Source organism: Pauljensenia sp. C0254C2, from assembly GCF_056583835.1.
In genome coordinates, this window is sequence record NZ_JBWPJO010000006.1 from 1 (window position 1) to 115343 (window position 115343).

Annotated in this window: 100 protein-coding genes, 4 tRNA genes and 2 pseudogenes (1 of these 106 running past the window's edge); 67 read left to right on the plus strand and 39 right to left on the minus strand. The window is 59.5% G+C overall.

The window, feature by feature from the left end; genetic code table 11:
- Both AC1DA5_RS05755 and ald read left to right on the plus strand, forming a co-directional pair.
- Positions 1-323 (plus strand): aldehyde dehydrogenase family protein (locus AC1DA5_RS05755; RefSeq protein WP_480289525.1); only part of this gene is annotated, 323 nt, incomplete at its 5' end.
- Positions 324-341: 18 nt separating this feature from the next.
- Positions 342-1460, plus strand: coding sequence for an alanine dehydrogenase (gene ald / locus AC1DA5_RS05760; protein WP_285016310.1), 1119 nt, complete (start codon positions 342-344; stop codon positions 1458-1460).
- A 688-nt stretch (positions 1461-2148) separates the two neighbouring features.
- Here ald and AC1DA5_RS05765 read toward each other — a convergent pair.
- The 5 genes from AC1DA5_RS05765 to AC1DA5_RS05785 all read right to left on the minus strand — a co-directional run bounded on the left by AC1DA5_RS05765 (position 2149) and on the right by AC1DA5_RS05785 (position 7025).
- Positions 2149-2934, minus strand: a complete 786-nt coding sequence (locus AC1DA5_RS05765) for a hypothetical protein (protein WP_070727851.1) — start codon at positions 2932-2934, stop codon at positions 2149-2151.
- Positions 2935-2945: 11 nt separating this feature from the next.
- Positions 2946-3950, minus strand: a complete 1005-nt coding sequence (locus tag AC1DA5_RS05770; protein ID WP_058237358.1) for a transketolase family protein — start codon at positions 3948-3950, stop codon at positions 2946-2948.
- A 1-nt stretch (position 3951) separates the two neighbouring features.
- The gene (locus AC1DA5_RS05775) at positions 3952-4815 is read right to left on the minus strand and encodes a transketolase (RefSeq protein WP_058237357.1); all 864 of its coding nucleotides are present in this window, start codon (positions 4813-4815) and stop codon (positions 3952-3954) included.
- 176 nt (positions 4816-4991) lie between these two features.
- Positions 4992-6251, minus strand: a complete 1260-nt coding sequence (locus AC1DA5_RS05780) for an aspartate aminotransferase family protein (RefSeq protein WP_070727842.1) — start codon at positions 6249-6251, stop codon at positions 4992-4994.
- Between the two features lie 12 nt (positions 6252-6263).
- Positions 6264-7025: a hypothetical protein gene (locus AC1DA5_RS05785; protein ID WP_480289527.1), complete on the minus strand. Its 762-nt coding sequence runs from the start codon at positions 7023-7025 to the stop codon at positions 6264-6266.
- A gap of 454 nt (positions 7026-7479) precedes the next feature.
- Here AC1DA5_RS05785 and AC1DA5_RS05790 point away from each other — a divergent pair, with 454 nt between their 5' ends.
- Genes AC1DA5_RS05790 through AC1DA5_RS05800 form a run of 3 tightly spaced genes read left to right on the plus strand, consistent with a single transcriptional unit; the run spans position 7480 to position 10845 of the window.
- Positions 7480-8511 (plus strand): efflux RND transporter periplasmic adaptor subunit, encoded by a 1032-nt coding sequence (locus tag AC1DA5_RS05790; protein ID WP_092648870.1) that lies wholly within the window; start codon positions 7480-7482, stop codon positions 8509-8511.
- A gap of 1 nt (position 8512) precedes the next feature.
- Positions 8513-9421: an ABC transporter ATP-binding protein gene (locus AC1DA5_RS05795; RefSeq protein ID WP_480289528.1), complete on the plus strand. Its 909-nt coding sequence runs from the start codon at positions 8513-8515 to the stop codon at positions 9419-9421.
- On the plus strand, positions 9418-10845 hold the full coding sequence (locus AC1DA5_RS05800; protein ID WP_480289530.1) for an ABC transporter permease: 1428 nt from the start codon (positions 9418-9420) through the stop codon (positions 10843-10845). Before AC1DA5_RS05795 ends, AC1DA5_RS05800 begins: the two co-directional genes overlap by 4 nt.
- An 86-nt stretch (positions 10846-10931) precedes the next feature.
- On the opposite strand, the gene AC1DA5_RS05805 is transcribed toward AC1DA5_RS05800, so the two are convergent.
- Complete coding sequence (locus tag AC1DA5_RS05805; RefSeq protein ID WP_070727830.1) at positions 10932-11816, minus strand: HhH-GPD family protein; 885 nt, start codon at positions 11814-11816, stop codon at positions 10932-10934.
- A 66-nt stretch (positions 11817-11882) separates the two neighbouring features.
- On the opposite strand from AC1DA5_RS05805, the gene dcd reads away from it, so the two are divergent.
- A complete protein-coding gene (gene dcd / locus AC1DA5_RS05810) occupies positions 11883-12476 on the plus strand; it encodes a dCTP deaminase (protein ID WP_058237351.1) in 594 nt (197 codons plus the stop codon).
- Positions 12469-13812, plus strand: a complete 1344-nt coding sequence (locus AC1DA5_RS05815) for a PRTRC system protein E (protein WP_480289532.1) — start codon at positions 12469-12471, stop codon at positions 13810-13812. The genes dcd and AC1DA5_RS05815 overlap by 8 nt, the downstream gene beginning before the upstream one ends.
- Before the next feature lie 27 nt (positions 13813-13839).
- On the opposite strand, the gene AC1DA5_RS05820 is transcribed toward AC1DA5_RS05815, so the two are convergent.
- A complete protein-coding gene (locus AC1DA5_RS05820; RefSeq protein ID WP_070727827.1) occupies positions 13840-16131 on the minus strand; it encodes a (Fe-S)-binding protein in 2292 nt (763 codons plus the stop codon).
- 254 nt (positions 16132-16385) lie between these two features.
- Here AC1DA5_RS05820 and AC1DA5_RS05825 point away from each other — a divergent pair, with 254 nt between their 5' ends.
- From AC1DA5_RS05825 to purM, 8 genes are all read left to right on the plus strand, one after another.
- Complete coding sequence (locus AC1DA5_RS05825) at positions 16386-19349, plus strand: Na+/H+ antiporter subunit A (protein ID WP_480289535.1); 2964 nt, start codon at positions 16386-16388, stop codon at positions 19347-19349.
- On the plus strand, positions 19349-19867 hold the full coding sequence (locus tag AC1DA5_RS05830) for a Na(+)/H(+) antiporter subunit C (protein WP_480289536.1): 519 nt from the start codon (positions 19349-19351) through the stop codon (positions 19865-19867). The genes AC1DA5_RS05825 and AC1DA5_RS05830 overlap by 1 nt, the downstream gene beginning before the upstream one ends.
- Positions 19864-21777, plus strand: a complete 1914-nt coding sequence (locus tag AC1DA5_RS05835; RefSeq protein ID WP_480289538.1) for a Na+/H+ antiporter subunit D — start codon at positions 19864-19866, stop codon at positions 21775-21777. The genes AC1DA5_RS05830 and AC1DA5_RS05835 overlap by 4 nt, the downstream gene beginning before the upstream one ends.
- Entirely contained in the window at positions 21774-22832 is a 1059-nt protein-coding gene (locus tag AC1DA5_RS05840; RefSeq protein ID WP_480289540.1) for a Na+/H+ antiporter subunit E, read from the plus strand. Before AC1DA5_RS05835 ends, AC1DA5_RS05840 begins: the two co-directional genes overlap by 4 nt.
- Positions 22829-23308 (plus strand): MrpF/PhaF family protein, encoded by a 480-nt coding sequence (locus tag AC1DA5_RS05845; RefSeq protein WP_070727812.1) that lies wholly within the window; start codon positions 22829-22831, stop codon positions 23306-23308. Before AC1DA5_RS05840 ends, AC1DA5_RS05845 begins: the two co-directional genes overlap by 4 nt.
- Positions 23308-23661, plus strand: coding sequence for a monovalent cation/H(+) antiporter subunit G (gene mnhG, locus AC1DA5_RS05850; protein ID WP_058237344.1), 354 nt, complete (start codon positions 23308-23310; stop codon positions 23659-23661). The genes AC1DA5_RS05845 and mnhG overlap by 1 nt, the downstream gene beginning before the upstream one ends.
- Before the next feature lie 152 nt (positions 23662-23813).
- Positions 23814-25559 (plus strand): amidophosphoribosyltransferase, encoded by a 1746-nt coding sequence (gene purF / locus AC1DA5_RS05855; RefSeq protein WP_480289595.1) that lies wholly within the window; start codon positions 23814-23816, stop codon positions 25557-25559.
- A gap of 96 nt (positions 25560-25655) precedes the next feature.
- Positions 25656-26804, plus strand: coding sequence for a phosphoribosylformylglycinamidine cyclo-ligase (gene purM / locus AC1DA5_RS05860; RefSeq protein ID WP_480289596.1), 1149 nt, complete (start codon positions 25656-25658; stop codon positions 26802-26804).
- Between the two features lie 536 nt (positions 26805-27340).
- Here the strand turns inward: purM and AC1DA5_RS05865 are convergent.
- The 4 genes from AC1DA5_RS05865 to AC1DA5_RS05880 all read right to left on the minus strand — a co-directional run bounded on the left by AC1DA5_RS05865 (position 27341) and on the right by AC1DA5_RS05880 (position 29250).
- Positions 27341-27619 (minus strand): DUF3073 domain-containing protein, encoded by a 279-nt coding sequence (locus AC1DA5_RS05865; protein ID WP_058237904.1) that lies wholly within the window; start codon positions 27617-27619, stop codon positions 27341-27343.
- 173 nt (positions 27620-27792) lie between these two features.
- A complete protein-coding gene (locus tag AC1DA5_RS05870) occupies positions 27793-28101 on the minus strand; it encodes a DUF3618 domain-containing protein (RefSeq protein WP_058237341.1) in 309 nt (102 codons plus the stop codon).
- The gene (locus AC1DA5_RS05875) at positions 28098-28586 is read right to left on the minus strand and encodes a phage holin family protein (RefSeq protein WP_082628598.1); all 489 of its coding nucleotides are present in this window, start codon (positions 28584-28586) and stop codon (positions 28098-28100) included. The genes AC1DA5_RS05870 and AC1DA5_RS05875 overlap by 4 nt, the downstream gene beginning before the upstream one ends.
- Positions 28587-28875: 289 nt before the next feature.
- Entirely contained in the window at positions 28876-29250 is a 375-nt protein-coding gene (locus AC1DA5_RS05880; protein ID WP_480289600.1) for a hypothetical protein, read from the minus strand.
- Between AC1DA5_RS05880 and AC1DA5_RS05885 the strand changes: the two are divergent.
- Positions 29191-29409: pseudogene (locus AC1DA5_RS05885) on the plus strand (YdeI/OmpD-associated family protein); the annotation flags it as partial. The gene AC1DA5_RS05880 and the pseudogene AC1DA5_RS05885 sit on opposite strands and share 60 nt — an antisense overlap.
- Positions 29410-29453: 44 nt before the next feature.
- On the opposite strand, the gene AC1DA5_RS05890 reads toward AC1DA5_RS05885, so the two are convergent.
- A complete protein-coding gene (locus tag AC1DA5_RS05890; protein WP_117394373.1) occupies positions 29454-30422 on the minus strand; it encodes a Sir2 family NAD-dependent protein deacetylase in 969 nt (322 codons plus the stop codon).
- A gap of 141 nt (positions 30423-30563) precedes the next feature.
- Between AC1DA5_RS05890 and AC1DA5_RS05895 the strand changes: the two genes are divergently transcribed.
- Positions 30564-31955, plus strand: coding sequence for a DUF2254 domain-containing protein (locus tag AC1DA5_RS05895; protein ID WP_157886395.1), 1392 nt, complete (start codon positions 30564-30566; stop codon positions 31953-31955).
- A gap of 62 nt (positions 31956-32017) precedes the next feature.
- Here AC1DA5_RS05895 and AC1DA5_RS05900 read toward each other — a convergent pair.
- The 3 genes from AC1DA5_RS05900 to AC1DA5_RS05910 form a co-directional block, all read right to left on the minus strand.
- Positions 32018-32090 (minus strand) — tRNA-Phe (locus AC1DA5_RS05900).
- Positions 32091-32115: 25 nt separating this feature from the next.
- A tRNA-Asp gene (locus AC1DA5_RS05905) sits at positions 32116-32189 on the minus strand.
- Positions 32190-32262: 73 nt separating this feature from the next.
- Positions 32263-32335: transfer RNA gene (locus AC1DA5_RS05910), tRNA-Glu, on the minus strand.
- A 128-nt stretch (positions 32336-32463) separates the two neighbouring features.
- Here AC1DA5_RS05910 and AC1DA5_RS05915 point away from each other — a divergent pair.
- The 4 genes from AC1DA5_RS05915 to AC1DA5_RS05930 all read left to right on the plus strand — a co-directional run bounded on the left by AC1DA5_RS05915 (position 32464) and on the right by AC1DA5_RS05930 (position 36487).
- On the plus strand, positions 32464-34572 hold the full coding sequence (locus AC1DA5_RS05915; RefSeq protein WP_058237338.1) for a mechanosensitive ion channel family protein: 2109 nt from the start codon (positions 32464-32466) through the stop codon (positions 34570-34572).
- A gap of 133 nt (positions 34573-34705) precedes the next feature.
- Positions 34706-35086, plus strand: coding sequence for a peptide-methionine (R)-S-oxide reductase MsrB (gene msrB / locus AC1DA5_RS05920; RefSeq protein WP_480289597.1), 381 nt, complete (start codon positions 34706-34708; stop codon positions 35084-35086).
- The gene (locus AC1DA5_RS05925) at positions 35086-36015 is read left to right on the plus strand and encodes an EamA family transporter (protein WP_480289542.1); all 930 of its coding nucleotides are present in this window, start codon (positions 35086-35088) and stop codon (positions 36013-36015) included. The genes msrB and AC1DA5_RS05925 overlap by 1 nt, the downstream gene beginning before the upstream one ends.
- Before the next feature lie 214 nt (positions 36016-36229).
- Positions 36230-36487 carry a GlsB/YeaQ/YmgE family stress response membrane protein gene (locus tag AC1DA5_RS05930; protein ID WP_058237337.1) on the plus strand — a complete coding sequence of 86 codons (258 nt, stop codon included), beginning with the start codon at positions 36230-36232 and terminating at the stop codon, positions 36485-36487.
- Between the two features lie 867 nt (positions 36488-37354).
- Here the strand turns inward: AC1DA5_RS05930 and AC1DA5_RS05935 are convergent.
- Positions 37355-37430 (minus strand) — tRNA-Lys (locus tag AC1DA5_RS05935).
- A 173-nt stretch (positions 37431-37603) separates the two neighbouring features.
- On the opposite strand from AC1DA5_RS05935, the gene AC1DA5_RS05940 reads away from it, so the two are divergent.
- From AC1DA5_RS05940 to pstB, 7 genes are all read left to right on the plus strand, one after another.
- The gene (locus AC1DA5_RS05940; protein WP_092648854.1) at positions 37604-38239 is read left to right on the plus strand and encodes a hypothetical protein; all 636 of its coding nucleotides are present in this window, start codon (positions 37604-37606) and stop codon (positions 38237-38239) included.
- Between the two features lie 21 nt (positions 38240-38260).
- Complete coding sequence (locus tag AC1DA5_RS05945; RefSeq protein ID WP_092648853.1) at positions 38261-40723, plus strand: RNA degradosome polyphosphate kinase; 2463 nt, start codon at positions 38261-38263, stop codon at positions 40721-40723.
- A 121-nt stretch (positions 40724-40844) separates the two neighbouring features.
- Entirely contained in the window at positions 40845-41888 is a 1044-nt protein-coding gene (locus tag AC1DA5_RS05950) for an NUDIX hydrolase (protein ID WP_058237334.1), read from the plus strand.
- Between the two features lie 232 nt (positions 41889-42120).
- Positions 42121-43263: a phosphate ABC transporter substrate-binding protein PstS gene (pstS, locus tag AC1DA5_RS05955; RefSeq protein ID WP_480289545.1), complete on the plus strand. Its 1143-nt coding sequence runs from the start codon at positions 42121-42123 to the stop codon at positions 43261-43263.
- Between the two features lie 14 nt (positions 43264-43277).
- Positions 43278-44246 carry a phosphate ABC transporter permease subunit PstC gene (gene pstC, locus AC1DA5_RS05960; RefSeq protein ID WP_058237332.1) on the plus strand — a complete coding sequence of 323 codons (969 nt, stop codon included), beginning with the start codon at positions 43278-43280 and terminating at the stop codon, positions 44244-44246.
- Positions 44246-45232 carry a phosphate ABC transporter permease PstA gene (gene pstA, locus AC1DA5_RS05965; RefSeq protein WP_092648851.1) on the plus strand — a complete coding sequence of 329 codons (987 nt, stop codon included), beginning with the start codon at positions 44246-44248 and terminating at the stop codon, positions 45230-45232. The genes pstC and pstA overlap by 1 nt, the downstream gene beginning before the upstream one ends.
- Before the next feature lie 135 nt (positions 45233-45367).
- Entirely contained in the window at positions 45368-46147 is a 780-nt protein-coding gene (pstB, locus tag AC1DA5_RS05970) for a phosphate ABC transporter ATP-binding protein PstB (protein ID WP_058237898.1), read from the plus strand.
- 188 nt (positions 46148-46335) lie between these two features.
- Here pstB and AC1DA5_RS05975 read toward each other — a convergent pair whose 3' ends face one another.
- The 3 genes from AC1DA5_RS05975 to AC1DA5_RS05985 form a co-directional block, all read right to left on the minus strand.
- Complete coding sequence (locus AC1DA5_RS05975) at positions 46336-46824, minus strand: septum formation family protein (RefSeq protein ID WP_058237331.1); 489 nt, start codon at positions 46822-46824, stop codon at positions 46336-46338.
- Between the two features lie 238 nt (positions 46825-47062).
- The gene (locus AC1DA5_RS05980; RefSeq protein WP_058237330.1) at positions 47063-48127 is read right to left on the minus strand and encodes an inorganic phosphate transporter; all 1065 of its coding nucleotides are present in this window, start codon (positions 48125-48127) and stop codon (positions 47063-47065) included.
- Between the two features lie 4 nt (positions 48128-48131).
- Positions 48132-48761 (minus strand): DUF47 domain-containing protein, encoded by a 630-nt coding sequence (locus tag AC1DA5_RS05985; protein ID WP_058237329.1) that lies wholly within the window; start codon positions 48759-48761, stop codon positions 48132-48134.
- A 320-nt stretch (positions 48762-49081) separates the two neighbouring features.
- On the opposite strand from AC1DA5_RS05985, the gene AC1DA5_RS05990 reads away from it, so the two are divergent.
- The 5 genes from AC1DA5_RS05990 to AC1DA5_RS06010 all read left to right on the plus strand — a co-directional run bounded on the left by AC1DA5_RS05990 (position 49082) and on the right by AC1DA5_RS06010 (position 54543).
- Complete coding sequence (locus AC1DA5_RS05990; protein WP_058237328.1) at positions 49082-50911, plus strand: phosphoenolpyruvate carboxykinase (GTP); 1830 nt, start codon at positions 49082-49084, stop codon at positions 50909-50911.
- 218 nt (positions 50912-51129) lie between these two features.
- Complete coding sequence (locus AC1DA5_RS05995; RefSeq protein WP_058237327.1) at positions 51130-52128, plus strand: AAA family ATPase; 999 nt, start codon at positions 51130-51132, stop codon at positions 52126-52128.
- A gap of 21 nt (positions 52129-52149) precedes the next feature.
- Positions 52150-53043: a DUF58 domain-containing protein gene (locus tag AC1DA5_RS06000; protein WP_058237326.1), complete on the plus strand. Its 894-nt coding sequence runs from the start codon at positions 52150-52152 to the stop codon at positions 53041-53043.
- Positions 53033-53491, plus strand: a complete 459-nt coding sequence (locus AC1DA5_RS06005; protein WP_058237325.1) for a hypothetical protein — start codon at positions 53033-53035, stop codon at positions 53489-53491. Before AC1DA5_RS06000 ends, AC1DA5_RS06005 begins: the two co-directional genes overlap by 11 nt.
- Positions 53488-54543, plus strand: coding sequence for a vWA domain-containing protein (locus tag AC1DA5_RS06010; protein WP_480289549.1), 1056 nt, complete (start codon positions 53488-53490; stop codon positions 54541-54543). The genes AC1DA5_RS06005 and AC1DA5_RS06010 overlap by 4 nt, the downstream gene beginning before the upstream one ends.
- A gap of 112 nt (positions 54544-54655) precedes the next feature.
- Here AC1DA5_RS06010 and AC1DA5_RS06015 read toward each other — a convergent pair whose 3' ends face one another.
- Positions 54656-56119 (minus strand): carboxylesterase family protein, encoded by a 1464-nt coding sequence (locus AC1DA5_RS06015; protein ID WP_082628594.1) that lies wholly within the window; start codon positions 56117-56119, stop codon positions 54656-54658.
- A gap of 35 nt (positions 56120-56154) precedes the next feature.
- Between AC1DA5_RS06015 and AC1DA5_RS06020 the strand changes: the two genes are divergently transcribed.
- From AC1DA5_RS06020 to purL, 8 genes are all read left to right on the plus strand, one after another.
- The gene (locus AC1DA5_RS06020) at positions 56155-56880 is read left to right on the plus strand and encodes a TetR/AcrR family transcriptional regulator (RefSeq protein WP_058237322.1); all 726 of its coding nucleotides are present in this window, start codon (positions 56155-56157) and stop codon (positions 56878-56880) included.
- 295 nt (positions 56881-57175) lie between these two features.
- Positions 57176-58174, plus strand: coding sequence for a VWA domain-containing protein (locus tag AC1DA5_RS06025; RefSeq protein ID WP_058237321.1), 999 nt, complete (start codon positions 57176-57178; stop codon positions 58172-58174).
- Positions 58164-59366: a tetratricopeptide repeat protein gene (locus AC1DA5_RS06030; RefSeq protein ID WP_058237320.1), complete on the plus strand. Its 1203-nt coding sequence runs from the start codon at positions 58164-58166 to the stop codon at positions 59364-59366. The genes AC1DA5_RS06025 and AC1DA5_RS06030 overlap by 11 nt, the downstream gene beginning before the upstream one ends.
- Positions 59367-59631: 265 nt before the next feature.
- The gene (gene purD / locus AC1DA5_RS06035) at positions 59632-60969 is read left to right on the plus strand and encodes a phosphoribosylamine--glycine ligase (protein ID WP_480289550.1); all 1338 of its coding nucleotides are present in this window, start codon (positions 59632-59634) and stop codon (positions 60967-60969) included.
- Positions 60970-61015: 46 nt separating this feature from the next.
- A complete protein-coding gene (locus tag AC1DA5_RS06040; RefSeq protein WP_480289552.1) occupies positions 61016-61915 on the plus strand; it encodes a phosphoribosylaminoimidazolesuccinocarboxamide synthase in 900 nt (299 codons plus the stop codon).
- A gap of 58 nt (positions 61916-61973) precedes the next feature.
- Positions 61974-62252, plus strand: a complete 279-nt coding sequence (locus AC1DA5_RS06045) for a phosphoribosylformylglycinamidine synthase subunit PurS (RefSeq protein ID WP_058237317.1) — start codon at positions 61974-61976, stop codon at positions 62250-62252.
- Positions 62253-62260: 8 nt separating this feature from the next.
- Positions 62261-62995 (plus strand): phosphoribosylformylglycinamidine synthase subunit PurQ, encoded by a 735-nt coding sequence (gene purQ, locus AC1DA5_RS06050; protein WP_257525574.1) that lies wholly within the window; start codon positions 62261-62263, stop codon positions 62993-62995.
- A 156-nt stretch (positions 62996-63151) separates the two neighbouring features.
- A complete protein-coding gene (purL, locus tag AC1DA5_RS06055; protein WP_058237315.1) occupies positions 63152-65551 on the plus strand; it encodes a phosphoribosylformylglycinamidine synthase subunit PurL in 2400 nt (799 codons plus the stop codon).
- A 93-nt stretch (positions 65552-65644) separates the two neighbouring features.
- On the opposite strand, the gene AC1DA5_RS06060 is transcribed toward purL, so the two are convergent.
- Together AC1DA5_RS06060 and AC1DA5_RS06065 are read right to left on the minus strand one after the other, a co-directional pair.
- Positions 65645-66394 (minus strand): GntR family transcriptional regulator, encoded by a 750-nt coding sequence (locus AC1DA5_RS06060; protein WP_058237314.1) that lies wholly within the window; start codon positions 66392-66394, stop codon positions 65645-65647.
- An 887-nt stretch (positions 66395-67281) separates the two neighbouring features.
- The gene (locus AC1DA5_RS06065) at positions 67282-68292 is read right to left on the minus strand and encodes a LacI family DNA-binding transcriptional regulator (RefSeq protein WP_070727756.1); all 1011 of its coding nucleotides are present in this window, start codon (positions 68290-68292) and stop codon (positions 67282-67284) included.
- A gap of 264 nt (positions 68293-68556) precedes the next feature.
- Between AC1DA5_RS06065 and AC1DA5_RS06070 the strand changes: the two genes are divergently transcribed.
- The 4 genes from AC1DA5_RS06070 (at position 68557) to AC1DA5_RS06085 (ending at position 72773) form a co-directional block, all read left to right on the plus strand.
- Positions 68557-69837 (plus strand): ABC transporter substrate-binding protein, encoded by a 1281-nt coding sequence (locus AC1DA5_RS06070; protein ID WP_157886393.1) that lies wholly within the window; start codon positions 68557-68559, stop codon positions 69835-69837.
- Positions 69838-69968: 131 nt separating this feature from the next.
- A complete protein-coding gene (locus AC1DA5_RS06075; RefSeq protein ID WP_257590312.1) occupies positions 69969-70775 on the plus strand; it encodes a carbohydrate ABC transporter permease in 807 nt (268 codons plus the stop codon).
- Between the two features lie 7 nt (positions 70776-70782).
- The gene (locus AC1DA5_RS06080) at positions 70783-71658 is read left to right on the plus strand and encodes a carbohydrate ABC transporter permease (RefSeq protein WP_092648846.1); all 876 of its coding nucleotides are present in this window, start codon (positions 70783-70785) and stop codon (positions 71656-71658) included.
- Positions 71659-71852: 194 nt separating this feature from the next.
- The gene (locus tag AC1DA5_RS06085) at positions 71853-72773 is read left to right on the plus strand and encodes a glycoside hydrolase family 172 protein (protein WP_157886392.1); all 921 of its coding nucleotides are present in this window, start codon (positions 71853-71855) and stop codon (positions 72771-72773) included.
- Positions 72774-73285: 512 nt separating this feature from the next.
- Here the strand turns inward: AC1DA5_RS06085 and AC1DA5_RS06090 are convergent.
- Together AC1DA5_RS06090 and AC1DA5_RS06095 are read right to left on the minus strand one after the other, a co-directional pair.
- The gene (locus AC1DA5_RS06090; protein WP_141757415.1) at positions 73286-73747 is read right to left on the minus strand and encodes a hypothetical protein; all 462 of its coding nucleotides are present in this window, start codon (positions 73745-73747) and stop codon (positions 73286-73288) included.
- A gap of 223 nt (positions 73748-73970) precedes the next feature.
- Entirely contained in the window at positions 73971-75020 is a 1050-nt protein-coding gene (locus AC1DA5_RS06095) for a zinc-binding dehydrogenase (protein WP_092648844.1), read from the minus strand.
- A gap of 156 nt (positions 75021-75176) precedes the next feature.
- Between AC1DA5_RS06095 and AC1DA5_RS06100 the strand changes: the two are divergent.
- The 3 genes and pseudogenes from AC1DA5_RS06100 to AC1DA5_RS06110 form a co-directional block, all read left to right on the plus strand.
- Positions 75177-75383: pseudogene (locus AC1DA5_RS06100) on the plus strand (NAD(P)H-dependent oxidoreductase); the annotation flags it as partial.
- Positions 75384-75425: 42 nt separating this feature from the next.
- Entirely contained in the window at positions 75426-75839 is a 414-nt protein-coding gene (locus AC1DA5_RS06105; protein ID WP_070727965.1) for a sterol carrier family protein, read from the plus strand.
- A 12-nt stretch (positions 75840-75851) separates the two neighbouring features.
- Positions 75852-78236, plus strand: coding sequence for an AAA family ATPase (locus AC1DA5_RS06110; RefSeq protein WP_480289554.1), 2385 nt, complete (start codon positions 75852-75854; stop codon positions 78234-78236).
- Here the strand turns inward: AC1DA5_RS06110 and AC1DA5_RS06115 are convergent.
- On the minus strand, positions 78225-79928 hold the full coding sequence (locus AC1DA5_RS06115) for a phosphoenolpyruvate--protein phosphotransferase (RefSeq protein ID WP_070727734.1): 1704 nt from the start codon (positions 79926-79928) through the stop codon (positions 78225-78227). The two genes, AC1DA5_RS06110 and AC1DA5_RS06115, sit on opposite strands and share 12 nt — an antisense overlap.
- A 71-nt stretch (positions 79929-79999) precedes the next feature.
- Positions 80000-80248, minus strand: a complete 249-nt coding sequence (locus AC1DA5_RS06120) for a DUF4235 domain-containing protein (RefSeq protein ID WP_070727732.1) — start codon at positions 80246-80248, stop codon at positions 80000-80002.
- A 214-nt stretch (positions 80249-80462) separates the two neighbouring features.
- Here AC1DA5_RS06120 and AC1DA5_RS06125 point away from each other — a divergent pair, with 214 nt between their 5' ends.
- Entirely contained in the window at positions 80463-81932 is a 1470-nt protein-coding gene (locus AC1DA5_RS06125) for a type 2 periplasmic-binding domain-containing protein (protein WP_092648842.1), read from the plus strand.
- An 868-nt stretch (positions 81933-82800) separates the two neighbouring features.
- On the opposite strand, the gene AC1DA5_RS06130 is transcribed toward AC1DA5_RS06125, so the two are convergent.
- Together AC1DA5_RS06130 and AC1DA5_RS06135 are read right to left on the minus strand one after the other, a co-directional pair.
- Entirely contained in the window at positions 82801-82956 is a 156-nt protein-coding gene (locus tag AC1DA5_RS06130) for a hypothetical protein (RefSeq protein WP_157843524.1), read from the minus strand.
- A gap of 245 nt (positions 82957-83201) precedes the next feature.
- Positions 83202-84527 (minus strand): DUF4921 family protein, encoded by a 1326-nt coding sequence (locus AC1DA5_RS06135; protein ID WP_070727727.1) that lies wholly within the window; start codon positions 84525-84527, stop codon positions 83202-83204.
- A 225-nt stretch (positions 84528-84752) separates the two neighbouring features.
- Between AC1DA5_RS06135 and AC1DA5_RS06140 the strand changes: the two genes are divergently transcribed.
- On the plus strand, positions 84753-85961 hold the full coding sequence (locus AC1DA5_RS06140) for an oxidoreductase (RefSeq protein WP_070727724.1): 1209 nt from the start codon (positions 84753-84755) through the stop codon (positions 85959-85961).
- On the opposite strand, the gene AC1DA5_RS06145 is transcribed toward AC1DA5_RS06140, so the two are convergent.
- Positions 85958-86374 (minus strand): ACT domain-containing protein, encoded by a 417-nt coding sequence (locus tag AC1DA5_RS06145; protein WP_070727963.1) that lies wholly within the window; start codon positions 86372-86374, stop codon positions 85958-85960. The two genes, AC1DA5_RS06140 and AC1DA5_RS06145, sit on opposite strands and share 4 nt — an antisense overlap.
- Before the next feature lie 323 nt (positions 86375-86697).
- Here AC1DA5_RS06145 and AC1DA5_RS06150 point away from each other — a divergent pair, with 323 nt between their 5' ends.
- Positions 86698-87156, plus strand: a complete 459-nt coding sequence (locus AC1DA5_RS06150) for an Hsp20/alpha crystallin family protein (protein WP_070727721.1) — start codon at positions 86698-86700, stop codon at positions 87154-87156.
- 171 nt (positions 87157-87327) lie between these two features.
- On the opposite strand, the gene AC1DA5_RS06155 is transcribed toward AC1DA5_RS06150, so the two are convergent.
- The 4 genes from AC1DA5_RS06155 to AC1DA5_RS06170 all read right to left on the minus strand — a co-directional run bounded on the left by AC1DA5_RS06155 (position 87328) and on the right by AC1DA5_RS06170 (position 92981).
- On the minus strand, positions 87328-88131 hold the full coding sequence (locus AC1DA5_RS06155) for an LmeA family phospholipid-binding protein (protein WP_070727718.1): 804 nt from the start codon (positions 88129-88131) through the stop codon (positions 87328-87330).
- Entirely contained in the window at positions 88128-89006 is an 879-nt protein-coding gene (locus tag AC1DA5_RS06160) for an aldo/keto reductase (RefSeq protein WP_070727714.1), read from the minus strand. The genes AC1DA5_RS06155 and AC1DA5_RS06160 overlap by 4 nt, the downstream gene beginning before the upstream one ends.
- 85 nt (positions 89007-89091) lie before the next feature.
- Positions 89092-91155 (minus strand): ABC transporter ATP-binding protein, encoded by a 2064-nt coding sequence (locus AC1DA5_RS06165; protein ID WP_070727712.1) that lies wholly within the window; start codon positions 91153-91155, stop codon positions 89092-89094.
- Positions 91152-92981 carry an ABC transporter ATP-binding protein gene (locus tag AC1DA5_RS06170; RefSeq protein ID WP_070727708.1) on the minus strand — a complete coding sequence of 610 codons (1830 nt, stop codon included), beginning with the start codon at positions 92979-92981 and terminating at the stop codon, positions 91152-91154. The genes AC1DA5_RS06165 and AC1DA5_RS06170 overlap by 4 nt, the downstream gene beginning before the upstream one ends.
- 142 nt (positions 92982-93123) lie before the next feature.
- Between AC1DA5_RS06170 and AC1DA5_RS06175 the strand changes: the two genes are divergently transcribed.
- Positions 93124-93885, plus strand: a complete 762-nt coding sequence (locus AC1DA5_RS06175) for a hypothetical protein (RefSeq protein WP_157886391.1) — start codon at positions 93124-93126, stop codon at positions 93883-93885.
- Between the two features lie 30 nt (positions 93886-93915).
- On the opposite strand, the gene AC1DA5_RS06180 is transcribed toward AC1DA5_RS06175, so the two are convergent.
- Positions 93916-94386, minus strand: a complete 471-nt coding sequence (locus AC1DA5_RS06180; RefSeq protein WP_070727699.1) for an RNA-binding S4 domain-containing protein — start codon at positions 94384-94386, stop codon at positions 93916-93918.
- 238 nt (positions 94387-94624) lie between these two features.
- Here AC1DA5_RS06180 and AC1DA5_RS06185 point away from each other — a divergent pair, with 238 nt between their 5' ends.
- The 3 genes from AC1DA5_RS06185 (at position 94625) to AC1DA5_RS06195 (ending at position 96331) form a co-directional block, all read left to right on the plus strand.
- A complete protein-coding gene (locus AC1DA5_RS06185) occupies positions 94625-95101 on the plus strand; it encodes a ribose-5-phosphate isomerase (RefSeq protein ID WP_058237894.1) in 477 nt (158 codons plus the stop codon).
- A gap of 29 nt (positions 95102-95130) precedes the next feature.
- The gene (locus AC1DA5_RS06190) at positions 95131-95655 is read left to right on the plus strand and encodes an NUDIX hydrolase (protein ID WP_070727696.1); all 525 of its coding nucleotides are present in this window, start codon (positions 95131-95133) and stop codon (positions 95653-95655) included.
- 238 nt (positions 95656-95893) lie between these two features.
- A complete protein-coding gene (locus tag AC1DA5_RS06195) occupies positions 95894-96331 on the plus strand; it encodes an Ohr family peroxiredoxin (protein WP_070727960.1) in 438 nt (145 codons plus the stop codon).
- Positions 96332-96648: 317 nt separating this feature from the next.
- Here AC1DA5_RS06195 and AC1DA5_RS06200 read toward each other — a convergent pair whose 3' ends face one another.
- Positions 96649-97959, minus strand: a complete 1311-nt coding sequence (locus AC1DA5_RS06200; protein ID WP_480289560.1) for a M18 family aminopeptidase — start codon at positions 97957-97959, stop codon at positions 96649-96651.
- Between the two features lie 6 nt (positions 97960-97965).
- Between AC1DA5_RS06200 and AC1DA5_RS06205 the strand changes: the two genes are divergently transcribed.
- Complete coding sequence (locus AC1DA5_RS06205; RefSeq protein WP_070727689.1) at positions 97966-98478, plus strand: MarR family winged helix-turn-helix transcriptional regulator; 513 nt, start codon at positions 97966-97968, stop codon at positions 98476-98478.
- Between the two features lie 48 nt (positions 98479-98526).
- Here AC1DA5_RS06205 and AC1DA5_RS06210 read toward each other — a convergent pair whose 3' ends face one another.
- The 3 genes from AC1DA5_RS06210 to AC1DA5_RS06220 all read right to left on the minus strand — a co-directional run bounded on the left by AC1DA5_RS06210 (position 98527) and on the right by AC1DA5_RS06220 (position 101443).
- Positions 98527-98982, minus strand: coding sequence for a GNAT family N-acetyltransferase (locus AC1DA5_RS06210; RefSeq protein ID WP_070727957.1), 456 nt, complete (start codon positions 98980-98982; stop codon positions 98527-98529).
- A gap of 211 nt (positions 98983-99193) precedes the next feature.
- Positions 99194-99976 carry a CPBP family intramembrane glutamic endopeptidase gene (locus tag AC1DA5_RS06215; RefSeq protein ID WP_070727954.1) on the minus strand — a complete coding sequence of 261 codons (783 nt, stop codon included), beginning with the start codon at positions 99974-99976 and terminating at the stop codon, positions 99194-99196.
- 315 nt (positions 99977-100291) lie between these two features.
- On the minus strand, positions 100292-101443 hold the full coding sequence (locus tag AC1DA5_RS06220) for an RsmD family RNA methyltransferase (RefSeq protein WP_058237293.1): 1152 nt from the start codon (positions 101441-101443) through the stop codon (positions 100292-100294).
- 213 nt (positions 101444-101656) lie between these two features.
- On the opposite strand from AC1DA5_RS06220, the gene dnaK reads away from it, so the two are divergent.
- The 9 genes from dnaK (at position 101657) to AC1DA5_RS06265 (ending at position 112949) form a co-directional block, all read left to right on the plus strand.
- On the plus strand, positions 101657-103540 hold the full coding sequence (gene dnaK, locus AC1DA5_RS06225; protein WP_058237292.1) for a molecular chaperone DnaK: 1884 nt from the start codon (positions 101657-101659) through the stop codon (positions 103538-103540).
- Entirely contained in the window at positions 103537-104403 is an 867-nt protein-coding gene (locus AC1DA5_RS06230) for a nucleotide exchange factor GrpE (protein ID WP_413772601.1), read from the plus strand. The genes dnaK and AC1DA5_RS06230 overlap by 4 nt, the downstream gene beginning before the upstream one ends.
- Positions 104404-104482: 79 nt before the next feature.
- Positions 104483-105532, plus strand: coding sequence for a DnaJ C-terminal domain-containing protein (locus tag AC1DA5_RS06235; RefSeq protein WP_058237291.1), 1050 nt, complete (start codon positions 104483-104485; stop codon positions 105530-105532).
- A gap of 3 nt (positions 105533-105535) precedes the next feature.
- Positions 105536-106069: a heat shock protein transcriptional repressor HspR gene (locus AC1DA5_RS06240; protein ID WP_058237290.1), complete on the plus strand. Its 534-nt coding sequence runs from the start codon at positions 105536-105538 to the stop codon at positions 106067-106069.
- A 173-nt stretch (positions 106070-106242) separates the two neighbouring features.
- Entirely contained in the window at positions 106243-107607 is a 1365-nt protein-coding gene (locus AC1DA5_RS06245) for a Mur ligase family protein (RefSeq protein WP_074026209.1), read from the plus strand.
- Entirely contained in the window at positions 107600-108346 is a 747-nt protein-coding gene (locus AC1DA5_RS06250; RefSeq protein ID WP_058237289.1) for a type 1 glutamine amidotransferase, read from the plus strand. Before AC1DA5_RS06245 ends, AC1DA5_RS06250 begins: the two co-directional genes overlap by 8 nt.
- Positions 108347-108495: 149 nt before the next feature.
- Positions 108496-111195, plus strand: a complete 2700-nt coding sequence (gene clpB / locus AC1DA5_RS06255) for an ATP-dependent chaperone ClpB (RefSeq protein WP_082628590.1) — start codon at positions 108496-108498, stop codon at positions 111193-111195.
- Between the two features lie 197 nt (positions 111196-111392).
- Complete coding sequence (locus tag AC1DA5_RS06260) at positions 111393-112133, plus strand: TetR/AcrR family transcriptional regulator (protein WP_074026269.1); 741 nt, start codon at positions 111393-111395, stop codon at positions 112131-112133.
- A gap of 21 nt (positions 112134-112154) precedes the next feature.
- A complete protein-coding gene (locus AC1DA5_RS06265; protein ID WP_058237891.1) occupies positions 112155-112949 on the plus strand; it encodes a serine hydrolase domain-containing protein in 795 nt (264 codons plus the stop codon).
- 133 nt (positions 112950-113082) lie between these two features.
- On the opposite strand, the gene AC1DA5_RS06270 is transcribed toward AC1DA5_RS06265, so the two are convergent.
- Positions 113083-113970: an exodeoxyribonuclease III gene (locus tag AC1DA5_RS06270; protein ID WP_058237287.1), complete on the minus strand. Its 888-nt coding sequence runs from the start codon at positions 113968-113970 to the stop codon at positions 113083-113085.
- 106 nt (positions 113971-114076) lie between these two features.
- On the opposite strand from AC1DA5_RS06270, the gene AC1DA5_RS06275 reads away from it, so the two are divergent.
- Both AC1DA5_RS06275 and AC1DA5_RS06280 read left to right on the plus strand, forming a co-directional pair.
- On the plus strand, positions 114077-114856 hold the full coding sequence (locus AC1DA5_RS06275; RefSeq protein WP_058237286.1) for an SDR family NAD(P)-dependent oxidoreductase: 780 nt from the start codon (positions 114077-114079) through the stop codon (positions 114854-114856).
- 216 nt (positions 114857-115072) lie between these two features.
- Positions 115073-115343 carry the start of an ABC transporter substrate-binding protein gene (locus AC1DA5_RS06280; RefSeq protein WP_058237285.1) on the plus strand. It continues 1052 nt past the right edge of the window, so the window shows 271 of its 1323 coding nt (coding positions 1-271); it begins with the start codon at positions 115073-115075; its stop codon lies beyond the right edge, outside the window.

The window sequence follows — 115343 nt, forward strand, 5'->3', positions numbered from 1 at the left end:
TGCTGACGGACTACCAGGATCGCGACAAGCCTTTGGCGCTGTATATCTTCACCAGGAAGAAGCGCTTTGCTCAGCGCGTTGTCGAGGCGATATCCAGCGGCGGCGTGTGCATCAATGACACGTTGCTGCACATGTCCTCAACAAAAGCGCCCTTTGGCGGCGTCGGGAACTCCGGCATGGGCAACTACCACGGGGCCTCGGGCTTCAAAACCCTGAGCCACGAGCGAACGGTGCTGCATAAGAGCTGGTGCTTCGACATTCCGGTGCGGCACCACCCCTATGATTCCAAGTCCTTCTCATTCCTCAAAAAGATACTGGGTTAACACACAAGGGAGGTTTCAATGCGCGTAGGAATTCCAACCGAAGCGAAGAACAACGAGTTCCGAGTTTCAATGACCCCGAGTGGCGTCTCTGCACTTGTGCACGGCGGCCACGAAGTCCTGGTTCAGGCGGGCGCGGGTGTCGGATCTGCAATTTCCGATGAGGATTATGCCGCGGTGGGCGCCACCATCGTTGACGGTGCCGACGAGGTGTGGGCACAGTCCGACATGATCGTGAAAGTCAAAGAACCGATCGAATCTGAGTACGGTCATATCCGTGAAGGCCAGATCGTTTTCACCTATCTACACCTGGCTGCGGACAAGCCCGGCACGGATGCGCTGCTGGGAGCTAAAGCGGTTGGCATTGCGTACGAGACGGTGCGTTTGCCTGACGGCCGTTTGCCGCTGCTGATTCCGATGTCAGAGATCGCTGGGCGGTTGGCGCCCCAGGTCGGCTCGTATTTCCTTCAGAAGCCGCATGGGGGCAAAGGCGTCCTGATGGGCGGAGTGACCGGCGTGGAAGATGCACACGTACTGGTCATCGGTGGCGGCACCGCCGGAATCAACGCCGCTGCGGGCGCAGTGGGACTGGGCGCGGATGTCACGGTTGTCGACAACAATATCGACAAGCTGCGCCGGATCACGAACCACTGGGAAGGGCGCGTGTGCACGCGTTATTCCACGCCGCTGGAAATTTCGCGCCTGATCAAGAAGTCCGACGTGGTGGTCGGCTCGGTTCTGATCCCAGGTTCGAAAGCTCCCAAGCTAGTGACCAATGAGATGGTTGCATCAATGCAGCCGGGATCTGTTCTGGTTGATATCGCCATTGACCAGGGTGGCTGTTTCGAGGATTCACACCCCACCACTCATGAGGAGCCCACCTTCAGGGTGCACGACACCACGTTCTACTGTGTGACGAACATGCCGGGCACTGTCCCGGTGTCTTCGACGCAGGCACTGACCAACGCCACCTTGCCCTATATCCATGCGATTGCGGACAAGGGATGGAAGAAGGCTCTGGCCGATGATGTGGCGCTGCGTCAGGGTCTGAACACCTTCGACGGGAAGATCACCTTCCCCGGCGTTGCCGAGGCATTCGACATGGAATGTGCCAGCGCGGAGGAGATCGTCGGAGCGTAAGAGGATTCCACCTTCACGGTTCCAGCCGGGCGGGTGTGCGGGCGCAGAAGCGTCCGCACACCCGCCCCTTTCTATGTATGAGTGTGGACGAACACGTAATAGATCATGCCGGGTCGGCTCGCACGAAGGCCTCGCCTAAGCGACTGTGCCTGCACGAGCACCCAGATTTTCGAGGCTCGCGCACGCGCCCCCATGAATCTCAACGCACTGCGCGAACGACCGCCAACATCTCAAGGCACCGCGCGCACATGCCCCTAGATTTAAGAGGCCCACGTGCACAATCCCCTAGATCTAAGCGCCCTGCGTGCACATACCCCTAGAAAAGAACGGAGTTCTCATGAGACGATTTGCAAACCTGCAGGTCAGAGAGGGTGTGTGTGATCGCGGGCGGCGGGCAGCGCGGTTAATCTAGGGGAATGTGCACTACGAGGGTTTAATTCTAGGGGAATGTGCACTACGAGGGCTTGAATCTAGGGCTTCGTGCATAAAACGGCTTCGATCTGGAGCCTCGTGCGCGTCACATGAACAGATAAGCGGTCTCAACGCAGTGGTGCCGGCGTTCGGAATGATCCGAACACCGGCACCTCGTGCAACTCAGGCGTTGGGAGCAGCCCGGCCGGGCTACAGCTTATTGACGGGCCCGTCTCGACTGGACAGAGCAGCTGCTCAGCCGAGCCTGAGCGTGCGGCTACTTTTGGGCGTACTGCCCGACCAGCATCATGAAATCACCGATCTGAGCACCGAACTCCGGCGCACCTTCCATGATCAGACGCTTCTGTGCAGTCAACGCCAACATGTCCGCTGTCTGCAACAACACGCCGAGCGCCGCATCCAGGTCGGTGAAGCGCATCGTGAAGAAGGGCTGCGACCGCTTGTATGCGCCGCGCGCAGAACGGGTCTTGCCCGCCTTGACACGGATGTAGCCAGCCAGATCATCGCGGCCATCTACCACCAGGGCGTAGACACGGTCAGGTGACATCTTCGCCCATTTCGCCACCTCCGGGTGTCCAGCCTTATTGAGCTGGCTGATACCCGACGGCAGCAGGTAGAACATGAGCTTGACCATCAGTGCCTTGGTTTCCTCATCAGCCGGCGGCTCCGAAGCGCTGAGCAGTTTCTGCATCTTGAGCAACCCCATGACTACGGGAACAACCCAGTTCAGGTGATGCACGTGACGGAACTGCGGTAACTTCATCGACGTGCCTTTGAAGAAGGCGTTGAAGTGATCGATATCGTTGAACGCCAACTCCACAGTCGGTTCGTCTTCACTGGGTCCAAGCTTCACCGAGATGTCACCCTCGTCGAAAACGAGGTGAGTGGCCCACTTGTCGCCCTCGTGCGGGAAGGAAAACTGGACGATACCGGTCTTTTTGGCGAACATCTTGTGCAGCGAGGTCTCCTCGATGATGACTTTCAGCAAGGGGATCGCACTGTTCAGGAAGATCTTCGCAGTGTAAATAGCTTCTTTATCCATGGAGTGTCGCCCTAAATCTCATCCGCCCAGTCGTCGTCTTCTTCGAAGTCCATCTTGAGCAGTTCATGGACCGCCGTGACGACGCCGGCAGTATCGATACCGTGGTAGGCCATCAGGTCTTCCTGCAGGCCAATGGGGGAGAACTGGTCTGGAATTCCCAGACGCTTGAACGCGCAGCCCATACCGGCAGATGCGATGACTTCCGAGACCGCGCCGCCCAGACCGCCGATGATCGAGTGATCTTCCACGGTGATGATGCGTCGAGTGTCGTGAACGGCCTTGCGTACCGCTTCCTCGTCCAGCGGCTTGATCGTGTGCATGTCCAACACGCGCACCTTCACGCCGTCAGCGGCCAGTTCGCGGGCTGCTTGAACCGCAGAGAAGACTGTGCAGCCACACGCAATGATCGTCGCGTCGGAGCCGTCGGCAAGCTGAACAGCCTTGCCGATCTCGTAGCCGTAGTCTGCCTCGCGGTACACGATCTGGTCGAATCCGCGGTTGATGCGGATGTAGACCGGGCCTTCCATCTCGTAAGCGGCCTTGACTGCGTTCGCAGTCTCCATACCGTCAGCAGGTACCAGCACGGTCAGGTTCGCCAGCGACCTCATGATCGCGATGTCCTCGATCGAGTGGTGCGTGGAACCGGCCTGGCCGAACGAGGTGCCCGCGTGGGAGCCAATCATCTTGACGTTGAGGTTCTGATAGCAGATATCGGTGTGCACCTGGTCAAGGGCGCGGCACGAGTTGAAGATCGCGAACGAGGATGTGAACGGAATCAGTCCGCAGCTCGCCATGCCGGCCGCCACGCCGTACATGTTCTGCTCAGCGATGCCCAGGTTGTAGAAGCGATCTGGGAATGATTCCATGAACGTGCCGATCTTGGTGGATTTGGCCAGATCAGCGGTCAGAACAACAATCCTGGGATCGTCTTCGCCAAGTTTGGACAGCATCGCGCCGTAAACTTCAGCGGTTGACAGTTTCGTGGTGTCAATACTGGTGTAAACAAGGCCTGCCATCTTACTTCTCCTCCAACTTGGCTAGACGTTCGGCGTGATACTTGTCGAGGCTGGCGAACGCCTGATCGCGCAGCTCGTCGTTGATTGCGCCGTAGTGCCACTTGTAGTCACCGGCAGCGAAATCAACACCCTGGCCTTTCACCGTGTTCAGCACGATGCAGGTGGGCTTGTCTGTTGTGTTCTTCGCCGTTTCGAGGGCGTCGATGATGGCTGCGTGATCGTGACCATCAATGCTCAGTGTGTTGAAACCGAAGGCTGTCCACTTGTCGGCAAAGGGCTCGAGCTTCATGACGTCCTCGGTCGGGCCGTCAATCATGGCCTTGTTGCGGTCCACCATCACGACAACGTTGTGCGCGTTGTAGTTGGCGATCGCCATTGCGGCTTCCCAGATCGACCCCTCGTTGCATTCGCCGTCACCGAGCATGCAGTAGGTCATGAAATCTTTCTTGAGCTGCGTTGCCGCCAGACCCATACCCAGCGCGATCGACAGGCCGTGGCCGAGCGATCCGGTGGAGGCATCCAGGCCGTTGACCTTGTTGCAGTCCAGGTGGATGCCGAGTTTTGATCCTGTCAGGTTGAAGGTCTTCAGCTCGTCGTGGTCAACGAATCCCAGGTCGGCCAGAACCGTGACGAATCCGATTCCTGCGTGCCCCTTCGACATGACGAAACGGTCACGATCCTCCCACTTGGCATTCTTCGGATCAATGTTCATCACGTGGTAATACAACACTGTGACTGCATCGATCATGGAGAGTGCGCCGCCGAGGTGGCCGGAGTGCGCGTGGTAAACGGTATCGACGATATCGTGACGCAGGAAATTTGCTTTATCCTCGAGTCGCTTGAGCTCGTCTAGTGATACGGGCATCGTAGCTCCTTTACTACTTTTCTCATATGTGCTGTCAGTCTGCACGCCTGCCTCAGACGTGCAGGTAAACGGGTGAAGATCAGGTGTTTCTGAAGACAGGCCGCCGGTGCGGACAGGTGGGCGGGTGCTGGCTGCATGGCCAGGCGGGCCGCGCCTGTCCGCGCCGATGGGCTTGCCTACAGGATCAACTCATCTTCCTGGGTATGCAGTTCCTTGAATGCTTCTCTTGCAACGTCCCACGTGAACTCAATGTCCTCATCGGTCAGTGAGCAGTTGATGAAGTGGTTGTGGTGGTTGGTGAAGAAGACTCCGCGTTTGACGCAGTTGCCGACGAACGCCTGGTGCAGCATTGACGATGGGTCATTATCCAGGCGCATGAACCACATGGACGGCTCACCGGTCACGACCAGTTTGTAGCCTTCTTCCTCAGCGACCTTCTTTAAGCCTTCGGTCAACTTGCGACCTTTATCTTTCATGACCGTGGCACCGTCGATTTCCTTCATGATTGTCAGGCATTCGATCGCAGCAGCCATCGGTGCTGCCGACAACCAGTAGCTGCCTGTGTAGAACACGGAGGAAGCTGCGGCTTTAAGCTCGTCAGATCCACACAGCGCGGAAATGTTGAACCCGTTGGCCAGAGCCTTGCAGAAGCAAATCAGATCAGCCTTGAAACCGTAGTGATAGTCACTGCCTCGCTCATCCAGGCGGAAACCGCATCGCACGTCGTCGATAATCAGCACGATGCCGTGCTTGTCGCACAGCTCGCGAACTTTCTGCCAGTATCCCGGTGCCGGAAGCTCATTGTCCACGAACGTAGGGTGATAGTACGGCGTGGAAATGATGCCGGCGATCTGGTTCGGATACTTCGCGATCGTCTTTTCGAGGGCGTCGATATCGTTGAACGGCAGGTCAATGACGTTGGCGAGGTCAGCGTCGGTGATGCCGGCGTACCCAACGTACTGCATCCACTGCGCCACGCCGTGGTAGCCACCGAAGAAGCGGATGATCTTGTCACGCCCGGTTGCGGCGCGCGCGGTCAGGACCGCCATATTCGTCACGTCGCCACCGTTCTTGGCGAAGAACGCCCAGTCGGCGCTGGCGACCTCATCGACCAGCAGTTCAGCAAGTTCGATCATGCGGGTGGTCGGAAGCGTTGTGCAATTGCCCTGCTCAAGCTGCTTGATGAAGGCTTCGTTGACTTTTGGATGGTTGTAGCCCAGTACGTTGGGGCCGTACGCACACATGTAGTCAATGAAGCGGTTCCCGTCCACGTCCCAGATGTAGGAATCCTGGGCATGATCAGCGTAGAACGGGTAGTCCTCGATCGGAATGAAGCAACCTTCGGAAGGACCGAGGTGTCCGTAGATGCCGGCGGGAATCACCTTTGTGGCGCGGTCGAACAGCTCGTGGCTCTTGGGGTATTCATATGTGTTCATCGGGTGCTCCTCCTACGCCAGATATGTCTGGACTTGGCCCAGCAGCTTGTTGAGATTGTCGATCATGGCGATTCGCCCTCGAATCTTCAGGCGACTCTTCCCCAGGCACGCAAATGAGTCGAGCTCACCGCTCAAAATGCCCTGAGCTGTCTCAATCGAATCGAACGACATCAGTGCGCTGATGGGGCGGATCCGACCCTGGCTCAAGCTCAGCGCGCCACCCTCGGCATGGATCGTCAGTTCGGGGCCGTCCTCAACGTGGACCAGAATGTTGCCATCGGGGATGCGCCCCGCGTTCTTCTTACCGTGATCGTCGTATCGGGCGATCGGGCCGAGCGCTGAGAAGGCGACGTTGGCCGTCAGGATCGTTGAAATTCGTGAGAATTCCGGGTCCTTGAGAGCTTCGGGTGTGGGGCGCAGGAACTCCGTGAGCCGATCGGTGATCTGCATGAACTCGTCCGTCAGGAACTTGATATGAGTGAAGCCCTTGATGGGGATCGGGTTCGCTTTCCCGTCAATCATGCCGTTGAAGTGCTTGGATGATGCAAACACCAGCGAAATTGTCGGCTTTGTTTTCGGCTTGGTCGTTGCGGTGCAGGATCCGTGGTCGAAGATCAAAGTCAGTGGTTGAATACCGGGGATGTGGAAATCGACACTCGTATCAGAGTTCGCCACGATGGAGCGTGCGCGCGAGTCGAGCTCGCACAGCTGCTCAATATTTCGCAAGACAGCGTGAAGATAAACCGCCGCCTTCACTTTCTGCTGATTAGTCATAGTCACCTCATCGTTGAAATCACTCAGGCCCATTCCTGACGACTTCCTAGCACAGGAGGTCTTGTATCCAGTTGTCGCATGTTCGAGGGCGTCTCCGGCAAGCCCCCACCGTGGAATGAGTGGGAACTCAATGCCGCTTCGTTTCAGACTACACTGCCGGGCGCCCTCGGCACGGCAAGTTGAAAATAAAAAGTTGACGAATTTTCCGCGACGGGTGCGCGCGGGTGCAGGTGGGTACGAGGTCGCCGGGCGCGACCGCTCACGGACGCTGTGTGTGACCGTGGCGTCACCTCATCCCTGAGCCGTCCCTGAAAAAACCCTGATTTTGGGCGGGGGGTCGCAGAATGTTCGAGGGTGATCCTCCGCGCGTTCTACACTCAGTTTCGTCATAATGCGCACCAACGCCACGGGGATCTTGAGCCGGGGCTGACGTGCCAAGTCTCAAGGAGGATATATGGCAGGCCGGTCCAAAGGCGCGTTGGTGCTTTCAATCATCAAAGTCCTGGCGTGGGTGGTAATCGCCGTCGCATTCGTGAAGTTCGCATTCTTCCCCTCGGCCAACAAGCCCGAGGGTGACGCGCTGGATCCTGGCGCGCAATACGGGCAGATGACAGTTCTGCCCGAAAAGGGCACGATCACGAACACGCTGTCGCTGGAAGGCACGATCGAACCGGTCGCTGCCACGCCGGTGAAAGCCACCATGATGGGCGAAGTGACTGAGGTATACGTGCAAGATGGCCAAAACGTTGCCAAAGGCGATCCGATTCTGCTGATTCAACGCGAAGAAACGGGTGAAGACCAGCAGGGCGTCGATGAAGAAGGCAATCCGACCGTCATCCCGGGTGAAAAGTATTGGAAGAGCGAAGTGGTCTATGCGCCGGCAGACGGTGCGCTCGCCTTGAATGCGCTGGTTGAACAGCAGTTCAACGTGGGGGATCCGATCGGCTCCATTCAGCCGCCTACCTTTGTTGCCAGCGCGAGCCTCACACCCGACCAGATGTACCGGATGCAGCAAACACCTGAAAAGGCGACGATCACGATCAAGAACGGTCCGGCACCGTTCGAATGCACGGGGCTTCGTATCGATACGCCCAAGGCATCGGGACAGGATTCCGGGTCTGTCCCCAAGATGGATGGCAATTCAGGTTCAACTCAGTCAGGCATTCGCGCCACGTGCACCATTCCCGGTGACCAGAAGGTGTTTGCCGGCCTGCAGGTGACGATGGATGTGGTTGCCGGTGAAGCAGCTGACGTGATGACGCTGCCGGCAACCGCAGTTGAGGGACGCTTCCAGAACGGCTACGTCTACATGCCGACAGATGATCCGGCGAACCCGACGAAGGTGGAAGTCAAGCTGGGAATCACTGACGGCAAACGCGTGCAGATCGTCGAGGGCCTGACCGAGGATCAGGAAGTTCTCGAATTCATCCCAGGCCAGCAGCAGGAACAGGACATGTGTGACCCGATGACAGGTGAAGGGTGCTGACGTGGCACTGCTCGACATTCATGACGTCACACGGACAGTCACGCTGCCCGATGGGGATGATCTCCACATCCTCAGGGGTGTCAATCTGACTGTGGAGCCTGGCGACCACGTCTCCATCGTGGGGCGATCAGGAACCGGCAAATCCACGCTGCTCAACATTATTGGACTGTTGGACAAGCCGACCAGTGGGACCTACAGCATCGACGGTGTTGATACATCGGGCCTGGGCGAGGGGAAACGATCAGCACTTCGAGGATCGTCCTTCGGCTTTGTCTTTCAGCAGTTCAACATTTTCAATGCTCGAACAGCGCTGCAGAACGTGGAAGTCCCGTTGCTGTATGCGGCAGGCCGCCAGTTCTGGAACCGTCGCAACCTGGCGGCTGACATGCTCGAGCGGGTTGGCTTGGGCGACCGCCTTGACTCCTATCCCACGCAGATGTCGGGCGGTGAGCAGCAACGTATCGCCATTGCGCGCGCTTTGGTGCGCACGCCGCGCGTCATTCTGGCCGACGAGCCGACGGGCGCACTGGACCCGCACACCGGCCGCATCATTATGGAACTGCTCGAAGACGTGGCTGCGGAAAACAATGCCGCCCTGATCGTCATTACGCACGACATGAATGTGGCGGCGCGAGCGAGCCGCGCGTATTCCCTCTACGACGGCATCCTGCACAATGTTGACGATTTGTCTGAGCACACCGTTGCCGCCGTTTCAGACGGGGTGCCCGTCATGTCGCAGGATGCTGAGCGCGGTCAAATACCCCAGTCGCCCTCGAACATGCCAATGAGCAACGAGGGTGAGGCTTCGGCTGCGCCTGAACTGTGCGACGAAGAAACAGACACAGCCACCATTGAGGAAGTGACCGTCACGGAGGACGGGGAACCCCTTGGAAATGAGGTGACGCCATGAGGATCCTGAGCCAGATTGTGGGCGCGCTCGTCGAGGCGTGGGGTGAGGTGCGCGTGCAGAAAGCGCGCGTGATCCTCTCCCTGGTGGGTGTCGTGGCAGCTGTTGCCGCCATGTCAACGGTAATTGCGTTGGGTGACATCGTCGGACAGGCGGACAAGGAAATGAATGAAGCGTTCGACGGCCGGGATATTACGCTGCGGCTCATGCCGCAAAAAACCGGAGACGGCGGTGGCGACACTGCGGGCGCGCCACCTGGTGGCGGCATGGTCGTGGGAAGCGGTGGCGCCGTGGCGTATGCCGAAGACGCGGTACCGGATTCAACTGAGCCGGAAGACCAGGACCAGATGGGCTGGTCCGCTCAGGCGACCGGTATCGTGGCCGACCCGGTGTCTACCGCCATGAAAACGCTGGCGGACCGCTTCTCAATTCCGTACTGGTCACGACTGGAAGATTCCTCCATTCAGATCGAAGAAGTCGATCGAGCCCAGCAAACCGGGTCGTTCCGCGGGGTTCCGGTTGTGGAGCCTAAATACGGATTTGGAGGATTGGCACTGCAGGCGGTGGATCCGAATTATCAGGTGCTGTTCCGCCTGAAGCCGGTGCAGGGACGCTGGCTGCAGGACAGTGACATCAACCAGCGGGTCAGCCCTGTTGTTATCAACAGTATTTTGTGGGAATACCTGGGCAAGCCCAACATTGCTGACCCGATTGTGCTGAACGTGACCGGCAAGCAGACACAGCAGCTGCGTGTAGTCGGAGTGGTCAGGGCAAAATCCGCCTGGGATCAGCCCATCATCTACATGCACTACGACGCCTGGCAGCTGACCAAACCACAGGACACGGCCGACCCGACAATGGCAGGAGGCATCGGAGGTTTTCCGACGATGCTGGTGTGGAGCGGTGAAGATCAGGTCGACCAGGCACGCACCGAGCTGCCCGCGGCTCTGAGTGCGATTCTGGGTCAGGGCTGGCGCGTGGATGTGAGTGGCGGCGAGCAGTTCGAAAGTGTGCAGGATCAGACTCAGACGCTGCGCCTGATAGTCATGATCATCGGCGCGATCGTCATCTCCCTGGGCGCATTGGGCTTGCTGAACGTGGCGATCGTGACGGTGCGTCAACGTATCCGGGAAATCGGCATCCGACGCGCAATGGGTGCCTCGGCCGGCAGAGTTTTCTTCGCCGTGTTCATGGAATCAGTGGTCGCGACCTTTGTTGCAGGCATAATCGGGGTAGGCATTGCGATCGTGATCCTGCAGTTCATTCCGCTCGAGTCAATGGACATCATATTGCAGGACCGACCGGCGTTCCCCACTTCCGCGGCCGCCGCCGGCGTCGGGATCGCATCTGCAGTTGGCGCTCTGTGCGGCATTATTCCGGCAGTGGCAGCCATCCGGGTGCGTCCGATCGACGCGATTCGCTACTAATCAACTACCAAGGGACTGCCTTCTGCGCAGGCCGTCCTGACCGCAAGAGCGGGCTTTATGCGGCCCTCTAATGGGCGGTCAGCGCTCTAGTCAGGCAGGCCATACGTTCCGCGTCGATCCACTTCGATCAACCCGTCATTGACGAGGGCATCCACCACTTGCACTGCCTGGTCTGCTGGAGCGCCGGGCAAGGTGGCCGCTTCAATGACTGCATCGCGGCCGACGCGCTCCGCTGAAGAAGCGTGAGCATCACGCAGCAGCGCCATGACGCGGCCACGAGCCTGACGGTCGGTTCCCGCCCACGCCTGGCCGCGCGGTTTGACCGCATCGGCAGGCTGACCGTCAGCAAGCCATCGGCACCGCTCACTGATCGGGCATTGATCGCACAGCGGTGCGCGCTGCGTACACACCAGTGCGCCAAGCTCCATGATGGCCACGTTCCACAAGGCGCAAGCGTCGCCCTCGTCCGGAAGCAATGACCATGCGCGCTCACGTTCGGCCCGTGAAGGAGCCGATTTTCGGGCGAACTGGCGGCCGTCAAAAACGCGGGTGAGGACCCGACGAATGTTGGTGTCCAATACAGGGACACGTTGGTGGAACGAGAAGGATGCGACAGCTGAAGCGGTGTAGGGACCGATTCCCGGCAGTTCCAGCAAAGCATCCATATCGGCCGGTACACGCGAACCGGGGCGGTTGGCGATCACCTGAGCGCATGCATGCAGACGCAGGGCTCGCGACGGGTAGCCCAGGTGGTCCCACGCCACCAGAACATCGGAGCGCCTGGCACGGGCCAGATCAACAGGCGTGGGCCAGCGTTCCATCCACCGCTCCCAGATCGGCTGGACCCGCGGTATCGGGGTCTGCTGGCTCATCACTTCAAAAACCAGGGTGGCCCACGGGCTGACATGGTCAGAACGCATCGGAAGGTCACGCCGATTGTGCCTGTACCAGGTCGTTACCGCGTCAAACATGACTACAGCCTACGGGCAAGTTGTCGTTCAGTTGGAGCTGGGGCGCCGACGTGGGACAATCAACACATGCTCCTGAGTGACCGTGACATTGCTGCCAGCCTGGATTCGGGGCGGATCAATCTCGACCCGCTCGACCGCTCGATGATTCAGCCCGCCAGTATCGACGTGCGCCTCGACCGGCTCTTCCGCCTGTTCAACAACCACCGCTATTCGGTGATCGACCCGGCGGCCGACCAGTCTGACCTGACGCACCTGATTGATGTGGGACCGGACGACCCCTTCGTGCTGCATCCCGGCGAGTTTGTGCTGGGAGCCACCTACGAGCAGGTCACCCTGGCTGATGACATCGCCGCGCGCCTGGAAGGCAAGTCGTCGCTGGGCCGGCTCGGATTGCTGACGCACTCGACTGCAGGGTTCATTGACCCCGGATTTTGTGGCCATGTGACCCTGGAGCTGTCGAACACGGCGACGATGCCGATTCTGCTGCACCCCGGCATGAAGGTCGGACAGTTGTGTTTCTTTGATCTGTCGTCGCCCGCGAAGAACCCGTATGGTTCAGCCGCGGCCGGCTCCCACTATCAGGGCCAACGCGGGCCGACCCCGTCCCGCACGCATGTGCGCTTTACCCGCACCAGAATCGAGCGTGGGGCTGATGACTGACACGTCATCACCTGGCAGTGGCGCAGAGGCACCCTCGTCGCACAACACTGCGCCTGGCCGACCCACGCGCATTTCAATTCATGACCGCTTCGCCCAGGCGGACCGCCGTGTTGAAAAGCGTGCAGAGCAGCAGGGGGAGGCTGCCGACGCGACCGAAAGTGAACGGGCCGCGCAGCGCGAGGCACCCAGCCTTCTGGCTGACACGTCATTGACGGCGCTGAGCGGCCTGAACGTTTTGACGGATTCGTTCCGCATTGACGAGGGGGGCCGCGCGGCCCGCGATGACTCGGGAGCACCGATCAGTGCGCCGCTGACACGCCTGGAGGACCCGCACCCACTCGACGTGGACAGTGCGCGTGAGCACCATGTGCTGTTGCTCAGCCCGGAGGTCGACCCCGAAGAACTCGAAGCGCTGGCAATTTCTGTGTGGGATGACGCCGGATGGGCCGGGGCAGGAAACTTGACGCTGTGCCAGTCCGCGCGGCTCAATGGCCCGTGGAGCGTGGATGCGGCGACTCGCGCCGAGCTTGGATCGGGCGCGGACCTGACGCGTGCGTGGATCCTGAATTGTCCCGCGTCACGTGGGAAAGCTCCAGATGAGGACATGAAAGAGCGTGACAGGTGGGCGCGCGCATTCCCAGACGGCATGCCGATAGGACTGGAGTACAAAGTCTTGCTGGTCCTGTATCGCATGGCTCGACGCCTGGGTGGTGCGCTGCGCATCGCGACCGACACGTCCGGTGATGTCATTCAGCCTGACCCGGATTCGGCAGTGGGGCTGACCCTGTATTCGAGGCGCTGGCTGGACCCCGATGAACTGATGGAGCTGCTGCACAGGGATTTCCCAACGGTGGTTGACTCGCGGGAATTGGGTGTCAGGCAGCAGCGCCGCCTGACACAGCGTGAAATTGAAGCTGCGCGCGCGATCCAGAGCTCAACGCCGGCATTGAGAGAAGACATCGCTCAGAGACTCAAACGCGACCGAGCCGAGGCGGCAACCCGCGACCAGGTGCTTGACGGTTACTGCCTGGTCGCGCCGGCTGGTAACCGGTCTGAGTTTTCCTGCGAAGTCACCGTCACGCGCGACATTCCTCGAGTCCTGCGCTGGGAAATATGGGAATCACAGTCGGTGATCTGCTACAGGCTGCACTGGTTGAACCATGCGGATCTGAAAGTGCATGCGCCGACGAATATGCTCACCCGGACAGCCAGGCTTGAGCGGGCACGCTCGGCACGCGACATTGAGCGCGCCGCCGGATTGATCGTCTCCGCAGTGGGTGGCTTCGTGGTTGACGAGGATGACTTCCTGGTCGCCATGAGCGACCAGGGCGACTAACACATCTGCAGACCTGTTCCACTGGTGCTAGGTGATGGTGCCGTCGTCTCCGGCTGCATCGCGGTGGCGGTGGACGCCCTCGAGCAGCAACACGGCAACGTCCTTGACTTCAGGCATATTCTCACCGTGCGCCGATCCCAGCATCTGCGAGCAGTAGGGGCACGCAGTTGCCACGACGTGTGCTCCGGTTTCACGCGCCTCATCCATGCGGTTATCCGCAATGCGCGTGCCACGTGTTTCCTCCATCCACGCCCGCGCGCCACCTGCACCACAGCACAGTGCGCGCTCGCGATTGCGCGGCATCTCCACCATGTCCACACTCGGCAGTGATCCCAGCAGATCGCGCGGCGCCTCAAAGATACGGTTGTGCCTGCCCAGGAAGCATGGATCGTGATACGTAATCGTCTGATGCTGCTCGCCGGGTGCGGGCGGCAGGGGAGTGAGCCTGTTCTCGCGCACCAGACGGTTCAGCAACTGCGTATGGTGGATCACTTCGAAAGTACCGCCCAGCTGCGGGAACTCTCCGGCAATCGTGTTGAAGCAGTGAGCGCACGTCACCACAATCTTCCTCGCGTGAGCCTCGTTCAACGTGTCAATGGCGGCGCTCGCCAGCATCTGGAACAAGATTTCATTGCCCGCACGGCGCGCCGGATCCCCAGTACACGACTCAGCCGATCCAAGCACCCCGAACGTCACGCCAGCGGTGTGCAGCAATTCCGCCAGCGCGGCAGTGGTCTTTTTCGCACGATCATCGTACGCACCCGCGCATCCGACCCACAGCACGTACTCCACGTCATCGGCAGAGTCAATATCCTCTCCAATCACCGGCACGTCGAAGTCCAGGTTCTTCGCCCACTCCATGCGCTTGCGAGCCGACTGGTTATACGGATTCCCCTTCATTTCCATCCCGCGGAACGGACGCGCCAGGTCGCGTGGGAATGCTGACTCCATCAACACCCGGTGGCGTCGCAGATTCAAGATGTCGTCAACGTGTTCAATATCGACCGGGCATTGATCCACACACGCACCACACATCGTGCAGTCCCACAGGACACCCTCGTCAATGACGTCGGGAACGAGCGGCCCGTCGGTGTCGCGCACCCCAAGCGGACCGGTCGCACCGGAGGACGACAAGGCATGCAGGACGTCGCTGGTGTGCGGGGAGGGAAGGACGCCCTTTTCGATCAGGGTCTTGTCTTCGCCCGGATCAATCTCCTCAGGCACGTCCATGTCGGTCAGTTCCACGCGGGAAACAGATTCCACATGGTCGCGCAACGCCAGGACGAGCAGCTTAGGCGACAGCGGTTTTTCCGTGTTCCACGCCGGACACAATTCCTGGCAGCGGCCGCATTCGGTACACGAATACAGGTCCAGACGCTGCTTCCACGTCAGGTCCAGCGCGGTTCCCACGCCGAGCGGCACGTCATCAGGCAGGTCGTCGAGGCGGTCCAGGTCAGTGAGCGGCTCGCCATCAACGAGCATCGGTGCTGCCGGCCCCAGTGACTTCGCGCCGTCGGCGTTGCGCCGCGCATACAGGTTGATGATGGCGAGGAAGCGGTGCCATGCCACACCCATTGACGTCTGCACGCCGATCACGATCATCCACAGCATCGACACAAGAATCTTCAGCAGACTGACCAGCACAATTGCCGTGGCGAGCGTGGAAGGAGCCGCCGAGGACGCCAACGATCCAATCCAACCGGTCAGCGGATAGTGCCACCACGACGCATCGCCTCCATCAGCAACGACGAGGGCGGCCTCCAATCCGCGCAACACCACCACGCACCCGCACACGATGACAATGACCCATTCAACGAAAAGGGCCTGCCAGCGGGTCGAACCGAAGAAACGGGACGTGCGCTTACGCAATGGTGTGTCGGCCGGAAGCGGCTTGGGGCGGTGTTCGCTCCGGTAACGGATCACCATCAACACGATGATCGCCAGCAACCCGGCCCATGCAAAAATATCGACGAGCCATTGCCACGGCGCCCACGTGCCGATCAGCGGCAGCGACCAGCGAGGGTTGCGCAGATGCGCATAGCCACTGATCAAGGTCAGGAAAAGCAGGGGGAAGGAGACCATGACAAACCAGTGCGCGACTTTCACGATTGGTTTGTGTGTGAACTCGCGGTGCGTGATGATCGTGGAGAGCATCGTCCACAGGCGTTTCCCGACAGGACGCATCCTCGTGTGATCCGGCTGGCCCTGTGAGAACTGGCGAACCAGATGGGCGATGCCTCGGCCTAGCGACACCAGGGCAATCAGAGTGACCAGCCAGGCGAAAACCCATGAAACCGTGACGATGACGGGAGAGGCCATGTGAGTTTTTTCCTCCTGGAATGATCGGTCTGTTGATCCTGATGTGTCTCATTATCCTCTCACGCAGAGCCCCTCGCGCATGCGACCGATCAGCTCTGCCCGTGGCTGAGGCCTTTTGGACAGGGCACGCAGATTATCAGCAGGTGCATTATCCTAGAAGTGACCGTTCGTAAATGCGGGACGTACCTGTGTGCTTGCCCCGCGCACGGCGCCCATCTGCCCGCTGAGAACGACGACCGCTGCGGAGGTCCTGAATGATTACGCTGCTTGCCGCGCATATATGCGCGGCAATTGTAGCGCCGTGGCTTGTCGGGCGATTGCATCGCACTGCGTTCATGTTGTTGGCCCTGGTGCCAGGATCAGCATTCGTGTGGGCACTGGTCCATACCTCCCAGGTGTTGTCGGGCAATGCTGACACGATTCCAGCTGAACACGTGATGTGGGTTCCGGGACTGGATCTGGACATCTGGTTCCGCATGGACATGCTGTCGTGGCTGATGACGATGATCGTGGGGGGCGTGGGCGCCCTCGTCCTGCTGTACTCGTCACGGTATTTTGGGCACTCAGCGGTTGGAAGCGGGCGATTCGCAGCAGTCTTTGTCGGCTTTGCCGGAGCCATGCTCGGCGTGGTCACCGTTGATCACACGATGGGCCTATACACCTTCTGGGAAGCCACATCGCTTTTGTCATTCCTGCTGATCGGACACCACTTTGACCGCCGGCCCGCACGAGCTGCAGCCCGGCAGGCACTGCTGATCACCACATCAGGCTCACTGGCCATGTTCGCAGGCTTCGTCATGTGGGGCCTGGCTCCCGGTGGCTCCTTCCGCCTGTCCGAGCTGGCCGCGAACCTGGCCGACGGCACGATGGATGCCGGATCGCCGCTTGTGGCGACCGCGGCTGTCCTCGTCCTGCTCGGCGCATCCACAAAGAGCGCGCTCTTCCCTGCTCACTTCTGGCTACCCGGCGCGATGGCTGCACCCACACCTGTGTCCGCATACCTGCACGCGGCGGCAATGGTCAAAGCAGGTGTGTACCTGGTTGCCCGCCTGACACCCGGCGCAACCCAGATCGCTTTATGGTCCCCGCTGATCGTGACTATTGGACTGATCACGATGGTTCTGGGCGGGTGGCGCGCACTGCGTCAAACAGACCTCAAACTCGTATTGGCATTCGGCACCGTCTCGCAACTGGGGCTGATCACAGCGACAGTCGGGTTCGGCAGTCACGGCGCAATGGTGGCGGGACTGATCATGCTGATCGCACACTCGTGCTTCAAATCCACGCTGTTCCTGACAGTCGGTGCGGTTGAATCCTCGACCGGCACGCGCGATCTTCGCCGTCTGACCGGTCTGGCGCGACGCCTTCCCGTGCTTGCCGTAGCTGCCGCGCTGGCATGCCTGTCAATGGCGGGTGTTCCCATCACAGTGGGGTATGTCGGCAAAGAATCCATGATCTCCACCCTTTTGAGAGGCTCTGCAGCGCCGTGGACGGGGGCGCAGGCCGCATACTCGGGGCCAACCCTATTTGACCTCATTGTTCTTGCCGTGATCGCAATCGGATCGATGCTGACTGTCGCATACTCATGGCGCGCATGGTGGGGCGCATTCGGGACGCGCACACTGACCCCGACCGAGCAGAAGAAAAACACCGAAGGATCAGCTGCTGTGACCCAGAAATCAGCCCCTGAGGTCGATGCGAACGGTCAGCTGGTGCGCGTCAAACCCGTCCCGTTGTTGATGCTGATCCCGATTTGCCTGCTTTCCCTCGGCGCACTGATCGGGCTGGCGCCGACCGGGCTGGAAGACGTGCTCAGACTACACGGGGCGTATGACCTGGACGGCTCGGTACACGTGGCCTGGTGGTCGGGCTGGGAACCGGCACTGATCACACTCGCCATTTTCGCAGGTGGCGCGCTGCTGGCAGCGTTTGGATATTCGAGTGGGCTGATCTCACCCAAGCCACGCTCCCCGCTGTCCGCCATTTACATCTACTCCTGGTCGGTGCGTGAACTGGAAATCATCGCAACACGCGTCACGCGACTTATCCAGCGCGGTTCGCTGCCCTGGGACCTGTCGACAATCGTCGTGACAATGTTGATCGGGGTGGGCTCTGCGGTGTTGATCTTCCGACCCAGCACCTACGTCATCCGTCCGTGGGACTCCATACTGCAGGTCGGCATCGGTATTGTCATCATCATCTGTGCTCTGCTCACCGCCCGCTCCAGGCGGCGCATGCGTGCCGTCTTCGCGCTTGGTGGTGTGGGCCTGGGTGTGGCGGTGCTGTATGCATCGCAGGGCGCACCTGACCTGGCATTGACGCAGATCGTTGTTGAATCGGTGTCGATGGTGATTTTCGTGCTCGTGCTGCGCCGCCTCCCACGCTTCTTCTCCGACAGGCCGCTGGTACGTTCACGCTGGTGGCGTTTCATCGTCGCCCTGCTCATGGGGATCGGCACTGTGTTTGTTGGGCTGTATGCCTCGTCTGCGCGCGTCCACTCCGCAGTGTCGGAGCTGATGCCTAACGAGGCCTCCGAATTCGGCTACGGCGAGAACATCGTCAACGTGATCCTGGTGGATATCCGCGCTTGGGACACGGTTGGTGAGCTGTCAGTCCTGCTGGTCACGGCAACAGGTGTCGCCTCGCTGATCTACGTGTCCTCACGTGTCGGACGGGTGGAGCGTGCCCCGCGTGACTTGACGAGGGAGTCCACCTCTTTCCTGCCTGCAGCAACCGCCCTGCGTTCCCAGGATCGCTCAACTGTTCTGGAAGTAGTGACCCGCCTGCTGTTCCCGACCATGATTGTCGTGTCGTTGTGGCTGCTGCTGATCGGTCACAATAATCCGGGTGGTGGCTTCTCTGGCGGTGTGGTCGCAGGCCTGGCTTTTGTCCTGCGCTACCTGGCAGGTGGGCGTTATGAGTTGGCTGAAGCGATCCCGATTCCAGCGGGCCGCGTCCTGGGCACGGGCCTGTTCGTGGCTGCCGGCGGTGCGCTGATGCCATTGCTGTATGGCAACTCGGTGCTCCAATCCACGCCGTTGACCATTGACGTCGGCGTGCTGGGCGACATTCATTTCACCACCGCCATGATCCTGGATGTCGGCGTGTACATCCTGGTGGTCGGCCTAGTGCTGGACCTGGTGGCCTCGGCCGGTGCTGAAATCGATCAGCAGGCTCCGACCCCGATTTCACAGCAAAAGACAGGGAGGAAACACTGATGAGCGTTGCTTCCCTGACGATGCTGGTGATCGCCGGAGTTCTGGTGGCCACGGGCGTGTACTTGCTGCTTGAGCGCACCCTGTCACGTATCTTCATCGGCCTGAGCCTGATCACACACGGCGTGAATGTCTTGATTTTGTCCGGCGGTGGAGCAGCCGGACGCCCACCCCTGCTGGGCAGTGAAGACCCGACGGCAATGGCTGATCCACTGCCGCAGGCAATGATCCTCACCTCCATCGTGCTCTCGTTGGGCACCACCGCTTTCGGCCTGGCACTGGCGTACCGCTCCTGGCGACTGCTCGGACACGATGAAGTGGTCGATGATGTGGAAGACCGCCTGCTGGCGCGCCGCACCGAAGCTGAAATTACCGAGGCTCAGGATGTGGCCTCCTCCGGTGATGAGGACGAAGACATTAACTACGATGAGGATTCCCAATCTGACGAGGATGACGCGGACGGCACTGACGACGCTGACGGCGTTGATGACGCTGACGACGCTAAGGAGGCCCGACCATGACCTCCCTGGACTGGCTCGTTCCCATTCCCGTGGCACTGCCATTGCTGAGCGCAGGACTGGCGCTGGCGCTGTCACGGCACCCGAAGATTCAACAGCTCATCGCCTTGGTCGCATTGTCACTGACCACCGTTTCATCGGTCGTCCTGGCAGGTGCGGCGCACACCGGTCGCGTCGTCCTCGACGTGGGATCGTGGGCCGCTCCCATCGGCATCACGCTGGTCGTTGACCGGGTTTCCGGCGCGTTCCTGGTGGTCTCTCAGATCGTGACGCTGGCCGTTCTGGTCTATTCCCTGGCTCAGAATCTGGCTGATGACGAGCCGAACATGCCGATCGCCATCTACTTCCCGACATTCCTGATTCTGTCAGCAGGCGTGGCCAACGCATTTTTGACCGGTGACCTGTTCAACCTGTTCGTGGGTTTTGAGATCCTGCTGGCCGCCTCGTTCGTCCTGATCATGTTGGGCGGCACGCGAGGGCGAGTGCGTGCGGGCGCTGTGTACGTGGTCGTCTCCCTGCTGTCATCGTCGATTTTCCTGGCCGGCATCGCATTGACCTACGCTGCCACCGGCACGGTCAACATGGCGCAACTGGCGCTGCGCCTACCGGAGATTGACCAGAACGTGGCCACGATGATCCACATGCTGCTGCTGGTGGCCTTCGGCATCAAGGCAGCGTTGTTCCCACTGCAGGCCTGGCTTCCTGACTCCTACCCGACGGCACCGGCGCCCGTGACGGCAGTGTTCGCCGGCTTGATGACGAAGGTAGGCGTGTACGCGCTGATCAGGCTTGAAGTCCTGCTTTTCCCCGGTGATCGCTTCGCCCCGATACTGACAGTCGTCGGCATTGCGACCATGATCGGCGGCATTCTGGGGGCTGTTGCCCAGGATGACATTAAACGTCTGCTGTCCTTCACGCTGGTCTCGCACATCGGCTTCATGATGTGGGGCCTGGCGATCTCCTCGCGCGTGGGTGTCGCGGCAGTCATTTACTACGCAGCCCACCACATTCTGGTGCAAACGGCACTGTTCCTGATTGCTGGTCTTATCGAACGACGAGCGGGAACGACATCGCTGGCCAAACTGTCCGGTTTTGCCAGGAGCGCCCCCATCGTGTCGATCATGTTCTTCATCGCCGGTGTCAACCTGGTGGGTGTTCCGCCCCTGACCGGTTTCATCGGGAAGTTCGCCCTGGCGCAGGCATCTGTCGAAGCGGGCACGTTCAGCGCATGGGCACTGCTGGCAGGCGGCATCATCACCTCGTTCCTCACGCTGTACGTCGTCATCAAATGGTGGCACCAGGCGTTTTGGCAAACAGAAGATGATGCGCCGCTCGCATTGGCTTCCTCTCTGCCCATTCCGGGTATGTCATCGAATAGCTCGTCGCGCCTGTCACGCCAGTTTGACCGAGCCCAGCGCACTATGCGCAGCTCCCTCCAGCACTCTCAGGAAGTGGCTCGATCCGCGCTGACTGAAGCGGAAGCGAAGTCTGGAGGAACCTCACGACTGATGTCGGCAACCGTGGCCGTCCTTGTCGGCGTGCAAATCGCGATGGCCGCACTGTCCGGACCGATCTGGAATTATGTGGAAGAAGGCGCGCGCGACCAGCTGGCACGCACGCCCTACATCAACGCCGTTCTGGGAGGAGACGGGCGCGGTAGCGGCACGTCAGATACGGAATCGGGCGGCACCACGCCGGTCGTTCCCTCACCTGACCCCACGGCTTCACCCATTGAAGATCAGCAAAGTGAGGGCGAGGGCGACGCGCCTCAGTCGGATCACGATTCTCAGTCGGATTCGGCCCAGTCCGGGCGCGATGCACAATCGGGTCAAAGCGGCCAGTCAGATGCCGGTAACCAAAGTGGCGAAACGCGTGGGCAGGGTGGTACATCGCAGGATGGGAGGCGATCATGACAGTCTCACTAACCTCGTCGAACCCGGCCGGGCCGGAACCGCACGTGTCACGACGCCACACCCCTCTGGGTAAGCGCCTCTCCATCGCGATGACGCTGTGGCTGACGATCATATGGTGCCTGATCTTTGGACATTTTGACTGGTTGACGATTATTTCAGGTGTGCTGGTCGCCCTCGCCGTCCAGGTGGCGTTCCCACTGCCGCACATCACTCGCCTGTGGCATATCCGTCCGCTGTACGTGCTGTGGGTGCTGCTGACCTTCACGCGCGATGTCATCGTGGCCGGGCTGCAGGTGTCAAAAGTCGTGCTGCTCAATAAGCGCGTGGACAATGCGATCGTGCGAGTCGATCTGCGATCATCGAACCCGGTACACCTGACGATTCAGTCGGCAATGACGTCACTGGTGCCAGGGACCGTCGTGCTGCGCGTGGACAGGCTTTCAGCCGGGCTGTACCTGCATGTGCTTGACGTTCCGGCTCAGGGCGGTATCAACGGGGTCAAAGAGTCGATTCGCGCTCAGGAAGCACGCATGCTGCGTGCCATTGCAGCCAGCGAGCACCTGGAGCAGTGGGGGATTGACCTGCCGGTGAAGCCGATTTGGTCGTGGAGCAAGAAATCTCCGACTGCCTCGGAGAGGTGCGTTCCCGTCGAAGACACAGTTGAGACGACTCAGGCTCAGCCGCCGCTGCGTGAGGTGACGCCCACCGGCGAGGACCATCATGAGGAACCCGCATCCGGCGAAGGAACGCAGAGGAATCACGGCGACGATGTGCGAGACACTGTTGATCACGCGAAGGCTTTGCGCGATGCCACGCAGGGAGACATTTCCGGCATGGTGGATCTGACAAAGGTCGTGCCGGAAGAAGAGCGTGGGCTGGACGTAACAGAGACGACGAAGTCTGGGGAGGGTCAAGGCTTGGGTGATGCTTTTGCCTCGGACACTGCCGGTGAACCTGGCGATGCCCATGCCTCGGGCAATGCCGAAGAGCCCGGTGATGCTTATCCCTCGGACACTGCCGGTGAACCTGGCGCGCGCGGTGAGGAGGATCAATGATCGGCGACTTTTCAGCGCTTGACCTCCTGCATGCCCTGACAGGACTTATGACCGTGCTCGCGGCAGTACTCGCCACGATCCGCATTGCCAAAGGCCCCGGTCTGCTGGACCGAACCGTCGCATTCGACGTGTTGACGGCCGCGGGAATCGGGATGATCGCCGTGATGATCGTGTGGTGGCATCGCTACGACCTGAGCGTCCTGCTCATCATTCTGGCGCTGACCGCATTCATGTCCGGCGTCGTGGTCTCACGCTTCGCCACACGTATCGACCGCAGCCAGCAGCGCATCCTGAGTGAGGAAGAGGCCCAGGAGCAGGTAGCTGAACGTGAGCGGCAGGCTGAAGAAGCTCAGCGTGAAGAAACTGAGGACGCTCAGCGCAGCGTGCACGATGCCCGCCAGACGGGAGCCGTTGACGCAGCGCACGACCTGGAACTGGTGCATGACCCCGAACACGGCACGCAGGAGGAACACTGATGGTGATGGAATGGATCGGCGCCATCCTGGTCTTTATCGGCGTGGCCTTTACATTGATTGCAGCGATCGGCCTGATCAACATGCCGGATCTGTTCACGCGCATGCATGCGGCATCAAAACCTCAGCTGCTCGGACTGATGTTCATCTGCGTTGGCATGGCGGTCGAATTACATAACTGGCGCTGGGCAGTGCTCGCCGTCGCAGTCCTCGTCCTGCAGGTCATTACCGCGCCCGTGTCGTCGCACCTCGTGGGTCGAGCGACCTATCTCACGGGGAATTGGGATTCAGAGCATCTTCTGGTCGATGATCTGACCGATGACATGTCCTCCTCGTCGATGATTGACGCGCCCTGATCGTTTCCTGTCGAGCTTCCTCGGCCTGCTCTCAGAATGGGTTGGCGTCCCGCCAACTTCAGCCACGCTCCGACAGTCCTAAAAAGGGTGCAATCTCATGGTCTGAAGATTGGCTCTGCGACCAGTGGATATGACACAGTAGAGGCGTGACTATGAGCATGTCGCTTCCTGACGACACTGACGATCATCCACACGACCATTGCGGCGTTTTCGGCGTGTGGGCGCCAGGCGAAGATGTTTCACGCCTGACATATTTTGGCCTGTACGCGCTGCAGCATCGTGGCCAGCAGTCGGCGGGTATTGCCGCCTCTGACGGTAACAACATCCTCGTGTACAAGGATCAGGGCCTGGTCAACCAAGTGTTCAACGAGCAAACCCTGACAGGTCTGCGTGGACACATCGCCCTCGGACATGTCCGCTACGCCACCACCGGTGCAGACAACTGGCACAACGCCCAGCCCACGCTCGGCCCGACACCGTGGGGCACAGTCGCGCTAGGACATAACGGCAACCTGATCAACACGGCTGCGCTGAGCACCCTCGTCGATGAAATCAGTCATGGTGAACGCCGGGCAGACCGAAATTCGACCACTGACACCTCGATCATTACTGACCTGCTGGGTAAAGCTGACCGGTTGCCCGCCCCGTGGCGCGGCGAAGAAGGGGCTGTCGAAGATGTGGACGAGGGCGACGCAGCCACGTCCGCTGCACCCACTACCGCACCAGCCTCTGCCAAGCCTGCCGCGCGGACCGTGCTCGACTCCGAGCCCACCACGTCCACCGCACAAGCCGATACTGCGCCCGCAGGAGCAGACAACGCGCAGCCCGGCCGCCCTTCTGAAGCCGCATTCCAGGCCGCACGCCGCGCATCCGGAGAAATCGATCCGGGCGCCCTGTCAGAGGCGATACGCCAGGCCAGGGAAGCCGGCGACGATGAGGACCACGGTTCACTGGTGCCCTCCGCGCTCAAGGTTCTGCCACTGCTGCGCGGCGCATTCTCACTGGTGTTCATGGACGAGCACGCCATGTATGGTGCGCGTGATCCGCACGGATATCGCCCACTCGTGCTGGGACGCCTGTCGCGCGGATGGGTGCTCGCCTCGGAAACGTCTGCACTGGATCTGGTGGGCGCCTCGTTCGTGCGAGAAATCAAGCCGGGCGAACTGGTGGTCATTGACTCTTCTGGAGTGCGTTCCTACACGTTTGCGCAGGCCGCCAGCGCAACATGCGTCTTTGAATACGTCTACCTTGCGCGCCCCGACACGGTGATCGGGGATCGTCAGATCGTGGCGGCTCGTCGGCAAATGGGAGCAATCCTGGCTAAGGAGAATCCGACCGAGGCCGACTTGGTCATGCCGACACCCGAATCGGGAACACCCGCTGCGATCGGGTACGCCGAAGAATCAGGCATCCCTTTTGCGCAGGGACTTGTGAAGAACTCCTATGTGGGCCGCACGTTTATCCAGCCCACGCAGTCGCTGCGTCAGCTGGGTATCCGACTCAAGCTCAACCCGCTCAAGGAAGTTATCGCCGGCAAACGACTCATCGTCATCGACGATTCGATCGTGCGCGGGAACACTCAGCGCGCGTTGGTGCGTATGCTGCGCGAAGCAGGCGCGCTGGAAGTTCATGTGCGTATCTCCTCGCCGCCGGTGCTGTGGCCCTGCTTCTTCGGCATTGATTTTCCGACGAGGGCGGAACTGATTGCCTCGTCGATGGATGTGGACGAAATCTGTCGCTCCATTGGTGCTGATTCGCTGGCCTACCTCTCACTTCCCGGCATGGTCCGCGCAACCGGGCAAGGCGATAACCTGTGCGTAGGGTGTTTCACCGGCGCGTACCCCGAACCTGTCACACGCGGCACACCCATCCCCGGCACGCCGGGCGCAACGGTCTAGTCACACAGCTACAACTCGGAGGATCTTGTGAGCGAGCATCTTGATTACGCGGCAGCAGGCGTGGACACTGCGGCCGGTGACCGCGCGGTGGAACTGATGAAGAACGCCATCAGCCGCACGCATAACTCCACCGTTGTAGGAGCAACCGGCGGGTTCGCCGGCATGGTCGATGCGAGCGCTCTGCTCGGAATGACGCGCCCGCTGCTGGCCACCTCTACTGACGGTGTGGGCACGAAGATTGCGTTGGCGCAGGCGCTGAATATTCACGACACCATCGGCCAAGACCTGGTAGGCATGGTCGTTGATGACATCGTTGTTGTGGGTGCGCGGCCGTTGCTCATGACTGATTACATCGCGTGCGGCAAGGTTGTGCCGGAAAAGATCGCGGCGATCGTGCGCGGTATCGCCCAGGCGTGCGAACAAGTCGATTGCCCGCTGGTGGGCGGCGAAACTGCTGAGCATCCCGGAGTGATGGATCCGGACGATTACGACATCGCCGGTGCTGCAACCGGCGTAGTGGACGCGGACAAGATGATCGGCCCTGACCGCGTGCGCGAGGGTGACGCCGTGATCGCTCTGGCATCATCTGGCCTGCATTCCAACGGTTATTCGCTGGTGCGACGCGTTCTGGACATCTCCGGAACCTCTCTGGAATCGCAGTGCGCCGACTTCGGTCGAACAGTGGGGGAGGAACTGCTTGAACCCACACGTCTGTACACCCGTGTGTGCCTCGACATGCTGGATTCTCTTGGTGTTGACGAGGGTGGCCTGCACGCCCTGAGCCACGTCACCGGCGGGGGATTGGGAGCCAACTTGTCCCGAGTCATTCCCAGCGGTTTGTGCGCGACTGTGGATCGTGGTTCATGGACTGTGCCTGCCGTGTTCGAGTGGGTGCGCCGCAACGGTGACGTGACATGGGAAGCTCTGGAGGATTCACTGAACCTGGGTGTTGGCATGGTCGCTGTAGTCGGGCAGTCCACTGCTGACCAGTGCATGTCGCTCGCTGCCGACGCTGGGATAGAGGCGTGGGTGCTGGGCGAGGTCATCGCCTCAGAGGGTTCCGCTGCAGAACGTCCTGCTGCAGAACGCACTGCTGCTGAAGGCTCTTCCGTAGAACGCACTGCTGCAGCGGGCCATGCCACAACGGGAGCCGCCTTGAGCACGTCCCAGCCGCGACTGATCTGCGGTGCCAAGGGAGTCGATGCCGGGGCCGTGGCGCTATCCGGCAGTTATCGCGTGAGCTGAGCGGCTTCGGTAGCAGGCTGATGCCAGCGGCTATGGTGGAGTGCGCCGCGTTCGCTGCACCGCGTGCAGGCCGTCGTCCACCGGTTGTCGCACACCAGGCCCCACGTTCGCTGCACCCTATGCACAACCCCCTAGATTTAAACAGTTTTCTCGCACAATCCCCTAGATCTAAAGTGATTTGTGCACGATCCCCTAGATAAACCCCACCTGCGGATGCGCGCGGCAGTACATCTGGCTCCTGACCTGTGCATATGTAAAACTCGAGAAATGAACTCCGGTTAAATCTAGGGGGTTGTGCACGCAAATCGGAAGATCTAGGGGATTGTGCACGCGAACGGGTTAGAACTAGGGGTTCGTGCACGCCGGTGGCTTAGATCTAGGGGTTCGTGCACACAGCTCAGTTAGATCCAAGGGAAATGTGCCGTCAATCCGCGGACTCCGGGCGCCGCGTCGCGCGCAAACATAAAACGAGGACGGTGCGTAGCGCGCCGCCCTCGTCAATCGTGTGAAACAACGTACGTCACAGTGGACGTCACTCAGCGTGAACTCTGGTCGCTTTCGTATGCGCCGTAGTCATCGTCCTCGTCATCCTCATCCGCGAACATGTCGGCGTAACGGTCTTCGTACAGATCCTCATAGGAATCATCCTGCTGATCGTCATCGTCGATGTATTTTGCGTATGGGTCATCTGGATCGGCTCCCTTACGCTCGGCAGCCAGCTCTCTCTGGAGGGCTTCCAGATCAGTATCGGGACTGAAATACTTCAGCTTACGTGCGACTTTCGTCTGCTTGGCCTTCTGACGGCCGCGCCCCATGGCGTCGACCCCCTCCACGGTGTGCGGATCCGCGTAAAGCGGTGTCCTATGTTGGTCAAAATTCTGTCGTGTCCACATCATAGCGTGTTCAAAGCCATGTCACCTATTCGTGTGACATGAGACATCGTGTCGCCTGCGGGCCGAGAACCTCTACACGAGGATGACGTGGCGATTCAGCGTTTGACGATCCTGAAGATCACGAGGCCCACGAGGGCGCTCACGCCCACCGCTGCCGCCGCAACCTTCATGATGGCGTCTGAATCACCCGCACGGGCATCGTCGACCAGTAACTGTGCTTTGGCCTGGTAATCCTTGGCCTTCTCCTGTGCAGCTTCTTTCGCGAGGCGAGCCTGGTTGGACGGGCTGATGGTTTTCACCAGTTCGTCAACGGTGACGCTCATCTGTGCGCGGGTGCGCTCCAGTTCGCGCTCAATCTCCTCGGGGGAACGACCTTCAGCTTTGCGGGGTTCTGACTGGCTCATTTACCCAATCCCTTCTTCAGCGCATCGACGTCATCTTTCAGGCCTTCCTGAGGAGCAGGCGTGTCTTCCTTTGCCTTCTTCAGGGCGGAGACACCAACCAGCGCCAGAATCAACACGATGATGAGGAGAATTCCGACAACGATCAGCGATGCCGCCCAACGAGGCAGAGCTTGTGCAATGCCGAGCTCGATCGTGTGGAAAATCCAGCCCAGCATGAACAGTGCGAAAACGGCTGCTCCAGCGAGCAGGCCGCCACCCATGCCGATCTTTCCCAGGAATGCGGTTGCCTTCGTCTTCGTCAGTTCAATCTCACCACGCACCAACGTAGTGAGCTGAGCGGACAGGGTGGCAAAGAGCTCACCGATGGTCGGCCCTGATTTTCGTGATGCATTCGCGTCGGTTGCTGTATAGGACGTCCGAGTCGTATCGGACGTCGAAGTGACCGGCTGCGCGCTCGAGTTCGAGCGGAAGCGGTTCGTCGACATGGATGATTCTCCTTCGCGCCGTCAGTGATTTCGGCCTTCTAACTCGCCTGTTAGAAGTGTATAAACCCAAGTGTTGCAGATTTGGAGCTTTTTGGTGCAGTGGACAGTAAAATCCGACCGGATTTCCTCCATGCGCGCAACGGGAGGTAGGTCGTGCGCGGGCGGCGGGTTTTAAGCGAGATCTAAGCCTTGTGCGGGAGTCCTCTGCGGCCGGGAGACAGCTCGTGTGCAGGCGGCGATCCGCGACCGAGAGCCAGGCCAGGCGCCGGCAGCCAGAGCGGTTGCTGCGTCAGCGTTCAGGTGCGATAGGCCCTGGCAGCTGCGAGAAGACTTCCTGCGCTTTCTCAAGGACGCGCCGGCTTTCCTCAGGCAACTCGCTCATATGATTGTGGGTGCTGCGATCGGCCGCAGACAGCTCACCACCGTCGCCGCCCGCTCCACTATCCGCATCGTCAGATTGACGAGGGTGGCTGGGCGAGTCGCCATCTTTGCCCGAAGGGGTAACTGACTCGTCCATTTCAGTGTTCGATGACCCGTCCGGCTCAAGCTCCAGCGTCGACGACTCGGACGCGGTATCGTCGGTTGCAGACTGATCCACTGATGAATGGCGGAACCACGAACAGGGCCGCCACCACCGCTTCCGAAAGCCGCGCGAATCAGACATAGACCTATTGTGCCCCGAAAGGGTCGCAAAATTCTCGCTACGGCTGAAACCGCGTGGCGTGACATCACCACCCTTGCGCGCAACGAATTTATCTGCTGGGTCACCAGTGCGAAGCAGGAAGCTACGCGCCAGCGACGCATCCGACGCACTCTTGAAGAGCTTGATGAAGGCAAACGCCGCCTGTGTTGTTGGCCGGGGTGCCCTCATCGCGAAAAAACAGGCCGCGCCTGGCGCGGGGCGGCAGAAGCGTGGAGCCGTTCAGCCAGATACGGCAGCGCCGTGGACGTCCCTATGTTGACCCTCACCTGTGCGAAACGATCCCCGCGCGTCGCGCCGCGATTGATAATCGCGATGGGCTTGTCCTCGTGATGAGCCTGGCGCACGAAACGCATCGCTGAGCCTACGGCAAGGGATGAGCCTGCCACCAGCAGCGCATCAGCTTTCTCAACCAGGGTGCGCGCCGCGCGGACAATATGTGGACGGACGGTGCCGCCGAAGAAAACAACGTCAGTTCGCAAAATGCCGCCGCACGCCGGGCAGTTGGCGATGACGAAACCACTTGTGTCGCCCACATCCAGATCGGCATCGGGCGCGACGTCCCCCTCGTCAATGCTGATCTGCCACGTGGGGTTGAGTTCAACGAGGCGCTTGTGCAGGGCCGCCCTCGGAAAAATTCTGTGGCAACTGGTGCACATGACGCGGTCAAAGCGGCCATGCAGGTTGACCAGTGAGTGGGTGCCGGCTCGGGCGTGCAGCATGTCGACGTTTTGCGTAATGACGCCGTCGATGATCCCGTCACGTTCCATCTGCGCCAGGGCGAGGTGGCCGGCGTTGGGTTGTGCGCGCAGAGGCGCGAGCCAGCCGGAATGGTTGCGCGCCCAGTAATGACGGCGGTACGACTCGTCAGACATGAACTGCTGCAGTGTCATGGGGTGTCGGTCAACTGCGCCGGGGGATCGGTAATCCGGCAGGCCGGAGTCCGTGGAAATTCCCGCACCGGTGATCACCGCGATGAGCTTACCGTCGAGCAGCTCGACAACAGGTTCGAGGGCGGCCGACACATCCGTGGGATCGGGTCGCGCATCTTCAGCCGGAGGCACGGGCGTGTTCTTGATCCGCAGGTTAGGGATGTTGCCGTCGGGGAAGTAATCCTCAATCGAATGGTGAGCCACGCTGTCAGACTATCGTGAGTGAGCAGAACGCGTGTTCTGGCCTGGCTGCTGCCGTCTCGTCTTTCAGCGCGGTCCAAGCGAAGCGTAGTCAATGCAGGCCAATGGAAGCGGGCACAATCTGGTCTCTAATACTATGGCGCTATGACCTTTTTTCGCCGCATCAAGTATCTGGTATCGAATCAGCTGTGGGTGCCCCCGCTCGTAGCCGCCCTCCTTGCCACGATAGCGGCGGGAGTCCTGGCACCGATCTCATGGCCCACTCAATGGCTCATTTCTCGAATCTTCTGGCCCGGAGATATTTCGGCAGCATCCTCTCTGTTGGGCTTCATCGCCTCCTCCATGCTGACGGTGCTGACGACCACGGTTTCCATGACACTGATCGTGTTGCAGGTGGCTTCTGGTCAGTTTTCGCACCAGCTGCTGCGTGACTACATCCAGTCCCGGGCTGTGAAGGGAATCTTTGGCGTATTCATCGGCGTATTCGTTTACGTAGTTGTTCTGCAACGCTCGGTATCAGCCGAGTCGCGCGAGACCCCTCCGCAGCTCGCAATGGCGATCGCAATGCTGCTGGTATTTCTGGCTATCGCGACCTTCGTCTGGTATGTCAGCGCGGTGGTGCGAATGGTACGGGTCGACGCAATCATCGAGCAGGTAGCCACGCGTGCCGAACGTCTCCTGGATGCGCACCGAGAGAAATGGGACGTCGCCTGCCAGATCCCCGAGATCCCACCGCACGCGCATGACGTTCGTGGGCACTTCTCGGGATATGTGCGTTCCATTGATGTGGAAGCGGCGGCAAGGTGGGCTCGCAAACACGGACAGCGCGTCGTGTTCACCGTCGCACCCGGCGATGCAGTCAGTGCCGGACATACCTACGCGTGGGCGTGGGCCGAACGACGTGGAACATCTGCTGCTGACTCCTTAGACAGTGAGCTCAGTGGTGACGAGCTTCGCAAACTGGCCGACTCAGCGGTGTCTGTTGAAGCTGAACGCGTGTCCGATCAGGATTTGCGCCTGTCTTTTCACCAGTTGGCAGACATCGCCGTGCGAGCTTTGTCCCCTGGAACCAACGATCCGTCAACTGGACGACACGTGATCACCAGAGCAACACCGGTGCTGCGAGGCCTGGTTGTCTCACCTCCGAATCATGAGGTGAATCTGAACGATAAGGGGCAGCCCGTTGCATCTGTGCCGACCCCGACTGTGCGAGATTTCTTGAAAGATTTTGTCGTTCCCATCCGAAGGTTCTGTTCCCACAGCCCGGATGTCACATTCGAACTGCTGAGACTGCTGATCATCATTGAAGAAGCGCTGGAGAAAGCTTCAGGTGTTGATATTGCAGAGGTGCAGGAATTTGTCGAAGACGAACGCCAGCGACTGATCGAAGGGGCGGAGCAGGGATTCGTTCATCAACACGATGTGGAGCTCGCACAGCAACTGACTTCCGTCGAAAGTTTGCGTTCCATGCTCAGAGTTGAGGGACCTCGTGAAGAAATCATTGACGACGAGGAAGCGCAAGACGATGAAGACTGACGTGAAATGGCGCTTGATTATCAGAAAGAAACTCGCGTAAATCTCGCGAGCTGAAGCAGCGGTGGCTCCGACCGGCGTCGATCCGGTGACCTTTCGATTTTCAGTCGAACGCTCTACCAACTGAGCTACAGAGCCAAAACCCCACCAAAAGGTGGGTCAGCGACCCCGACGGGACTTGAACCCGCGACCTCCGCCGTGACAGGGCGGCGCGCTAACCAACTGCGCTACGGGGCCTCGAAAAAGTGAGACCTGAAAAGTCTACCTTATTCACTTGTTGAACCCGTCCCAGCAGGGCTGACACGGATCGTACCCCCAACGGGATTTGAACCCGTGTCGCCGCCGTGAAAGGGCGGTGTCCTAGGCCTCTAGACGATGGGGGCCTTGTCCACGAACTTGTCGTTCGGCGACGAGTAGAATAATAAGCAGGAATGACCTCCGAGTGCAAAACGGATCCATGTGAAGCCTCTCACCGAACGCAAATGAGCCTGGAAGCTTCTAGGCTAGGGGTATGACAGTTTTCGGACCTGATTTCTCCGCCGTTCTCACGGGCTGCCGCGCGCAGTCAAGCCTCGTTTTCGGCACAATTATGCCGATCGGGGACCCCTCTGCACCTGCCGAAGCTGTTGAAACCGCATTCGACGTGGCTGGCGTATTCCTCGGAATTGTTGTCGGCATCCTCGTCGGAATTGTGGTCGCATTCATTCTTGCGCGCGTCAGCCGATTTGCGCTCCGCAAACTTCGATTGCTGAAAGCCTTGCAGCGCCGCATCCACGCGCCTTCGTACTGGGCACTCATGGCGTGGGGCGCGCTTGCCGGATGCGCTGTTGCGCTGGGAAGCACCGATGTCAGCAATCAGCCCACGTGGGTGAAATATCTCGACCACGGGTTGTTGATCCTCGCACTCCTGGCAACGACATGGGTCATTGCCGCCGCCGTGTGGGTGATCGAAGACGCCGCGCACGTGCGCAACCGCTCCGATCACGGACGCTCGCGCAGATTCAAGACTCAGGCTCAGGTTCTGCGCCGCGTCCTGCAGGTCGTGGTCTGGATCCTCGGGTGTGCCGCAGTCCTGTTTACATTCCCCGGGGCTCAGCAGGCGTTGACGACGGTGCTTGCTTCGGCCGGCATTGTCTCCGTGATCGCCGGTCTTGCTGCCCAGTCCACGCTCGGCAACGTGTTCGCCGGCCTGCAGCTGGCTTTCACGGACGCCATCCGCGTTGATGACATTGTCGTCGTGGGGGACAAGGGAACGATGGGTGTGGTCGAGGAGATCACTCTGACGTACGTTGTCCTGCATATCTGGGATGATCGCCGCCTGATTGTGCCGTCCTCGAAGTTCACGTCGTCTGCTTTTGAAAACTGGACCCGCAAAGCCACCAAGCTCCTCGGCACGGTTGAGATCTACACCGACTGGGCAGTGCCGGTGGCGGTGGTGCGTCAAAAAGTTGAGCAGCTCCTGAACAGCACGGATCTGTGGGATCGCCGCTCCTGGGCCGTGCAGGTGACTGATTCGACTGATCAGACCGTCACCGTCAGGGTCTCCCTGTCAGCGTCGAATTCGGGCAACTTGTGGGATCTGCGCTGCTTCATGCGCGAGCAGCTCATCGCGTGGATCTCGAAGGAATACCCGTGGGCGCGTTCCGCCCGCATCATTCAGCCGCGCGAGGTCAAGGAAGTGACGAAGGATGAGTCCCAGGAACTGATCGCGCGCCTGGCCACTGAACTATCCGGTATTGCAGGTTCAGATACATCCGGTGGGTCCCCCTCGGACACCAAGACTGACGAGGGTGACCACGGCGATGCTGCTACGCATGATGGTGACAAGCGAGACCCGTTCGACCCTGTGCACGCTGCTCGTATGCTGGCGGCGCGCCAACGCGCGAAGATGGCGCGTCGACGGGCCATGTCGCAGCGCAACCGCGACCGCCTCGAAAGAGCAGAGAACGCCGGGTCTGGAGCGGAGGACGGACCAACAGCAGCTGTGAAACGGACTGGCCGCGGGGGAGCGAACGCTGCAGCGGATGCTACTCAGACGAACGGCACGGGCACGACCCACGTGTTCACGCCAGAAGAGGTTGACAAGATCATTGCGCAGGCGCAGGGGCATCTGCGTGTCAAGTCCGATGCTGGCAGCGGGGCTCCTGGTCAGGCTAACCAGGCGTCGGAAGCAGCGTCTGCAGAGGGAGCGGCTCAGATAGCTCGTTCTGCGTCAGGCGTAGCGGAAACTGCCGTGATGCCGGCCATTGGAGCAGATGGCAAGCCCAAGAAGCAGGCCGATGACGATGGCGCGGAAGCGGGCAGTAGTGCGCCCACCAGCGGTGCACAGGCTGGCGATGCGAGCCCTGCACGTGCGGACAATACGAGTGTGGATCTGGCCAGTGCGAACCAGGTCGGCAGCGACCCCGACGGTGCAGTGGCAGACGCGACTGGTCGAGCAAACTCGGACGATGAGACAACCACGACGGGGGAGCGGGTCTTTTCCGGCTCGCCCGACGCAGAAGAACGCAGTGCCGCATTTTCGGGCCCTGACCCGGAAGTACTGGAAGAAAGAAAACGTGAGTCGCAGATCCGCCAGGAAAAGGGCTCAGGACTACTGGGAGGATCGAGCCGTGAGTGAAACGCAGAATGATCAAGGCGCCCGCGACCTGCGGGAGAGCGGTGACAACGACGGCGGGGCGGTTAATGGCAACGCCGACGAAGCGGTTGCTGACAGTAACGGCAAAGCGGTTACCGACACTAACGGCAAGGTAGTGCGCAGCGAGGAAGAATGGCGCCGCATACTCGACCCCATGGAATACCACGTCCTGCGCGAGGGCGGCACTGAGATGGCGCACACCGGTGCACTGCTCCACGAGGATCGCGAGGGTATCTACCGCTGTAAAGCGTGCGGCGCGGAACTGTTCCGCTCAACCACCAAGTTCGATTCTCTGTGCGGCTGGCCGAGCTTCTATCAGCCAGAAGATGCAGCTGTGACCACCAGTGAGGACCGTTCACACGGCATGGTGCGCACGGAGGTGCGGTGCGCTCGCTGCGATTCTCACCTGGGTCATGTCTTTGACGATGCTCCCCGTCAGCCAACAGGGCTGCGTTACTGCATGAACTCTGTCAGCCTCGACTTTGAAGAGCACTGATGCCGGGACCGGAACCGTTATCGGCACACCGACCTGCATCCCGAGGTAAAGGCTCCGCTCTGCGAGCTGCTTCAATCGCGATTCCCGCGCCTTTCTTTCTGGTCGGATCGGGGCTCACGCAGTACCTCGGTGCAGCGCTGGCAGTGACCCTGTTCGCCGTCATGACACCCGCTGAAGTAGCATGGGTCCGCATCGCAACGGGTGCGGTTGTGCTGCTGGCGTGGCGCCGCCCTCGTATATGGCGCTTCAATCCGCGTGACCTGGCTGCGTCGGCCCTGTTCGGCATCGTGCTGGGCGGCATGAATATCTGCTTTTACGAGGCGATCCACATTCTGCCGCTGGGCGTGGCGGTCTCCTTAGAGTTCCTCGGCCCGGTCACGGTTGCGGTGGTGACCTCCGGGGGCTGGTCCGGACGTATCGCAGGAGCGCTGGCTTTTGCCGGAGTGGCCTGCATCGGTGGCCTCGGACTGGATCTGAGCGACACCAAGCAGCTCGTTGGTGCGGCCTGGGTGCTCGGGGCTGCAGCCCTATGGGCGGGGTACATCGTGATGGGGCAGTCGATCGCGTCGCGCCGCTCAGGCATCACGAATCTGGCGCTGGGCTGTGGCACTGCCGCACTTGTGTTCGCCCCGTTCTTTTCGGTCGGAGCGGTCAGCGCGTTGAATTCACCGAAACTGGTCGTCATGGCGGTCGGTGTCGGAGTCTTGTCAACGGTGATCCCGTACTCGTTGGAGGCGCTCGCCATGGGCCGCCTCAGTGCCGCCATGTTTGCCCTGTTCAACTCCCTGTTGCCGGCAACGTCGGCGCTGATCGGTGCGGTGACATTGCGGCAACTGCCCAGTGCCTGGTCTCTGGTGGGTCTTGTGTTGATTTCAGTTGCTGTCGGGCTCGCCTCCTACCCGCCTCAGCCGCTTCATCGACGAGGGTGACGCTAGCGCCGCTACTACCTGCCTGAGCTGTTCCAGGTCGACTGCCTTGCTGTGACCTTGCAGCGCGAGCAGCTTGCGTCAACGCCGACTTGACGGGGCAGATGCGGGCGAGATGTCCGCTAGACCAGAACTGGCCGTATTCGGTCTCGCATTGACGCAAAACGTATGAGATCATGAAGATGTCTCTGCTGATCAACAGAATGAGAGAACGATCATGTTGGACATCTTGTGGATGATTATTGCCGGCGCCGTTATCGGTGCAATCGCTCGCGTCTTCATGAAGGGCGACGAGGGTATGGGCATCATCTGGACTATTATCTTGGGTGCTGCCGGTTACGGTATCGCCGGATGGATCGCTGGTGCGCTTGGAGTGGGCACAGTGCTTCGCTGGATCATCGGCGCAGTCGTGGCATTCCTGCTTATCGGTGTCTTCCTCGCAATTCAGGGCAAGTCGAACTCCCTGACGAAGTAACGTTAGCGGATCCGCAGACTGTGGAAAGGCTCGGTCAGAAATGGCCGGGCCTTTCTTTATGTCTGCTCGCCGCTTGAGGTCGCTTGGCGATTAAGCCTGCTTGTCGTCTGTTCGATGCTTAAGCCCGCGTGGCGTCTGCATGGCGCTTCAGCTCGCCTGACGATTAAGCTCGTTTGGCGAGCTTCTGTATGAGTGTTTGCATCGCCGTACCTTCCGAAGCTTTGTACCTGCGTGTGGCCTTGGCGTCTGCGTCCGTTCGGCCGCATCTCGGATTGATGCCTGGCTCTGTCTCGGATTGATGCCGTCTCCGTCTTGGAGCACTGCGCGCAGGTTGTACTCTTTTCTCCGCTTTAAACAGCTCGGTGTACATCCCCTCAAATAGACGCGCATTTGTGCACATTCCCCTAGATCTTAGGCGTGACCGCGCACATTCCCCTAGATCTTCCCTGCTTTGGTGCACATTCCCCTAGCTAAAGTCGGCACCCCAAAAGGACAAAACCTATTTCCGCAGGTCAGCCGCCAGTAGCTTCCGGCGGCCTCGAGCCTCACGCGTTAAATCTAGGGGATTGTGCATTTTTACAAGACTTTTTAGGGGTATGTGCACGAGGAGGGCTTAAATCTAGGGGTATGTGCACGAGGCGGGGCTAGAACTAGGGGTATGTGCACGAGGCGAGGTTAGAACTAGGGGTATGTGCACGCGGAGGGCTTAAATCTAGGGGATTGTGCGCGTTCTGGTGTGTTGTGGCCGGACCGCAGTCGCATTCCACCGAGTGACCTGCGGTTAGAGCATACGCGGCAAGGTCGGCCATATAGTGAAAGACCGGGACACCGCTAACTGATTGTCAACGATGCCCCGACACATCATAATGGTAGGCCCAGGGGGAATCGAACCCCCAACCCACGGATTAAAAGTCCGTTGCTCTGCCAATTGAGCTATAGGCCCATGAGAGCATGGTAATGCATCAGTCCCACGTTGCACTAATCAACGTGACGTGGGAAAAACCACGATCCTCCTCGGATCAGGATTGACGAGGGTGCCCACTCCGTTCAACTACTTGATCAACGCCGTTCACCTTCAGGCGGTAGGCTCGTCATATCACCGAGAAGGAGTCACAGATGAACAGCCAACAGCGTCGCCCTCGTCGGCCAGCAATGCTGGACCCAGCCGACGCCGAACAAATCGTCGGCGACTCCGACCCTGCGGAAATGTCTGCGATTGCGCACTCGTCAGCATGGGCTTTGATGGGAGTCAGTGACGACGACTTCGGGCCTGACGAAATCGAACGCCTGCGCACCACCGTGCGCACGGAAGGCGTGGACGTGCTGGCCGACATGTGGTCACGCAGCCCGGAATTCACATTGCCCGGAGCCTTGTGGCGACTCTACCTGTGGTCGCGCTGGTACCACCGCGACACTGCGTTGGTGCGCGACCGTTTTGTGCGCGGAAGCCATGCGGACATCATCCCCGGCCTTGAACATCCCGTTGACATTCCCGATCTGGAGCACGTGGTACACGAGGTTGACCAATTGCTCGAAGGGCGCCGCCACGACGACGACCTGGCTGACATCATTACTGCAACGTCACGGGCGATGCGGATCGTTGCAGCTGGAGACGCCGAGGGCGGCAAATGGATCGTCGACCCGCGGGACCCGTTGGCATACCCCGTCACCACGCGCGCCCGCGCGCTGATTCAGACCGCAGATGAACTTGACCGATCAGCTGAAGAAGCGCACATCGGTGCGCTCAACTAGTCGCCAGTGTGAGGAAGAATGATGACGAACCCGGAACATGCAGGCAATTCGGACCAACCATTCTCGGCGCCAGATGAACACTGGCCAGCAGACGACACCAACGGCGAGGGTGACGCTCACAGCGCTCACGTCACCAGTGGCAGCGCGGTTGAAGCTGCCCTGGCGAGCGAATTGGTGATCCCTGCCGACAATGAACAGCTCGTCGGTGTCGAACACGAAGACTCCGAATACGACGAGGAAGACGAAGCTACCGACGGCATCCAGGATGGTGAGCACATCACGGTGGGCGCCGACGCGAACTCCTATGAGGAGCGCGCTGAAGATGCCCAGGCCAGCGCCGCACCAGCCTCGACCGTTGAAGATTTCGGCGAGCTGCCGGACAAACGCTTCGCAGACCGTGAACTGTCGTGGATGGCGTTCAATGAACGCGTCCTGGAGCAAAGTGAAGATGAGGATTTGCCGCTGCTGGAACGCGGATGGTTCTCCGCGATTTTCTCCTCCAATCTTGATGAGTTTTACATGGTGCGTGTGGCCGGACTGAAGCGCCGCATCAACGCCGGCATCGCCAAACCGTCTGCCGCTGGTCTGTCGCCGCGTCAGGTCCTGGACGGTATCCAGATGCGCACGCGCGAACTCAGCGAGCGTCAGGCACGCGAGTTCCAGAACGACATCTTGCCCAAGCTGGACGAGCAAGGGATTCATCTGCGCGGGTGGGATCAGCTCACAGATGACCAGCGCTCCAAGATGACGACCTACTTCCGCAGGCAGATTTTCCCCGTCATCACGCCACTTGCCGTGGACCCGTCGCACCCCTTCCCATACATTTCGGGGCTGTCACTGAACCTCGCGGTCGTGGTGCGCAACCCGATTACCTCGAAGCTGCACTTCGCGCGCATCAAGGTGCCGCCGTCGATGCCGCGCCTGATCAACATCGACTCCGCAATGGGCGAGGGGAACGCGGAAAGTTATGTCGACACTGATGAGGGCGCCACGTTCATCACCCTCGAATCAGTCATTGCCGCGCACCTGGACCACCTGTTCCCAGGTGTTGAGATTGTCGAGGCACACTCGTTCAGACTGACCCGTAACGAGGACCTCGAAGTAGAAGAGGATGATGCGGAAAACCTGCTGACCGCGATGGAAGAAGAACTGCTGCGCCGAAAGTTTGGGCCGGTGGTTCGCCTCGAAGTTGAGGATACGATCTCACGCTTCGTACTGGACTTTCTGATCAGCAAGCTGGAAATCACACCCGCTGACGTGATTATGGTGCCGGCACCGCTTGACCTGACGCTGTGCAATGAGCTGCAGGCACTCGATATTCCGCGCCTGAAGTATGAACCGTATGTGCCGGTGACTCCTGCCGGACTGGCAGAGGTTGAATCGGCGCGCCCGACGGATATTTTCGGCGCGATCCGGTCGCACGACGTGCTGCTGCACCACCCGTATGATTCTTTCGCCACCTCCATCCAGAACTTCATCACGCAGGCTGCGCGTGATCCCAATGTGCTGGCCATGAAGCAGACGCTGTACCGCACCTCGGGCGATTCTCCGATTGTGTCGGCGCTGATCGAAGCGGCCGAGAACGGCAAGCAGGTGGTCGCGATCGTGGAGATCAAGGCCCGTTTCGACGAGGAAGCCAACATCGAGTGGGCGCGCAAGCTTGAACGCGCCGGAGTGCACGTCGTCTACGGCATGGTGGGTCTGAAGACGCACTGCAAACTGTCACTGGTGGTGCGTCAGGAGGGCGATCAGCTGCGACGCTATTGCCACGTGGGAACCGGTAACTACCATCCGAAGACGGCGCGCGGCTACGAGGATCTGGGGTTGCTGACCTATAACCGCGATGTGGGTCAGGATCTGACGCGACTGTTCAACCAGCTGTCCGGCTACGCGCCACGCTCCACGTTCCACCGCCTGCTGGTCGCACCGCTGGAAATCCGACCCGGTTTGATCGAGCGGATTTACCAGCAGATTGAGCGCGCGCGGAACGGTCAGCCTGCCTGGATCGGTTTCAAGGTGAATTCGGTTGTTGACGAAGCAGTGATCGATGCTCTGTATCGCGCCAGCCAGGCCGGTGTTCAGGTGGATGTGCTGGTTCGAGGTATCTGCGCAATTCAGGCCGGAGTGCCCGGCTTATCGGAGAATATTCGGGTTCGCTCCATCCTGGGTCGCTTCCTGGAGCATTCGCGTATCTACGCGTTTGGCCCGGAAGGCGAAGAGGAAGTGTGGATCGGGTCGGCTGACCTGATGCACCGCAATCTGGATCGCCGCGTGGAGGCTCTGGTGCGTATCGTGGATCCGTCGCAGGTTAGTTATCTTGCTGACCTGGTGCGTCGAGGCGTGGCGTCGACAACCTCTTCATGGCATCTGCAAGCTGACGGCACGTGGAAGCGGCACAACCGCGATGACGAGGGCAACCGTCTGGAGGATCTGCAGGAAACACTGATGGCGGAGGCATCTGCCCGCGTCGTCGGCCGCAGCTAAGGGACACGCGGACGGGGTTTGCGTCACAGCTGGCAGCCTCGGCGGCCCGCCCACCGCGTGGAGTCGATCGTATTTTTGCCCATCGTCGGCATCATGGCACTGGGTCAGATACGCTTATGACGTGTCCCGTTCCCATCCGTCACCGATACCGAGCCGGCTAGTCAGAGCCGCCGGTGCATTGGTGTGGAGATTTACGCAGTCTGACCGCGACGCCACCCTCGGTGACGTCATTGATCCCGATGATATAGAGGTCCTGCTGGTCCATCGGCCGCGCTACAACGACTGGTCGTGGCCCAAAGGTAAGACTGAACTCAACGAGCCGCTGCCGGTGGCCGCCGTGCGGGAAGTGGAAGAAGAAACCGGCCTGCCGGTCACGCTGGGAGCGCCACTGACCATTCAGCGCTACCGACTTGGCGCGGGCCACATCAAGGAGGTCCACTACTGGGTCGGACAGGCCTGCCAGCCCGATTCTCCGGCACTGCTCAGCCGCCCGCCTGTCCATCAGGCCTCCCGCCGCGAGATCGACAATACGCGCTGGGTGAGCCCGTCACTTGCACGCCGCACGTTGACCCGCCGAGGCGATCGCCGTCTGCTGGATGAGCTCGTAGCTCTGGCTGAAAGCGGTGGACTTGTCAGCTCCACGCTGGCCATTGTGCGCCACTCAAAGGCCGTGAAGCGCGGGCGTTGGGAAGGGTCGGATGCGGATCGCCCCTTGGCGCGTATCGGCGTTCGCCAGAGCATCGACTTGATCGATCTCATGTCAGCATTTGGCATCACGAAGGTCCTGTCCTCGTCGTGGCGACGCTGTGCGTCCACCGTCGGACCGTACGCGTCACTGACCGGCATCGGCATGGAGCTGTTCGACGAGCTGGATGAAAGCGCGATGACAGACAACCCGGCCGCAGGCTCCGCCCTCGTCAATGAAGCAATTGAAAACCCCGGGTCCGCGCCGACGATTATCTGCGCGCACAGGCCCACGCTGCCTGCCCTGTTTGAGCCGATACGCTCGTACTCGCCCTCATCGTTGCACGCCGCGTTCCCAGCGGAGTCGCCGTGGCTCAAGACTGCTCAGATGCTCCTGGCTCATATCGTCATGCACGAGGGTGGCCCGTGCGTTGTTGCCGTGGAAACGTATCGCCCTCTCACCAAGCTGGCGACGCTCTGACGGGCGCAAATCGCGTCCGGAATTGTCACGTTTGAATGAATTTCAGGCCCTAAAAACCGGGCAAAGGTTACAATTTTATAACTGTGTGGGCACCCTCACGTGCAAGTTCACCATTTGTTCATCTTTAACCGGCTTTGCTGTCACTTCCCCCTCTTAGCGTGAGCAATATCCGGGACATTCCGGGTCTATCGTCAACGCGCCGCCACAGTGGCGGCAGAACGGAAGATGATCAATGACAGTGCATGCTCGTACAAAGCTTCTCGCCACTCTGGCAGGTGCCACCACCATGACGCTCGCTCTGGCTGCTTGCGGCGGCGGAGACAAAGCGGAAAGCACAGGCGCGGACAACGGAGCATCCGGCGACTCTCAGTCAGCTCAGGATGAAGTTGCACCTGCGACTGACCTCTCAGGTTCGGTTGCCGGTTCGGGTGCGTCCTCCCAGGAAGCCGCGATGGAAGCTTGGAAGGCAGGCTTCAACGAACTTAACCCTGATGTGACTGTTTCCTACGAGGCAGTTGGCTCAGGTACCGGTATCACACAGTTCACCAGCAAGCAGGTTGCATGGGCCGGATCGGACGCCCCGCTTGAAGGCGACGAGATCGCAGCAGCCGAAGCACGCTGTGGTGGACCTGCATGGGACCTTCCGGTGTACATCTCCCCGGTTGCCGTTATCTTCAACCTTGAGGGTGTCGACTCCCTGAACATGGATGCCGCAACCATCGCCAAGATCTTCGCCGGCGAAATCACCAACTGGAACGATCCGGCAATTGCCAAGGCAAACCCGGATGCGAAGCTCCCAGATCTCGCCATCACCCCTGTTCACCGTTCCGACAAGTCAGGTACGACCGAGAACTTCACCGACTACCTGCACTCAGCTGCTCCCGAGGCATGGCCGACGGATCCAGGCAAGGAATGGCCAGTCTCCGGTGGCGAATCCGGTGACAAGACCTCTGGACTTGTCCAGGCCGTCCAGGCCGGTAACGGCACCATCGGCTACGCCGATGCTTCTCAGGTCGGCAACCTCGGAACTGTCGCACTGGCAGCAGCCGACGGAACCTACGTCTCCTTCTCTGCTGAGACAGCAGCCAAGGCCGCTGAAACGGCTGAGCGCGTTGCGGATCGCGATGCCAACGACATCGCACTGTCCGTGAACCGCGTGCCCGAGACGAACGACTCCTACCCGCTGATTCTGATCTCCTACTCAATCGTGTGCTCCACCTACGAGGATGCGAACGAGGCCGAACTGGTCAAGGCATTCATCGGATACCAGGCTTCCGAGGAAGGCCAGCAGATGGCAGCCGACAACGCTGGTGCGGCTCCCATCTCCGAAGCAATGCGCAGTGAAATCAACGGCGTTCTGGACCAGATCAAGTAAGGTACAGGTTCGCGTTGGTTACGACACCTACAACAACGAAGAATAAGAGCTGGGAGAGAACGCCAGGGAGAATCGGTAACAAGGTTTTCGCTGGCCTCTCAACCGCCGCTGCTTCGTTAATCTTGTGCACGCTCGCAGCAGTAGCGATCTTCCTACTGCTGCGGGCGTGGCCCGCGATTTCCGACCCTTCCCTGCGTTTCAAGATGATGGGGTCGGCTGAGGAAGTCACGATTTGGAAGTTCACGGCGCCGCAGATATTCGGCACGATCCTGGCAGCAGTGCTGGCACTGCTCCTGTCCGTTCCTGTTGCAGTCGGTGTCGCCCTCTTTATTTCCCATTACGCACCTCCGCGTATCAGCCAGGTTCTTGGATACCTCGTTGACCTGCTTGCGGCAGTTCCGTCCGTTATTTACGGCCTCTGGGGTGCGATCTGGTTGATCCCGATCCTCATGCCGCTCTATGACTTCCTGGGTAAGTACTTCGACTGGTTCCCACTCTTCGCCGGCACAGTGTCCCCAACGGGCCGTGTACTCGCCTCCGCGGTGGTGATCCTTGCTGTCATGATTTTGCCCATCATTACTTCCGTGTCGCGAGAGGTCTTCCTGCAGACCCCGCGCCTGCACGAAGAGGCTGCTTTGGCCCTTGGTGCCACGAAGTGGGAAATGATCAAGATGGCCGTTCTGCCGTTCGGACGCTCCGGTATCGTGTCAGCGTCCATGCTGGGCCTTGGCCGAGCTCTTGGTGAAACAATGGCTGTCGTCATGGTGCTGTCAGTCGGCAGCAATATTTCATGGCACATCCTCGAGGCAGGTCAGCACTCCACGATTGCGGCCAACATTGCCTTGCAGTTCCCCGAATCAACGGGCATCAACTCGTCGGCTCTGATCGCAACGGGTCTTGCTCTGTTCGCGATCACCCTCATCGTCAACTCGATTGCGCGCTGGATCGTCTCGCGTCGAGCCGCATTCTCAGGAGCGAACTGATGAGCACAGCAACACTTGGTACGAACACTTCGCCGAAGGACGTTTCCGATTCAGACAACAATCGCGGCCATCAGAGCCCGATCCATGAGTCGCTGCCAATCGGAAGAAAACTCACCAATGGCTTCGTGACAGTTCTGGTGACTGTCGCATTCGCTCTTGCCATGATTCCGCTGGTCACGGTGTTGGTCACGGTGATCAGTAATGGCTACCTGCGCACCACGTGGGACTTCCTCGTCAGCGATATGGTCGGCATGTTCGGCGGTAAAGTGGGCGGCGGTATCGCCCACGCACTGGTCGGAACCACACTCGTGACACTGTGGGCGACACTGATTTCTGCGCCGATCGGTATCTTCACGGCAATCTACCTGGTCGAATACGGTAACAACGGGCTCCTGTCGAAGGCCACGACATTTTTCGTCGACGTCATGACCGGCATCCCCTCGATTGTTGCTGGTCTGTTCGCCGCCTCGATCTTCATGTTGTACGACCCCTCCTATCGAGCAGGCATCATCGGCGCGATCGCCTTGTCGGTGTTGATGATCCCGACAGTGGTGCGTTCCAGTGAGGAAATGCTGCGCCTGGTTCCTAACGAACTGCGTGAAGCTGCCTACGCTCTGGGCGTGCCAAAGTGGCGTGTCGTGGTGAAAGTCGTACTGCGTACCGCTGCAGCAGGCCTGACTACCTCCGTCATGCTGGCTATCGCCCGCGTCATCGGTGAAACAGCCCCGCTGCTGATCACCGCAGGCTTCATTGGACGCATGAACGTCAATGTGATGGACGGCCGCATGGCGACACTGCCGGTGTACATCTACCGACAGTACTCGCAGGGCCTGGCCACCTGTCGAGAAGGTGTCGCTAACTGCGTACCCACCATCAACTATGAACGGGCGTGGGCGGCCGCCCTCGTCCTCATCCTGTTGGTGATGGTTCTGAACCTGATTGCCCGAGTGATCGCCAAGATTTTTGCTCCCAAGGGAGGACGCTAAACGATGAGCACAATGGATAATCCCGCGGGGCAGGGCACACAGACAGCCGTGGCAACGCAGACGGAACGCGCTTACGATGAGCCACGTGACGCGTCGCCTTCAAATCTGACAGTGAAAAAAGACGGAGTTAAAACGATGACGACGTGTTTCAATATCACCGATGAACAGATCTACTACGGCGATTTTCTTGCCGTGAAAGATGTGACGGTGGAAATTCCACGCCACGCGATCACCGCGTTGATTGGCCCGTCAGGATGTGGCAAGTCGACATTCCTGCGTTCCCTGAACCGCATGCACGAGGTGATCCCCGGTGCGCATGTGGAAGGCAAAGTTGAGCTGGAAGGCGTCGACATCTACGACAAGAAGATCGACCCCGTCCAGGTGCGTCGCCATGTCGGCATGGTGTTCCAGCGCGCCAACCCGTTCCCCACGATGTCGATTCGTGAGAACGTGCTCGCTGGCATGAAGCTCAACGCGCGACGTATGAACAAGGCGATGCAGGACGAGATCGTTGAAAAGTCACTTCGCGGTGCGAACCTGTGGAACGAAGTTAAAGACAGGCTGGACATCCCGGGATCTTCACTGTCTGGTGGCCAGCAGCAGCGTCTGTGTATTGCACGCGCCATCGCGGTGCGCCCCGAGGTCCTTCTGATGGACGAGCCGTGTTCGGCTCTCGACCCGATCTCCACGCTCGCCATTGAGGACCTGATGAACGAGCTGAAGTCGGAGTACACGATCGTTATCGTCACGCACAACATGCAGCAGGCATCGCGTGTGTCGGACAAGACCGGTTTCTTCAACCTGAAGGAAACGGGCGGCTCCGGCGAGCTCGTCGAATTCGACGACACCGAGACGATCTTCTCGAATCCGTCCAAGCAGGCGACCGAGGACTACATCTCCGGACGCTTCGGATAAGATCGCGGGCTTCCTGGCCCGGCAATGCTTCCGGCGGGCAGCTTCTCACCACTTATGAGGCCTCGCGGCCTACTGTCAGACATAGGGTGAGGGGTTGCCCGCCGGGTTTTGTATGCCGTGGGGCGCCCACGTCAATCACTGGCGAGGGCGCCCCACGATTATCGCGTTTTCAACCTTTACGCGGAGCATTACATCTTGGAATCCCTAACTGACTGATTCAGTGTCTGGCCAGTCTCGTGGAAAATGAGGCAGGAAACCACGCGGTCGCCTTCTTTCCATGAATCTTCAGATGGGCTCAACGGCGCCACGTCCAACTGCGAGGCTTCCAAAGGGACACCGACATATTCTTCGAAGTGCTTCGCGCACTCAACGGTGGCCTCATCCGACAGCGACTCAGAGTACTCCGGGGCGTCAATCTCATAGTCGTACATGACTTCGCCGACATGGGGTTCCGAGCATTCAACCACGGGCAGGGATTCCACGATCTCATCTTCAGGCGGGGCCTCGATACACTGGCCAACCTTCAGGTCAAAAGCTGACGTGTCGTTACCCGATCCGAGGAACGAACACCCGGCCAGCATGGATGCCGCCACTGCGAACCCGCATGCACTCAATGCTGCACACACGGTTCGTGATGTCGGGCGATGCGAAGAAGAAAGGTCTTGAAAGTTCAGCATATCGTTCTCACTTAGCGTCGCGCAGTCGCCCTCGTAAATGAGTGGATGAGAGGAAAACGCCACCTGCAACGGAGGCGACAGCTGAGTTGTCAGGACACTTTCATGGTATCGAACGGGGTATGAAAAAGATAGAGAATTTTCGACGAAAACCGGCGCGAAATTGTCGAAAAGTCCGGTGCGGACGCTCAGAGGGAGCACGTGTGATTCGGCGGGGACTGCGCAGCGAGCGTACGTGCTTCTAGACGATGCCAACCAGACCGTGGATGGCGAAGAACAGCACTGCCGCCACTGCCGCCGCAGCGGGCAGTGTCAGGAACCATGCGATCACGATGTTTCCAGCCACGCCCCAGCGCACCGCTGAGAATCGCCGGGTTGAACCCACGCCCAGAATTGCCGAGGTGATGGTGTGCGTCGTCGAAATCGGTGCGTGGAAGACGAACGCCGACAGGTAGAGCACGGCGGCAGAAATGGTCTCCGCAACGAAACCGCGTGCAGGATCCAGGTCGATGATTTTGCGGCCAAGGGTGCGCATGATTCGCCAGCCGCCCGAGTATGTGCCCAGCGAGATTGCGCCAGCCGCGGCGAGCTTGACCCACAGAGGAATCTGCATGTCGCCGGTGGCAGGGTCGAACACCTGGTGGGTCTCACCGTAGCCGCCTGCAATGAGGGCCATGACGATGACACCCATCGTCTTTTGAGCATCCTGCAGACCATGACCCAATGCCATTGCTGCAGCTGACAGTGTCTGCGCCAGGCGGAAGTTACGCATCGTGCGGTGATACGGGAAGTTTGCGAACAACCACAGCACAACCTTCATGAGGATGAAACCCAGCAGGAAGCCAATGACGGGGGAGGCAAACATGGGGACGATGACGTGCTGCACGATACCGGTCCACTTCACGGCAGTCGCGGACGCAAGCCCGGCACCGACCAGACCGCCGATCAACGCATGCGATGACGAGGACGGCAACCCAAACCACCACGTAATCAGGTTCCACGTGCAGGCCCCCACCAGGGCTGCCAGAACAATGACGAGGCCCTCGCGTTGCAGACCCGTATCCGTTGACAGAGAGTAGTGAGAGATGTCGATGATGCCTTCACCGATAGTCTTGGCTACTTCCGTGCCCATGAGCGCGCCGAAGATGTTCATGACGGCGGCCATGATCAAGGCGACGCGGGGGGTCAGCGCGCGGGTCGACACGGACGTCGCGATTGCGTTGGCAGCATCGTGAAATCCGTTGGTGAAGTCGAAAATCAGGGCGATGACGATCACCATTACGACAAGGATCAGATTGAGATCCACCGCTTCAGGACTCCTTCACGGCAATGGCTTCAATACCGTTGGCGAGGTCCTCAAATGCGTCGGTTCCTCGCTCAAGAACCTGCACGACGTCTTTGAGTTTGATGATGGTGACTGGATCCAGAGAGGAGTCGAACAGTGCTGTCAGAGTGTGACGGTAGGCCTTGTCACCCTCGTTTTCGAGGCGGTTGATCTCCACCCAGTAGTCACGCAGGTCAAGTGGAGACTTCAGGCCGGGCAGAGCGGTCGCGGTCTGATCTGCGCAGCGCACCAGAACGTTGATCTGTGCTGCGAGCAGCGTGGCGACGTCCTCGGGAATGTCGTCGAGGCCGTACAGCACGATCAGGTCGCCAGCCTCGTCCATGTAGTCCATGCAGTCGTCGAGCCGACCGGCAAGGAAGCCGAGGTCTTCACGGTCGAACGGGGTCACGAACGACATATTGAGCTTTTTCGTTAACGCATGGTTAAGCTCATCTGCCTCGTGTTCAATTTCGTGAAGCTTGTCGCGGAGGGCGACTCGCTCCAGGGGCAGTGAGCCGAGCATGGATCCCAGAAGATCGACAGCTGATACTAAAAGTGCTGCTTGCTTAGTGAGTAGATCGAAAAACGACGGCCCATCGGACTTACGTAAAGGCATACGGACTCCCAGTATTCACATGTCTGTCAGACATAGTTAACATTAGGGCAAATCGCTGCAAGTTTCACACAAGCAGTTAATTTCGCGAAATCCTCGCGCATACGTGCAGGTGTGCTGGCGAGCTAAATAAGGATTTTCGCACGCGTTTATTCTAAGGCTGGCGCGGAATCGTGCGCCAAACCGGCGGTGAATGTGGAGTCGGACACACCAGCGGTGGGACTATTCGCCCTAGCGAAAACCCCTATGGTGCGAGATGATGGGATCGTAGATCGAGGGCGTGACCGCGCCCTGGAGTACCGAGTGCCTCAGGAGGCAAAAGTATGTCCGTGACCGAACAAGATGTCCGCTCCGCAGCGCCATCAAATGCTCCCGAAGACGTCGTGAGTTGGGTGGCCGAGATTGCTGCTCTGACCACACCTGATGCCATCGAGTTCTCTGATGGCTCCCAGGAAGAATGGGATCGTCTGACTGAGCAGATGGTTGACTCAGGCATGTTCACGCGTCTGAACGAAGAGAAGCGCCCCAACTCCTTCCTGGCTCGTTCTCTGCCGTCTGACGTCGCCCGTGTCGAATCCCGCACATTCATCTGCTGCGAGAAGGAAGAAGACGCCGGCCCGACGAATCACTGGGCAGATCCCAAGGAGATGAAGGCAACTCTGAAGGAGAAGTTCACCGGCGCGATGAAGGGACGCACCATGTACGTGGTGCCGTTCTCCATGGGACCGCTGGGTGGCCCGATTTCCCAGCTCGGCATTGAGATCACCGACTCACCGTACGTTGTGTGCAACATGCGCATCATGACCCGCATGGGTGCCAAGGCTATGGACCTCATCAACGAGGGCAAGCCGTGGGTTCCTGCAGTTCACTCCGTCGGCAAGCCGCTTGCCGAGGGCGAGACCGATACCGAGTGGCCGTGCAACGACGAAAAGTACATCACGCACTTCCCCGAGACCAACGAGATCTGGTCTTACGGCTCCGGTTACGGCGGCAACGCTCTGCTGGGCAAGAAGTGCTTCGCACTGCGTATTGCATCGACGATGGCTCGCCGCGACGGCTGGATGGCGGAGCACATGCTCATCCTGCGCCTGACCTCTGAGAAGACCGGCGAGCAGTACCACATCACCGCTGCCTTCCCGTCAGCATGTGGCAAGACCAACCTCGCTATGCTGCAGCCGACCATTGACGGCTACAAGGTTGAGACCGTCGGTGACGATATCGCATGGATGCGCCCCGGTCCCGATGGCACCCTGCGCGCCATCAACCCGGAAGCCGGCTTCTTCGGTGTTGCCCCCGGAACGTCCTACAAGACCAACCCGATGGCAATGGAAACCGCCAAGGCCAACTCCATCTTCACCAACGTTGCACTGACTGACGATGGCGACGTGTGGTGGGAAGGCATCGACGGCGACGTGCCTGAGCACCTGATCGACTGGCACGGCAAGGACTGGACGCCGGAGTCCGATGCACCGGCAGCACACCCGAACTCACGTTTCACGGTTCCAGCATCGCAGTGCCCGATCATCTGCCCCGACTGGGAAGCACCAGAAGGCGTGCCGGTCACCGCAATCCTGTTCGGCGGCCGCCGCGCTTCCAACGTTCCGTTGGTTGCTGAGCAGTACGAGCCTGCACACGGTGTGTTCATTGGTGCATCCGTTGCATCCGAGCAGACCGCTGCTGCTGAAGGTTCAGTCGGCTCCCTGCGCCACGACCCATTCGCCATGCTGCCCTTCTGCGGATACAACATGGCTGACTACTGGGGCCACTGGCTGGAGATGCAGAAGGAACTGGGCGACAGGTTCCCGAAGGTCTACCAGGTCAACTGGTTCCGTAAGGACGAGGACGGCAAGTTCATGTGGCCGGGATACGGCGACAACTCCCGCGTTCTCGACTGGATCGTTCGCCGCGCAGCCGGCGAGGTCGAAGCCATCGAAGGCGTCACCGGCCTGTACCCGAAGTTCGAGGACTTCAACCTTGAAGGACTCGATCTTGACAAAGAGGCTTGGGACAAGCTGTTCTTCATCGATCCTGAGGCGTGGGAAGCCGAAATGGATGATACCGAGAAGTACTTCGAACAGTTCGGTGATCATCTGCCGGCAGAAATTACCGAGCAGCTCAAGAAGTTCCGCGATCGCATTGCAGCTGCCAAGTGACGATGCGATCTGCAGAACCCGCAGATCGGTGGTGCGTAGTCTCCCAGTGAGACTCGCAGCCTGAACGTTCAGGGGCTCGTCTGGGAAACCGGACGGGCCCCTTCGTCTTTATCTAGCCATCGTGATCTTCTCGAACGTAGACTAGCCTCAGCGGCGCATCAACCAAAGTGAGACAATGAGTGCGTCGATCGCACAGTTGAAGAAGAAAGATACTGTTCATGAGCCAGAGCCCGAACTATCTGACTGACGAGGAACTCTCCCACGCCAGAGACCTGCTGTCTCGGGTGGAACGCATTTTCGCTTCCCGTGTGGTGGGACAGGATGACCTGCGACGTGCACTGATCGCGTCACTGCTGGCACGCGGGCACATCCTGCTTGAATCCGTCCCTGGCCTGGCCAAGACAACAGCAGCCCAGACCCTGGCTTCAGCAGTATCCGGATCCTTCAGGCGTATCCAATGCACACCTGACCTCATGCCCAATGACATTATCGGCGCGCAGGTCTATAACCAGGCGACAGGCGAAATGGTCACGCAGCTCGGACCTGTTCACGCCAACCTCGTGCTCCTGGACGAAATCAACCGTTCCTCAGCGAAAACCCAGTCAGCCATGCTCGAGGCCATGCAGGAAGCTCAGACAACGATCGGCGGCGTGAACTACCCATTGCCCAAACCCTTCATGGTCATGGCTACGCAAAACCCCATCGAAGAAGAAGGCACCTACGTTCTGCCCGAAGCTCAGATGGACCGCTTCCTGATGAAGCAGATTATCACCTACCCTCAGCCTCGTGAAGAACTCGAAGTCCTCGAACGCATCGACGCGGGCACGATGGATGCGCAGATCCAGGAAGAACCGATCAGCCTCGAGGATCTGACAACGCTGCAGAAGATGACGAACCGCGTCTTCATTCACCACACCCTGAAGGCTTACATCGTTGACATCATCAACACCACGCGCGGCCAGGGTCCTCGCTACGTCGAGCCGGTGAGCAAACTGCTGCGCGTAGGAGCCTCCCCGCGTGGCGGTATCGCCCTGATGCGCGTCTCTCAGGCCCTCGCCTTGATGTCAGGTCGCAACTACGTCACCCCTGAGGAAATCAAAGCGATGCGCCATGCAGTGCTGCGTCACCGCATGATCCGCACCTATGATGCGATCGCTGACGGTGTGGACGTGGATCGCCTGATCGATTCTGTCTTCAACGCCGTCCCGGTGCCGTAAACACCCAGAAGGATCTGCATCATGGCATCAGGCACGTCTCGCGGCACGCTCCAGGCAATCGGCACTCGCGTCGAATTGCCTGTCATGCGGCGTCTCCTGTCGGTGATGGAAGGTCGGCACTCGTCCGAACGAACCGGGCGGGGCATGGAGTTTCGTGACATGGCGGTCTACCAGCGCGGCGACGATGTCAAGGACATTGACTGGAAAGCGACCGCCCGAGCCGGGGAACCCATCGTCAAGCGTCGTGAAGCAACCGCCAACGTGCAGATGATGCTGGTGGTCGACGCCGGGCGATCCATGGGCGCCCTCGCACCTTCGGGGGAGTCAAAGAACGAAGTAGCCCTGGAAGCGTGCCGCATTGTCGCGTGGCTGGCTTCCATGCGCGGCGACCAGGTAGGTATGGTTGCGGGCGATTCACGTCGTTTGCGGCACGTGCCCGCTCGCTCCGGCAACCAGCATGCGGAGATGATTTTGCGCCAGCTCAAGGCGAACATCGACCTGACAGCGCCTCCCTCGGACATGCACAGGCTATTGACGAGGGCGTTCGCCGCAACCCGCCGCCGATCCCTGATCGTCATCGTGACAGATGAGACGCGCCCGCAGTTGTCCGATGAGCAGGCCCTGAAACGCCTCACAGTGCGTCACCGCGTGATCGTCATGCAGGTGGGGGACATGCTGGCGGCATCCTTGCCGAAAGGGACTGAAGTGATCGACGTCAACGCCGGTCAGCTGCCTGAATTCGTCATCGGTGACAAGAAACTGGCGGAGCAGGCCGCGATCGTGGCGCGTCAACGCAAGCAGGCAGTGTCGGAGATGCTGGCGCGAGTGGGGGTCACTCAGGTGTCGATGGATTCGGTTGCGGCGGTGCCTGGTGCCCTTGTCACAGCGCTTGAAAGGAGCGGTCGTGCCCACTGATTCGCTGCAGGATACGCTGACCTACCCGCATTGGATGTGGATCACCGGCTGCGTCCTGATCCTGCTGGTCATTGCATGGCTGTCGATCTGCCTGTGGAGGTGGCGCAATGCGCGCGAAGCGGACCACCCCGAACTGATGACGATTTCACAGGCCGAAAAGAAACGCTACAACGAACTTCTCACGCAGATTGCCGCCCGGCAGGACGAGGGCGACCTGGACACACGCGGCGTGCACCTGGCCGTTGCCGGTTTGATGCGTGCGCTGGGAACTCAGCGAACGGGGCGTGACCTGGAAGTGGCCACCGTTGAAGAGATCCGCCAGCTGGTGCCCACGTGGACAGAGCTGGCTGACGTGCTGAACGCGTGCGAAGACCCCTCGTTCCAGGAGGAGAACCAGGCTGACACGCGTGCCGTGATTGCTCAGGCGCGGCGGGTGGTGGACTCATGAAATTCCCACTGTTTATTGCCGTCGTCATCGGCATTGTCGTTTTAGGGGCGCTGACCAGCTGGATCTTCTTTCGTGACCGGTCGCGCGCTCACCGCCACGAAGCGTGGGTTGCCAACAGTGGGTTCGTGCGGACGTTGCCGAAGTACCGCCAGCTGCAAAACCTTTCGCGCCTGGCGTTGCTGGGTGTGGTGATGCTGCTGCTGGGTTTGACGTTGAGCACTGCCGTGGTGGCGGCATCGCCGGTTGATCGGCGAGTGGATAACCACAGCGTGCAGTCTCGTGACATGATCATGTGCCTGGATGCGTCAGGGTCGATGCTGCCATACGACATGCAGATCATTGAAACCTTCGATTCGATTGTGTCGGGATTTGCCGGCGAGCGTGTCTCCCTGCAGCTGTGGTCGGGCCGTTCCTGGATTGTGTTTCCTCTGACCGATGACTACGACATGGTGCATGAAGTCTTTGCCGAGATTATTGACACGATCGATTCCGGCAACTTCAACATGCCGGACAGTTTCTGGGTCATGACACCGGAGGTGGAGCGTTTATTCCGCCACATCAATGACCCGAAGATCTGGGATATTGACCCCAACGACCCTGATCCGGACACCTCCGACATCGTCTCCTCGCAGTCGGGTGACGGCCTGGCGTCCTGTGTGTACGGCTTCGACCACACAGACAAGGAGCGCTCACGCACGGTCCTGTTCGCCACCGACAACATGATTCAGGGCACGCCTTTGTATACCCTGCAGGAGGCCACTGACCTGGCGATCGAGTACGGCGTGACTGTCACGGGCCTGTACCCGGACCTGTCCCTGAGCTTCGGTGAAGCAGAAGAGATGCAGGAGCAGGTCGAACGCACCGGCGGGCAGATGTACACGCTGGGTGATCCGAGCCTGACAGATTCGGTGGTGCAGGAGATCGAGGATGAGCAGACCGCCGAACTGTCAACGGGTGAGGTTGTGGAAACGGACCGGCCTGAAGGTGCTTTGTCGTTCGGCGGCTGGTGCCTGCTCGGCCTGCTTGCATTGGCGGCATGGATGCGCATCTAGCACCACTACCGCTCGTCAGGGTCATTGACGAGGGGACCGCGGCGCCACTGTCACGTGTGGTTGCTGAGAGTGCGGGCGCAGATGGCGCTGGAAAGGCGGACGCTGCCGGGCGCTAGAAGTACAGGCGCACCTGCGCGGAATGCGGATCCCACTGCGGCCACGGCGCACTGTGGTGGCGAATGAAATACACCCAGTCCTCATGCATGGAGAGACTGTCCGCGTCCAGTTCCCCGTCATAAACCGGCGCGTCGAAACCGTTGCGCAGCCTGGTGAGCGCGGATTGCGGCGGCTCGATGTCAGTGGGGAAGCGTACCAGCGCGGTCTGGGCTTCTGGATTGTGGTGCACATCGAATGAGAACGGCAGATCGAAGCAGTGCTGGGAGAGTTGACGCGGCCACGGCCATTGAAAACAGTAGCGCCAGGTAGCAGCGCCACCCTCGTCCCTGGACTGCAGGCAGCGACGAAGCGGGGCGTGGACGAGCGGCTCGGTGCTGATCGCTTGGTTCAGGATCTGGCGAGGGGCGCGCAAGGCGCTCCAGCGTGCGACGAATCGCCGGGCATCGTCCGCGGTCCAGCCGCACGTCTGCAGCGCGGAGGCAATGGCTGCGGCCTGCTCGGTGGTGGCCGGGTTAGTGCCTGTGCCGTTTTCACCTGCGAACTCGTGCGCCGTCGAACCGATCAGCAGTGGCACCGAGGTGTGGCCGGGCGTACGCGCAATTACGGCCGGGTGATCAGGCAGGACCGGGTCTCCGATGACGGGGCCGAAGGGGGAACGCTGCGGGCATTCGATGGTGAGCGGATCGCAACCGTCAGCGTCAACCTGCATCTGTGCCGTCTCGCCCAGCGCGATGATGAGGTGCTGTTGAGCGGAGTAGATGGTTTCCTCGCTCAGGGAACACCAACCGTCGAGGGTGGCGGGGATACCCGCTGCGAGGGCCATGTGTACGGCCGTGACGTGAGAGTCGTCAACGGTCAGCGTGATGGGCAGGGGAGATTGACAGATGGCGGCGTGGAATAGTCCCTCGGCTTGCCCGGATGCCATGAGTGCGTGGATGCAGGCTGCTCCCGCGCTGTGACCTGCCACGGTGACGTTATCGGGGTCACCGCCAAAGCTCGCGATATTGTCTCGCACCCAGGTCAGCGCCATGATCAGATCGAGCAGCGCTCTGTTCGTGGGCGCATCGGAGCCGTCGACCCAGCCGAAACCGTCGAAGCCAAGGCGATACGACACGCTGACCGTCACAATGCCGTCGCGGTTGAAGGCGTTCCCGTCGTGCCAGGGGGACGAGGGAGACCCTGCGACGTATCCACCGCCGTGGATCCACACCATGACGGGTGCGCGCGCATCGGTGCGGCCGGGATGAGGCGTAAAAACGTTGACCAGAAGCGTGTCATCGCCGGCGATTGACGGTTCAGGGATGGTGGTGACATCAAGGAGCGCGTGCCTCTGCGCAGTGGCGCCGGGGCGCGTGGCGTCGATGGGCTGCTCCCAGGGTGAGCGGCGCCGTGGGGCGAGGAAACGCAGAGGACCGGTCGGTGGCTGCGCGAAGCGTGAGGAGGCACTGGCGCCCGCAATATGGCCGCTTTGTTACTGTTTTGTAGCGTGACAGCATGTCGAAAACCGGTGAGCTGCGCATGGTGATTGAAAATGAGCCATCCTCGGGGAACAATCACACTATGGCCACACGCGAAGAACCACGAAAGCGCCGTCAGCCGGGACGTCCTCCCGCCGGCAGTGAAGACAAGCGCGCCCGAGTCCTGCACGAGGCGGTCGAGCTTTTCGCTCATCAGGGATATGCGGGAACATCTCTGGCGGAGATCGCGCGGGCAGCGGAGATCTCCAAAGCCGGGTTGCTGCATTACTTCCCGTCCAAGGATGCGCTTTTCGCGGCCGTTCTGACCCAGCGTGACCAGAAAACTCACGAGGAATTCCTCCTCGATTCGACCGACGACCCGTGGAAGCTCCTTGACCAGTGGGTGCACCTGATTGAACGGAATGTGCAGGATCCCACCGGGGTGGCGCTCTACTCGGTGATGAGTGGCGCTGCCGTGAGCGATGAGCATCCGGCTCATGAATGGTTTACCGGTCACCTCGCCACAACGATTGAAATGTTGACCCGCGCTTTTGACGAAGGGAAGAAAGCGGGAACTGTAAGACCGGATGCGCCGTCTCGATCTCTCGCGCGCTGTCTGGTAGCTCTTTCTGACGGACTGCAGGTGCAGTGGCTGGCGGCCCGAGCGTGCCACGACAAAGACAAGGCCACCGTGTTCGGCACGGATCTGGTCACCGAAACCCGCATGCTTGCGCAGGCGATCCGCAGCACGTGGGGCATGTAAGTCGAAACTGGTCGGGCGCTTCTTTGCGGGTCGCACCAATGTACTCGCGCAAGGGTGAGGCAGCTGTGATGACACGAGCGTAACGGATGGAAAACGACTTGAGCATCATGGGTCGTGACGGATGTTCCAATTCTCTGATTTCCGCTACTGTGGTACTTGCAGACCTGAGTTTCTGCGCGAGAAGTCCCCTATGGCGGAAGCGACCTTCACGGGGAGCATTCCTCGCAGGAGGTTTCCACTTGTGGGAACGGGTCGGCGCACCAGACAACCGAGCTGAGGCGAAGGAGATAGACGCGTGATTTTCCGCCCCATTATCTCCCTGTGGGTCCTCGCCATCTTCTTTATTGCATGCGTGGCACTGTGCGTCTGGGGCGCTCGCAGACGTGCGATGAGTTCGCGCGTGAATCTGGTTCGCCGCCTTCTGATCGTCTCACTCATGACATTCATGCTTGCCGGCCCGTCCATCAGGCAGGAGTCGCACAGCACCACCTCGGATGTTGAACTGTGGTTCGTCATCGACCGCACCGGATCGATGGCGGCCGAAGATTATGGTCCTGACCGTTTGCCGCGCCTCGACGGCGTCAAAGCGGATGTTGCCACGATCGTTGACCACATGCCTGCCGCCAGGTTCTCAATCTTCACGTGGGATCGTGACATTGAGCGTGTTTTGCCCGTCACCAGCGACATCGGCGCGATCGACTCGTACATGCAGATCATGGGCCAGGAACTGTCCTCCTCGTCCCAGGGCTCATCATTGGCGCGCCCTGTGAGTGACCTGCGCAGCTACCTCACCAAAGCTCAGGAATCGCGCGGCGGAAACTCGCGCTATGTCGTCGTCATGGGCGATGGGGAGAACACCGAGGATGCCTCGCAGGGAGTTGGGGACTGGCGTTCAGTGGCAGAGGCATGTGACGGTGCGCTGGTCATTGGGTATGGAACTGCCGAGGGGGGCCGGATGAAGGCGCGCTCACTCGATCAATCCCAATCCGGCTACATCCCCGACCCGCAGGACCCTTCCAGGGACGGGATCTCATCTGCTGATGAAGGTGCCTTGCGTGAGGTCGCCAGTCAGCTCGGTGCTGACTATGTCCATTCGCCCGATAACGGGTCGATTATTGACCATGCTGCTCAGTTCAACTCTGAGGGCAAGCTGATATCGGAGTCACGTGACACAGTTGAGGTGTACCGCTACTACGTCTGGCCGTTCGCATTGGTGTTTGCCGTGTTGCTGGCATGGGAAGCCTCGGCAATCGTGGCCCGCATGCGCAAGATGAGGAGGGCTCATGTCATCTGATCAGCCACCGTACGACTCTGCTTGTCCGCAATCCTCTGCGGGCGGAGCCAGTGCGCAGGCTCCACATGACGATGCCAGCGCGCATCCTTCGCGTGCAGGTGCGTCGTCACACGGTGGGCGCTCTGCCGGTAAAGCTGCGTCGAAGACCCGTGCCCGCGGGTCGCTCGCATTATTGTGGTGGACGTTGCCGCTCATGCTGATCGTCTTGCTGGCAGCGGCATTCCTGATCGGATTGACACTGTGGTCGCACGCATCTGGGGTGGCATACCGCTCCGGAAACTACGACAAAGCGATGGGCGGCTACGACGGTCAGATGACGGTCACTCAGCGCGGACCGGAGCGGTGGCTTGCGTTCTACAACAAGGGCACGACTTTTCTGGCTGAAGGCGAGGTTGACGGCGGTGTTTCTCAGTTGTCGACTGCGTTCGAGCTGGTGCCCAAGGCCGTCAAGAACGAGGACGGCACGATCGAGCCTTACTCCTATGAATGCATGGTCAGGAACAACCTGGCCGTTGGAAAAGAAATCATGGCTGACGGGCTGGAAGCTCAGGGTGATCATCTGGACGCACGTGATACCTACGACGAGGCGCTCGAGCTGATTCAGATTTGCCGGGCGCCCGATGACACCAGTCGGCCGCAAAGCGGTGACCAGTCTCAAAGCGGCGACGAGCCGCAAAGCGATCAGTCACAAAGTGGCGATAATTCCCAAAGCGGTGATCAATCCCAGAGCAGTGATCAGTCGCAAAGCAGCGACCAGTCGCAAAGCGGTGGCGGGTCAGATTCGGACTCCGGCTCAGATTCAGATTCTGACTCGGATTCCGACTCTGACTCACCTTCTGGTTCGCAGTCCGATCAGCAGTCCTCGCCGGCGGATCAGACAAATGACCGCATTTCACCTAAGCGCGATCGTGCGAATGACCAGCTGCCTGACGGTCAGAAGGATCGAAAGGACGGGGAACAGGACGATTCTGATGGCCAGGGTGGCGGCACCCGTCAGCCCCAGCCGAAGCCCGATCAAGGCAATGATCCGAACTCCACGCCTGCTCCAGAAAAGCGCGAAGATCCGTACGCGGATGAAACCCAGGAGGAGAAGGACCGCCGCGAGGAACTCAACCGGCGCTCGAAGGAAACCAACAGTGACGTCGATCCGTTGGATGGCAGCCGCGACACCAGGCCGAACGGGAAGTGGTGACACGACCGGCTCGGGCACCTCGGCGCGCTCGCTTCGCATGATGAGGGTGGCGGTTGAGCCTGTGCCTGCTCCACAGCTCGCAGCCGGCAGACTCTGTTCACGCTACACACGCATTGCAGCCGGCAACCCCCTCAGGCTGCTCCACATTTGTCCGGTCATATGTACTCGACATAGGACATGACAAAGCCTGTGGGGGTGACTGGTCTAACCGAAAGTAGGGGACTGAGGCGTCGTTTACGGCCTGACAGTTCGGTAGGCTGAAGGTGTGAAGGTTCTGCTCATTGGCAATGGTGGGCGCGAACATGCCATCGCGCGCGCACTGATCCGTACTGGCGCACACTCCCGTGTTCTGGCTGAACGCGGCACACCGCTTGAACTGTTCGCTCAAGCCGGAAACCCCGGAATCGACCGCATCGCCACGCCCGTGGACTTCGGTGATGCCAACCCCGCTGACCCGAACAGCTCGGACGCCATCGCGCAGCGCGCACGCGACCTGAACGCTGACCTGGTCATCATCGGACCGGAAGCCCCCCTCGTCGCCGGACTGGCTGACGCGGTTCGCGCGCAGGGCATCGCATGCTTCGGCCCAGGCAAGGAAGCCGCCCGCCTCGAAGCATCAAAATCTTTTGCCAAAACTGTCATGGACGAGGCCGGCGTCGCCACTGCCCGCTCCTTCACCTGTCAAACAATGGATGAGGTCGACCAGGCGCTCCGCACATGCACCACCCCTCACGTTGTCAAAGACGATCAACTGGCCGCAGGCAAAGGTGTGCTGGTTACCGCTGACTCTGACGCTGCACGCGAACATGCGCGCCACTGTCTGGATCGTCCCGACGGTGCCGTTGTCATCGAGGACTACCTCGATGGGCCGGAAGTCTCCCTGTTCTGCATCAGCGACGGTACACACGTCGTCCCACTGGTTCCGGCACAGGACTTCAAACGCCTTCAGGACGCCAATGAAGGGCCGAACACCGGTGGAATGGGTGCCTACTCGCCGCTGCCGTGGCTCCACGACGGACTTGCCGACGAGGTTGTTCGCACCATCGCAGAACCAACGGTGCGCCGCATGGCGCAGCGCGGCATACCGTTCACCGGTCTGCTGTACTGCGGGCTGGCGATGTCCTCGAACGGAGTGCGTGTCGTCGAATTCAACGTCCGCTTCGGTGACCCGGAAACACAGGTCGTCCTGGAGCGCCTCGAATCCCCACTGCTTGACCTGCTCGACGCAGCATCGCGCGGTACCCTTGACCAAGTCGCGGCCCCGACCTGGAGTGACGATGCGGCAGTCACCGTCGTCCTGGCCTCACCTGGATACCCCGTTCGTGCGCGCACCGGCCAAACGATCCGCGGAGCCGAAGCCGCAGAGGAACTCCCCGGAGTCCACCTCATCCACGCCGGCACGAAAAGTGTCGGCGCAGCGCAGGACAGTGAAGCGCACGCCACCCTCGTCGCTGATGGGGGACGCGTACTGGACGTCGTGGCGCGTGCAGCAACCATTGACGAGGCGCGGCGCGCAGCGTACGAGGCAATCGGGCGCATTGACTTTCCTGAATGTCAATTCCGGCGCGACATCGCGCAATGGCCAGACGGACTCAGCGCCTAGGCGCACGCATATCAGCAGTTCAGCGCAAGGAGTGAGGGAGAAGAAAATGAGTGAGGCAGTCGAACTGGACGGGTGGACACACGTTAATTCTGGCAAGGTGCGTGACCTGTACCAAAGTGAGGACGGGCGCGTACTCCTGATGGTCACGTCGGACCGTATCAGCGCCTACGACTATATTCTGCCCACCGAAATCCCCGGCAAGGGCCTGGTGCTGACAGGACTGTCGACGTGGTGGATGAACAAGCTCGATTCGATTGTGGGGAACCACCTGCTTGATGAGCCGGTGCCCGCCCAGGTCGCAGGGCGCGCAGTAGTGTGCAAGAAGCTCACCATGTATCCCATCGAATGCGTGGTGCGTGGATACCTGACCGGCTCCGGTCTGGCGGAATACAAGCAGTCCGGCACAGTGTGCGAGATCCGCCTGCCGGAAGGCCTGACCGAAGCTTCGAAACTGCCTGAACCGATCTTCACCCCCGCAGCCAAGGCTGAACTGGGTGAACACGACGAAAACATCTCCTTCGAGCGTGCAGCCGACATGGTGGGGCGCGACGTGGCGGCAGCGCTGCGCGACACGTCCATCAAGCTGTATTCGGAGGCGGCGCGCATCGCTCGCGAGCGCGGCGTCATCATCGCTGACACCAAGTTCGAGTTCGGTGTGGATCCTGACAGTGGCGAGCTGGTCCTGGCTGATGAGGCACTCACGCCGGACTCGTCGCGTTTTTGGCCCGCCGACCAGTGGGTTGAAGGCCAGGTGACCCCCAGCTTCGACAAACAGTATGTGCGCGACTGGCTGACCTCCGCAGAATCCGGGTGGGATCGCGCCAGCGGCGAGCAGCCGCCGCGCCTGCCTGACCGGATCGTTGAGGCGACACGTCAACGCTACGTTGATGCGTACACGCTGCTCACCGGTCAGGCACCGGAACTGGGTAACCAGCCACGTCAGTGAACCGTTTGACAGAACTACCACATTAACCGCCGACACCTTAAGAAACCAGGAGGACCCAGTGGGCCGAATCATTGTTGAAGTGATGCCGAAACCAGAAATCCTTGACCCGCAAGGAAAAGCAGTCGGATCCGCACTGCCGCGACTGGGAATTTCAAGCTTCACATCTGTGCGTCAGGGCAAGTGCTTCCACCTGGATGTGGAGGGCGCCGTCACGGATGAGCACCTCGCCCAGGCACGCCGCGCCGCTGAAGAAGTCCTGTCAAACCCGATTATTGAGGACGTCGTGCGCGTCGAAGAACTTCTCGTTGACGAGGGCGCTCACGGTGATGCGCAATGAGTCCGAAGGTGAAAATCGGAGTCGTGACTTTCCCGGGCACGCTCGATGACCAGGATGCGGCTCGCGCTGTGCGTCTGGCCGGAGGTGAGCCGGTGCGCCTGTGGCACAAGGACACGGACCTGCAGGGCGTGGGCGCAGTAATTCTGCCCGGTGGCTTTTCCTACGGTGACTACCTGCGGTGCGGCGCCATTGCAGCGGTGTCCGCCATTATGGGGCCGATCGTTGACGCGGCCCGCACAGGCATGCCGGTGCTGGGCATCTGCAACGGTTTCCAGGTTCTGTGTGAGTCACACCTGCTGGAAGGCGCACTGATCCGCAACACGCACCAGAAGTTCATTTGCCGCGATCAGACGCTGCGTGTGGAGAACGCGGACACCGCGTGGACCTCGAGCCTGACGCAGGGACAGACGATCACAGTCCCACTCAAGAATGGCGAAGGCTGCTTCCAGGCTGACGCCGACACGATCAAGCGGCTTGAGGATGAGGGTCGCGTCGTGTTCCGCTACGTGGATGTCAATCCGAACGGGTCGGCTCACGACATTGCCGGCATCACGAATAAGCAGGGCAACGTTGTTGGCCTCATGCCGCACCCCGAGCACGCCGTGGAAAGCGGTTTCGGACCGGTTCGTCGCGCGCAGCGCTCGAAATCATTCGGCGGGGACGGCTCCGTTGAGGTTTCCGGACATGGCGGCACCGACGGCCTGACACTGTTCGCTTCCGCACTGGCCACATTGGTGGGGTAAGTGAGGCATGACGACGCAGCGGCGTTCGCCCTCGTCCATGACCCCGCTATCCACAACCCATACACAATTTGATCCACAGGGAAGCAGGCGCGACGGCGCCACCGTCCACAAGCATGTGGACACAGCCTGTGGACAACTGAGAATCTGGAGCTTGACATGACCCCCACACATGACGCTGACCGCGGCGCGGCAGGCGCGCCTATCCCGGTCGAAACCCCCGACACCGTTGAGGACGCCGCGCGCACGCCCGACACAGCGATGCCCTACCGCGAACTCGGCCTGAAAGACGACGAATACCAGCGCATCTGCGAGATCCTGGGACGCCGCCCCACCAACGCGGAACTGGCCATGTACTCGGTGATGTGGTCCGAGCACTGCTCATACAAGTCCTCGAAGAAACACCTGGGCGAACAGTTCGGCAAGAAAACCACTGACGACATGCGCGAACACCTGCTGGTCGGCATGGGACAGAACGCCGGCGTCGTCGACGTCGGCAACGGCTGGGCTGTGACATTCAAAGTCGAATCGCACAACCACCCCTCATTCGTGGAACCCTATCAAGGTGCTGCCACGGGTGTGGGCGGCATCGTCCGCGACATCATGTCGATGGGTGCACGCCCGGTAGCCGTGATGGACCAGCTGCGTTTCGGCGCACTCGACCACCCGGACACCGCCCGTGTCGTGCACGGCGTGGTGGCCGGTGTCGGCGGATACGGCAACTGCCTGGGCCTGCCGAACATCGGCGGCGAAACCGAGTTCGACCCGTCCTACCAGGGCAACCCGCTGGTCAACGCCCTGTGCCTGGGCGTGCTGCGTCACGACGATATCCACCTGGCGAACGCGTCCGGTGAAGGCAACCTGGTGGTGCTGTTCGGTGCACGCACCGGTGGCGACGGCATCGGCGGCGCCTCGATTCTGGCGTCGGAAACCTTCGACGACGGCATGCCCACTAAGCGCCCCTCGGTGCAGGTCGGTGACCCCTTCATGGAAAAAGTGCTGATCGAATGCTGCCTCGAGCTGTTCGACGCAGGCGTGGTGCAGGCCATTCAGGACCTGGGCGCGGCGGGAATCTCGTGCGCCACCTCGGAACTGGCTGCCAACGGCGATTCCGGTATGCATGTGGATCTTGAGAACGTGCTGCTGCGTGACCCGACCCTGACAGCCGGTGAGATCCTCATGTCCGAATCGCAGGAACGCATGATGGCGATCGTGACCCCTGAAGATCGTGAGCGCTTCTTCGAAATCATCGACAAGTGGGACGTGGAAGCCGCCGTGATCGGCACGGTCACCGGTGATGGCCGCCTGACGATCGACCACTTCGGCCAGCGCATCGTGGATGTGGATCCCAAGACCGTGGCGAATGAAGGACCGGTCTATGACCGCCCGTACGCGCGTCCCGCATGGCAGGACGAGCTGCAGGACAACACTGTGGAGGCAGCCGGCTTGGCGCGCCCGCAGACTGCCGCCGAGTTGGATGAGGCGCTGCGCACGGTGCTGTCGGACGTCAACCAGGGGTCGAAAGCGTGGGTGACAGATCAGTACGACCGTTACGTGCAGGGCAACACGGCGCTCGCGCAGCCCGATGATGCCGGCGTGGTGCGCGTCGACGAAGAAACCGGTGCGGGCGTGGCGCTGTCAACGGACGCGAACGGCTGGTTCACCAAACTTGACCCGTACGAGGGTGCCCGCCAGGCGCTCGCGGAAGCCTACCGCAATGTCGCGACGGTGGGTGCTCGCCCCGTGGCAATCACGAACTGCCTGAACTTCGGTAATCCGGAGGATACGGACGCGATGTGGCAGCTGGTCACCGCGATGGAAGGCCTGGCTGACGGTTGCGTGGAGATGGGTGTGCCGGTGACCGGCGGAAACGTCTCCCTGTACAACTCCTCGGGAACGGAAAAAGGTCAGTTTGATTCCTCGATCAACCCCACCCCGGTGGTCGGCTTGCTGGGCGTGATGGATGACGTGCGTCGCGCAAATCCGTCTGGCTGGACCGCTGAAGGGCTGGCTGTGGTGCTGCTCGGCTCCACCCGCGATGAGCTGGACGGGTCGGCGTGGGCACGCATCGTGCATGATCACCTCGGTGGCCTGCCCCCGAAGGTTGATCTGGAAGCCGAGATGGCATTGGGCCGAGTCCTGGAAGCACTGTCTGCGGCTGACGGCCCTGATGGACAGCCTTTGATCCGCGCGGCACATGATCTGTCGAATGGTGGTCTGATCCAGTCGCTGGTGGATTCGGCGCTTCGTTTCGGCATCGGCGGCAGTTTCGACATCGCGCAGGCAGCTGGCATCGCAGGCGTGGATGACTTCGTCATGTTGCTGTCTGAGTCGCAGGGCCGAGCGATGGTGGCCGTGGCCGAAGAATCCTTGCCGGCGGTGTACGCAGCTGCAGAGGCTGAGGGCGTGCAGGCGGCGCGCATCGGCACGACCGGTGGCGACATGGTGGTGATCACCGGCGGTGACGTACTGACTGATTCAGGCAACGGCAACGGCTGGATGGCTGACATCACCGAGCTTCGCGACATGCAGGAAAGCGCGCTGCGTTCGCGTTTCTAGGTCGCCGGTTCGCGGCGGTCGGGCGCCCTCGTCAATAACTCTTTTTGGAGAATTGGCGAGGGCGACGCCGTGTGTTGATCGAATCGTCGGGCGTCAGTTGGATCGCTGCGCGCGGACGACGCGTGCGCTCATCACTGCCGGGTTCTGATAGATCAGCGTGACGGCAACGGCCAGGCCGTCGCGCACTTCGGCGGTTTGAGTGGATCGCAGGATGGGGGTGCGCAATTTGATGCCGAGCGTTTCGGCAACTGCCAGCGGAGCGCATATGGCTTCCACAGTCGCGTCGTTGCGTTCGATGCGGATACCCCATTCGTCGGTGAGTTTGGTCAGCGTGGTCACTGACTCGATCATCGGGCTCGGATCCAGGTCAACGCCGTCAATGCTGAGCGGAATGTGATCGTAGACCAGCATTGCGGGAGCCCCATCCACACCGATGACGCGCGTGATGCGCCAGCATTCCTTCTCAGAGGTGGGTGGCAGAAGCGCGCGCACAATCGTGGGTGGCGTGACTTTTTCGCACGCGGTATCCAGGTAGGAAACCTGGTGGCCGCGCTGGACGAATGTGCCGAACACGGTGTCGATTGACTGGACGTCGACGAAGACCTGGTCAATGTGCTGAGGGAGCTCGGCGGATTTGCGCACGAATGTACCGGCACCCCAGCGGCGTTCCACTTTGCCTTCAAGCCAGAGCTGTTCGAGGGCTGCGCGCACAGTGGTACGCGACACCGACAGCAGTGTGGCGAGGTCTTTTTCCGAGGGAAGACGGTCACCGGGCTTCAGATGCTGGTCGATGTGAGATCGCAGTTCCTGGCATGTCCTGGCGGACAAGTGTGTTTCTTGCATCAGGGTCATCTTATTGCAGTACGGCGGGTTTTTCCCTGTGGCGTCGGTCGGGCACACCGCAGGTTAGCACCTCCGTGAATCTTCATGCAGCTCACGCCAGTTTTAATAAATTTCGTGTGCAAAACCGACGTGTCTAGGTCTCACGGAAGCCACGTGTACACGCTCAACACGGATGTTCTTGCTGGAGTGCTCTTGCTGGGAGATGTTGCGTTGACAACGCGCCGCAAGCGCAGTGATGTGAAGTAACACTGTAGGTTTGCTCCCGGGCTGAGGCAGGGGAGCGGGCACACCCTCATGCGGGGTCACATGTGACCAATGCTGCGTCAAGTGCGCCCGATGCGCGTGATGAGCCACTGTTGAGAAGACAGAGTCTGCTGCGCTCAAAACCTCCTTTCTATGGTCGAGGCAGCTTATGCAACAGATTGGACAGCGACTATCAAAAGAAACCACACTTGCGAAACCTAGAGTAGTCACCTACCTGTGTGTCGCTTATCTTTCAGCCCGCATTCGGACTAGGTGGATATACGCCCAGACATGCAGCCGCCGCCAAGATTAGGCCCATGGTGAAAGGGCTAAAATTTAGCGGTAAAAATTCTGGCACCCTACAAAAGTCCATACGCAAAATGGCTGGGAAGAGATCGTGATACTGGCTTCGAGACAGTAGTGTTTGAAACCGTTGTCAGGATTACAAAGCCTCATACGAGAGCAAGCGGATGCCTAGTGGCATTGTAGACCAATTCGCGAAAACTAGCTTCTGTGCGTGTCAGCGAATAAATGCCAGGTGATTGCATGTGTTTGAAGCAGAATCGCGTAGCTTGTGGCAAGGGATAGTAGCTTTCAAATTAGATAGCTGCTTGTGTATCAGCGTGAAAGGAATCCCGCTTCAGTTATAGTGGTTGTGTACGTGAAATCTCTCCTGAGCCGCGCTTGATCAGCCGCGTCGATACCACAACCGACTGATCCTGAACCCGATTGTTCTCAAGCATATCCATTAGGATGGCGGTAGCAATTTGTCCGATCAAAATTGGATTCTGCGCAACTGCAGTCATACCTGGATCCAGTTCTGCGGCAAGTTCTATATCGTCGAATCCAACCATTGCTATTTCTTCGCTACGCTTGGTCGCTCGAAGCGCTTGAATAATGGCCACATTAATTCGGTTTCTGGAGCCAATGAACGCGGTGGGTGGATTATTGGATTCCAAAAGCGATACAGCTGTCTCTCTCGCCTGTATTGGGTCAAATTGGTCGAGGCGAATAATAGCCTCAGTGGTGTCTATTGTTGCCTCCTGAAGCCCTGCTAGGAATCCATCGCGACGAGCGGTCATCGGAACCGAGGCTTCGTCTCCTAAATACGCTATACGTCGGTGTCCATACGAAATCAAGTGACGCGTGGCTTGTCGCATTCCGTCATAGTTGTCCGAGATAACGGAGGGAATCTGCTCGAAGTCGGATGGACGGTCGACGATAACGATCGGTAAACCGGTTTCTGCCGCTGCACCCAGATACGATTGGTTTCCTGGTGGAGGTGCGATAATCAAACCATCGATTTGGTGTGCGCGCATTGTCATGACGAGCTCGCGGGCGTAATCCCGATCGTCATCATTACTCGCCGTAAGAGTTAGAGATCCAGAGTCGCGAAGAGATTTTTCGATTGAGCGATGAAGCTCTGCAGAAAATGGGTTCGCGACGTCTCTTAGAATTAGCCCAATTGTCCAATGGGTGCTCTTTTTCCCCCTCAGCTTAGATGCTGACAGGTTCGGCACGTATCCGAGCTGCTCAACCGCGCGAAGTACACGCTTCCGCATAGTAGAGTTAACGTTATCAGTTCGATTTACGACCCTTGACACCGTCATTGGACTAACCCCTGCGGCTTTGGCAACATCCTTTATCGTAATCATCGTTCTTCAATCGTAGCATGGTCTATTTGCTCAACATTAAAGGCTTTCGAAGGCTCGTCTCGAGGAGTGGTGGAGGGTCGAAAGCCCGAGAGGCCTCAGCAAAAATAAGGCTGCTTTTACTTGGGCAGAGGTTTCGCGTAGTCTTTCGTGATTTGCGTATAGCAACGATGCGAGGTAACGTTACCTCTGCGGATGGGCTTCCGTAATATTGATTCTTAGAAAGGGACGATGATGTCGAGAATTCGAACTGCATGCACTGGGATTATGGCTCTGAGCATCATGCTTTCTGCTTGTGGAAGCGCAGGTGGTGAGTCATCTAATGCAACGTCTGGTGAGGCGAAAGCGTCCGGGGAGCTGGAAGGGAAATGTACAATTCTACAGTATGAGACAACAGCTACTGCGCAGTACAAGGGGTGGCAAAAAGGGCTGGCAGAGTTTCAAGAAGAGAATCCCTCACTTGATGTGGAGTGGTCGTCGACCAATTTTGAGTCTTTCCGCTCGAACGCGAAGGTTCTGCTTTCGGGAGGAAACGTGCCTGATGTTGTGCTCGTTAACACGGGTAATGCGGATGCGGGCCAGTTAGCATCCCAGGGACTTCTTGATCCATTGACGGACCTTGTGGAGGAGAATGGCTGGGATAAGGAGCTGAATGGGGCTGTATCAGCCCTAGCAAAATACGATGATAATGGTAATGCGGGAGCTGGTGAATGGTATGGCGTGCCGTCGACTGCAAGTTACTATACATTTTACTACAATAAAGACTTGTTAGCTGAGCATGGCATCACTGAAATGCCAAGCTCAATGGCCGAGCTAGAAACAGTGTTCGATGATTTGCTAAAGGCTGGGGTCACGCCAATTTCCTCGAATGCGGGCGAGCATGCTGTATTGCAGACATGGTGGCAGCTGATCTCGCAAGATGCTTCGCGAGAAGAAGTCGACAACTTCATTCTGCTCGCCGGCCCCGCAGACATTACGGGCGGTGCGTTTGCAGAGGGGACGAAGCACCTCGAAGAGTGGATTAGCAAGGGGTACTTGGGTCATCAGCTTGCTGGACTGAAAGGTGATGATATGGAGCGAGCCTTTATTGCTGGCGAAATGCCTTTTATGGCAAGTGGCACTTGGTCCTTTACTCGAATCAACGAAGAGGCTCCGTTTGAATGGGGATTGTTGGAATTTCCCGAAGCGAAGTTAACGGCGGGAACCTCGGGACATTTGTGGGCGATTCCGAGCGACGCTAAGAACAAGGAATGCGCGAAAGCGTGGATAGAAAAGACTCTGAGTGAATCGGTTCAAGGTGAGATTGCAAGAATTGGTGGAATTCCGGTCGTGGTGGATCCGTCGACTATTGAAGATGAACGCATGAAAGAAATGAATGAGACGTTCCAGTTGTTAAAATCTGAAGATCGCCTGTCTTTCTACCCTGACTATCCAGTTCCCGGACTTCTTGATTATCAGATGGCTGGGCTGCAGGGACTTGTGTCTGGATCGCAGAGTGGCGAAGAATTCCTCGCAGGAATGAAAGACTACTACGAGAGTAACAAGTGAACTTAAATAAGTTAATGCTCTATCGAAAGAAGCGACCTATGAGATGGAGAGATAAAGAGCGACGTAGTTATTGGGCCTATTTATCACCATTGGCTATCGGTTTTTGTGTAGTGGTCCTACTTCCTCTCATCGTGAACACACTTTTGAGCTTCTATAGCTGGAAGGGTGGTAAGGCTGAGATGAAATGGGTTGGAGTGTCAAACTATGTAGATCTAATGCATGATAAACTATTTTGGTCATCTTTTGTGAACACTATATACATGATTTTCGCGATAGCGATTATACCGACTGTGATTGGTTTGATCCTGGCGGCTACCCTGTTTGACTTTATCGGCAGGCATTTTAATAGTGCGATAGCGTCATTTTTGAGGGCCACATATTACATTCCGCAGATTTTGCCTGTCGCCGTGGCGGGCGTCTTATGGAGTTGGATTTTAAACACTAGAGATGGAGCACTAAATGAGATACTCCGTGGTGTAGGTACAGGACTCGCGCCTGACTGGCTGGGGAACACGGACTTAGCGCTGTACTCAATCATGTTGATGATGATATGGCTGCAGATCGGATATCCGGTTGTGATATTCATGTCAGGTTTGCAGAGAGTTGATCCGTCTCTGTATGAGGCAGCTCAGTTAGATGGAGCGGGCTGGTGGAAGCGATTCAGGCATATTACCATTCCGAACATCCGTGCCGACATTTTCGTTGTTGTTCTGACAGCAACTATCGGCGCGATAAAGTTGTTCGCGCCTGTGATGGTGCTGACCCGTGGAGGACCTGAATTCTCGACGTACGTCCCTTCTTTCTTCTCGTACAGGAACTTCTTTGAGCTATCGAAGGTTGGCTATGGAGCGGCATCTGCGACTGTCTTGGCGGTAACGATCTGCGTCATAGCTGGTGGGCTTGTCTATTGGCAGTCGAAGGCAATTGAGGAGGAGTAAGAGTTCGATGCAAAAAACATCTCAGTATGCTCGCGATGCCTATAAGGCGAGGAAACCGCTTTCTTTTATTTTGACTAAATATGGCGTCTTAGTAATTGCCGCCCTTGTAGCCGTATTGATGCTTGCTCCCCTGTATTTGGTGGTGATTAACTCGTTCAAGAGTCCAGCTGAATATTCCATCAATGGCCCGGTAGCTCTACCAGAGCAGTGGACTGTGAGTGCGTTTCAGCGTTACTTGGAAACGGTTAATTTTCCGAGACTTCTGTTTAATTCCATAGTTACAGCAGGTGTAACTTCTCTAGTCGGCACGTGTTTGTCACTTCTGGCTGCTTACGCACTTGGTATTGGTCGAATCAAGGGGCGTACTGGAGTTATTTTTGTCCTCTTGATCGCAACGATGTTGCCACAAGAGGCACTCTTGTATCCTCTATTTTACGGTGTTCAAGCAATAGGCCTCCATAACTCGATCTGGTCGGTTGTTATTATTTTCTCTGTTCTGCAGGCAGCGATGGGGACTTATCTGTTGTCCTCCGTAATGTCTACATTTCCGAGAGAAATGCTTGAGGCGGCCCAGGTGGATGGTGCTGGTCGTTTCAGGGTCCTAATTAGCATTGTTTACCCGATTATGCGTCCTTCGCTCTCTGTTTTGCTGGTGTTTTTCTTCGTCTGGACGTGGAATGAATTCCTGATTCCGATGATCATGCTGGTTGGACCGGATTCTCAGACTTTACCAATTGCTCTGGCAAATCTAAAGGGACAGAACACGCTTGACGTGACCCAAATGGCGGCCGCATCTCTGCTCACGTTGTTACCCACGCTCATTTTCTTCGCGTTCTTCCAGAGAACGTTGACGAGGGGCGTCACTGCTGGAGCAGTTAAGTGAAAAGGATTAGTCACTTGAAAACTAATATGAATTTCCCTGATTATGCGAGGAATCTCCCCGTCCTTTCACGTTCTATAACGGCAGAAAACCCGTGCGGTTCGCCTGGAAACGGAGGAAGATCCTCCTCGAAGCTAGGAGTTGGCAGGAAGGGTAGGCCTTGCATATCTATCCCTCCAGGAGAAACAGTCAAGATTGTGGATATTAAGGGACCCGGTCAGATTCGTCACCTGTGGTTCACTATGCCAGCGAGAACTAAGTCTGAGCCATTCGTTCTGAGAAATATCCGGATAAGAATAACGTGGGATTCGGCGGAAAACCCAGCTATAGACGTTCCAATTGGAGACTTCTTTGGATGTGGATTCGGCGAGGTGGTTAACTATTCTTCCTCAGTTATGGTCGCAGCGCCAACTGGGGGGCTTAACTGCTATCTCCAAATGCCATTTAGAGAAAGAGCTGTAGTTGAAATAGTTAGTGACCACTCTGAAGTGGTCGAAGGATTCTTCTATCAGGTTGATTATTCGCTTGAGGAATCATTTCCCGATGATCTGTGTTATTTGCACTCACAATGGCGACGCACTAATGGCACTAACCAGCTCGGACAAGATCATGTCGTTCTCGACACGCAGGGATCGGGAGCTTACGTTGGTAGCTTCATTTTTCTGAGCCAACTAGAGAGATTTTGGTACGGCGAAGGAGAGCTCAAGTTTTATATTGATGATGACCAAGATTTTGCCACAATTGTCGGAACTGGCTTGGAAGACTATGTCGGTGGCGCTTGGGGTTTTCGTGACCAGTGGGATGGGTATGAAGATCCAAAACCAGTGGCTTATTGTTCTCTGTACTTGGGGTATCATCAGCAGATTAGTCGTGATAACAGCCGAGTTTCACCTTATGCCAAAGATCTGCCACCAGGACATGGGATGTATAGATGGCATCTTTTGGATCCTGTGAGATTTTCTCGAAGGCTTAAAGTTACTCTCCAACAAATCGGGGATCGTGGTGATTATCTTTTTGAGCGTCGTGATGATGTCACTACCGTTGCCTTTTGGTACCAAACTGATCCAAGCGGCGACGATTGGGTCTTGCCTGAAAAAGAGCAACGGCGCCCACGGTAGATGTTTGGTGTTTGCGGCGGTTTGAATGGAAGTTCCTTTGGCTGCTCAACTTCAAGAATAAGATTGAGTTGAAGTTGAGCAGCCATCCGGATTTTCCAATTATCTTATAACGTGCGTCAGGTTCCTCTATTTGTTTTCGTCTAGTGAAAATGGACGTTCGAGATACGCGGTATAGAGAGAGTTTCTTCTTAAAGGGACCGGGGTCTTGGCGACTCTTGTTTTGTTCTGTTGAGTACAGTTCCAATATTCTTTCGCTGAGATTGATGTTGTTACTATTTAAGTGGCGTCACATCGCTGTTATTTTGCGAGTAATCTCGAAGTTGGAGATACTAAGGGAGCTGCTCGATATTGAACGTGTTCTAGGGGTCCCACTGCTACTCTCCCCATTGGCTCGATCGACGATAGGACAGCGTTGAACGAGCGCTACGCTTGCTGTTGAGTGACATTTCAACGTGAAACTGTCGAGGTGCGAACCGTTCTATAGGGCTATAGTTGCTTTCGTGCTGAGGTTTTTAGGACGAAATGTCTTTTGATTCAAGGGCATGGAGAGACTGAGCATTGGCGAGTGAAAAGGACTGCGAGTAGGCACGACAAGAACAGGTATCGACGATCAATTTCGCGCATAACTGCGGGTGCGAACGTTCGTGCATTGCTGGTTGGTATTGGCGGCAGATGAAAGAATATCTCTCATGATGTTGCCAGTGGCGACGATTATCGGTTCTGTTTCCGATGATTCGCTGAACCGGCGTCTTGCACACGCCATCACGCTGTGCTTCAATCCACATCCAATTTGAAAGGTCAAAAGGTGGCAAAAGACGGCCGCCGCTTGTGTAGGATCTTAATCCTTGCCCGGCGTTGTTCCCTGATTTGACTTGGAATCCCGCAACCTGCAGAGCGCTTCGGATACGTGCACGCTCATTCTTGCGAGCGGCTATGTACATCGCCTTTGCTTGTTGAAAATCCACGTCATCCATCTCGAATTCCCCCGCTATCTATTGTGAAGGAGCAGGGCGATCAGCGCATACAACTCGCGCTTACTGATCCCAAATGTGGGCGTCAGTTCGTAGAACTGACGCCCACCCGAGGTTAAGCAGTTCCAGCGACTCACTACGTTTGGGCGTTCGTGATGTGACGGCCTAACTTCTCAGCGATGCGTTCCTTCACACAGCATGCCGCCGAGGCGGGATCATTGGGGAACTATTTCCACGGATCGACGAGGATTCGAATCGGGTTGCCCTCCTTCGATTCCATCATTTCAATACCGCGTTCGATCTCAGACAATGGGACCACACCAGAGATCGATTGCGACAGGTCAAGACGCCCGTCCTTCAACAGCTCTGCCAACAGGTAAATGTCGACAGGTTTGTAGCCCAGGTGGCCGAACGCCTGCTTGCGCTGCAAACCGAAAGACAAGATGGGGCCAGCGTCAATTTCCTGACCTGACAGGCCAACGAGGACAGCTCGCCCATTGAAATCCAACGAGGCAATGGCCTGCTTGAACGTGGACTGCAAACCAACGGCGTCGAACGCGACATCGATTTTTCGCCCGCCCGTCGCTTCCGTAATCTTCTCCATCAAGTCCGGATCATCTGACCGGAACGTATAGTCAGCACCCAACTCCTTCGCACGTTCCAAGACCGCGTCGTTAATGTCAATCCCGATGACCGGGATAGCGCCGGCGAGCTTGGCGAGTTGAACGATATGCGTTCCCACGCCGCCCAGGCCCCACACCGCAACCGCATTGCCGATCGACACCCGCCCTGTGCGCTTGACCGCGCTAAAAGGTGTAGCAACAGCGTCAGCCAGGATCGCTGCCTGATCCATCGGGACACCCTCGGGAACTCGCGTGAGGCCAGCAGCGGGAGTGATGGTGTACTGCGCCCAGGCGCCGTCATAGGCGAACGCCATCAGCTCAAGATTCTGGCAGGCTCCTTCGTTGCCGCGGCGACATTCACGGCACTCGCCGCACGACCTGCCGGACACGGGAATAACTTTGTCGCCCACTTTCCACCCGGTGACACCTTCGCCCAGCTCTGCGATTTCACCCGAGCATTCATGGCCCTGCGTCACCACGTCAACTTGTGGTGGAAAGTTTCCGTCGATCAGTGACAGGTCAGAGTGGCAGATGCCGCAGTAGGCAACTTTAATGAGGACCTCGCCTGGTCCGGGGGAGGGGATCGGGATGTCTTCAACCTTCATGGTCTTGCTGTCGGCGTAGAAGCGCTGGGCGCGCATTGTTCCGTCCATGTTGATACCTTTCTGGTTGTTTTCAGCTCAGCGACGAGGCGACGGTGCAATCAGGTATGCATCCTTGCTTTCATGCCCCTGCGTCTCAACTGTGAAACTCGCTGTGCAGGTTCATTTTAGCGCCGTCTAGGTAGAAAGTCCTATGTTGAGAGAGCAGACGCCGTACTGATCGTGACCCCGGAGTACAACCGATCCATTCCCGGAGCTCTCAGGAACGCCCTCGACTGGATGTCGCGACTCTACGGATCAAACCCCTGGGGAACAAGCCCACCATCATTGCCGGAGCCAGAGAATCGCCCTACGGCACAGCGATGGCACAAAAAGACCTGCGCTCACAGCTCGCATACTTCAACGCATACCTGATGACACGGCCTGAGCTGTATATCAGCGCCTAGAATGGTCGCCATGACGCCTCGACGAAAAATCGACTTCGATGCCGGCATGGATGCACTGCGCACGTGGCGCGAACAGGGCGATGACACCCCGCGCCGTCAGCAGATGACGGCAGTGCGTTTCTGTCTGGAGGAGCTCGAGCAGCGTCACCCCGGTCGCGCGGTCGAAGTGCGCGTCCCTCCTGCCGGAGCCGTCCAGATTCTGAAAGGTACCACTCACCGTCGAGGTACCCCACCTGCCGTTGTCGAAATGTCGATGCCCACGTGGCTGCGCCTCGCAACCGGCGACCTGTCGTGGGACGAGGGGGACGCCGCCGGCCTGATCCAGGCATCCGGCCAGCGAACAGATCTCGCCGCGCTGTTGCCGCTGTTCGATGGCCGCGACCTTGCCGTACACTCGCAGTCCGCAGATGCCGGTGGGCTGTGAGACCATGACCCTGTGAGCACCCCACCCATCGAGATCACCGACGAATTCCGTCGGGCACTCGACATGCTGGAAGCCGGCAGGTCCCTGTTCCTGACCGGCAACGCCGGCACGGGCAAATCCACCCTGATCCGCTACTTCATGGCCTCAACTGAGCGTAAAGTCGTGGTCGCCGCGCCCACCGGAGTGGCAGCGCTCAACGTCGACGGCTACACCCTGCACCGCCTGTTCTCATTCACCCCGCATACCACGATCGACGACGTGCGAAACGGCACGTATAAGCCTTCGCGGTTCTCGCGCACGCTGGCCTCAATCGACACACTCATCATTGATGAAGCGTCGATGGTGCGAGCCGACCTGTTAGACAAGGTGTGCCTCGCCCTCGAAAAATACGGGCCACACCCTGGGGAGCCTCTTGGAGGAGTCCAACTGGTCCTGGTCGGAGACCTCTACCAGCTGCCGCCCGTGGTCAACACGGGAGAAGAAGACTACTTCGCGTCCGCTTTTGGCACCCCGTATTTCTTCTCTGCCAGCGCGTACAGTGCCGAGCGGTTCCCGACCGTCAACCTGACGAAGGTTTTTCGCCAGCTCGGTGATTCTCAGATGACGCAGATGCTCAACGCGATCAGGTCGGGGCGCATGACACGCTCGATCACCAGCGTCCTGAACAGCAAGGTCAACCACGATTTCACGCCACCAGAGGACGAGTTTTGGCTCACGCTCGCCACGACAAACCGGATCGTCGGTGCGCGCAACCGGCGACACCTTGATGATTTGCCGACACCGCTCATCCAGTGCCACGGAGCGCAATCAGGCAACCTCGACAAGTTCGAGCCGCCGACTGACCCCGTGCTGTCATTCAAAGTTGGCGCCCAGGTCATGATGCTGACCAACGACCCGGCTGACAGGTGGGTGAACGGCTCGCTCGGGCGCGTCGTCGGGATCGACGGGATCGGAGGAGCCGACGGGATCGACCAGGCCGCGTCCGACCCCATCACTGCAGGTACCGTGCCCGATACTGCCCCTACGGTGCCCGGCCGCGTTCCCACTTTCGACCCCACCGCCGCGACCGCCGCGACTGACTCGATCGAATGCAGTGTCGATGACGACATCGAAGTGCTCGTTGAACTGCGCGACGGCTCGACAGTCAGCGTTGAACCACACGCATGGGAGATCATCCACCCCACCGTCGAAGGTGGAGTCCTGCGCCACAGCGTCGTCGGCTCCTTCACGCAGATGCCGTTCAAACTGGCGTGGGCCATCACGATCCACAAATCTCAGGGCCAAACCCTCGACCGTGCCGTCATCGACCTGTCGGGAGGCACATTCGCCGCCGGCCAACTCTACGTAGCGCTGTCACGGTGCCGCAGCCTCGACGGCCTCGTGCTGACACGCCCCATCTACCCGCGCGACGTGAAAATCGATCACCGCATCCGCTCATTCCTGGCTGACACAACCGGCCTGCCCACTGGCCGTCGCGCATACTGCGGCGCGCTCACCTGCGGTCACGGCGACGGGTTCATACGCCCCCTCGAAATCGCCTTCACATTTGACGAGGGTGCCCCACTCACCTCACTGATCAACCCGACGCGTGACATCGGAGATGCCGCAGCGACCTATGACATTCGTGCCGCTGACCTGCAGGTAGCGCCGCGCCTGGCTGATATATGGCCAGCCGTTGAAGAACGCATTTCCGGCCACACCCTCGTCGCACAGGCACACGACGACATGCTGCGAATCTGGGATGATGAGCTCAAACGTACCGGCATCGTCGCACCCCTCGAATCAGTGCTCACTGTTCAGGTGCCACAAAGCACAGCAAGCGCGCTCACACGGGCCGAAAAGCTGCGCGACGCAGCACATGCAGCAGATGCGAGTCTGCCCGAACGCGCACCGGCATACACGCCGGTCGACGAGCCTCGAGCCGCATGGCTCCTGCCGCGCTCACCGCGACAAATCGTGCCCTACGGGGATCCGGTGAAAGTGGCCGCACTGATCGAAGAACGTGTCGCTGGGCTTACGCTCGGTGACAGCGCCGCGCAGCTCATTGACGATTTTTGCAGGCGGTACGCAGTGGCGATCAACTACCGCACTCGGGGCGAGCAGACCACGTGGGCGCAGTTCATTGAGGAACACAGCGGTGATGCGGCTATACCCGTGCGTGTGTGCTTCACCGGCACGGCTGTGTGTGACGGTGAGGTGTGGTCGCGCGAGCAGATGGAAAACCTCGCACACACCTGCGGCCTGGCTGTCGCGCCCAATGTGTCAAAGACGCGATGCGACGTTCTGATCGCTGCGGACGTGACCAGCATGTCCGGCAAAGCCAGGAACGCCGCAAAGTGGGGCAAACCCGTCTACTCGGCCGACGAGTTCATTTCCTGGGCGCGCTCAGTGAGCTGATGCGAGCGGGGGGAGTTGGGTACGGGCAAAATGACGCGCCTCTCCTGGGCTGGTTGCCTCACGGATGGCTACGGAAGCTGCCTGGCACTGCTCGAGTGTCACTGACGCCAGACGAGCACCCACCGGTGGGATAGCCGGGCATGCCATCGACAGCGACTGCACACCCATGCCGACCAAGACACACGCAAGCAAGGGGTCAGCAGCAGCCTCACCACACACGCATACATCTGTGCCGGTCTCGCGGCACACCTTCGCAGTGTGGGCAATGAGGCGCAGCACCGACGGCTGCCACGGGTCGGTGTACTCGGCCAGGTGGGGCGACATTCTGTCAGCAGCCATCACATACTGCGTCAGATCATTCGTCCCGATCGACACGAAATCCAGCAGTGGCGCAAACTTGTCAATCATGATGGCAACGGAGGGAACCTCCACCATGATGCCGGCTTTCAGGCCGCGATCATGGACAAGGCCGGCAAACCACTGGGTTTCCGCAACTGTGGAAATCATCGGTGCCATCACGAGCACATGCTCATGCCCAACAGAAGAAGCTGCCAATCTAATCGCGTCGAGTTGGCGGGGCAGAAATTCCTGGTTGTGGCCAGTGGTGCGGATACCGCGCACACCCAGAGCCGGGTTTGCTTCCTCCAGCAGCGGGGCGAATGGGACAGGCTTATCGGAGCCGGAATCCAACGTGCGCACCACAACCTTTGATTCAGGGAACTCCTGCATCACCTTCCCGTACAGCACAGCCTGATCGTCCACGCTGGGTTCGACCTGAGTGTTGAGGAAGTACAACTCTGTGCGGAACAGGCCGATACCTTCCGCATCGCCAGAGTGTGCCGCCAACCTCGTCGTCACATCGTCCTGCACATTTGCCAACAGTTCAACACGCACATCGTCGCGCGTGCGTCCCGGCCCGTGCCAGGCACGGATCGCCGCCAGGCGTTCAGCTTCATGAGCAACTGCGTCGTGAGCGTCACAGTGACGGGCGCCCGTCGTAATTGTTCCGGTATGCGCATCGACAAGGACATGGACACCCTCGGCAATTTGCCCAATGGTGCGGGCCGCCACGATGCACGGGATGCCGAGCTGGCGAGCAATGATCGACGTGTGCGAGGTCGGGCCGCCGAACTCTGTGACGATCGCGGAATACATCGAGGGGTCAAGCCCTGCGGTATCAGCAGGAGAGAGATCATCAGCCAGTAACACTACCGGGTGATCAGTGCGCGGAATACCCGGCTCCGGCTCCCCGCGCAGCTCAGCGATGACGCGGTCACGCACATCGCGCAAGTCGGTAGTGCGTTCGCCCATAATGCCACCGGCGCGTTCAAAGGAATCAATCAGTTTCGCGGTAGCACGTACCACTGCCTGAACAGCGGGAACGCCTGCCTCGATGTACCTGACCGTCTCCTTGCGCCATGATTTGTCGGTCGCCATTGACGCGGTGACGGCAAGAACCTCGGCCGCGCTGCCTTCAGAGTGCTCGGCACGCTCAAACAGGCGCTGCGCCACCACGTCAGTTGCCGTCATGTACGCGTCGATTGCGCCTGGCCGCTGATCAGGCGTCAGCTCCGCCTCGTCCTGCGCGGGCAGCGTCGGGCGCCTGGCCCACGCCGAGGGCGCCCACGCCACACCAGAGACAACCGGAGTGCCGTAGTGAACGCACGGCGACCCCTCATGAAACTCACTCACTGAAAACTCCGATCACCATGCGGGACTACGCATTATTCACCATTCGTCGTGCCCACACATCGTCGTGGTGATCAGTCGTCAATCTGACCAGGTCCGTACCACTTCTTCGCACCCTTGATGGCGTAACGCTGAATGACCGACACGCACACCGCTGACAGGGCTGCGAACGCCAGAAGCTGCACAATCTGGACATTGTCATCGTCTTCGCGTGGAATCGGCTTGCCGGTGACAAGCTTCCAACCGCCTTCGACCAGCTTGTTCGCCACCATTGCCGACAGAGCCATTGACCCGGCGCTTGCAATCTTCCACCCGATATCCATAGTGTTCTCCGTTTCCTCAACGTGTTGTCAAAAAGGCGAACAACGCAGCGCCAGCTCAACGCGTGGCGGCGTGGCTCTGATGTAATCATGCCCCATTTGCGTGCGCGGCGCGTGATAAAAAGAATATCGCGTTCGCAAAATACGCTCTGGATGCGCCGCAACCGCCCGCGCACAGGCGACAATGGAACCAGAAACGACAAGGGAGGCTGCCGCGATGAACACTGCGCCACAAGGACGCTTCAGCACAGCGCGCCGACACCCATCCGCGCGCCGACCCATGTATCTAGGCGCGGCAGCGTGCGTGAGTGTCGCCCTTGCACTGAGCGCTTGCACCGCCTCAGTCGATCCAACCGCGGTGACCGACCCGTTCGCGTCGAGCCAGTCAGTCGGGTTGGCCGATGGCGCGTCCCCCTCGTCAATGTCGGGCGCAGCAGGCGATACCAGCCAGTCCGCTGATTCGCTGCGCCAGTCGTGGCCCGAGGGTGCCCCTGGACCTGACGAAGGCCCTGCCGTCACGCGCGGAACGGGAACCGTGCGCATCGGCGTGGTGGCAGATAGCAAGGTTTCGCTGCCCCCGCGTCTACTTGAGGAATTCACCGAACGCAGCGGCTTCAAGGCCGAAATTCTCCCCATCAGCCGCAGTGGTGAAGCTGGCAGCCTGTTGTCCGCTATTGACGAGGGGACCCCCGACGTGCTGATGGGACTGGATCCGGCCGACCTGGCCGATCTGGGACTGAAAGATGCAACGGTCTATGGCCGTGATGATGTGTGCGCCGCGGTCGACCGACTGTTTATTGAGGCTAATCGCGGGAAAGCTGCCGCCTCCTTTGATGAGCTGATTGATGACGCGCATGCCGTGCTGTTTACTGTTCCCGGCCCGGTGACCTCTGCTGCCGGCAGAGCATTCATGCTGGCAACGGCGAGCGTGAAGGGTGACAAAGCTCCGACCTGGTGGAAGGACGCCGCAAAGCGTGGCGTGAGAATCGACAAGGGGAGCGGCGCAACCTCCTCGTGGAGCGCGCTTGACCACGGGGCACCTGTGAGCGCGGACACCCAGGGGGCGAGTGGCCAGCGCGCAACTGGAGACAGCGCCACGGGCGATGGTGCGGCGGAAGACAGCTCGGCGGGAACTCAAAGCGCGCGCGGCCAGGCGGCCGGGTCTCAAGGTGAGCAACCGGCCTCGTCTCAAAGCAACCCAGCAGCCTCGTCGCGAAGCAACCAAGCAGCCTCGTCGACAGCAGCGCCGTCCTACTATTCCGTGGTCGCCGCCTCTGACTTGGCGCATGCGCCGCTGCTGCTCAACACCGGCGTTGAATCATATGGTGCGCTGATCGGTGGGACTTGCGTGAAGCGCTCCGTGTTCGTCGCGTCCTGGCCGGGTGACGAAGCTACGACCGGGGCTCAAGCTACTGCGGACACCGTTCCCACCGCCAGCTCCCTGCCTACTGCCGGGGCGCAGGCGTGGATCGACTTCGTGCAAGGCGCAATGGCACAGCGCATTATGGCGCTTGACGCTGTTGCCTGGCCGGCCGCATGGCCGGGTGACCAGGCGGCCGCTCTGGCAAGCGACAGCGTATTGAGTTGGGTGGCAGCTCCCGTAGATAGCGCGTTGGAACTGAGTGAGGAGCAGTGGTCAGCCTCATCAACCCTCCAACCAAAATGGGCGGGTGCTTTTGATTCCTGACGGCTCCAGCTCGGGGGCTTTCGGTTCCCTGTAGCTTTCAGCGCTTGGCGGCTTTCCCGGCATTGCAATATCGGTGCGGTGCGCGGCCACGGTGCCGATCCGCCCCGAAATGCGTTATGTCGTCAATCGGTCGGCGCTTGTCGCGGCCGGTTGATTCTTGCCTCAGTCGGTTATTCTTGCTTGGCCGGTTGCGTCGTGGTCCTGTCACGGGGTCGAGCAGTGATCGGATCATGGCCTGTGTGCTGCACAAACCCCTAAATCTTAGGCTCCATCGTGCACAAACCCCTAGATCTAAAGCGCTGTGGTGCACAAGCCCCTAGATCTAAGGCGCTGAGATGCACAAGCCCCTAGATCAACAGCGGGCGGGGCCACCCTCGAAAAATAGGATGCCCTGTGACCTGCATGTTCACAAACGCGGTGAAATGTGCGGGCGTTAGATCTAGGGGATTGTGCAAAAAGGAGTGAGAATCTAGGGGAATGTGCACCCGTGGAGGTTAGATCTAGGGGAATGTGCACTCGCGAGGGGTAAATCCAGGGCATCGTGCGCGCAGGCACGCAGATACCAGGAAGCACTGCCTGCCGGAGAGCTGAAAATGGGGGCGCGAGGCGAGCGAGTCGACAGATCTGAGAGAGTGTCTTGCGCGGGAAAACCGAAACGGGGGCGCGAGGCGAGCAGATGGCGTGGTGCGGTCAGTTTGCGGATCGTGAGTGCGAGAGGGAACGTGAGTGGGGGAGGGGACGTGAGCGGGTGGAGGAGATACGAGAGATGGGGTGATAGTGACAGAAGGTGCCCCTGCTGCTTCGAAAAACAGCAGGGGCACCGGGGTTACGAATAGCTCAGTCGCTGATCACTCGCAGAGCGATGGGGTCAGCTCTGGGTCGTGGTGTCCGTAGTTACCTCTGACTGGCCCGGCACTGACATGTCGCCGCCGTCTGACGCACCGCCACCTGAGCAGCCCGCGACTGCAAGACCTGCAATGGCCAAAACAGCTCCGATTCGTGCGATCTGTGAACGTGAAGCCATGATGTTTCATCTCCTTCGGTGGGATGATTACCGGATCACCCCTGATCGGAATAACGTTCTCCACACAGTAGCTGGCATCAAATCCATACTCAAGAGTTTTCAGGTAATTCTCAGATTAATGGGGGAATATGCCCAAATTGCGAGACACCAGCGGCACACTGCTCGAGGGTGAGGCGCACGGCGCTGTGCTCTGCTGCCCAGGAATTGTGGAGTGGAAGGTCGGACCGCGTCGCGCGGACAGAACGTCACCCCTCGCCGTGCAGCAGGCTCGGATCAGCCGAACATTCATCACCGATCTTCATCGGTGCAATCGTGCCCTTTCCGCGCTCTTCGAGCAGGCGCTTCACAACGCGTTCGCGCACAGTCCACGGGTCGATCGTGTTGAGGTAGATGCGAGTGCCGCCCTCGAACCCGGCCAATGTGGAGATTCTCCACTTGAGCAAAATCCTCCACCGCATCGGCGTCGACACCCCGGGCGGTCGGTGATACCACTCCTCGTTACATGGCACGTCGACCCCGGTGGCCACGTGCGCAGCATGCAGCAAGTCAGAAACTCCGCGAACCTGCTCATCGGAGGCGTGCCATGGGTTGACCGGCTCGCCCAGCGGCCAGATCGCAATGGTGGGGTAGCGGTGACCAAAACCGGCCAGCGCAATGGCGTGCTCATTCTGCGCAATCAGCAGGCGTCGCGTGACACCGACCGAGAAAATGTCGTCGTATAGATCCGGCTGCGCTCGCAGGCGGGAAAGCTCTGCCTCAGTCTGAACCGCGTGAGAGTCAATTGCGACCAGCTGTTTATGCAGGTGATCGAAACTCGCGCCGGCCGGTTTAAGCCAGTTCTGGAACGCTGCCACGTACTTGACAGCAGGATCCAACCCGTACAGGTCAGCCATCGCGCGGGTAGTGAATGCCGTGTACTGATAGTGCTCCTCCGGGGTGAGGGTGCCAGACCCCGCCAGCTGCGTATTATCCGTCGCGCCATCAACATAGTGTCGGCGCGCAACGATCACGTCGTGACCACCGGAGAAAAACCCGTTCGCCTGTTGGAGCTTTTCTGAATCGGACAGAGCATCGAAGTCCTCCTCGGACATGCCGCCCGCCATCATCCGCGCGCGCACAACCCGCATCACGTGGTCATAGCCAGTCGAGGAAGCCAGGTATTCAGCCATTCGACGGTGCTCAGCTTCAGATGGAACGTGACCGTGGTTGAGGTGCCAGTAGTTGTAGGACACGATTTCGAAGAGGTTTGGGATGCGGCGGAACTCAGCGACAGTCGACGTCAGCTCATCGGCTGGCAGTGCTTCGAGCTGTTTCCAGTTGCCGTCCTCGTCGCGAATCAGACGAGCCTTTTCGGGTGGAGTCTCCAGATAGCGCTGCTCACAGAAGGCGCAGTATTTGCCGTGCTGATCTGGGTCGAGCTGCTCGGGCGTCTCAACTGGCACGGATAAAGGGCGGTGTCCCCGGCCGGGAACGGTCCACACTTCAGTGCCGGACAGCAGGTTCGTCTGTTTGACGGTGCCATCAGCTAGCCGCACAATGGCCCGGTCGTGGGTCTCTTGCTCCTTCGCCATACCTCCTAGCGTAGTCGCACTCGCCCTCATCTGACGGGCCCGGCACAGGCTCGGCAGCAATTTCCTGTTCTCTTGCGGCGTATGTTCGCCCTCTCATCAGGGGTAACGAGGCAGACGCCGCTTCGTGGCGGCAGCTCCCCCGATTCTATGTATGCGCTCAGTGAATTCAGTGGTGCACTGCTGTCGGGCTATCGTGAGGACGCCGAACATCGGTAGGGTGGACGCATGGCTCGTGTGCGTTTGTTTGAACCGATTGAAGTGGGAGCGCGCCGCATTGCACACCGCGTGTGGATGCCTCCGATGTGTCAATACTCCGCCCTCCCGTCAGGCCCCACAATGGGGCAGCCGACCGACTGGCATGTGGTGCATTATGGTGCGAGGGCGCTCGGCGGTGCAGCAGCCGTCATTGTCGAGGCGACCGGGGTCGTGCCAGAGGGGCGTATCTCCCCGTACTGCCTGAGCCTGCATTCTGACGAGCAAATCCCGGCCTTTGCGCGCGTAGCTGACGCGATCCACGCTGGCGGTTCGACTGCCCTGATCCAACTCAGCCACGCCGGACGTAAGGCGTCAGATCCGGTGGATTGGGCGGTGGAACATTCTCGCCGCTGGGCACGCCAGGCAGGGCGTGACCTTCCGATCTCGGATCAACGCGACCATGAACTTGAGTGGCAAACCGTTGCCCCGTCGGCCGTGGCGTTCAATGAGCGGTTGGGGACGCCTCGTGAGTTAACAGGTGAGGAAATTGACGGCCTGATCCGCGCGTTTGGTGACGCGGCAGAGCGGGCCATGCGCGCAGGTTTCGACGGCGTGCAGATCCACGGCGCTCACGGCTACCTGATTCACGAGTTTCTCTCACCATTTTCCAACACACGCACTGACAAGTGGGGCGGTGACTTCGAGGGCCGCACGCGTTTCCTGCGCCGCATAGCACAGGAAATCCGTTCACGTATTGGCGACGAGGTCGTCCTGGGCGTGCGCCTGTCGGGCACTGACTGGACGAAGGAATACCCCGAGGATGGTCGCGACGGCTGGACACTGGAAGAAACAGTACGTCTTGCCCGTGAACTGGCACGCCCCGGCACTGAGTTCAGTGCTCACGAAGGCGCTCGCGGTGTCGACATGATCAATATGTCGACCGGAGGGAACGTGCCGGATGCCCGTATCCACGGTGGCGTGGGATATCAGGTGTTCGCCGCGGAGGCTGTCCGCACAGGCCTGCATGATGCAGGAATTACCGATGTGCCGGTGTCAGCCGCGGGCCTTATTACGGGAGCTGAACAGGCGGAACAGATTTTGGTGGACGGTCGCGCCGACATGATCGAAGTGGGGCGCCCGCTTCTGACTGATCCGATGCTGCCGCACGTATGGGCGGTGCGTCTTCGCTCCGAGATGGCGTGGCCAGATCCGTATCTGCGTGGCACCGCGCGGTACTAGGCCTGGGCTGGTGGCAGCCAGCCTCGTGCCTGACGTGCCAGATTGTCGAGGATGGATGCCGCTTCCGTTGCTCGATCCACGTGAACAAAAAGGTGGTCGTGGTAGTAGCCGGCGATCACGTTGCAGCTGATGGATCGCGATGCGAGTGTCTGGGTGATGGTGGCGGTCATGCCCACTGAATCCAGTGCGGAATGCACGCCCAACGTGATCAGAGCATAGCGTTCGTCCATCGGCAGGCCAGCTTCGCGCGCATCGTCTTCAGCGACGACAACGGTGATGCCTTCTTCTTCCTGGATTGTTGCGAAAGGCTGGAGCCCCTCAGGAATGGAGTGAACTGACGCAAAGACGTAGACACCCTGTGGGGTGGCGTCAAGCGCTGCAAGAACTGAATCAAGATCTTTTAATCCGGACATGTCTTCGACGATACCGATCGCGTCGTCTGTTTGCGAGGGTGTCTCACAATGAAGACCTGCGAGTTGAAGGGACTTCTGTTGGGGGGACATTGGCCTGCAATTCGGTGATCGTCACAGTGAGTCATCGACAAGTGCAGCTACTTTTGAAAGTTGAGTCTAGGTGTGTCAACTTTCAGCCTTGAGTGAAAGAGACTCAACTTTGCTTGCGGAGCCATCCTCGTCGATGCAGACTAGAACCATCAAGCGAATAGAGGCTCTGGAAAGAGCCACCAAGGTGCGGTCACGAGGGGGCCGAGAGCCTTGGACAAGTGAAGGAGATTGTTATGGTGACTCGTTTTGATCCCATGCGTGACATGGACCGTATTTTCAACTCAGTGATGCGTGAGGCTCCGGCCAACCCCGGCATGCCGCTGGATTTGTACCGCAGCGGCGATGAGTTCATCGCGAAGATGGATCTGCCCGGTGTTGACCCCTCCACGATCGACATTGACGTGGAAGAGCGCACGCTGACCATCAGCGCTGAGCGTAAGGCGGAGACAGCCAAAGATATTCAGTGGCTCTCCCACGAGCGCCCATCCGGTGCGTTTGCCCGTCAGCTGACACTGGGCAACGGAGTGGCTCTGGACGGAATTTCCGCTTCGTACCGTGACGGTGTTCTGACGCTGACCATTCCGGTCGCAGAAGCTGCCAAACCGCGCAAGATCGCTGTTGCGGTGGAGGACAGTGCTCATGACGAAGCGCAGACCATCGAAGCTGACGCGCGCGACTCCGACGAAAACTGAAGTCGGCCTCTGCGCGAGGAGCCGAGGCACTGAGGCCAGAAGGCTGCGGTACTCACGCTCTGCTTTGCCGGGATCCGCATAGATCCGGCGACTAGCGCGGTACAGAACCACCCGCTTGCTGGGATCTGAAATAAGTCCGGCAGGCGGGTGGTTTCTTATGCGGTTTTGCAATTATCGGAAGAGCGTTTCCAGATCGATATCAGCGCCGGTCAGCGTTGCGGTGATCTGGCCGCTGTCCGAGGTCTGCAGTGACGAAATCATGAGCCCGGATGGCAGCGGATCCAGTGGAACGCGCAGATCGTCCAGATTGAATTCCGTCAGCAGGTCATCCAGCGGAAGATTGAGCGCTCCGGCCTGAATGGTGGTGGGCGTGATCACCAGGGATCGACCGTTGTCACCGATCGCCAGTGTTGCCATCGCCGTGACCTGCTGGCCCAGGATTTCCATGCCGAGGCTCACGCCTTCATCGGTGACGCTGACAGTAGCGGGCATTGAGATGTACTGAGGCAGCTGATCATCCAGAACCTGCTGCAACGAATCCTGATTGACCCGCCCGGTGCCTTCAACCGACTGCGCGTGATAGGGCGAGGACGTCCCGACATTGTGCACGCTGATGTCGATATCGTTCAGCCGTAACTGGCTCCCGGACACATCCACGTCCCATCCGGGCACATGCACATCCAGCGTCGAAATCGCCCCACCCAGAACCTGCGTGAGGAACGGGATGTCAACAACTGACACGTCAACGCCATCCTCGCCGTCAGCAGCGCCCCCCTCGTCGGTGGTTCCCTGAGAGGTAGTGACCGCGCCAGGCGCGCTTTCAACCTTGGACGCGAGGTCACTTTCGACGCGGTGTGCCAGGTAGCGGTCTGCACCCACCAGGGCGGCGGCGAGCACGACGATCACCACAAGCTTGATCCACAGGCCTGTGTGCGAACGTGACTTTTCCGGCGCGTAGGGAGGTGGCGCGCTCACAGACGATCCATCACGTCAGGATGAGCACCCGTGCGGCCTTCTTCCCCTTCGTCGAGGGCGGCCACCGCAGCCATCTGCTGATCGGTCAGCTCAATATCAAAGAGCATCATGTTGGCACGCTGTCGCTCCGGTGTCACGGACTTCGGGAAAATGACATCGCCGCGCTGCAAAGCCCAGCGAAGAGCCACCTGAGCAGCTGACACGTCGCGCTCCGCCTGCTCACTGACCTCGCGCGCGATTTCACTGAGGCGGTCATCAGATGCTGCCCGGCCACGCGCCAGCGGCGACCACGCTTCAGTGATGATCGAATGCTTGTCATCGAAGTCATGCACCTCCTGGTTGAGCAGGTAGGGGTGTGACTCGATCTGGTTGACCATCGGGACGACACTGGACTGCTCCAGCAGTATCTCCAGGTGGTGCGGCTCAAAGTTGGACACGCCAATGGCGCGGGCTCGGCCGTCTTCGTAGAACTCCTCGAGCACCTTCCACGTGGTGACAAAGTCGCCGCCGTAGAGCGTGGGCAGTGGCCAGTGGATCAGGAACAGGTCCACATAATCGGTGCGCAGATCCTTCAGTGACTGCGTGAAGGCGGCGCGCGCCACATCAGGCTCATGGTTGGGGTTGTCCAGCTTGGTCGTGATGAACAATTCTTCACGCGCAACGCCTGACTGTGCCCAGGCCTGCCCGACTTCGGCCTCATTGTGGTACATCTGTGCCGTATCGAGATGGCGGTACCCCAGGGCAAGCGCGTTGGACACTGCTTCGACGACATGCTCAGTGATCTTGTAGGTTCCAAAACCCAGCTGAGGAATCGTGGCTCCTGTGGCCAGGGAAAGCGTGGGGATCTGTGGAATGTCTGCCGATGCGGTCGCCATGATGGCTGGCTCCTCTCATGATCTGTCAACATGCTCGGGCACGTGCTCCACTTCAGCTTACGTGCCCAAGCGTCCATTCATGAGCCTATGCGATATCGTCCTCGTCCGTCACTGCTGGGCCCGCAAACTGAGCCTGGTAGAGGCGGGCATACGCGCCGCCGCGTTCCAGCAGTTCGGCGTGGCGACCGGTTTCCACCACGTCGCCGTCTTCCATCACCAAAATGAGGTCCGCATCGCGAATCGTTGACAGGCGGTGCGCAATGACAAACGAGGTGCGATCCTGGCTGATTTGATCCATCGCCTTTTGTACCAGTGCCTCGGTGCGCGTATCAACCGAGGATGTTGCCTCATCGAGGATCATCAGGTCCGGGTGCGCGATGAATGCGCGGGCAATTGTCAAAAGCTGGCGCTCACCGGCCGAAATCTGGTCGTCCTGGTCGGCAACCTTCGTGTCATACCCATTGGGAAGTTGCGTAATGAGGCGATGCGCCGCCGTCTCCTTCGCGGCTTGCCTGACGTCCTCAGGTGTGGAGCCCTCACGCCCAAACGCGATGTTCTTCTCAATCGTGCCTTCGAACAGCCATGTATCCTGCAGCACCATCCCCATATGGGAGCGCAGAACATCCTTGTTGATCGTCGAAATATCCACGCCGTCGATCCGAATCGCACCGGAGTCCAGCTCGTAGAAGCGCATGAGCAGGTTCACCAGCGTGGTCTTTCCGGCACCCGTTGGCCCGATGATCGCGACAGTTTGGCCAGGCTGTACCTCCACCGACAGATCCTTGATAACGGGCTTATCTGGCGAATAGCCGAAGCGCACGTGGTCAAAGACGATGTGCCCGCGCACGTGCTCATTTTCTGCCGTGCTTGCCTGACCGCCCCAGGATGTCTGGCTGCTGGCAGCTTCTGGCGTTTCGTCAGTGCCCTCCACATGGGCCAGCGCGAACGAGGACGCCCCGTTATCCGGCTCCATCTCAGGTGCATCGAGGAACTCAAAGACGCGTTCAGCCGAAGCGATACCGGACTGCAGGGAGTTCGCCATCGACGCCAACTGGCCCAGAGGCTGCGAGAACTGACGCGAATACTGGATGAAGGCCTGAACCTGGCCCAACGTCATTCCACCGTTGGCGACCATCAGCCCGCCACCCACGGCGACCACCACGTACGACCCGTTGGACAGTAACCCCATCAACGGCATCATCAGGTTGGAGATGAACTGCGCCTTGAACGATGAGTGATACAGCCGCGTATTGGCGTCGTTGAATTCGTCGGTGAAACGCTCTTCCAACCCGTACAGCGCAACGACCTCGTGCCCCGTCATCGCTTCCTCCACGACGCCGGAAACCTCGCCGGTCGCATTCCACTGCTCAACGAACTGCGGCTGCGCCTTCTTCATCAGGTAGACGGCGATCGCTGCACCGAAGGGAATGATCACCATCGCCAACAACGTGAGCTTCCACGACATCGACACCATCATGGCGACAATGCCAACGACGGTGAGGACTGACTGGAAGAACTGGGAGAGCGTCTGGTTCATGACCTGCGTGACGTTGTCGACGTCGTTGGAGACGCGAGAGATCAGATCACCGCGCGAATGCTGATCGAGGTAGCTCAGCGGCAGCCGTTCGATCTTGCGCTGAATCTCATCGCGCATCCGCCACCCGGCGTTCTGAACGGCAATGCGCAGCAGAATCTCACCGACCAGCCCCACCAACGCTGAGGCGGCGTAGATTGCGCACACCGTCAGCAGGACCTTGCCCAACTGGCTCATGTCGATTCCCTGGCCGGGCACGACGTCCATCGCAGAAAGCATGTCAGCGAAACGATCATGACCCGAGGCGCGCATCGCCTCGATTGCCGCTTCTTTCGAGGGCGCGTCCGCCATCATCTTCCCGATGACGCCGTTAAAGATAATGTCTGTGCCGCGGCCGAGAATCTTCGGTGCAATCACTGACAGAACCACCGATGTTGCAGATGCCAGCAAGGTGATGAAAATGATGAATGCATCGGGTCGCAGTGACTTGATCAGGCGTTTCAACGAGCCGGAGAAGTTCTTCGACTTGCCTCCAGGTGCGACCCCGCGGTTGCCGCGAGGACGGTTGGACTGCCCGCCGCGGCGCCGGCGCTGTGGCTGAGAATCAGTGCTCATGCTGCCTCCTCCTCGCTGAGCTGTGAGGCAACAATTTCCTGATACGTCGTACAGCTCTTCATCAGGTCCTCATGCGTGCCGCGACCGGCGATGTGACCATCTTCCAGCACGATGATCGTGTCGGCATGCCGAATCGATGCAACGCGCTGCGCCACCACCACGATCGCTGCGTTGCCGGTGTGATCAGATAAACCTGCCCGCAGGCGCGCATCTGTGGCGTAGTCCAGCGCGGAAAAAGAATCGTCAAAGATATACAGGTCGGCATCGCGGTACAGGGCACGCGCAATCGACAGGCGCTGGCGCTGACCGCCGGAGAAGTTCGACCCGCCCGGATCGACGTCATAATTCACACCGCCATCAAGCTTGGAGACGAACTCCGTGGCCTGAGCGCCCTCGAGTGCGCGCTCCACCCTGGAAAGCTGCTCGTCTGTCAGGTTGTCGGTTCGTGTCACGTCCAACAAACCGGACACTGTCTGCGCAATGGTGCCGGAAAACAGGTACGCATGCTGCGGCACCATCGCGATGTGCTGGCGTAGCTGAGCCAGGTCTATGTCGCGCGCATCGACGCCGTTGACTCGGACGGTTCCGTCTGTAGGATCCATCAGGCGCGGCAACAGGTTCACCAGTGTGGTCTTGCCTGAAGCAGTTGAGCCGATGATTGCGGTTGTCGTTCCTGGTTTCAGAGTGATCGAGATGTCATTCAGGACTGGTGAGAGTGCCCCGTCGTAATGCACGCTGACGTGGTCAAGACTGAACACCCATTGGCCCGGGTCAGGCGCGGTGTTGTGGTGAGAATCCTCGGATGCGGCGGCGTCGCCCTCGTCATTGTGTGTCTGCATGTTCGAGGGGGACTGGGGATCCGCGGGCGTGACAACTGTGGGAGCTGAGTCAAGAACCTCGGTGACACGGTGTGCGGCGACGCCGGCACGAGGCACCATCACGAACATCATGGCGGCCATCATGACGGCCATGAAGATCATGCCGAGGTAATTGATGAAGGCGAAGAGCGCACCGATCTGCATGTTGCCGCTGTCGATCAGGGATCCGCCGAACCACACCACTGCAACCGATGAGATCGAAATGATCAGCGTCACCGAGGGGAACATGATCGAAAAGAGGATACCGATGCGCAGGTAGACTGACCGTACAGACGCGTTGACCGAGTCGTAGCGCTCGCGGATAAACGGCTGACGCACGAATGCGCGGATGACGCGGATGCCGGTGAGCTCTTCGCGCAGGACGGTGTTCATCGTGTCGATGCGTTTTTGCAGGCGGGCGAACTGCGGTGCGAGGAACGCCATGATGACGCCGACAACGACTGCGAGAATGGGGACGACGACCAGGAGCAATAGTGAGAGGCGTTGGTTTTGGCGCAGCGCCATCAGGACTCCACCGATGCCGTTAATGGGTGCCTGAACCATGATAAGGAAGGTCATCAGGGTGACCATCTGGATTTGCTGCACATCGTTGGTGGAACGCGTGATCAGGGAAGGGGCGCCGAAGTCATGCATGTTCTGAGCGGAGAAGGACTGCACATGAGTGAAGAGCCGGTGACGTGCCCAGGCACCCAGACCCATCGCAGTACGGGCGCTGAAATAGACGGCAAACGCAGTGGTGATCACCTGGACGAGAGTTATCCCCATCATGATTGCGCCGAGTTCCCAGATCAGGTCAGTGTCACCTTGTGCGACGCCTTCATCGATGATGCGGGCGTTGAGGTTCGGCAGATTCAGTGCGGCTATGGTTGCGATTACCTGCAGCACGATAATGCCGATCACTTCAAGAAGGCGTGTACGCAGATAGCGCCAAACAAAACGAAAAAGCACGCGTTTTCCATTCCATCGAAGTGCGTGACGTTTTCACGCACTCACACATGGTAAGAGACGCTGTGTCGTCATGCTCGCTATGGCGTTTTTGCGCTGTTGCGTGACCGATGGACATTTCAGGTTAATCGAGTAAACTTCCGACGTGCCCATGTTTACGTCATACAGAACACCTGCGTTTTCACCTGATGAGCTTATTGCAGGTTTTTGGTTGGTTCTCGCCTATGTTCATGCCGGGAAAGTGGCTGAATATGTTGCGAATAATGGTGAGCCGACTGAAGCTGTTCTTCTGACTGAGGGTGGTACGCCTCACACCTGGCACGAAATCGACGATATTGTTGAGCCTGTTATCCGTCATCATGGGCTGGAGCACCCGGACGAACTTGCGGAGAAGATCGCACAAAACATCGTTCGCACTGTGTGGTGGGTCACACAGACGAATGACAAGGTGTCTGGTGAGGCCTCTCAGGCGTCGATCTCTGTGGCTGATTTTGACCGCGCCCGCTCGGCTCTGCTGGAAGCCTGGAACGTAGGATCGATCGCCGGAATGGCGCTGTGGCCGCCGACCGCCCGCACTGTCGCCACGCGTGTTGGCGACGGCAGATGGAACACAGCTCTGTCCCGTCTGGGTATTGCGACGTATTCAGGCAGGCGGGTAGGAGCCACGCGCTTCAGTGATGAGGACATCATGAAGGCGTTGCAGAAATTCAACGACGAACTGCACGAAGAATCAGGTGAGGAATCCTCCAGCTCGCAGGTGTCAGATCGTCTGACCTACCAGAACTACTGCGAATGGGCCTCTGAACAGCGGGCTGCAGGCGAGCGGATCGTGTCAGGCGCGACGATTCGCCAGCGCTATCGGTCGTGGAAAAAGGCGCTGCATAAGGCCTTCGAGCAGGAGGGCTGAGCGCGGTGCGCTGAGCTGAGCGAGGGGCAGCTAACGCCAGCGGATCGAGGAGTCACGTCCGCGCAGGCGATCAAGTTCGCGACGCTCTTTCTTGGTGGGACGACCTGTGCCCTTTTCGCGCCGAGCCACCGGAATTGAGAGGCGCGGGCGTGGAAGCGACAAGTCAACGTAGCACTGCCGCGCTATTGGAGCGCCCATCCGTTTAGCCAGGAGGTGACGCACCTCCAACACGCGATCGAATCCTTCGACGCGCAGGCGCACCTCATCGCCGACTCTGACTTTCTGCGCGGCTTTCGCTGCCTCCCCGTTGACTTTCACGTGACCGGCGCGGGCGGCAGCCGTCGCAGCCGAACGTGATTTCACCTGCCGAGTCGCCCACAACCACGTATCGACCCGCACGAAGGACTGGTCGCTGAGTGCGCCCGCAGGGATCGGCACTTCCGCGTCAGCAGCGTGAGCGCTCTCAACCGGAAAACCGTATTCAGCATCGTGGTTGCTCATAGACAGATCCTAGAGCGTGAAGAGCCGCTCTACCCTGCGCACCCCGGGCGGGTGGCGGACGGCGTGACCAACCAGCACGGCTGCATCCTGTGCGAACGCGCACCCCGGACGGGTGGCGGACGACGCACACAGGTGCGAACCGATTGGGATCCCGCCGATGCGATGGCTACGATTGGAACAGGTCACTGTACAGACCTCACGTCAGCAACGCCGCTTCACCATGATGAAAGGACTCGACATGAGCACTCCTCGTATCGTCCACATTGCTACAGATCACGCGGGGCTCGATGCGTCGCATGCGATTCAGGAACACCTGCGGGAGCGCGGATTCGAGGTTCACGACCATGGCCCTCAGTCCTACGATCCGCAAGACGACTACCCCGCTTTCTGCATTCACGCCGCGCAGGCCGTTGTCGCGGACCGGCAGGCAGGAAAAGACGCCCTCGGCATCGTGCTGGGTGGGTCCGGAAACGGTGAACAGATCGCCGCCAACAAGGTCGATGGTGTGCGAGCCGCCCTCGTCTGGAACGAATCGACCGCGCTGCTGGCCCGCCAGCACAACGATGCGAATGTTGTCGCGCTCGGAGCCCGTCAACACCCTGAGGAGGAAATGATTCACCTGATCGACCTCTTCCTCGACGAGCCTTTCTCCAACGAGGAGCGCCACGTCCGCCGTATCGGTCAGATCAGCCAGTTCGAGGCAGAGCGGGGTTAGCCTGCGTCACGAGCGACTAGGGTAGATGCATGGCAACTCCTCCTTTCGTCCTTGAATTACGCTCCAAAATCGGACACGCACCGCTGTGGATACCAGGGTGCACGGCAGTCGTATTGCGTCCCGCTGCGTCTTCCTCATTGGCGAGGGTGACCGGCGCGAACGCTGACCTGGCTGATGTTGAAGTGCTGATGGTCAAGCGTGCTGACAACGGCAAGTGGACGCCCGTGACGGGAATCGTGGATCCAGGCGAGGAACCGGCTGCTGCAGCTGAACGTGAAATTCGTGAAGAAGCCGGTGTTGAAGCGGTTGCGCAGCGCCTCTTGTCGGTGGAGGTCGTGGGGCCTGTGACCTACCCGAATGGTGATGTGTCGAGTTATCTGGACTGCTCATTCGTGTGTGAATGGAAGCAGGGCGAGCCGTGGCCTGCCGACGGCGAGAACACAGAAGCGGCGTTTTTCCCAGCCAATGACCTGCCTCCTACTAATGAGCGCTTCCGAACTGCAATTAAGCGGGCACTGTCAGGTGAAGACGGGTCGGCGGTGTTCAATCGGTAGTACTCCATAGGCCCAAAGTGTGCAGCTTCTAACCGTTCGTAGATAGGACAGTGTGAGACACAACCACTTCCGCTCGAGGCGTGCAGATTCACCGTGCGTGCCGGTTATGGGGGATTAGTGGAGAGATTGGGGATTAGTGGAGAGCACGCTTGGCCAGCAGGGTAGATAGCGTGTGGCACTGTTTCACCGACTGGAACGGCACTTGCCGACAGATCGGGGACGTGGTGAGATTGAGCTCATGGCACATACACCTCAAAAAATCGTCTACAGAGTTGAAGCCGATTGCACGGGAGGTCGCGACGGAGCCGTCACGATTCCGACGCTGGACTTCCAGGCCGATCTGCGTACCCCGGAAAAGATGGGTGGCCCCGGTGGGGGACTGAACCCAGAAGCGCTGTTCGCCGCAGGCTACGGCGCATGTTTTCAAAGTGCGCTTGCACTTGCTGGAAAAGAACTCGGAGTTGACACGTCTGATTCGCTGGTTACCTGCTCCGTGGGGATCGGGCCTGAAGGTGAATCCTTTGCGCTGTCAGTCATGATCAATGTTGAGATTCCTGGCCTCGACGATGAGACGGTCAAGCGCGTGGCGACTCGCACGCACCAGCTGTGCCCGTATTCCAAGGCCATCGCTGACAACGTTCCGGTTCAGATCACAACCGGCCAAAAGTCGAAGTAAGGTCTTGTTCTTGTCAGTTCTCTAACTTTGTGTCAGGTGCGGGCTGCAGCGCGTGAGCTGTAGCCCGCACCTGTTGTGTACGTCCATTTTCATTGACCCAACTGTCGATCTCGGTCGACTATAGGGCGGGGGTGTTGCAATCCTGCCACTGTTTGTGCAGGTCAGGAGCTTTTGTCTGCGCGCACATCAGTCGACGCGTCGTCCAAATCGGCAGTTGGGGACAAGAGGGGGAGTGGAGACAGCCGGGCGCGAGAGGAAGCTGGAGGAAGGCAGCTGGGAGCCAGAGCGCAGGGCGCTGCGCAGAGCGCTTTCGTGCCTCAGGCTCCGCGCCAGTAGGCCTCCAGAATTGCACTGAGCGATTCAAGGTCGGCGACGTGGCTCATTTCGCGAGCCGAGTGCATCGACAGTAAACCGATCCCGACGTCGACCGTGCAGATTCCCAGACGCGTCGCCGTGATCGGGCCGATCGTGGTGCCGCATGGCATCGAGTTGTTGGACACGAAATTCTGCCAGGGGGCGTCAGCTGCCTGAGCCGCGCGTTTCCACAACGCGATCCCGGGAGCATCAGAGGAATACCGGCGGTTGGCGTTCAACTTCAACAGTGGTCCGCGGCCCATCACCGGGCGGTTGTCAGGGTCGTGCCGATCAGCATAGTTGGGATGCACGCTGTGCCCGGCATCAGCAGAGATACACGATGAGGCGGCCATCATCCGAGCCGTCCCGTCAAAGTCTCGACCCAGGCTCGCCGCCGTGCGACGCAGAATGTCTTCGAGGAACGGCCCGGCCGCCCCCGAACTGGTTGACGATCCTACTTCCTCATGATCAAAGCAGGCGAAAATCAGTACATCGTTGCCACTGATGCCGTCAGCCAGTAGGCGCTCTATTGCGGTGAGGCCGCTGTGCACCGATGACAAATTATCCTGACGGCCAGCAGCGACAAACTGTCCGTGCGATCCGAAGACGGCAGGCCCCTGCGAGGGAGTCAGGATTAGATCAAAGGATGCGATCTGATCGGCGTCATCCAGATCGACCGTATGAGCCACGAGATCAAGGACCGACGCGTCGTCCTCGTCAACAGTCCATACGGGCTTCATGTGCTGTTGCTTGTCGAGCACAAGGCCCTTGTCACTCACTGTACGGTCCAGGTGGATGGCCAGCTGCGGGATGCGTGCGAGTGGGCCGGTTGCGACCAGGCGCTGCTCGCCGCCTTGCGTGAGAATGCGTCCAGCGATTTTGAGTTCGCGATCCAGCCACGAGTTCAGCAGCATTCCGCCGTAAATCTCTGCGCACAGCTGCCCCCACCCGTCGGCGGTGGTGGCCTGCACAGACGGCTTGAGCACGAGAGCAGGGGAGTCAGTATGCGCGCCGACGATGCGGAACGCAGACGAGTCAGTGACAGACTCGGGGATCACGTACGCAATAACGGCACCGTCGCGGACAACCACGTGTCCACCCGGTGCCGTATCCCACGCGTCAGTTTCGCGCTGGCGCACGCACCCCGCATCCTCCAAACGTTGAGCAATGAGGTTAGCGGCGTGGTACGAGGACGGGGAATCGCTCAGAAAAGACAGATAATCGCAGGTAAAGGCACTGGCCGTCGCCGTGCCGGCAGGTTTCACGTTGGACATGACTCCATGGTAGGCGATGGAACAACGCCGGTGGAGTCGCCCTCGTCAATCCTGCCGAACGAACAGGCGACGACCAGTAAGGAACTGCGTCACAGTGTGCTCGAGGCGACGCGAACCGCCGTCGAACACGCGAGTGAGGCTCAGGAGTTCAGCTTGCCGGCGATCTCGACTGTGCGGCGAGCCATGTGGTCGAGCGCAGCCACTGTTTCCTCCGAACGCTTGTCGGTGTTCACCCGCTCAGGAATGACACGCGCGATCGCCCGTCTGGAAAAGCTCGGTCTTGTTGAGCGCACCCCGTCGTCCTCGGACAGACGATCAATGCTGGTGTCGTTGACGCCCGAGGGAAAGTGCACGCAGCAAGAAGCCGCTGTCATCACTCAGGAGCACGGCGCTCAGCTATTCGGTGCAGTCGCCACTGCAGATGAACGTCGCCGCGTTAAGCAGATTGGTCTGGATCTGCGCGCAGAGATGGGGGCGCGGCAAAGTGAAATGATTAAACAGGAAGACGAGGACGCCTAGACGTGCGGCCGCTGATAACCTGCTTGCGGGCAAAGAACCGCTGACGAACTACTTGCCGGCGGAGAAGCGGTACACGTTCGTCTCACGCAGCTCGAAACCGCACCGCTTGTACAGGCGGTTAGCTGCTTCGCGCGAGGGACGCGATGTCAGGTCAATCGTGCGTGCGCCAAGCTCCTGGGCAAAGTCAACCGCTGCTTCAACCAGCTTCTGGCCGGCACCCTGGCCGCGCGTACTGTCATCAACGACCACATCTTCCACCCAGGCACGCAAACCGGTGGGAATTGTGAAAGTGGCCAGTGTCAGCATCCCGGCGATCTGACCGGCAGCCACATCGCCCGCTGCCTCATCGGTGCGATAGATAAACAGATACACACCTGGTTGAGAAATAAAGTCGCGGATAGCGCCTTCCTCCATCGGCGCTGATGAGCGGGACAGCTGAGGGACGAGCAGCTTCATTGCTTCGGTCAGTTCGGGCGAAAAATCATCGACGCGTTCGATCGCCATGAGGCCTCCTGTGGGTTGCGCAATCTCCCTAGCATTGTGACACGATCGCCCGCCGTGCGTGCCAGTGACGCTCGGGCGCGTGGTGCTCAAGCGTGTGACGCTTGGGTGCGTGATGCTCAGGCGTGCGATGCGTGGGCGCGTGACGCTCGCGCTTGCGACGGTCGGGTATGTGACGTTCACATGTCTGTCGGCGCTCTGAGAGGCAACGCCTTCAGTGGGCCAGATCCTGCCTCTCGTGCAGCTGCTGATCCTCGCGCACGCGCAGGTTCTTCAGACAGAAGGTGCAGTACACCACCAAGAGCACAACGCAGAACGACAGGAGCGCTGCGTTGAAGGCCGTCTCGCTCATTGACAGCGACGAGGCCGCATCGGCGCTCGTTTTTTCGATGATGGCCAGAGAATTATTCAGGCTGTGGAAGACGATACATGGAACTAAGCTCTTTCCGTTGTAGAACAGCAATACAAGGGTGAAGCCGACGACGATTGCAAAAACGATCTGCATGAGTGTATTCATCAGCGGGGCGCCGTTGAGCAGGTTGACGATATGTCCCAGCCCGAACGTCAATGACGACACAATAATGGCTGCCATCAAATTGCTTTTCGCCATTGCCAGGAAGAGGAAACCTCTGAAGATTACTTCTTCCAGGAAACCGATACACGTCATCGAGACAATGAAAAGGATGGTTTCGACAGCGGTGTACCGGAAGTCAAAACCCGTGATCAATCCGCTGGTGGCAACGATCAAAATGGGGAGGAAAAACCAGGCTCTGTCGGCTGGATAGGGCGGCTTGATAAGCCCGTACTTTTTCGCCAGGCCATTGGAGATAATCCAGTACGCAAGAACTGCGACAAGGGCGATATGGAAGATCGCCGGGATCAACGCTGTGATCCCGATCTGGTCGGTGAGTTGCTGTGCAACGAGGGTCCCGCCGACGTAGATAGCAATCATGATGATTGCGAACGTTATTTCACTTTTCTGATACAACGCCTTCATCGTGACGCCTCGTTTCGTGGACGCGGGGATCGAGGAGTTGAACGACCTCACGTATGAGCCCGAAAGAGCATGACATGACTTTCTCGCAAAGCCGCTAATCTCAATGGTGTTTTCAGTGTAACCAGCGCGAATCAGGCCGTCGGTAACAAAATGATAAATGCGCGTCGGCTCATGTGGATGGGGAAGTTGTGTCGCTCCTTGTGGGGGTTGTGTGTATTTCAGGGGGCGTCCGCGCTCCTATCGAGCAGACTTGAGCAGTCAAACGTCTTTCAAGCAGGTCCGCTCCCTTATCGTATATTGAGCAAACCTTCGCCCTTACTGTGTTTCAAGCAAAACCGCACACTCGACATGGCGGGTGTGCGCGAACATGTCAAAAATGCGTCCCTGACTCACTTGATACGACGGCATGTGCGCGAGATCCTCAACCAGTGTTGCCGGATTACATGACGAGTACACGATGTGGTGCGCTCCGCACCCGTTGAGCCACGTCGCAAGCTCCTCACCCAGCCCGCGTCGGGGAGGGTTGACCACGATAGCATCTGGAACCGTGCGTTCGGACTGCTCTCGCGCCCACTTGGTCGCATCCGCCGCAATGAAACGCGTGCGCACACGCCTTGCTGCCACCTCCAGGTGCTGCGCAGCGTTCTTCGCAGCCTCGACAGCATCGCCGGAAATCTCCACGCCCGTCACATCCTGGACACCCGCGGCTGCAGCATTTAACGCAAACCCGCCCACGCCGCAATACAGATCCCACACGCTGCGAGCATCTACATCCGTCAGCCAGCTCGCCACCTGCATGTACAGTGCTGAAGCCACCCGCGTGTTGGTCTGAGTGAAGGAGCGCGGCCCAACCTGCAGTCGCGTCCGTCCAACCGTCATCGGCAGTGTTACCTCGTCGGTGAGGACGTACTCATCCGGCCCTTCGACCAATGCTGCGTGCGTGGGATGAATGTTGGCCGTCACCACTCGAATGGTCGGCACCGCCTGTCTGATTGCATCAAGATGAGTGCGCAGAGTCGACATGTGGCGGCGCGAGCGCAACACGAAGCGCACCATTAGTTGTCTGTCATCGCCTGCCGTCACAATGACGTACTTAAGGTCGCCTCGACGCCGTTTGACGCTGTACGGTTCGATGCGCATGCGCTCGATCAAACGGGCAAGTCGGGGGAGCTGATCGCGGATTGCAGGCACGACGATCGGGCAGTCTCGCAGGTCCTGCACGTTCAAATCCGCCCCCAGTATTCCCAGCCGCATGTTCAAGGGTGTCCCTCCCGCCACGAGTTTCACCTTGGAGCGAAAATCCCTCTGATGCGATGCAGCAGGTGCCAGCCACTGCAGATCGGGCGTGCCGAATTCAGTGAGGGCGCGACGAACCTTCGCATCCTTGTCTGCAAGTTGACGTTCGTACGGTGTGGGTAGCAGGGTACACGAATGGCACAGCCCGGCCTCGAAATACCCACATTGCATAGGGGAATTGTGTCACGGTGCCTGCGAGGGTGCCCGATCGCAAGGTGATGTGTCCGGAGGCTGTGTCGGCTTGCTCACATGTGACGAGGGAATAAACCTCACCGTGATGAAGTTGAGCATATTAGACTCAAGTTTGAGGTCGTAGGACTTGCCATGGCGTCATCCCCCCTCTAAACTTGAGTGCAACAGACTCAACTTGGAAGGATAGATTCAATGGCACGAGCAATTGGCATTGACCTGGGAACAACGAACTCCGCTATTGCGGTGTTGGAAGGTGGCGAGCCCACCATTATTGCCAACGCCGAAGGCGCGCGCACCACTCCCTCGGTCGTCGCATTTTCAAGCACCGGCGAAGTCCTCGTCGGAGAACTGGCCAAGCGGCAGGCCGTCACAAACGTTGACCGCACCATCTCGTCAGTCAAGCGCCACATGGGCACCGACTGGAAAGTGTCCATCGACGATAAGGATTACACCGCGCAGGAAATCTCCGCGCGTATCCTCGGCAAACTCAAGCATGACGCGGAAGAATACCTCGGTGAACCGGTGACCGATGCGGTCATCACCGTCCCCGCATACTTCTCTGATGCGCAGCGTCAGGCCACGAAGGAAGCCGGCCAGATCGCCGGACTGAACGTTCAGCGCATCGTCAACGAGCCAACCGCAGCAGCTCTGGCGTATGGCTTGGAAAAAGGTAAGGAAGATGAACTGATTCTGGTCTTCGACCTTGGCGGTGGCACGTTCGACGTGTCCCTGCTGGAAATCGGCAAGGATGATGACGGCTTCTCCACCATTCAGGTGCGTGCAACTGCCGGTGACAACAAGCTCGGTGGTGACGACTGGGATCAGCGCATCGTTGACTGGCTCATCCAGCAAGTCAAGTCCAAGTCAGGCGCTGACCTGTCGAAGGACACCGTCGCGCTGCAGCGCCTCAAGGAAGCAGCTGAGCAGGCCAAGAAGGAGCTGTCCTCGGCCTCGACCACGAACATTTCACTGCAGTACCTGTCGATGACGGCTGACGGCCCCATCCACCTGAACGAATCGCTTTCGCGCGCCAAGTTCGAGGAAATGACCTCTGACCTGCTTGACCGTACGAAGCAGCCGTTCCACGACGTGATTCGTGACGCAGGTATCCAGGTCTCCGACATTGACCACGTTGTGCTGGTCGGTGGCTCCACCCGTATGCCGGCAGTGGCTGAAGAGGTCCGCAAGCTGACCGACGGTCGCGAACCGAATAAGGGTGTCAACCCCGACGAAGTTGTGGCAATCGGCGCAGCCCTGCAGGCCGGCGTCATCCAGGGCGACCGTAAGGACGTTCTGCTCATCGACGTGACCCCGCTGTCCCTCGGCATTGAAACCAAGGGCGGGTTCATGACCAAGCTGATTGAACGCAATACCGCGATCCCGACGAAGTCCTCGGAGCTGTTCTCCACAGCGGAAGACGGCCAGACATCCGTGCTGGTTCAGGTCTACCAGGGTGAGCGCGAGTTCGCCCGCGACAACAAGCTGCTGGGAACCTTCGAACTGGGCGGCATCGCCCCGGCACCTCGCGGCAAGCCGCAGATCGAGGTCACCTTCGACATCGACGCCAACGGCATCGTGCACGTCTCTGCAAAGGATCGTGGCACAGGCAAGGAACAGTCGGTGACTATTACCGGTGGATCTGCCCTGCCTAAGGATGAGATCGACCGCATGGTGAAGGAAGCTGAAGCGCACGCCGCCGATGACAAGAAGCGTCGTGAGGAAGCTGAAACACGCAATACGGCCGAGCAGAAGGTCTACATGACCGAGAAATTCCTCAAGGATGACGGCGACAAGGTGTCAGAAGGTACGCGCAACGAGGTCCAGACGGATATCGACGCGGTCAAGAAGGCGCTCGAGGGTGACGACATCGAAGCAGTGAAGTCGGCTATGACCAAGCTCGACGAATCATCACTGAAGATCGGTCAGGAAATCTACGCCGCGCAGCAGGCCGAGGGTGACCAGGCCCAGGCTCAGGCAGACGCTCCGCAGGCCGGCGCCGGCCAGGCAGATGCATCATCGAGCGATGACGACGTCATTGACGCTGAAATCGTTGATGAGGAGGACGACGACAAGTGAGTGAGACACCGATGAACGACAAGAGCCAGACCGGGCCCTCCGAGTCTGATCCGCGCGTGTCGCCATCGGGTCCCACCGACCAGAACGCGTGTGCATCCGGCAAACAGTCAGATGCACACGCCGAGGGCAACGGCACCGGCAGCGCCTCACAGCATGGCGCTGCCGCCCGTGAGGCCGATGCGTCGCACACAGGTGATGCGTCTGAACCAGCAGGCTCAGCACGCGAAAACTCAGATGTAGACGATTCAGCTTCGACCGCCCCTCGCGATGGCACCACGTCCAATGAATCTGACGGCACCTCCGATGTCTGCGCAGACGATGTAAATAGCGAATTGGCTGATGGCGCCAATGCTGCGCCAGCAAGTACCGACGATATGTCCGCATTTGAGGATGATGTCGAAGATACCGAGCTGGCCAAGGCAATGGCACGAATCGGAGAGCTGGATGACGACCTGGCTCGGGCACGCGCCGACCTGTACAACCTGAACCAGGAGTACGGCAACTACGTGCGCCGTTCCAAGGAAGCTGCATCCGCCCACCGCGTGAGCGGTCAGCAGGAAGTGGCAGAAGCGCTGATTTCCGTCCTCGATGATATTCACGCAGCGCGTCAGCACGGCGACCTCGAAGACGGACCTTTCGCAGCGATCGCTAACAAACTTGAAGAAGTTCTCAAGAGTCAGTTCGCGATGGAACGCTACGGTGTGGAAGGGGACGACTTCGACCCCTCGCTGCACGAGGCGCTGATGGCACAAGCTAGTGAGGATGTCGACCACCCTGTGATCGGCCAGGTTCTGCAGCCCGGATACCGCATGGGTGAGAAGGTTCTGCGCCCCACGAAAGTGATGGTTCACAACCCACAGTGACACGTACAAGGACGGGCATTAACCGATGCCCACGAGAAAACGAACTGCTCACAGGCAGACAACCGGGAGATGAGGTGACATGAGCGGACAAGATTGGTTGGAAAAAGATTTCTACAAGACTCTGGGAGTCGGGAAAGACGCCGACGCGGCAGCCATTAAGAAGGCCTACCGCAAGCTTGCCCGAAAGTGGCACCCCGATCAGAATCCTGGAGATGCGAAAGCCGAAGAGCGTTTCAAGGAAATCGGTGAAGCCTACGCCGTCCTGTCAGATCCTGAACAGCGCAAACAATACGATGCGCTGCGCTCAATGGCAGGTGGCGGGGCACGATTCCAGGCAGGCCCCGGCGGCGCGGCTGGCGGAGCGGGCTTTGAAGACCTGTTTTCCAACCTGTTCGGCGGTGGCGGTGGGCCGGGTGGTCAGACCCGAGTGCGCTACAGCACCCAGGGCGGCGGCGGAGCAGGATTTGAGGATATGTTCTCGAACCTGTTCGGCGGCAGCGCCGGCGGACAGTCTGGCCCCTACGGGTCGGGCTCATTCGGTCAGGGAGCGCCCGGAGCAGGTTTTGGTGGTCCTCGACCCCAACGTGGAAATGACCTGCGTGCCTCCACTACACTGACGTTCCGCCAGTCCATGGAAGACACCACCGTGCGGATGACCGTTGACGGCCATTCGATGACGGTGCGCATCCCTGCCGGCGTGAAGGACGGTCAGAAGATCCGTCTGCGCGGCAAGGGGCGTCCCGGCTCAAATGGCGGGAAGAACGGTGACCTGATCGTCACGATCAACGTGGCTAGGCACCCTGTTTATTCGCGCGACGGTGACAACCTACGGATGCAGCTGCCGGTGACGATGTCGGAGGCAGCATTGGGCGCCAAAGTCAGCGTGCCTCTTCCTGACGGCTCACATGTCGCCATGAAGATCCCCGCAGGCACTCAGTCAGGCGCCGTATTGAGACTGCGCCACCGCGGAGCGCCCAACGGGAAGCGTCGTGGTGACCTGATGGTCGAGGTGCAGGTTGCTGTCCCCACGAAGCTCACGAAACAGCAGCGCGAGGCGCTCGACGCCTTCAGCGCGTCGCTGGGTGACTGGGATCCACGCGCTGACCTTGCAAAGCGGGCGGAGGCGTAAGACATGCTGCCTTCTCACTCGCAAACGACGTTCGTGATTTCTGTGGCGGCAGAACTGGCAGGCATGCATCCGCAGACGCTTCGGCAGTATGACCGCCTGGGCCTGGTGACGCCTGCCCGCACCAAGGGACGAGGGCGGCGCTACACGCACCGTGACATCCAACGTCTGCGCGCCGTCCAGGTCATGTCCCAGGAAGAGGGCATTAATCTGGCGGGAATTCGCAGAATCCTCGACCTGGAGCGGGCACTCGAACAGCTTGAAGGCGAACGTGACGCGCTCGAACATCAGCTCGATGAAGTCAGGCGGCGACGCGACCGTGTCTTTGCCGCCTCACCGACAGGTGAAGTCTCTTCACTGCGTCGTGGCGAGCGTCCGGGTTCGGCCCGGCGAGGTGCTGACACGCCGGTGGACACAGGCGCATCAACAGGGACTGAACTGACGTTCCACGGTGGAGCACTGGTCAGATGGGCGCCTACTCAGCTGATGGACCTGGTGAGTTTCTGGATGAATGACTGGCAAGCGCGTCGCGACGGCTAGGCTCAACCTCTACGCCTCTCGGGACGGGCAGGACCCGACCGATGCGCCCCACGAGGCGAGACCTCAGCGATATGCCCCACCATATCGACATGGAAGCGCATGTGCTTTTTCAAGGTCCGCACCACACCAGCTGAAAGTGGAGGTGCGGGCCTTTGCCGCGCTAATGTGACCTCATGACAGTGCCTCATGATTCGACCCGACCATCGTCGAACTCGTCGCGATCCCTTCGCTCCCGCGTGGCAACGGGAATTGGATCGCTGGCTCGCACCGCCTCTCGTGCTCTGGGACGAGGTTCAGGCGGAATGATCGGTGGGAGAGTCGCCCTCGCACTGGCTCCAAACGTTCTTTCGGAAGTGTCCCGAGGGTGCCGTTGCGTCACAGTCACCGGCACGAACGGTAAATCCACGACGACGCGAATGATTCGCGCAGCGCTGTCCACACGCGGGCAGGTTGCCTCGAACGTGAACGGCGACAACATGCCGCCCGGCATTGTCAGTGCGTTCATGATGGCGCCTCGCGCACAATTCGCTGCACTGGAAGTCGATGAAATGCACCTGCCGATCGTTGCCGGACAGGTCAACCCTGCAGTGATGGTGCTGCTCAACTTGTCACGCGACCAGCTGGATCGTGTCGGTGAAATCGGCACAGTGGAGCGGCGGCTGCGTCAGGCAGTCAATGCCCACCCCGATGCAACCATTGTTGCGAACTGTGATGATCCCCTGATCGCTTCAGCCGCATGGGATGCGAAGTCGGTGATCTGGGTGGCAGCCGGTACCACGTGGGGGGCGGACTCAGCAGGATTTCCCCGCGGCGGCAGGCTCGTGCGTCAAGGCGATGATTGGCATGTAGTCGGGGCAGACCACCCCTATCGGCGTCCCGAACCTGACTGGTGGCTGGAAAAGGTCGAGGCGTCCGGCCAGGCGACACTTCGTTCGCGCGAGGGCCACGCCACCGACGTGAAACTGAATTTGCCTGGAGCAGCGAACCTCGGCAACGCGGCGCACGCGATCGTGGCTGCGCATCAAGTGGGCGTCGACATTGACGGCGCGAGTCGGGCGATCGGTGAGGTCAGAGAAGTAGCAGGGAGGTATTCCACTCACGAGGTCAATGGTCGCCGCGTGCGTATGATGCTGGCGAAGAACCCGGCCGGGTGGCAGGAAGCCATGACGATGGTGGATGCCACTGCGAACGGACTGGTCATCGCGGTGAACGGGCAGATCCCTGATGGCGAAGACCTGTCATGGCTGTGGGACGTGGACTTTTCAGTGCTCCAACAGTATCCGTGCGCCGAACGCGTCGTGGCGTCGGGGGAACGCGCGGCGGATCTGGCTGTGCGCCTCGAATATGCAGGCATCCACTGTGAATGTGTGCCCGACACGATCGAGGCATTGACGCGCTGTGCTGAAGGACGCATCGAATTCCTGGCAAACTACACGTCATTTCGTGACACGAAACGTGAAATTGACCGGCGCGAAAAAGAACGCCACGCCGGTACGCAGAGCACGCAGACGACGGCCGAGGGAGGACGCGATGAGTGAATCAACCTTGCGGATCGGTGTGCTCTACCCCGAAGTACTGGGCACGTACGGCGATACCGGCAACGCGGTGGTGCTGTGCGAACGCGCACGCAGGCGCGGAATTGATGCTGACATCATCAGCGTCGACCTGGACACATGCGTGCCTGAAGACCTTGACCTGTACACCCTGGGTGGGGGAGAGGACACCGCCCAGGCTCTCGCCGCTCGAAAAATGAGTGACGGCACCGGGCTGAAACGCGCTGTTGAGCGGGGTGCCCCCATTCTGGCGATCTGCGCCTCCCTGCAGGTGCTGGGCCAATGGTACGAGGATGCTAACGCAGTGCGCGTGCCCGGTTTGGGATTCCTGGACGTCACCACCGCACCTCAGGGCAGCAGAACTATCGGTGAGATTCTCACCACGCCCCGAATCGACGGGCTGACCGACCTGCTCACAGGATTTGAAAATCATGGCGGTGCCACAACATGCGGACCGGATGCCACGCCACTGGGAACCGTCATCCGCGGAACGGGCAACGGCGTCAATACAGGCGACGGAGCATGCGACGGTGTCCACCAGGGGTCTATCATCGCCACCTATATGCACGGCCCCGTCCTGGCGCGCAACCCGCAGCTGGCTGACTACCTGCTGAGCCAGGCAATGGGAATAGCGATGACAGACCTGTCTGAACTGACTGTTCCCGGCGTGCAGCGCCTGCGCGAAGAACGCCTGCAGGCTGTGCACAGTGAGGTCGGCAACTGAACTCCTGAATCACAAAGTTGAGTGGAATAGACTCAAGGCGTGTGTCGTTGTAATGAGTAGATCAGACAACGAAGCCCGTCAGACTCCCTCGTTGACCGAAAACTAACGGTCCGGAAGGTGGCTGAGGGGCAACACTTTAGGAGGTACACGTGAGCGAAGAGTTCACAACGAAGGCTCAGGAAGCCATCGGATCGGCGCTGCAGTCAGCGGCAGCCGCATCCAATCCGCAGGTCGAGCCCCTGCATCTGCTGGGCGCACTGCTCGAACAAAACGAGGGTATCGCCCTGTCCCTGCTGGCAAGCGTTGGAGCAGACCGGAAGGTCGTGGGCGCACGCACCCGCAGCGCTTTGGTGAAACTGCCCTCCACACAAGGTGCCACGACCACTCAGCCCGCCACATCCCGCACGCTGCTCACCGTCATCACCGACGCGCAGCGCAGGGCGAAAGAGGGCGGGGACCAGTACACGTCAACCGAACACCTGCTCATCGCGCTCGCAGCCTCGGGCACGGATGCAGGAAAGATCCTGACCGATCAGGGGGCGACGGAAGAAGCGCTGACCCGTGCACTTTCGCAGCTGCGCCCTGACCCGATCACGTCGGCCAACCCCGAAGGCTCATTTGAAGCACTCGAGAAATACGGTCGCGACCTGACGCAGGTGGCGCGTGAAGGAAAACTCGACCCGGTCATCGGCCGTGACAACGAGATCCGCCGCATCATTCAGGTCCTGTCACGACGCACGAAGAATAACCCTGTGCTGATCGGTGAACCCGGTGTCGGCAAGACCGCTGTGGTCGAAGGCTTGGCGCAACGAATTGTTGCCGGTGACGTGCCCGACTCGCTCAAAGACAAACGAGTCGTGTCACTGGACATCTCATCGATGGTGGCAGGTGCCAAGTATCGTGGCGACTTCGAGGAGCGATTCAAAGCCGTTCTCAACGAAATCGCACGTTCGGACGGGCAGATCATCACTTTCATTGATGAGCTGCACACAGTTGTTGGCGCCGGTGCCGCTGAAGGATCAATGGATGCGGGCAACATGCTCAAACCCATGCTGGCGCGCGGCGAGCTGCGGATGGTGGGTGCCACCACACTGGACGAGTACCGCGAAAACATCGAAAAGGACCCTGCACTGGAACGCCGTTTCCAGCAGGTCTTTATCGGGGAGCCGTCAGTGGAGGACACCATCGCCGTTCTGCGCGGCATTGCACCCAAGTACGAAGCACACCACAAAGTCACGATTTCCGACGGTGCCCTCGTCGCTGCTGCGCAACTGTCCGACCGCTACATTACCGGGAGGCAACTACCCGACAAGGCGATTGACCTGATTGACGAGGCCGCATCCAGGCTGCGTATGGAACTGGATTCCAGCCCCGTGGAAATTGATCAGCTGCGTCGCCAGGTGGACAGGCTGCGCATGGAGGAATCCTACCTTGCCGAGTCCGATCCCGATCAGGGGGATGCTGCCACGCAGGAACGCCTGGTGAAGCTGCGCAAGGACCTGGCTGACCGGCAGGAAGAACTCAACGCGCTGACCAGCCGGTGGGAGGCTGAAAAGGCCGGGCACAACAAGGTCGGTGACCTGCGTGTCACGCTCGATGACCTGCGCACTCAACTGGAGCTGGCGATCCGCCAGAACAAATGGGAGGAAGCCGGTCGCTTGCAAAACGGCGAGATCCCCGCTGTCGAACACCAGATCGAGCAGGCCGAGTCGGAAGCCGAACGTGACGCGGCAGACGGCAGCACGCCTGAGCCGATGATCGCGGAGAAAGTCGATGCCACCACCATCGCGGAAGTTGTCGAGTCATGGACCGGAATTCCTGTGGGGCGCCTGCTCCAGGGGGAAACCGAGAAACTGCTTGAGATGGAAGACGTGATCGGCAAGCGACTGATCGGTCAGAAGAAGGCTGTTCGCGCCGTAGCCGATGCGGTGCGTCGTTCGCGCGCCGGGCTGTCTGACCCGAACCGTCCCGATGGATCATTCCTGTTCCTCGGACCCACTGGTGTCGGTAAGACCGAGCTGGCACGCTCGCTGGCGGACTTCCTCTTCGACGATGAGCGCGCCATGGTGCGAATCGACATGAGCGAGTATTCCGAGAAGCATTCGGTTGCTCGCCTGGTCGGATCTCCGCCCGGATATGTCGGATACGAGGAAGGCGGTCAGCTCACCGAGGCCGTTCGCCGCCGCCCGTACTGCGTCATTTTGTTGGACGAGGTCGAGAAGGCCGATCCTGAGATCTTCAACATCCTGTTGCAGGTCCTGGACGACGGGCGACTGACCGACGGGCAGGGACGCACGGTTGACTTCCGCAACACGATCCTCATTCTGACATCGAACCTGGGCTCACAGTTCCTCGCCGACAGCGCGCTGTCACAGCAGGAACGCCATGACGCGGTCATGCAGCAGGTGCGGATGGCATTTAAACCTGAGTTCCTCAACCGTCTTGATGAGGTCCTCATGTTTGAACCGCTCACCAGTGAAGAGCTGGCGCAGATCGCAGACCTTCAGGTTGCGGCGCTTGCCCGTCGATTGGCTGACCGGCGCATCGCGCTGACGGTGACCGAACCGGCACGCCGATGGCTGACTCGTGCAGGATACGATCCGGCCTATGGTGCTCGTCCGTTGCGTCGCACTGTTCAGCGCGAGGTGGGGGACCGACTGGCCACGATGATTCTGTCCGGCCAGGTGCATGACGGTGACGAAGTGCGCGTGGATGTCAGCGAGGATCTCAGATCCCTGACGATGCAGCGCGTCAGGCCATCCGAGCCTGATGGCGACGAGTATGGCGATCATTCGCCGGACCACAGCGCCGAGCAAAGCGAATACACGCCGGACGACAGCGCCGAGTAAGCGTCGGGAAATCCTGCACCCGCCGATCCTGACAGGTAAAATCGCAAGTGAATAATTGGTGGGGTGATCACTGGTGCCGCCTTCGTCTAGTTTGGCGAGGGCGGCTCAGTTTGATGCCGAGTTGCAGATAGACTGGGGACGGATCTATCCGTGGCGCATTCAAAGCACCGGTTCAAAGACATGTTGAGGTGGCAATCGTGACGACAGGGCGCAAGAATCGCGGTTCATACTCGACTGGCCTGGCCACCCGCGAATCTATCCTGAACGTGGCGATGTCGCTCATCTCGCGCCGTGGCTTCGCCGGCATATCATTGCGTGACATCGGTCGTGAAGTGGGAATATCCCATCCTGCGGTCATCTACCACTTCCCATCAAAAGAAGCGCTGCTGGGTTCTGTGATCAACCGCATGGAGGAACGAGCGGGGCTGGTTGATTTCGTGGAAGACGCCGAAAATGGCCGGACCGTTCAGGCGCGCGTCATTCCCGAAACGCTGTTCGACTTTGCGATCGCCATGATGAGATTGGCGAACAACCCGGATGTCTCGATGATTATTGACCTGGAGTGCATTCTTGCAGTCGAAGCAGCATCAACGACGCACCCTGTTCACGATCACTTCGTCGCGAGGATCTATGCGATCCACGATTTCCTGCGCGACGAGGTGACCCGCTTGGCATCTGAGGGCATTGTCAAGACCGATCTCAGTCCGGCGTTCCTGGCGAAAACCCTTATGCAGATATGGTTCGGCCTGTCTCTGCAGGCCCGCTACTCCGACGATGAGGAGACGGGGCTCCAAACAGTGGCTATCTTCCTGGCACAGACCCACCGACTCCTCGGACTGGATTCGGACACAACACTGAAAGTGGGCCAGGCGATCCCTGAAGAAGTCGGTGACGTTTATGCACGTTTCCTGCGAGTGGCAGGGACTCTCAGTTCGTAACCTGGAGGCATAGTGGCTGACATGGATCTGTACCCCGTCCCGTTCGAACACGCGCTCGCAGTGCTGCGCAGCGACCGCACGCTGTATGTGCAAGGCGATGAGTCAGTGGTCTACCCTCTGGCATCGGTCACGAAAGTCATCGCCTCACGCGCCATCCTTGTGGCAATTGACCAGCACCTGATGAACCTTGATGATCCGCTGGGGCCGACAGGATCTACCGTGCGTCACCTGCTGGCTCACGCCTCCGGAATTGCAGCCGACTCGCGCGAGGCGCAGGTGCCCCCAGAAACGGTGCGGATCTATTCCAACGCAGGCTTCGACATCTTAGGGGAGGCAACAAGCGAGGCCACAGGTGAAGAACTCAGTCGCTGGATCGAGCTGAGTGTCCTGGAGCCGCTGGGAATGACAACAGCAGATGCGCCCGGATCTCCTGCTTATTCCGCGGTTGGAAGTGCGGCGGATCTGATTGCTCTGGCTCAGGAGCTCCTCGCTCCCACGCTGATCAGCGAGGACCTTGATCAACAATCCGTGTCAGTGCAGTTCCCTGATCTGGATGGCTTCGTGCCTGGATACCGTAAGCACCGCCCGTGCCCCTGGGGGCTGGGCGTGGAGATCCGCGGCCACAAATCGCCGCATTGGACATCTCAGCATGCCGACCCCGCCACGTTTGGGCACTTCGGAGTGTCCGGCTCGTTCATCTGGGTTGATCGTGGTCGAGACCTGGCGGCTGTATTCGTCGGCACAGAGAAGTTTGGCAGTTGGCACAAGAAGAATTGGTGCCTGCTCAATGATCAGATTCTTGAGCGCTTCGCATAAGGGCACTGCTGGCGACGCCTTGCAACGGTGCCCTGCTGGCGACAGCCTCCGATAACGCTCTGCTGCCGGCCCATTTGTCTGCGCTCCACGCATCGAGAGTATGCGTCGTGCGGCCACCTCGGGCAGAGGCACCCTAATGTGCGATCTCAACGATGACCGGCACGTGGTCAGAGGCCCCTTTGCCTTTGCGTTCATCGCGATCAATCCACGCCTGCGTGATGCGGGCGTCAAGTGCAGGCGTCGCATACATGAAGTCAATGCGCATTCCTTCGTTACGAGGGAAACGCAGCTGCTGGTAGTCCCAGTACGTGTAGTTCGTGACGCGAGGACGAGTCGCTTCCACCCATCCATCGGCTGCAAAAGCCTCAAAGGCGGAACGCTCTGGCTGTGTGACGTGGGTACGGCCGTCGAAGAAGTCGATATCCCACACGTCCTCATCGCGCGGTGCCACATTCCAGTCGCCCACCAGCAGTGCGCTCGGTGAGCCGCCCTCATCCGATGCCGTTGCAGGTGGGACAGCGCCGCCCTCGGCCAGTGAGTCCTCACCCGGGGCATCGCCCTTGGATACCCCGCTGGAATCGCCTGCAACGTAAGGTGAAACGGCAGCGCGCAGTGCGGCGAGCCACTGGAGTTTGTACTGGTAGTGCGGGTGGTCAATCTCGCGGCCGTTCGGAACATACAGACTCCACACATCCAGTCCTTCAGGCGTTCCATCGTCGATCCGCACTCGCAGGGCACGCGCTTCGACGCGCGCAGGATCTCCCCATGTGGGCGCTCCCGGAAAGTCGCGGGATACGCTGAGAATGGGAAGCCTGGAAGCGATCGCCACGCCATTCCACTGGTTGAGTCCGTGAACCTCCACGCGGTAGCCGGCATCGGTGAACGCGTCAATCGGGAACTGACCCGGCTTGCATTTGATCTCCTGCATTGCCAGTACGTCCAGATTCCACCGCGCGCAGCACTCGATGACGCGGTCGACGCGGGTACGGGCTGAGTTAATGTTCCAGGTTCCAATCCTCATGTCTCCACCCTACCGGCGCAGGCCAAGCGTTGAGCGAGCATGGATCCGTCGGCGCATGCTGGTCACTGAGCGAGCATGCATGCGCCGGCGACCTTACGATGAGGTTATGGGTACAGCTTTAGTCACGGGAGCAACATCAGGTCTGGGAGAAGAATTCTGCTGGCAACTTGCCGAGGCGGGACATGATCTGGTTCTGGTTGCCCGCACGCAGGAAAAACTCGATGACCTGTCCAATCGTCTGGAGCAGATCGCGAACATCACGACCGAGGTGATCGCAGCTGACCTGTCGCAAACCGGGGACGTACAGCGGGTTGCCGAGCGTCTCGACGTTCAGCCTGATGATGAATCTGGATGTGCACCGGTGGGCCTGCTGGTCAATAACGCAGGGATGGGTCTGGGGGAGGAGTTCCTCGACAACGAACTGGAGACGGAAGAGCAGGCCCTGGATGTGATGGTGCGAGCCGTCATGGTGCTGTCGTACCACGCTGGTCGTGCCATGCGCCGACGAGGAGTAGGCGCCATCTGCAACATCTCCTCCATCGCTGCAGAGACCGGGATGGGTACCTATAGCGCGCACAAAGCGTGGGTGAAAGCCTTCAGCGAAGGATTGGCGTTCGAACTGGAAGGAACCGGGGTGACTGTCACCGCTGTATCACCGGGCATGACGCGCACAAACTTCCACAAGGCAGCTGATGTTGATGTGTCCGACACACCGGGATGGATCTGGTCGGATGCGGAAACGGTGGTCTCGCAAGCTCTTGAGGCCGTTCGTCGAGGGCGGGTGCTGGTGACGCCGACTGCGCTGTATAAGAGCGCGAATGTGGTCTCTCGGCTGACTCCGCGGTGGTTGATGCGTAAGGTGATGCGCGCCGTGCCGCACATGTAGCGTGACGGGGCTGCTAGCATCGCGGGGCGTTGTGCGGGCAAGTTTGCCAAAATTGTTACCAAATGTAAACAAATGTAACGCGCTGCAATCGCATACATTTTGTGGAGAAAACGTTGTAGAGTGAAAGCGACGTCGATCGTTGATCGGCACCTGAGAGGCGGCTCGATCTGAGAGACCACCAAATTCAGGTTTTTTGACACGAAGGAGTGAACGCAAATGGCAACCAGAAAAGGAATTGCCTTGGCAGCTGGCGCTGCTGCGATGGTGCTGATGACGGCATGTAGCAGTGGCGGTGGCGGACAGACATCAGGGGACTCAGGTGCCTCTGGTGGCGGCGCAACCGGTGAATTCGAGGGGCGCGGCCCCATCACCTATGTGCAGGGTAAAGACAACTCCGGTCTGATGGCTCCCATGTTGGAGGATTGGAACAAGGACCACCCGGACGAAAAGGTTGAGATGATCGAGCTGTCGGCCGAAGCCGATCAGC

Bases quoted from the DNA above. Each gene is read 5' to 3' on its own strand.
- ald (WP_285016310.1), top strand. From the start codon at position 342: ATGCGCGTAGGAATTCCAACCGAAGCGAAGAACAACGAGTTCCGAGTT.
- AC1DA5_RS05765 (WP_070727851.1), bottom strand. From the start codon at position 2,934: ATGGATAAAGAAGCTATTTACACTGCGAAGATCTTCCTGAACAGTGCG.
- AC1DA5_RS05770 (WP_058237358.1), bottom strand. From the start codon at position 3,950: ATGGCAGGCCTTGTTTACACCAGTATTGACACCACGAAACTGTCAACC.
- AC1DA5_RS05775 (WP_058237357.1), bottom strand. From the start codon at position 4,815: ATGCCCGTATCACTAGACGAGCTCAAGCGACTCGAGGATAAAGCAAAT.
- AC1DA5_RS05780 (WP_070727842.1), bottom strand. From the start codon at position 6,251: ATGAACACATATGAATACCCCAAGAGCCACGAGCTGTTCGACCGCGCC.
- AC1DA5_RS05785 (WP_480289527.1), bottom strand. From the start codon at position 7,025: ATGACTAATCAGCAGAAAGTGAAGGCGGCGGTTTATCTTCACGCTGTC.
- AC1DA5_RS05790 (WP_092648870.1), top strand. From the start codon at position 7,480: ATGGCAGGCCGGTCCAAAGGCGCGTTGGTGCTTTCAATCATCAAAGTC.
- AC1DA5_RS05800 (WP_480289530.1), top strand. From the start codon at position 9,418: ATGAGGATCCTGAGCCAGATTGTGGGCGCGCTCGTCGAGGCGTGGGGT.
- AC1DA5_RS05805 (WP_070727830.1), bottom strand. From the start codon at position 11,816: ATGTTTGACGCGGTAACGACCTGGTACAGGCACAATCGGCGTGACCTT.
- dcd (WP_058237351.1), top strand. From the start codon at position 11,883: ATGCTCCTGAGTGACCGTGACATTGCTGCCAGCCTGGATTCGGGGCGG.
- AC1DA5_RS05815 (WP_480289532.1), top strand. From the start codon at position 12,469: ATGACTGACACGTCATCACCTGGCAGTGGCGCAGAGGCACCCTCGTCG.
- AC1DA5_RS05820 (WP_070727827.1), bottom strand. From the start codon at position 16,131: ATGGCCTCTCCCGTCATCGTCACGGTTTCATGGGTTTTCGCCTGGCTG.
- AC1DA5_RS05825 (WP_480289535.1), top strand. From the start codon at position 16,386: ATGATTACGCTGCTTGCCGCGCATATATGCGCGGCAATTGTAGCGCCG.
- AC1DA5_RS05830 (WP_480289536.1), top strand. From the start codon at position 19,349: ATGAGCGTTGCTTCCCTGACGATGCTGGTGATCGCCGGAGTTCTGGTG.
- AC1DA5_RS05835 (WP_480289538.1), top strand. From the start codon at position 19,864: ATGACCTCCCTGGACTGGCTCGTTCCCATTCCCGTGGCACTGCCATTG.
- AC1DA5_RS05840 (WP_480289540.1), top strand. From the start codon at position 21,774: ATGACAGTCTCACTAACCTCGTCGAACCCGGCCGGGCCGGAACCGCAC.
- AC1DA5_RS05845 (WP_070727812.1), top strand. From the start codon at position 22,829: ATGATCGGCGACTTTTCAGCGCTTGACCTCCTGCATGCCCTGACAGGA.
- mnhG (WP_058237344.1), top strand. From the start codon at position 23,308: ATGGTGATGGAATGGATCGGCGCCATCCTGGTCTTTATCGGCGTGGCC.
- purF (WP_480289595.1), top strand. From the start codon at position 23,814: ATGAGCATGTCGCTTCCTGACGACACTGACGATCATCCACACGACCAT.
- purM (WP_480289596.1), top strand. From the start codon at position 25,656: ATGAAGAACGCCATCAGCCGCACGCATAACTCCACCGTTGTAGGAGCA.
- AC1DA5_RS05865 (WP_058237904.1), bottom strand. From the start codon at position 27,619: ATGGGGCGCGGCCGTCAGAAGGCCAAGCAGACGAAAGTCGCACGTAAG.
- AC1DA5_RS05870 (WP_058237341.1), bottom strand. From the start codon at position 28,101: ATGAGCCAGTCAGAACCCCGCAAAGCTGAAGGTCGTTCCCCCGAGGAG.
- AC1DA5_RS05875 (WP_082628598.1), bottom strand. From the start codon at position 28,586: ATGTCGACGAACCGCTTCCGCTCGAACTCGAGCGCGCAGCCGGTCACT.
- AC1DA5_RS05880 (WP_480289600.1), bottom strand. From the start codon at position 29,250: ATGTCTGATTCGCGCGGCTTTCGGAAGCGGTGGTGGCGGCCCTGTTCG.
- AC1DA5_RS05895 (WP_157886395.1), top strand. From the start codon at position 30,564: ATGACCTTTTTTCGCCGCATCAAGTATCTGGTATCGAATCAGCTGTGG.
- AC1DA5_RS05915 (WP_058237338.1), top strand. From the start codon at position 32,464: ATGACAGTTTTCGGACCTGATTTCTCCGCCGTTCTCACGGGCTGCCGC.
- AC1DA5_RS05925 (WP_480289542.1), top strand. From the start codon at position 35,086: ATGCCGGGACCGGAACCGTTATCGGCACACCGACCTGCATCCCGAGGT.
- AC1DA5_RS05930 (WP_058237337.1), top strand. From the start codon at position 36,230: ATGTTGGACATCTTGTGGATGATTATTGCCGGCGCCGTTATCGGTGCA.
- AC1DA5_RS05940 (WP_092648854.1), top strand. From the start codon at position 37,604: ATGAACAGCCAACAGCGTCGCCCTCGTCGGCCAGCAATGCTGGACCCA.
- AC1DA5_RS05945 (WP_092648853.1), top strand. From the start codon at position 38,261: ATGACGAACCCGGAACATGCAGGCAATTCGGACCAACCATTCTCGGCG.
- pstS (WP_480289545.1), top strand. From the start codon at position 42,121: ATGACAGTGCATGCTCGTACAAAGCTTCTCGCCACTCTGGCAGGTGCC.
- pstA (WP_092648851.1), top strand. From the start codon at position 44,246: ATGAGCACAGCAACACTTGGTACGAACACTTCGCCGAAGGACGTTTCC.
- pstB (WP_058237898.1), top strand. From the start codon at position 45,368: ATGACGACGTGTTTCAATATCACCGATGAACAGATCTACTACGGCGAT.
- AC1DA5_RS05975 (WP_058237331.1), bottom strand. From the start codon at position 46,824: ATGCTGAACTTTCAAGACCTTTCTTCTTCGCATCGCCCGACATCACGA.
- AC1DA5_RS05985 (WP_058237329.1), bottom strand. From the start codon at position 48,761: ATGCCTTTACGTAAGTCCGATGGGCCGTCGTTTTTCGATCTACTCACT.
- AC1DA5_RS05990 (WP_058237328.1), top strand. From the start codon at position 49,082: ATGTCCGTGACCGAACAAGATGTCCGCTCCGCAGCGCCATCAAATGCT.
- AC1DA5_RS05995 (WP_058237327.1), top strand. From the start codon at position 51,130: ATGAGCCAGAGCCCGAACTATCTGACTGACGAGGAACTCTCCCACGCC.
- AC1DA5_RS06000 (WP_058237326.1), top strand. From the start codon at position 52,150: ATGGCATCAGGCACGTCTCGCGGCACGCTCCAGGCAATCGGCACTCGC.
- AC1DA5_RS06010 (WP_480289549.1), top strand. From the start codon at position 53,488: ATGAAATTCCCACTGTTTATTGCCGTCGTCATCGGCATTGTCGTTTTA.
- AC1DA5_RS06020 (WP_058237322.1), top strand. From the start codon at position 56,155: ATGTCGAAAACCGGTGAGCTGCGCATGGTGATTGAAAATGAGCCATCC.
- AC1DA5_RS06030 (WP_058237320.1), top strand. From the start codon at position 58,164: ATGTCATCTGATCAGCCACCGTACGACTCTGCTTGTCCGCAATCCTCT.
- AC1DA5_RS06040 (WP_480289552.1), top strand. From the start codon at position 61,016: ATGAGTGAGGCAGTCGAACTGGACGGGTGGACACACGTTAATTCTGGC.
- purL (WP_058237315.1), top strand. From the start codon at position 63,152: ATGACCCCCACACATGACGCTGACCGCGGCGCGGCAGGCGCGCCTATC.
- AC1DA5_RS06060 (WP_058237314.1), bottom strand. From the start codon at position 66,394: ATGCAAGAAACACACTTGTCCGCCAGGACATGCCAGGAACTGCGATCT.
- AC1DA5_RS06065 (WP_070727756.1), bottom strand. From the start codon at position 68,292: ATGATTACGATAAAGGATGTTGCCAAAGCCGCAGGGGTTAGTCCAATG.
- AC1DA5_RS06070 (WP_157886393.1), top strand. From the start codon at position 68,557: ATGGCTCTGAGCATCATGCTTTCTGCTTGTGGAAGCGCAGGTGGTGAG.
- AC1DA5_RS06080 (WP_092648846.1), top strand. From the start codon at position 70,783: ATGCAAAAAACATCTCAGTATGCTCGCGATGCCTATAAGGCGAGGAAA.
- AC1DA5_RS06090 (WP_141757415.1), bottom strand. From the start codon at position 73,747: ATGGATGACGTGGATTTTCAACAAGCAAAGGCGATGTACATAGCCGCT.
- AC1DA5_RS06095 (WP_092648844.1), bottom strand. From the start codon at position 75,020: ATGGACGGAACAATGCGCGCCCAGCGCTTCTACGCCGACAGCAAGACC.
- AC1DA5_RS06105 (WP_070727965.1), top strand. From the start codon at position 75,426: ATGACGCCTCGACGAAAAATCGACTTCGATGCCGGCATGGATGCACTG.
- AC1DA5_RS06120 (WP_070727732.1), bottom strand. From the start codon at position 80,248: ATGGATATCGGGTGGAAGATTGCAAGCGCCGGGTCAATGGCTCTGTCG.
- AC1DA5_RS06125 (WP_092648842.1), top strand. From the start codon at position 80,463: ATGAACACTGCGCCACAAGGACGCTTCAGCACAGCGCGCCGACACCCA.
- AC1DA5_RS06130 (WP_157843524.1), bottom strand. From the start codon at position 82,956: ATGGCTTCACGTTCACAGATCGCACGAATCGGAGCTGTTTTGGCCATT.
- AC1DA5_RS06135 (WP_070727727.1), bottom strand. From the start codon at position 84,527: ATGGCGAAGGAGCAAGAGACCCACGACCGGGCCATTGTGCGGCTAGCT.
- AC1DA5_RS06140 (WP_070727724.1), top strand. From the start codon at position 84,753: ATGGCTCGTGTGCGTTTGTTTGAACCGATTGAAGTGGGAGCGCGCCGC.
- AC1DA5_RS06145 (WP_070727963.1), bottom strand. From the start codon at position 86,374: ATGTCCGGATTAAAAGATCTTGATTCAGTTCTTGCAGCGCTTGACGCC.
- AC1DA5_RS06150 (WP_070727721.1), top strand. From the start codon at position 86,698: ATGGTGACTCGTTTTGATCCCATGCGTGACATGGACCGTATTTTCAAC.
- AC1DA5_RS06160 (WP_070727714.1), bottom strand. From the start codon at position 89,006: ATGGCGACCGCATCGGCAGACATTCCACAGATCCCCACGCTTTCCCTG.
- AC1DA5_RS06165 (WP_070727712.1), bottom strand. From the start codon at position 91,155: ATGAGCACTGATTCTCAGCCACAGCGCCGGCGCCGCGGCGGGCAGTCC.
- AC1DA5_RS06180 (WP_070727699.1), bottom strand. From the start codon at position 94,386: ATGAGCAACCACGATGCTGAATACGGTTTTCCGGTTGAGAGCGCTCAC.
- AC1DA5_RS06185 (WP_058237894.1), top strand. From the start codon at position 94,625: ATGAGCACTCCTCGTATCGTCCACATTGCTACAGATCACGCGGGGCTC.
- AC1DA5_RS06190 (WP_070727696.1), top strand. From the start codon at position 95,131: ATGGCAACTCCTCCTTTCGTCCTTGAATTACGCTCCAAAATCGGACAC.
- AC1DA5_RS06195 (WP_070727960.1), top strand. From the start codon at position 95,894: ATGGCACATACACCTCAAAAAATCGTCTACAGAGTTGAAGCCGATTGC.
- AC1DA5_RS06200 (WP_480289560.1), bottom strand. From the start codon at position 97,959: ATGTCCAACGTGAAACCTGCCGGCACGGCGACGGCCAGTGCCTTTACC.
- AC1DA5_RS06205 (WP_070727689.1), top strand. From the start codon at position 97,966: ATGGTAGGCGATGGAACAACGCCGGTGGAGTCGCCCTCGTCAATCCTG.
- AC1DA5_RS06210 (WP_070727957.1), bottom strand. From the start codon at position 98,982: ATGGCGATCGAACGCGTCGATGATTTTTCGCCCGAACTGACCGAAGCA.
- AC1DA5_RS06215 (WP_070727954.1), bottom strand. From the start codon at position 99,976: ATGAAGGCGTTGTATCAGAAAAGTGAAATAACGTTCGCAATCATCATG.
- AC1DA5_RS06220 (WP_058237293.1), bottom strand. From the start codon at position 101,443: ATGCAATGTGGGTATTTCGAGGCCGGGCTGTGCCATTCGTGTACCCTG.
- dnaK (WP_058237292.1), top strand. From the start codon at position 101,657: ATGGCACGAGCAATTGGCATTGACCTGGGAACAACGAACTCCGCTATT.
- AC1DA5_RS06235 (WP_058237291.1), top strand. From the start codon at position 104,483: ATGAGCGGACAAGATTGGTTGGAAAAAGATTTCTACAAGACTCTGGGA.
- AC1DA5_RS06240 (WP_058237290.1), top strand. From the start codon at position 105,536: ATGCTGCCTTCTCACTCGCAAACGACGTTCGTGATTTCTGTGGCGGCA.
- AC1DA5_RS06245 (WP_074026209.1), top strand. From the start codon at position 106,243: ATGACAGTGCCTCATGATTCGACCCGACCATCGTCGAACTCGTCGCGA.
- AC1DA5_RS06250 (WP_058237289.1), top strand. From the start codon at position 107,600: ATGAGTGAATCAACCTTGCGGATCGGTGTGCTCTACCCCGAAGTACTG.
- AC1DA5_RS06265 (WP_058237891.1), top strand. From the start codon at position 112,155: ATGGATCTGTACCCCGTCCCGTTCGAACACGCGCTCGCAGTGCTGCGC.
- AC1DA5_RS06270 (WP_058237287.1), bottom strand. From the start codon at position 113,970: ATGAGGATTGGAACCTGGAACATTAACTCAGCCCGTACCCGCGTCGAC.
- AC1DA5_RS06275 (WP_058237286.1), top strand. From the start codon at position 114,077: ATGGGTACAGCTTTAGTCACGGGAGCAACATCAGGTCTGGGAGAAGAA.